Annotated in this window: 102 protein-coding genes and 1 pseudogene (1 of these 103 cut by a window edge); 72 read left to right on the top strand and 31 right to left on the bottom strand. The window is 61.1% G+C overall.

The genetic code is table 11. The features are described from left to right. The 5 genes from speB to ald all read right to left on the bottom strand — a co-directional run. Window positions 1-713: the 5' portion of an agmatinase gene (speB, locus tag ABWL39_RS16455; protein ID WP_367793708.1), read on the bottom strand. 217 nt of this gene lie to the left of the window's left edge; 713 of the gene's 930 nt are visible here — the first part of the coding sequence; its start codon is at window positions 711-713; its stop codon lies off the left edge, out of view. A gap of 66 nt (window positions 714-779) precedes the next feature. After that, a complete protein-coding gene (locus ABWL39_RS16450; RefSeq protein ID WP_367793705.1) occupies window positions 780-2,159 on the bottom strand; it encodes an aspartate aminotransferase family protein in 1,380 nt (459 codons plus the stop codon). A 151-nt stretch (window positions 2,160-2,310) separates the two neighbouring features. Then, on the bottom strand, window positions 2,311-3,645 hold the full coding sequence (locus ABWL39_RS16445; RefSeq protein ID WP_367793702.1) for a glutamine synthetase family protein: 1,335 nt from the start codon (window positions 3,643-3,645) through the stop codon (window positions 2,311-2,313). Window positions 3,646-3,714: 69 nt separating this feature from the next. Then, window positions 3,715-4,518 carry a gamma-glutamyl-gamma-aminobutyrate hydrolase family protein gene (locus tag ABWL39_RS16440; protein WP_367793699.1) on the bottom strand — a complete coding sequence of 268 codons (804 nt, stop codon included), beginning with the start codon at window positions 4,516-4,518 and terminating at the stop codon, window positions 3,715-3,717. Then, window positions 4,515-5,633, bottom strand: coding sequence for an alanine dehydrogenase (ald, locus tag ABWL39_RS16435; protein WP_367793749.1), 1,119 nt, complete (start codon window positions 5,631-5,633; stop codon window positions 4,515-4,517). The genes ABWL39_RS16440 and ald overlap by 4 nt, the downstream gene beginning before the upstream one ends. Before the next feature lie 269 nt (window positions 5,634-5,902). Here ald and ABWL39_RS16430 point away from each other — a divergent pair, with 269 nt between their 5' ends. Together ABWL39_RS16430 and ABWL39_RS16425 are read left to right on the top strand one after the other, a co-directional pair. Then, complete coding sequence (locus tag ABWL39_RS16430) at window positions 5,903-6,457, top strand: cupin domain-containing protein (RefSeq protein ID WP_367793696.1); 555 nt, start codon at window positions 5,903-5,905, stop codon at window positions 6,455-6,457. A gap of 35 nt (window positions 6,458-6,492) precedes the next feature. Further along, window positions 6,493-7,992, top strand: coding sequence for an aldehyde dehydrogenase (locus ABWL39_RS16425; RefSeq protein ID WP_367793693.1), 1,500 nt, complete (start codon window positions 6,493-6,495; stop codon window positions 7,990-7,992). A gap of 62 nt (window positions 7,993-8,054) precedes the next feature. Here ABWL39_RS16425 and ABWL39_RS16420 read toward each other — a convergent pair whose 3' ends face one another. Both ABWL39_RS16420 and ABWL39_RS16415 read right to left on the bottom strand, forming a co-directional pair. After that, window positions 8,055-9,722 (bottom strand): GMC family oxidoreductase, encoded by a 1,668-nt coding sequence (locus ABWL39_RS16420; RefSeq protein WP_367793691.1) that lies wholly within the window; start codon window positions 9,720-9,722, stop codon window positions 8,055-8,057. Window positions 9,723-9,814: 92 nt separating this feature from the next. Next, the gene (locus ABWL39_RS16415; protein ID WP_367793689.1) at window positions 9,815-11,149 is read right to left on the bottom strand and encodes an aspartate aminotransferase family protein; all 1,335 of its coding nucleotides are present in this window, start codon (window positions 11,147-11,149) and stop codon (window positions 9,815-9,817) included. Between the two features lie 345 nt (window positions 11,150-11,494). Here ABWL39_RS16415 and ABWL39_RS16410 point away from each other — a divergent pair, with 345 nt between their 5' ends. The 5 genes and pseudogenes from ABWL39_RS16410 to ABWL39_RS16390 all read left to right on the top strand — a co-directional run bounded on the left by ABWL39_RS16410 (window position 11,495) and on the right by ABWL39_RS16390 (window position 15,467). Continuing rightward, entirely contained in the window at window positions 11,495-11,719 is a 225-nt protein-coding gene (locus ABWL39_RS16410) for a hypothetical protein (RefSeq protein ID WP_367793687.1), read from the top strand. Window positions 11,720-11,953: 234 nt separating this feature from the next. Continuing rightward, window positions 11,954-12,094, top strand: a pseudogene (locus ABWL39_RS16405) (AEC family transporter); the annotation flags it as partial. Between the two features lie 258 nt (window positions 12,095-12,352). Beyond that, a complete protein-coding gene (locus tag ABWL39_RS16400; protein ID WP_367793746.1) occupies window positions 12,353-13,450 on the top strand; it encodes an NAD(P)H-dependent flavin oxidoreductase in 1,098 nt (365 codons plus the stop codon). A 30-nt stretch (window positions 13,451-13,480) separates the two neighbouring features. Further along, entirely contained in the window at window positions 13,481-13,654 is a 174-nt protein-coding gene (locus ABWL39_RS16395; protein ID WP_367793685.1) for a hypothetical protein, read from the top strand. Window positions 13,655-14,339: 685 nt separating this feature from the next. Continuing rightward, complete coding sequence (locus ABWL39_RS16390) at window positions 14,340-15,467, top strand: M14-type cytosolic carboxypeptidase (RefSeq protein WP_367793683.1); 1,128 nt, start codon at window positions 14,340-14,342, stop codon at window positions 15,465-15,467. A 52-nt stretch (window positions 15,468-15,519) separates the two neighbouring features. Here the strand turns inward: ABWL39_RS16390 and murJ are convergent, their stop codons facing one another. Then, window positions 15,520-17,058 (bottom strand): murein biosynthesis integral membrane protein MurJ, encoded by a 1,539-nt coding sequence (gene murJ / locus ABWL39_RS16385; RefSeq protein WP_367793681.1) that lies wholly within the window; start codon window positions 17,056-17,058, stop codon window positions 15,520-15,522. Between the two features lie 118 nt (window positions 17,059-17,176). On the opposite strand from murJ, the gene rpsT reads away from it, so the two are divergent. Further along, window positions 17,177-17,440 carry a 30S ribosomal protein S20 gene (rpsT, locus tag ABWL39_RS16380; protein ID WP_367793679.1) on the top strand — a complete coding sequence of 88 codons (264 nt, stop codon included), beginning with the start codon at window positions 17,177-17,179 and terminating at the stop codon, window positions 17,438-17,440. A 71-nt stretch (window positions 17,441-17,511) separates the two neighbouring features. Here the strand turns inward: rpsT and ABWL39_RS16375 are convergent, their stop codons facing one another. Further along, the gene (locus tag ABWL39_RS16375) at window positions 17,512-18,372 is read right to left on the bottom strand and encodes an SPOR domain-containing protein (protein ID WP_367793677.1); all 861 of its coding nucleotides are present in this window, start codon (window positions 18,370-18,372) and stop codon (window positions 17,512-17,514) included. A 174-nt stretch (window positions 18,373-18,546) separates the two neighbouring features. Between ABWL39_RS16375 and ndk the strand changes: the two genes are divergently transcribed. From ndk to ABWL39_RS16270, 21 genes are all read left to right on the top strand, one after another. Next, entirely contained in the window at window positions 18,547-18,972 is a 426-nt protein-coding gene (ndk, locus tag ABWL39_RS16370; RefSeq protein WP_367793675.1) for a nucleoside-diphosphate kinase, read from the top strand. Window positions 18,973-18,998: 26 nt separating this feature from the next. Then, window positions 18,999-20,084, top strand: a complete 1,086-nt coding sequence (gene rlmN, locus ABWL39_RS16365) for a 23S rRNA (adenine(2503)-C(2))-methyltransferase RlmN (protein WP_367793673.1) — start codon at window positions 18,999-19,001, stop codon at window positions 20,082-20,084. Further along, a complete protein-coding gene (pilW, locus tag ABWL39_RS16360; RefSeq protein WP_367793671.1) occupies window positions 20,081-20,833 on the top strand; it encodes a type IV pilus biogenesis/stability protein PilW in 753 nt (250 codons plus the stop codon). The genes rlmN and pilW overlap by 4 nt, the downstream gene beginning before the upstream one ends. Then, entirely contained in the window at window positions 20,830-21,756 is a 927-nt protein-coding gene (locus tag ABWL39_RS16355; protein ID WP_367793668.1) for a helix-turn-helix domain-containing protein, read from the top strand. The genes pilW and ABWL39_RS16355 overlap by 4 nt, the downstream gene beginning before the upstream one ends. 36 nt (window positions 21,757-21,792) lie before the next feature. After that, the gene (ispG, locus tag ABWL39_RS16350) at window positions 21,793-23,070 is read left to right on the top strand and encodes a flavodoxin-dependent (E)-4-hydroxy-3-methylbut-2-enyl-diphosphate synthase (RefSeq protein WP_367793664.1); all 1,278 of its coding nucleotides are present in this window, start codon (window positions 21,793-21,795) and stop codon (window positions 23,068-23,070) included. Window positions 23,071-23,086: 16 nt separating this feature from the next. Further along, a complete protein-coding gene (hisS, locus tag ABWL39_RS16345) occupies window positions 23,087-24,346 on the top strand; it encodes a histidine--tRNA ligase (protein WP_367793661.1) in 1,260 nt (419 codons plus the stop codon). Window positions 24,347-24,365: 19 nt separating this feature from the next. Further along, window positions 24,366-24,998 (top strand): YfgM family protein, encoded by a 633-nt coding sequence (locus ABWL39_RS16340; RefSeq protein WP_367793659.1) that lies wholly within the window; start codon window positions 24,366-24,368, stop codon window positions 24,996-24,998. Window positions 24,999-25,003: 5 nt separating this feature from the next. Continuing rightward, window positions 25,004-26,128 (top strand): outer membrane protein assembly factor BamB, encoded by a 1,125-nt coding sequence (gene bamB / locus ABWL39_RS16335; protein ID WP_367793656.1) that lies wholly within the window; start codon window positions 25,004-25,006, stop codon window positions 26,126-26,128. A gap of 21 nt (window positions 26,129-26,149) precedes the next feature. Further along, window positions 26,150-27,478 (top strand): ribosome biogenesis GTPase Der, encoded by a 1,329-nt coding sequence (der, locus tag ABWL39_RS16330; protein ID WP_367793653.1) that lies wholly within the window; start codon window positions 26,150-26,152, stop codon window positions 27,476-27,478. A gap of 112 nt (window positions 27,479-27,590) precedes the next feature. Beyond that, window positions 27,591-27,839: an RNA chaperone Hfq gene (gene hfq / locus ABWL39_RS16325; protein ID WP_367793650.1), complete on the top strand. Its 249-nt coding sequence runs from the start codon at window positions 27,591-27,593 to the stop codon at window positions 27,837-27,839. An 80-nt stretch (window positions 27,840-27,919) separates the two neighbouring features. Further along, a complete protein-coding gene (hflX, locus tag ABWL39_RS16320) occupies window positions 27,920-29,059 on the top strand; it encodes a GTPase HflX (protein WP_367793647.1) in 1,140 nt (379 codons plus the stop codon). 17 nt (window positions 29,060-29,076) lie between these two features. After that, complete coding sequence (gene hflK / locus ABWL39_RS16315) at window positions 29,077-30,288, top strand: FtsH protease activity modulator HflK (RefSeq protein WP_367793644.1); 1,212 nt, start codon at window positions 29,077-29,079, stop codon at window positions 30,286-30,288. Then, complete coding sequence (gene hflC, locus ABWL39_RS16310; RefSeq protein WP_367793641.1) at window positions 30,288-31,172, top strand: protease modulator HflC; 885 nt, start codon at window positions 30,288-30,290, stop codon at window positions 31,170-31,172. The genes hflK and hflC overlap by 1 nt, the downstream gene beginning before the upstream one ends. Next, window positions 31,173-31,358 carry a DUF2065 domain-containing protein gene (locus ABWL39_RS16305; protein ID WP_367793638.1) on the top strand — a complete coding sequence of 62 codons (186 nt, stop codon included), beginning with the start codon at window positions 31,173-31,175 and terminating at the stop codon, window positions 31,356-31,358. A 23-nt stretch (window positions 31,359-31,381) separates the two neighbouring features. Further along, entirely contained in the window at window positions 31,382-32,551 is a 1,170-nt protein-coding gene (locus ABWL39_RS16300) for an ATP phosphoribosyltransferase regulatory subunit (RefSeq protein ID WP_367793636.1), read from the top strand. A gap of 15 nt (window positions 32,552-32,566) precedes the next feature. Continuing rightward, window positions 32,567-33,862 carry an adenylosuccinate synthase gene (locus tag ABWL39_RS16295; protein WP_367793633.1) on the top strand — a complete coding sequence of 432 codons (1,296 nt, stop codon included), beginning with the start codon at window positions 32,567-32,569 and terminating at the stop codon, window positions 33,860-33,862. A gap of 57 nt (window positions 33,863-33,919) precedes the next feature. Then, on the top strand, window positions 33,920-34,624 hold the full coding sequence (locus ABWL39_RS16290) for a TIGR01621 family pseudouridine synthase (protein ID WP_367793630.1): 705 nt from the start codon (window positions 33,920-33,922) through the stop codon (window positions 34,622-34,624). Between the two features lie 303 nt (window positions 34,625-34,927). After that, complete coding sequence (locus ABWL39_RS16285; protein WP_367793627.1) at window positions 34,928-35,575, top strand: class I SAM-dependent methyltransferase; 648 nt, start codon at window positions 34,928-34,930, stop codon at window positions 35,573-35,575. 50 nt (window positions 35,576-35,625) lie between these two features. After that, window positions 35,626-36,636 (top strand): DUF2156 domain-containing protein, encoded by a 1,011-nt coding sequence (locus tag ABWL39_RS16280; RefSeq protein WP_367793624.1) that lies wholly within the window; start codon window positions 35,626-35,628, stop codon window positions 36,634-36,636. Between the two features lie 48 nt (window positions 36,637-36,684). Continuing rightward, window positions 36,685-38,232, top strand: coding sequence for an SDR family oxidoreductase (locus tag ABWL39_RS16275; protein ID WP_367793621.1), 1,548 nt, complete (start codon window positions 36,685-36,687; stop codon window positions 38,230-38,232). Between the two features lie 293 nt (window positions 38,233-38,525). Further along, window positions 38,526-41,276, top strand: coding sequence for a diguanylate cyclase (locus ABWL39_RS16270; RefSeq protein WP_367793618.1), 2,751 nt, complete (start codon window positions 38,526-38,528; stop codon window positions 41,274-41,276). Between the two features lie 47 nt (window positions 41,277-41,323). Here ABWL39_RS16270 and ABWL39_RS16265 read toward each other — a convergent pair whose 3' ends face one another. Then, window positions 41,324-42,148: a pyruvate, water dikinase regulatory protein gene (locus ABWL39_RS16265; RefSeq protein WP_367793615.1), complete on the bottom strand. Its 825-nt coding sequence runs from the start codon at window positions 42,146-42,148 to the stop codon at window positions 41,324-41,326. Between the two features lie 180 nt (window positions 42,149-42,328). On the opposite strand from ABWL39_RS16265, the gene ppsA reads away from it, so the two are divergent. The 17 genes from ppsA (at window position 42,329) to flgL (ending at window position 62,522) form a co-directional block, all read left to right on the top strand. Next, a complete protein-coding gene (gene ppsA / locus ABWL39_RS16260; RefSeq protein ID WP_367793744.1) occupies window positions 42,329-44,713 on the top strand; it encodes a phosphoenolpyruvate synthase in 2,385 nt (794 codons plus the stop codon). 157 nt (window positions 44,714-44,870) lie between these two features. Beyond that, window positions 44,871-46,523 (top strand): CTP synthase, encoded by a 1,653-nt coding sequence (locus ABWL39_RS16255; protein ID WP_367793612.1) that lies wholly within the window; start codon window positions 44,871-44,873, stop codon window positions 46,521-46,523. Between the two features lie 90 nt (window positions 46,524-46,613). Beyond that, the gene (gene kdsA / locus ABWL39_RS16250) at window positions 46,614-47,474 is read left to right on the top strand and encodes a 3-deoxy-8-phosphooctulonate synthase (protein WP_367793608.1); all 861 of its coding nucleotides are present in this window, start codon (window positions 46,614-46,616) and stop codon (window positions 47,472-47,474) included. A 109-nt stretch (window positions 47,475-47,583) separates the two neighbouring features. After that, entirely contained in the window at window positions 47,584-48,870 is a 1,287-nt protein-coding gene (gene eno, locus ABWL39_RS16245) for a phosphopyruvate hydratase (RefSeq protein ID WP_367793606.1), read from the top strand. 81 nt (window positions 48,871-48,951) lie between these two features. Next, a complete protein-coding gene (gene ftsB / locus ABWL39_RS16240) occupies window positions 48,952-49,269 on the top strand; it encodes a cell division protein FtsB (protein WP_367793603.1) in 318 nt (105 codons plus the stop codon). A 110-nt stretch (window positions 49,270-49,379) separates the two neighbouring features. Continuing rightward, on the top strand, window positions 49,380-51,197 hold the full coding sequence (locus ABWL39_RS16235) for a diguanylate cyclase (RefSeq protein WP_367793600.1): 1,818 nt from the start codon (window positions 49,380-49,382) through the stop codon (window positions 51,195-51,197). A gap of 178 nt (window positions 51,198-51,375) precedes the next feature. Beyond that, window positions 51,376-51,783 carry a flagellar basal body rod protein FlgB gene (gene flgB / locus ABWL39_RS16230; protein WP_367793597.1) on the top strand — a complete coding sequence of 136 codons (408 nt, stop codon included), beginning with the start codon at window positions 51,376-51,378 and terminating at the stop codon, window positions 51,781-51,783. A gap of 19 nt (window positions 51,784-51,802) precedes the next feature. After that, a complete protein-coding gene (gene flgC, locus ABWL39_RS16225; protein WP_367793594.1) occupies window positions 51,803-52,207 on the top strand; it encodes a flagellar basal body rod protein FlgC in 405 nt (134 codons plus the stop codon). Between the two features lie 10 nt (window positions 52,208-52,217). Then, window positions 52,218-52,895: a flagellar hook assembly protein FlgD gene (locus ABWL39_RS16220; RefSeq protein ID WP_367793591.1), complete on the top strand. Its 678-nt coding sequence runs from the start codon at window positions 52,218-52,220 to the stop codon at window positions 52,893-52,895. Between the two features lie 14 nt (window positions 52,896-52,909). After that, on the top strand, window positions 52,910-54,424 hold the full coding sequence (gene flgE, locus ABWL39_RS16215; RefSeq protein WP_367793588.1) for a flagellar hook protein FlgE: 1,515 nt from the start codon (window positions 52,910-52,912) through the stop codon (window positions 54,422-54,424). 20 nt (window positions 54,425-54,444) lie between these two features. After that, window positions 54,445-55,182, top strand: a complete 738-nt coding sequence (flgF, locus tag ABWL39_RS16210) for a flagellar basal-body rod protein FlgF (protein WP_367793585.1) — start codon at window positions 54,445-54,447, stop codon at window positions 55,180-55,182. A gap of 21 nt (window positions 55,183-55,203) precedes the next feature. Then, the gene (flgG, locus tag ABWL39_RS16205) at window positions 55,204-55,986 is read left to right on the top strand and encodes a flagellar basal-body rod protein FlgG (protein ID WP_367793583.1); all 783 of its coding nucleotides are present in this window, start codon (window positions 55,204-55,206) and stop codon (window positions 55,984-55,986) included. A gap of 16 nt (window positions 55,987-56,002) precedes the next feature. Then, entirely contained in the window at window positions 56,003-56,680 is a 678-nt protein-coding gene (locus ABWL39_RS16200; RefSeq protein ID WP_367793580.1) for a flagellar basal body L-ring protein FlgH, read from the top strand. A gap of 14 nt (window positions 56,681-56,694) precedes the next feature. After that, window positions 56,695-57,798 carry a flagellar basal body P-ring protein FlgI gene (locus tag ABWL39_RS16195; RefSeq protein WP_367793577.1) on the top strand — a complete coding sequence of 368 codons (1,104 nt, stop codon included), beginning with the start codon at window positions 56,695-56,697 and terminating at the stop codon, window positions 57,796-57,798. Window positions 57,799-57,885: 87 nt separating this feature from the next. Beyond that, window positions 57,886-58,821: a flagellar assembly peptidoglycan hydrolase FlgJ gene (gene flgJ / locus ABWL39_RS16190; protein WP_367793574.1), complete on the top strand. Its 936-nt coding sequence runs from the start codon at window positions 57,886-57,888 to the stop codon at window positions 58,819-58,821. 69 nt (window positions 58,822-58,890) lie between these two features. After that, window positions 58,891-61,185: a flagellar hook-associated protein FlgK gene (gene flgK, locus ABWL39_RS16185; protein WP_367793571.1), complete on the top strand. Its 2,295-nt coding sequence runs from the start codon at window positions 58,891-58,893 to the stop codon at window positions 61,183-61,185. Between the two features lie 41 nt (window positions 61,186-61,226). Continuing rightward, window positions 61,227-62,522 carry a flagellar hook-associated protein FlgL gene (flgL, locus tag ABWL39_RS16180; RefSeq protein WP_367793568.1) on the top strand — a complete coding sequence of 432 codons (1,296 nt, stop codon included), beginning with the start codon at window positions 61,227-61,229 and terminating at the stop codon, window positions 62,520-62,522. A 65-nt stretch (window positions 62,523-62,587) separates the two neighbouring features. On the opposite strand, the gene serB is transcribed toward flgL, so the two are convergent. From serB to ABWL39_RS16165, 3 genes are all read right to left on the bottom strand, one after another. Then, on the bottom strand, window positions 62,588-63,442 hold the full coding sequence (serB, locus tag ABWL39_RS16175) for a phosphoserine phosphatase SerB (protein ID WP_367793565.1): 855 nt from the start codon (window positions 63,440-63,442) through the stop codon (window positions 62,588-62,590). Window positions 63,443-63,468: 26 nt separating this feature from the next. Further along, complete coding sequence (gene mfd / locus ABWL39_RS16170; RefSeq protein WP_367793562.1) at window positions 63,469-66,882, bottom strand: transcription-repair coupling factor; 3,414 nt, start codon at window positions 66,880-66,882, stop codon at window positions 63,469-63,471. Window positions 66,883-66,955: 73 nt separating this feature from the next. Continuing rightward, on the bottom strand, window positions 66,956-67,501 hold the full coding sequence (locus ABWL39_RS16165) for a C40 family peptidase (RefSeq protein WP_367793558.1): 546 nt from the start codon (window positions 67,499-67,501) through the stop codon (window positions 66,956-66,958). A gap of 95 nt (window positions 67,502-67,596) precedes the next feature. Between ABWL39_RS16165 and ABWL39_RS16160 the strand changes: the two genes are divergently transcribed. The 6 genes from ABWL39_RS16160 to ABWL39_RS16135 are packed head-to-tail and all read left to right on the top strand — an operon-like array spanning window position 67,597 to window position 75,098. Further along, a complete protein-coding gene (locus ABWL39_RS16160; protein WP_367793555.1) occupies window positions 67,597-68,133 on the top strand; it encodes a type IV pilin protein in 537 nt (178 codons plus the stop codon). Continuing rightward, a complete protein-coding gene (locus tag ABWL39_RS16155; RefSeq protein WP_367793552.1) occupies window positions 68,127-68,675 on the top strand; it encodes a GspH/FimT family pseudopilin in 549 nt (182 codons plus the stop codon). The genes ABWL39_RS16160 and ABWL39_RS16155 overlap by 7 nt, the downstream gene beginning before the upstream one ends. Before the next feature lie 2 nt (window positions 68,676-68,677). After that, window positions 68,678-69,196: a prepilin-type N-terminal cleavage/methylation domain-containing protein gene (locus ABWL39_RS16150; RefSeq protein ID WP_367793549.1), complete on the top strand. Its 519-nt coding sequence runs from the start codon at window positions 68,678-68,680 to the stop codon at window positions 69,194-69,196. A gap of 52 nt (window positions 69,197-69,248) precedes the next feature. Beyond that, on the top strand, window positions 69,249-70,358 hold the full coding sequence (locus ABWL39_RS16145) for a PilW family protein (RefSeq protein ID WP_367793545.1): 1,110 nt from the start codon (window positions 69,249-69,251) through the stop codon (window positions 70,356-70,358). Beyond that, window positions 70,349-70,951 carry a hypothetical protein gene (locus ABWL39_RS16140; protein WP_367793542.1) on the top strand — a complete coding sequence of 201 codons (603 nt, stop codon included), beginning with the start codon at window positions 70,349-70,351 and terminating at the stop codon, window positions 70,949-70,951. The genes ABWL39_RS16145 and ABWL39_RS16140 overlap by 10 nt, the downstream gene beginning before the upstream one ends. A 37-nt stretch (window positions 70,952-70,988) precedes the next feature. Further along, on the top strand, window positions 70,989-75,098 hold the full coding sequence (locus ABWL39_RS16135) for a pilus assembly protein (protein ID WP_367793539.1): 4,110 nt from the start codon (window positions 70,989-70,991) through the stop codon (window positions 75,096-75,098). An 80-nt stretch (window positions 75,099-75,178) separates the two neighbouring features. Here the strand turns inward: ABWL39_RS16135 and ABWL39_RS16130 are convergent, their stop codons facing one another. The 5 genes from ABWL39_RS16130 to ABWL39_RS16110 all read right to left on the bottom strand — a co-directional run bounded on the left by ABWL39_RS16130 (window position 75,179) and on the right by ABWL39_RS16110 (window position 79,498). Further along, complete coding sequence (locus ABWL39_RS16130) at window positions 75,179-75,508, bottom strand: glycine zipper domain-containing protein (protein WP_367793536.1); 330 nt, start codon at window positions 75,506-75,508, stop codon at window positions 75,179-75,181. A gap of 143 nt (window positions 75,509-75,651) precedes the next feature. Further along, complete coding sequence (locus tag ABWL39_RS16125; RefSeq protein WP_367793533.1) at window positions 75,652-76,161, bottom strand: DUF934 domain-containing protein; 510 nt, start codon at window positions 76,159-76,161, stop codon at window positions 75,652-75,654. Then, the gene (locus ABWL39_RS16120) at window positions 76,145-77,803 is read right to left on the bottom strand and encodes a nitrite/sulfite reductase (protein WP_367793530.1); all 1,659 of its coding nucleotides are present in this window, start codon (window positions 77,801-77,803) and stop codon (window positions 76,145-76,147) included. The genes ABWL39_RS16125 and ABWL39_RS16120 overlap by 17 nt, the downstream gene beginning before the upstream one ends. Before the next feature lie 210 nt (window positions 77,804-78,013). Continuing rightward, on the bottom strand, window positions 78,014-78,700 hold the full coding sequence (locus tag ABWL39_RS16115; RefSeq protein WP_367793527.1) for a phosphoadenylyl-sulfate reductase: 687 nt from the start codon (window positions 78,698-78,700) through the stop codon (window positions 78,014-78,016). 21 nt (window positions 78,701-78,721) lie between these two features. Then, window positions 78,722-79,498 carry a sulfite exporter TauE/SafE family protein gene (locus ABWL39_RS16110; RefSeq protein ID WP_367793524.1) on the bottom strand — a complete coding sequence of 259 codons (777 nt, stop codon included), beginning with the start codon at window positions 79,496-79,498 and terminating at the stop codon, window positions 78,722-78,724. A 137-nt stretch (window positions 79,499-79,635) separates the two neighbouring features. On the opposite strand from ABWL39_RS16110, the gene cysB reads away from it, so the two are divergent. The 8 genes from cysB to mmsB all read left to right on the top strand — a co-directional run bounded on the left by cysB (window position 79,636) and on the right by mmsB (window position 87,837). Then, on the top strand, window positions 79,636-80,568 hold the full coding sequence (gene cysB, locus ABWL39_RS16105; RefSeq protein WP_367793521.1) for an HTH-type transcriptional regulator CysB: 933 nt from the start codon (window positions 79,636-79,638) through the stop codon (window positions 80,566-80,568). A gap of 504 nt (window positions 80,569-81,072) precedes the next feature. Further along, window positions 81,073-82,569 (top strand): CoA-acylating methylmalonate-semialdehyde dehydrogenase, encoded by a 1,497-nt coding sequence (locus ABWL39_RS16100; RefSeq protein WP_367793518.1) that lies wholly within the window; start codon window positions 81,073-81,075, stop codon window positions 82,567-82,569. Between the two features lie 2 nt (window positions 82,570-82,571). Continuing rightward, window positions 82,572-83,033: a PaaI family thioesterase gene (locus ABWL39_RS16095; RefSeq protein ID WP_367793515.1), complete on the top strand. Its 462-nt coding sequence runs from the start codon at window positions 82,572-82,574 to the stop codon at window positions 83,031-83,033. 9 nt (window positions 83,034-83,042) lie between these two features. Then, a complete protein-coding gene (locus tag ABWL39_RS16090) occupies window positions 83,043-83,720 on the top strand; it encodes a hypothetical protein (protein WP_367793512.1) in 678 nt (225 codons plus the stop codon). A 2-nt stretch (window positions 83,721-83,722) separates the two neighbouring features. Next, a complete protein-coding gene (locus tag ABWL39_RS16085; protein WP_367793509.1) occupies window positions 83,723-84,883 on the top strand; it encodes an acyl-CoA dehydrogenase family protein in 1,161 nt (386 codons plus the stop codon). A 74-nt stretch (window positions 84,884-84,957) separates the two neighbouring features. Further along, on the top strand, window positions 84,958-85,734 hold the full coding sequence (locus tag ABWL39_RS16080) for an enoyl-CoA hydratase (protein WP_367793506.1): 777 nt from the start codon (window positions 84,958-84,960) through the stop codon (window positions 85,732-85,734). After that, window positions 85,731-86,840, top strand: coding sequence for an enoyl-CoA hydratase/isomerase family protein (locus ABWL39_RS16075; protein ID WP_367793503.1), 1,110 nt, complete (start codon window positions 85,731-85,733; stop codon window positions 86,838-86,840). The genes ABWL39_RS16080 and ABWL39_RS16075 overlap by 4 nt, the downstream gene beginning before the upstream one ends. A 109-nt stretch (window positions 86,841-86,949) precedes the next feature. Beyond that, the gene (gene mmsB / locus ABWL39_RS16070; RefSeq protein ID WP_367793500.1) at window positions 86,950-87,837 is read left to right on the top strand and encodes a 3-hydroxyisobutyrate dehydrogenase; all 888 of its coding nucleotides are present in this window, start codon (window positions 86,950-86,952) and stop codon (window positions 87,835-87,837) included. A gap of 67 nt (window positions 87,838-87,904) precedes the next feature. Here the strand turns inward: mmsB and prmB are convergent, their stop codons facing one another. From prmB to yedA, 3 genes are all read right to left on the bottom strand, one after another. Next, window positions 87,905-88,801 (bottom strand): 50S ribosomal protein L3 N(5)-glutamine methyltransferase, encoded by an 897-nt coding sequence (gene prmB / locus ABWL39_RS16065; RefSeq protein ID WP_367793497.1) that lies wholly within the window; start codon window positions 88,799-88,801, stop codon window positions 87,905-87,907. Between the two features lie 10 nt (window positions 88,802-88,811). Continuing rightward, window positions 88,812-89,435 (bottom strand): YchE family NAAT transporter, encoded by a 624-nt coding sequence (locus ABWL39_RS16060; protein WP_367793494.1) that lies wholly within the window; start codon window positions 89,433-89,435, stop codon window positions 88,812-88,814. A gap of 68 nt (window positions 89,436-89,503) precedes the next feature. Beyond that, window positions 89,504-90,379, bottom strand: coding sequence for a drug/metabolite exporter YedA (gene yedA, locus ABWL39_RS16055; protein WP_367793491.1), 876 nt, complete (start codon window positions 90,377-90,379; stop codon window positions 89,504-89,506). 174 nt (window positions 90,380-90,553) lie between these two features. Here yedA and ribH point away from each other — a divergent pair, with 174 nt between their 5' ends. Together ribH and nusB are read left to right on the top strand one after the other, a co-directional pair. Continuing rightward, a complete protein-coding gene (gene ribH, locus ABWL39_RS16050; RefSeq protein WP_367793487.1) occupies window positions 90,554-91,027 on the top strand; it encodes a 6,7-dimethyl-8-ribityllumazine synthase in 474 nt (157 codons plus the stop codon). Next, entirely contained in the window at window positions 91,024-91,476 is a 453-nt protein-coding gene (gene nusB / locus ABWL39_RS16045; RefSeq protein ID WP_367793484.1) for a transcription antitermination factor NusB, read from the top strand. Before ribH ends, nusB begins: the two co-directional genes overlap by 4 nt. A gap of 2 nt (window positions 91,477-91,478) precedes the next feature. On the opposite strand, the gene mrtJ is transcribed toward nusB, so the two are convergent. Next, on the bottom strand, window positions 91,479-91,931 hold the full coding sequence (gene mrtJ, locus ABWL39_RS16040) for a JDVT-CTERM system glutamic-type intramembrane protease (RefSeq protein ID WP_367793480.1): 453 nt from the start codon (window positions 91,929-91,931) through the stop codon (window positions 91,479-91,481). A 339-nt stretch (window positions 91,932-92,270) separates the two neighbouring features. Here mrtJ and pstS point away from each other — a divergent pair, with 339 nt between their 5' ends. Then, window positions 92,271-93,314: a phosphate ABC transporter substrate-binding protein PstS gene (gene pstS, locus ABWL39_RS16035; protein WP_367793478.1), complete on the top strand. Its 1,044-nt coding sequence runs from the start codon at window positions 92,271-92,273 to the stop codon at window positions 93,312-93,314. A 63-nt stretch (window positions 93,315-93,377) separates the two neighbouring features. Here pstS and ABWL39_RS16030 read toward each other — a convergent pair whose 3' ends face one another. From ABWL39_RS16030 to ABWL39_RS16020, 3 genes are all read right to left on the bottom strand, one after another. Next, window positions 93,378-96,449, bottom strand: a complete 3,072-nt coding sequence (locus tag ABWL39_RS16030) for an efflux RND transporter permease subunit (RefSeq protein WP_367793475.1) — start codon at window positions 96,447-96,449, stop codon at window positions 93,378-93,380. Between the two features lie 12 nt (window positions 96,450-96,461). Next, entirely contained in the window at window positions 96,462-97,502 is a 1,041-nt protein-coding gene (locus tag ABWL39_RS16025) for an efflux RND transporter periplasmic adaptor subunit (protein ID WP_367793472.1), read from the bottom strand. Window positions 97,503-97,691: 189 nt separating this feature from the next. Continuing rightward, on the bottom strand, window positions 97,692-99,509 hold the full coding sequence (locus tag ABWL39_RS16020) for a M48 family metalloprotease (RefSeq protein ID WP_367793469.1): 1,818 nt from the start codon (window positions 99,507-99,509) through the stop codon (window positions 97,692-97,694). A gap of 185 nt (window positions 99,510-99,694) precedes the next feature. Between ABWL39_RS16020 and ribD the strand changes: the two genes are divergently transcribed. The 7 genes from ribD to ABWL39_RS15985 all read left to right on the top strand — a co-directional run bounded on the left by ribD (window position 99,695) and on the right by ABWL39_RS15985 (window position 106,218). Continuing rightward, a complete protein-coding gene (ribD, locus tag ABWL39_RS16015) occupies window positions 99,695-100,801 on the top strand; it encodes a bifunctional diaminohydroxyphosphoribosylaminopyrimidine deaminase/5-amino-6-(5-phosphoribosylamino)uracil reductase RibD (protein WP_367793466.1) in 1,107 nt (368 codons plus the stop codon). Further along, window positions 100,798-101,544 carry a class I SAM-dependent methyltransferase gene (locus ABWL39_RS16010; protein ID WP_367793463.1) on the top strand — a complete coding sequence of 249 codons (747 nt, stop codon included), beginning with the start codon at window positions 100,798-100,800 and terminating at the stop codon, window positions 101,542-101,544. Before ribD ends, ABWL39_RS16010 begins: the two co-directional genes overlap by 4 nt. Before the next feature lie 54 nt (window positions 101,545-101,598). Further along, entirely contained in the window at window positions 101,599-102,192 is a 594-nt protein-coding gene (locus ABWL39_RS16005) for a riboflavin synthase (protein WP_367793460.1), read from the top strand. 1 nt (window position 102,193) lies between these two features. Continuing rightward, on the top strand, window positions 102,194-102,715 hold the full coding sequence (locus ABWL39_RS16000) for a DinB family protein (protein WP_367793457.1): 522 nt from the start codon (window positions 102,194-102,196) through the stop codon (window positions 102,713-102,715). A 30-nt stretch (window positions 102,716-102,745) separates the two neighbouring features. After that, entirely contained in the window at window positions 102,746-103,837 is a 1,092-nt protein-coding gene (gene ribBA, locus ABWL39_RS15995) for a bifunctional 3,4-dihydroxy-2-butanone-4-phosphate synthase/GTP cyclohydrolase II (RefSeq protein ID WP_367793454.1), read from the top strand. Between the two features lie 35 nt (window positions 103,838-103,872). Continuing rightward, on the top strand, window positions 103,873-104,475 hold the full coding sequence (locus ABWL39_RS15990) for a GNAT family N-acetyltransferase (protein ID WP_367793451.1): 603 nt from the start codon (window positions 103,873-103,875) through the stop codon (window positions 104,473-104,475). 87 nt (window positions 104,476-104,562) lie between these two features. Beyond that, complete coding sequence (locus tag ABWL39_RS15985) at window positions 104,563-106,218, top strand: bifunctional UDP-sugar hydrolase/5'-nucleotidase (protein WP_367793448.1); 1,656 nt, start codon at window positions 104,563-104,565, stop codon at window positions 106,216-106,218. 133 nt (window positions 106,219-106,351) lie between these two features. Here the strand turns inward: ABWL39_RS15985 and ABWL39_RS15980 are convergent, their stop codons facing one another. The 3 genes from ABWL39_RS15980 to ABWL39_RS15970 are packed head-to-tail and all read right to left on the bottom strand — an operon-like array spanning window position 106,352 to window position 109,643. Continuing rightward, the gene (locus tag ABWL39_RS15980; RefSeq protein ID WP_367793445.1) at window positions 106,352-107,143 is read right to left on the bottom strand and encodes an acetoacetate decarboxylase family protein; all 792 of its coding nucleotides are present in this window, start codon (window positions 107,141-107,143) and stop codon (window positions 106,352-106,354) included. A 2-nt stretch (window positions 107,144-107,145) separates the two neighbouring features. Continuing rightward, window positions 107,146-108,519 carry an acyl-CoA dehydrogenase family protein gene (locus tag ABWL39_RS15975; RefSeq protein ID WP_367793442.1) on the bottom strand — a complete coding sequence of 458 codons (1,374 nt, stop codon included), beginning with the start codon at window positions 108,517-108,519 and terminating at the stop codon, window positions 107,146-107,148. Beyond that, window positions 108,516-109,643 (bottom strand): acyl-CoA dehydrogenase family protein, encoded by a 1,128-nt coding sequence (locus ABWL39_RS15970; protein WP_367793439.1) that lies wholly within the window; start codon window positions 109,641-109,643, stop codon window positions 108,516-108,518. Before ABWL39_RS15970 ends, ABWL39_RS15975 begins: the two co-directional genes overlap by 4 nt. Window positions 109,644-109,873: 230 nt before the next feature. Between ABWL39_RS15970 and ABWL39_RS15965 the strand changes: the two genes are divergently transcribed. Then, window positions 109,874-110,929, top strand: coding sequence for an AraC family transcriptional regulator ligand-binding domain-containing protein (locus tag ABWL39_RS15965; protein ID WP_367793436.1), 1,056 nt, complete (start codon window positions 109,874-109,876; stop codon window positions 110,927-110,929). 10 nt (window positions 110,930-110,939) lie between these two features. Here the strand turns inward: ABWL39_RS15965 and ABWL39_RS15960 are convergent, their stop codons facing one another. Both ABWL39_RS15960 and ABWL39_RS15955 read right to left on the bottom strand, forming a co-directional pair. Then, window positions 110,940-111,152: a hypothetical protein gene (locus tag ABWL39_RS15960; RefSeq protein ID WP_367793432.1), complete on the bottom strand. Its 213-nt coding sequence runs from the start codon at window positions 111,150-111,152 to the stop codon at window positions 110,940-110,942. Beyond that, complete coding sequence (locus ABWL39_RS15955; RefSeq protein WP_367793430.1) at window positions 111,149-112,228, bottom strand: alpha/beta hydrolase; 1,080 nt, start codon at window positions 112,226-112,228, stop codon at window positions 111,149-111,151. Before ABWL39_RS15955 ends, ABWL39_RS15960 begins: the two co-directional genes overlap by 4 nt. Before the next feature lie 257 nt (window positions 112,229-112,485). Between ABWL39_RS15955 and ABWL39_RS15950 the strand changes: the two genes are divergently transcribed. Further along, window positions 112,486-113,520 carry an AraC family transcriptional regulator gene (locus tag ABWL39_RS15950; protein ID WP_367793427.1) on the top strand — a complete coding sequence of 345 codons (1,035 nt, stop codon included), beginning with the start codon at window positions 112,486-112,488 and terminating at the stop codon, window positions 113,518-113,520. Here ABWL39_RS15950 and ABWL39_RS15945 read toward each other — a convergent pair. After that, entirely contained in the window at window positions 113,517-114,509 is a 993-nt protein-coding gene (locus ABWL39_RS15945) for a zinc-binding alcohol dehydrogenase family protein (protein WP_367793424.1), read from the bottom strand. The two genes, ABWL39_RS15950 and ABWL39_RS15945, sit on opposite strands and share 4 nt — an antisense overlap. Window positions 114,510-115,018: the final 509 nt, after the last annotated feature.

The following is a 115,018-nucleotide window of genomic DNA, read 5'->3' as shown; positions in this document are numbered from 1 at the left end:
AGGCAGTCGATGTCGAGCGTCAGGTAAACCGGCGGGCGGCCCGCGCCGTCGATACGGCGGCGGATCTCATCCAGCAATGGTGCGAGCTGTGCCGGCGAGCTCAGGCCACGCAGCTCGCGTGCGCCGAACACGCGGCCGCCGACGCTGTTCACATACTCGCGGGCGTCTTTTGCGCCCGCCGAGCGAATGCCGATCTGCACTGTGGCCTCGGGCACCACCAGGCCTTCCTGGATGGCCTCGTAGGTCCAGGTGCCATGGCCGGATGGCTCGCCGAAGTGATCGACCCAGGTATCGCAATGAGCGTCGAAATGGACCAGCGCCAGCGGGCGGCCGTAGTGTTTGCGGTAGGCGCGCAGGATGGCCAGCGTGACCGAATGGTCGCCGCCGAGCCAACAGCAGTGGTGCCGCCCAAGCATGGCTTCCACAGCCGCTTGCAGCCGTTCGCGAGCGGGCGCCAGGGCGGTGTTGGGTAGCGCGATGTCGCCCAGGTCGGTGAGCTGGCCCAGGGGCGAGACGTCGAAATGCGGGTGGATGCCGTCGCACAGCATCTGGCTCGCGGCACGAATCGCGCGTGGCGCGAAACGGGCGCCGGGACGGTTGGTGACCGCGCTGTCGAAGGGGATGCCGACGACGGCGTAGGGCTTGCCGGCATCCTGCATCGGCGCGCCGAGAAAGCCGGGCTTGTGGAGGTAGGCGAAGTCGTAGTCGCTCATGGCTGGCTGGGTGCAAGGGGGATCACAAAAAGGGGCGCGATGATGACGCGCCCCGCGCCCGTGGTGTCAGGCCCGGCCCAGCTCCCTGGCCGTCAGCGCCAGGCAGTGCGCGGCTTTTTCGACCAGCTCGTCGATCTCGCTCTTCGAGATGACCAGCGGTGGCGACAGCAGCATGCGGTCGCCTGTTGCGCGCATGATCAGGTTGTTCTTGAAGCAGAAATCGCGGCACAGCAGGCCGACATCGCCGCCGTTGGCGAAACGTTTGCGGCTGGCGCGGTCCTCGGTCAGCTGCATGCCGGCCACCAGCCCGTGGCCGGCCACCTCGCCGACGATGGCGTTGCCCGACAGCGCCTCGCGCAGCGATTTCTGGAAGTAGGGGCCGGTTTCGTTCTTCACCCGGTCGACGATGCCCTCGTCGCGCAGCGCCTTGATGTTGGCCACAGCCACGGCCGCCGCCACCGGGTGGCCGGAGTAGGTCAGGCCGTGGTTGAAGTCGCCAGCCGCGATGATCGGCTCGGCGATGCGCTTGTGGATGGCGACCGCGCCCATCGGCACATAGCCCGAGGTCAGGCCCTTGGCCAGCGTCATCGTGTCCGGCTCGAAGCCGAAGTGCTGGTGCGCGAACCATTCACCGGTGCGGCCGAAGCCGCCGATCACCTCGTCGGCGCACAGCAGGATGTCGTATTGGCGGCAGATGCGCTGGATCTCGGGCCAGTAGCTCTCGGGCGGGAAGATCACGCCGCCCGCGCCCTGGAACGGCTCGCCGATGAAGGCCGCGACATTGTCGGCGCCGAGTTCGAGAATCTTGGCTTCGAGCTGGCGCGCGCACTGCAGGCCGAATTCGGCTGGCGTCAGCGCGCCGCCGTCGGCGAACCAGTAGGGCTGGTCGATGTGCTCGATATTGGGCACTGGCGATGGCATCTGCTCGTGCATATAGCCCATGCCGCCGAGGCTGGCGCCGGCGATGGTCGAGCCGTGGTAGGCGTTCTTGCGCGAGATCACGTGCTTCTTGCCTGGCTTGCCGAGCGACGCCCAGTACTGGTGCACGACGCGCAGCGTGGTGTCGTTGCCTTCAGAGCCCGAGTTGCAATAGAAGAAATGTTCGAAACCGGCCGGCGCAACCTCGGCCAGCAGCTTGGACAGCTCGATCACCGGCGGATGCGTGGTCTTGAAGAAGGTGTTGTAGTAGGGCAGCTCCAGCATCTGCTTGTAGGCGACCTCGGCCAGGTCCTTGCGGCCGTAGCCGATGTTGACGCACCACAGGCCGGCCATGCCGTCGATGATCTTGTTGCCGTCCGAATCCCACAGGTAGACGCCTTGTGCCTTGGTGATGACGCGGCTGCCCGCCTTGTTGAGCGAGCCCATGTCGGAAAACGGGTGAATGTGGTGGGCGGCATCGAGGGCCTGCCATTCGCGGGTGCTGCGGTCGGCGAAAACGGTGGTCATGAAACGGTCTCCGGAAACATGTTGTGGAGGGCCAGCCCTGGCTGGGCATGGGCTGGCACCAAACGTCTGGATGTGATGTCACCTGCTCCATCGATGCCTTCTGCATCGAGGCGAGAACCCGACGCAATCGGCTGGGCCGATTGCGTCGGTTCTAAACATGCAGCAGCAGGTGCTTGCGCTCCCATGAGCTGATCACGCGCGAGTAGGTGTCGTATTCCTTTTCCTTGACGGCGCAGTAGGCGTTGACGAAATGCGCGCCGAGCACCTCGGCGATGTCGGCGCTCGCCCGCATCACTTCCACCGCGTCTTCTAAGTGGCGCGGCAGCTCGTAGTCGAGGGCATAGCCGCTGGTCGTCATCGGCTCGGATGGCTTGAGCCCCTTCACCATGCCCAGGTAGCCGCAGGCCAGCGTGGCTGCCATGGCCAGATACGGGTTCACGTCCACGCCCGGCACGCGGTTTTCCACGCGGCGTGCGTTCGGGCCGCTGTTGGGCACGCGGATGCCCACCGTGCGGTTGTCGTAGCCCCACTGCAGATTGATCGGCGCGGCGGTGTAACGGCTCAGGCGGCGGTAGGAGTTCACATACGGCGCCATGATCGGCATCACGTGCGGCATATAGGTCTGCAGCCCGGCCACATAGGACAGGAACAGGTCGGACGGCGAGCCGTCCGGGTTGGAGAAGATGTTGCGGCCGGTGGCGGCGTCGGTGACGCTCTGATGCACGTGCATCGCGCTGCCGGGCTCGTCCTGCATCGGCTTGGCCATGAAGGTGGCGTAGATGTTGTGGCGGAACGCCGTCTCGCGCACCACGCGCTTGAACATGAACACGCGGTCGGCCAGGTCGAGCGCGTCGCCATGCAGGAAGTTGATTTCCATCTGCGCCGCGCCGACTTCGTGGATCAGCGTGTCGATATCGAGCTGCATCTTGTCGCAGTAGTCGTAGACATCTTCAAAGAACGGATCGAACTCGTTCACCGCGTCGATACTGTAGGACTGGCGACCGGTTTCGGCCCGACCGGTGCGGCCGATGGGCGGGCGCAGCGGCTCGTTCGGGTCGGTGTTGCGCTCGATCAGGTAGAACTCGAGCTCGGGGGCGACGAGCGGCTTCCAGCCGCGCTTGGCGTAGAGATCGAGCATGCGGCGCAGCACGTAGCGCGGCGAGATGTCGACGGGCGTGCCGTCGAAGTGCGCGCAATCGTGGATGACCACGGCGGTCGGGTCTTCCGCCCAGGGAATCAGCGAGACAGTGGTCGGGTCGGGCACGCATACCATGTCCGGGTCGGTGGGGCCGGTGATGTTGTCATCGTCCGGATAGTCGCCGTTGACGGTCTGGATCAGCACGGCCGTAGGCAGGCGCATGTTCTCGCCGGAGGCGAACTGGCTCTTGGGCAGGATCTTGCCGCGCGCGATGCCGGTCATGTCGGGGATGATGCACTCGACCTCGGTGATGCGGTGTTCTCGGAAGAAATCGTGAATGCGGTCCATGATGCGTGTCTCTTTGATTGTGCGTTGCGAGTGTTGAACGAGGTGGCTGAGGTTCCGCGTCGTTCTTCACTACTCCGGCTTCATCACTGGCAGGCGGCTGGCCTGATAGATGCGGCAGGCTTCGCCGAAGGCCTCAAACAGGCTGGCCGACACCGGGTTGCCGGCAAATCTCCATTCGGGGTGCCATTGCACCGCCAGCGCGAAGGCCGGGCTGTCGACCACGCTAAAGGCCTCGATCAGCCCATCCGGTGCGATGGCTTCCGCCACCAGCCCGGTGCCGAGGCGATCGACTCCCTGCTGATGCACCGAGTTGACCTGGGTGCCGGCCAACCCGGTGATGCGGTGCAGCAGCCCCGCCGTGGTGAACACCACCGGGTGGGCCGGCCCGTATTGCACGTCGAGCTCGGCTTCCTTGTCCTCTCGGTGATCGAGGCGGCCCGGTTGCTCATGGATTTTCTGCAGCAGGCTGCCGCCGAATACCACGTTCATTTCCTGAAACCCCCGGCAGATGCCGAGTACCGGAACGCCCTGGTCGATCGCGCGCCGGATCAACGGCAAGGTGGTCGCGTCGCGATGCGCATCGAGCAGGGTGCCGGGCTCCAGGTCGGGGCCTTGATAGTGCTGCGGGTGGACCATGGACGGGCTGCCGGTGAAGAGCAGGCCATCGACCAGCGACAGCGTGTGATCGATATCCTGAAGCTCGCCCAGGGAGGGGAGCAGGATGGCGAAGGCACCAGCGCCTTCGACAATGGCGGTAATGTATTTCTCGCCAACGAGATGGAATGGATGGGCCCCGAGCATGCGGCGGTCGGCGCAGATGCCGACCACCGGCTTTCGTCTCGTCGGGGTCGGTGGAAACGAACTTTTGATCATTCTCTGAGCGCCTCCAGCGCGGGCAGGTAGGGGTAGCCGAGATCGTGCGCCACGGCCTCGTAGGTGATCTGGCCCCGGTACACATTGAGGCCGTTGCGCAGGTGCGGGTCGCTCTGCAGCGCGTTCCGATAGCCCTTGTCGGCAAGTGCTACGGCGAATGGCAGCGTGGCATTGGTCAGGGCCATGGTCGAGGTGCGTGCCACGCCGCCGGGCATGTTGGCGACGCAATAATGGGTGATGCCATCCACGACATAGGTCGGGTCCTGATGCGTGGTCGGTTTCGAGGTCTCGAAACAGCCTCCCTGGTCGATCGCGACGTCGACCAGCACCGAGCCAGGCTTCATCAGCCCGAGCATGTCGCGCGTCACCAGCTTGGGCGCCGCCGCACCCGGGATCAGCACGGCGCCGATCACCGCGTCGGCCTGGCGCAGCTCCTGCTCGATTGCATCCTGGGTCGAATACAGCGTCCTGATGCGGCCGCCGAAGACATTATCGATTTCCTTGAGGCGCGGCAGCGAGCGGTCGAGGATGGCGACCTCCGCACCCAAGCCCATGGCCATGCGCGCCGCGTTGAGGCCAACCACCCCGGCACCGATCACGGTGACGTGGCCCGGAGCCACGCCCGGTACGCCGCCGAGCAGCACGCCGGAGCCACCCTGCGATTTTTCCAGGGCGCGGGCGGCCGCCTGGATGGACATGCGGCCGGCCACTTCCGACATCGGCGCCAGTAGCGGCAAACCGCCACGGTCGTCGGTCACCGTTTCATAGGCGATGGCGATCGCACCGCTGTCGACGAGGCCGCGCGTCTGCTCGGGGTCCGGCGCCAGGTGCAGGTAGGTGAACAGGATCTGGCCGTGGCGCAGCATGCGGTACTCGACGGGCTGCGGCTCCTTGACCTTGATGATCATCTCGGCGCGGCCGAAGATGTCGGCGGCGGCCGCCACGAGCTCGGCGCCGGCTGCTGCGTATTGCTCGTCGGGGAAGCCGATGGCCGTCCCCGCACCGGTTTCGAGCAGCACCTGGTGGCCGTGCCTGGCCAGCTCCTTGACGCCGGCTGGGGTCAGGCCAACACGGTACTCGTGATTCTTGATTTCCTTGGGTACGCCTATCAGCATCATTGCCTCCTTGTGGAGATCGACTGTGTCGGCCCGTCGGGTCAGACAAGCGTTTGTGGGCTTGCGTCCAATATATTCAACATCTCGTTTGCTTGAAGTGTCAAACTTATTCAACGGTGCGTTGCAAAAAATATTTTTGTGCACCGCAAATGCGCCTTTTATCACCAGTTTAGTGCATGTTTCGGGAAATAAATTTTGCTGGCAGCTGTGAAAATGTTTACCATCCCCGTAAAGTATTTAAAACGCCCAACTGTCTGACGGAAACCGCCATGTCTCTCGAAGTATCGACACGCCTTCGCCTGATCCGCGAGAAATTCGGTCTGTCGCAGCGCGAGCTGGCCAAGCGTGCTGGCGTGACCAACAGCACGATCTCGCTGATCGAGCAAAATCGCGTCAGCCCCTCGGTGTCGTCGCTGAAAAAGGTGCTCGACGGCATCCCGATGTCACTGGCCGAGTTCTTCACCTTCGACGTGAAAGAGCCCGTCAAGCCTTCGCCTTTCTTCAGTAAAGACGAAATGCCCAATATCGGCAGCGATCATGTGGCTTTTTTTCTCGTGGGCCACGGCCTCAAGGACCGCAAGATCACCATGCTGCGCGAGACCTACGAGCCGTTGGCCGATACCGGCGACGAGATGCTGCAGCATGAAGGGCAGGAATGCGGCGTGGTGATCAGCGGCCGGGTCGAGCTGACCGTCGATGGCGATACCCGCGTGCTGTTGGCCGGCGACGGCTATTACTTCGATTCGCAGCTGCCGCACCGCTTCCGCAACCCGGATAACGACATCTGCGAAATCGTCAGCGCGAATTCCCTGTCCAACTTCTGACCCGCCGGCAACACGTCGGCCCCCAAGGAGTCGTCATGCCCAGTAACAAGTCCTTTGCCGATTGGCAGCAGCAGGCCGCCGGCCTGCACATCGAAGGCCGCGCCTTCATCGGCGGACACTACGTGCCGGCCCATTCCGGCAAGACCTTCGATTGCATCAGCCCGATCGACGCCCGCGTGCTGACCCAGGTGGCCGAGTGCGACGAGGCCGACATCAATGCGGCGGTGGCCGTGGCGCGCCAGGCGTTCGAATCGGGTGTCTGGTCGGGGGCCAATCCGCGCAAGCGCAAGAAGGTGATGGGCCGTTTCGCCGAGCTGATCCGGCACCATGCCGACGAGCTGGCGCTACTTGAGACGCTCGATGCCGGCAAGCCGATCGGCGATACGACGTCGGTCGACATCCCCGGTACGGCCTACTGCATCGAGTGGTATGGCGAGGCCGTCGACAAGTGGGGGGGCGAGGTCGTGCCGGCGGACAACCACCTGGTCGGCATGGTCACCCATGAGCCGATCGGCGTGGTGGCCTGCGTGGTGCCGTGGAATTTCCCGCTGCTGATGGCAAGCTGGAAGATCGGCCCGGCGCTTGCCGCCGGCAATTCGGTGGTGCTCAAGCCCTCCGAGAAGTCGCCGCTGACGGCGATCCGTATCGCGGCGCTGGCCAAGCAGGCCGGCATACCCGATGGCGTGTTCAATGTGGTGCCCGGCTTTGGTGTCGCGGGCAAGCTGCTGGCGCTTCACATGGATGTCGATTGCCTGGCGTTCACCGGCTCGACCGGCGTCGGTAAGCAGATCATGCAGTATGCCGGGCAATCCAACCTCAAGCGTGTCTGGCTCGAACTCGGCGGCAAGTCGCCGAACATCGTCATGCCCGATTGCCCCGATTTCAACCGGGCCGCCGCTGCCGCTGCGGGGGCCATCTTCTACAATATGGGCGAGATGTGTACAGCGGGCTCGCGCCTGTTGCTGCACCGTGACATCAAGGACATGTTCCTCGACAAGCTGCTGGAAAAGGCCCGCCGCTACCAGCCAGGCCATCCGCTCGACCCGGCGACCAATATGGGCGCGATCGTCGACCGCATCCAGCTAGACCGCGTGCTGGGCTATATCGAGTCCGGCAGGCAGGACGGCGCACGCCTGCTGGCCGGTGGCCAGCAGGTGAGGCAGGAGACGGGCGGCTACTATATCGAGCCGACCGTGTTCGATGTCTCCGGCACCGATGCGCGCATCGCGCGGGAGGAGATCTTCGGGCCGGTGCTGTCAGTGGTGAGCTTCGATACGCTCGACGAAGCCATCGCAATCGCCAACCAGTCAGACTACGGCCTGGCCGCCGCGATCTGGAGCGCTGACCTGACCACCGCGCACGATGCGGCGCGGCGTCTGCGCGCCGGCACGGTGTGGGTCAACTGTTACGACGAGGGCGGGGACATGAACTTCCCCTTCGGCGGCTACCGGCAGTCGGGCAACGGCCGCGACAAGTCGCTGCATGCGCTGGAGAAGTACACGGAGCTCAAGTCCACCCTGGTGAGGCTACGCTGATGTTGCCGCCCAGCAGTACAAAACCCCGCCAAGGCGGGGTTTTGTTTTTGGCATGATCGTGCTCACACGGGCATGAAATCGGCTTGGGTCTGTGTCTGAAAGGTGGGGCTGCCAAGGCTCGCCAGCGTTTCGCAGGTCTTGCGCGCGGCAATGATCATGTCGGCCGCCTTTTCGGCGATCATGATCGTCGGCGCATTGGTGTTGCCGCCCACCAGTAGCGGCATGATCGACGCGTCCACCACGCGCAGGCCGAACACGCCATGCACACGCAGCTCGGGGTCGACCACGGCTTGCGCGTCGCGCCCCATCTTGCAGGTGCCGATCGGGTGGTAAATGGTCTCCGCCTTGTCGCGGATGAAGCGGCGGATGTCGTCGTCGCTGACCACCGCCTTGCCCGGCACCAGCTCGGCTCCGCGATAACGATCAAACGCCGGGCCGGCGAGGATGCGGCGCGCCAGCTTGACGCCACGTACCATGTGCTCGATGTCCTCGGGGTCACTCAGGTAGTTGGCGCGGATGTCGGGGTGGGCCAGCGGGTCGCGCGACGCCAGGCGAATCTCGCCACGGCTCTTGGGGCGCAGATTGCAGACATGCAGCGAGTAGCCGTCGCCAAGCAGGAAGCGCAGGTCACGCCCATGGTCTTTCAGCCGCCCCGGGGTGAAATGGAACTGCAGGTCCGGCGCGGCTTCCTCCGGGCGGCTCTTGGCGAACGCGCAGCCTTCGGCGCCATTGGTGGTGTACATGCCGTCGCGGAAGATGAGGTAGCGCGCCATGTCCCACGCGCTTCTCAGCACATTGCGCCAGGTGATGCCGTAGGAGACCGACTTGGTGCTGGCCTGCACCAGCGTCACGTCGAGATGGTCCTGCAAGTTCTTGCCCACCCCTGGTAGGTGGTGGACGCACGGAATGCCCTGCGCACTGAGCTCGGTGCCGTCGCCGATGCCTGACAGCATCAGCAGCTGCGGGCTCTGGATCGCGCCGGCGGACAGCAGTACCTCCTGCCGGGCGCGCACCTCTTTTTGCTTTGCCCCCTGGCGGTAGGCCACGCCCACCGCGCGGCGCCCCTCGAACAGGACCTGCGTGGCCTGCGCATCGGTGATCACCGTCAGGTTAGGGCGCTGGCGCACCGGTGCCAGGTAGCCGCGTGCGGCGCTGCAGCGGCGGCCATCCTTCTGCGTGACCTGGAACAGGCCTACGCCTTGCTGCTCGGCGCCGTTGAAATCGTCGTTGCGGGGCAGGCCGGCCTGTTCTCCGGCATCGATGAAGGCACGCGAGAGGATGCTCGGGCTGCGCAGGTCGGCCACATTGAGTGGCCCGCCCGCGCCGTGATGGGCCGATGCGCCGCGCTCGTTGTGCTCCGCGCGCAGGAAGTAGGGCATCACCTCATCGAAGCTCCAGCCCTCGTTGCCGAGTGCCGTCCAGGCGTCGTAGTCGACCTGGTGTCCGCGCAGATAGCACATGGCGTTGGACGAGCTGCTGCCGCCCAGGGTGCGGCCGCGCGGCCAGAACAGGCGGCGCCCGCCGAGGGCTGGTTCTGCTGCCGTGTTGAAATTCCAGTTCAATACCTTGCTGCGCATCATCCACAGGATGCCGAGCGGCATGTGGATCAATGGGTGGGTGTCGGGCGGGCCCGCTTCGAGCAGGCAGACCTTGATCGTCGGGTCTGCACTCAGGCGGTTTGCCAACACGCAGCCGGCCGAGCCGCCGCCGACAATGACGTAATCGAACATCGTATCTCCTCTTGTGATGGGGCAACCTGGAGATGATTGTAGGACAGTCTTACGTCTTTGGCCCCGGTGATTTCCGGCAAGGCCGGTGTGGCTTAGGCTACTGCGCGAATCGCCTCGCGCAGTACGGTCACCATGTCTTGCACCTGTTGTGGCGTCGATACGAATGGCGGCGCCATGGCGATGATGTCGCCGGAAAAACGGAACAGCATGCCGCGCTTGAGTGCTGCCTCGAACACCCGCAATGAGCGCAGGCCCGGCTTGCCGTCGATAGGGGTGAGCTCGACTGCCGCGGCAAGGCCGCAATTGCGGATGTCGATCACATGCGCTTCGCCCTTGAGGGCGTGCACGGCGTCTTCGAGCACTGGGGTCAATGTCTGCACGCGCTCGAAGATGTTCTCGTCGCGCAGGATGTCGAGCGTGGCATGTGCCGCGGCCACGGCGAGCGGGTGGCCGGAATAGGTGTAGCCGTGGAAGAACTCCACCAGGTGGTCCGGCCCCTGCATGAATGTATCGTGGATGGCCTGCTTCACGATCACCCCACCGAGCGGTACCGTGCCGTTGTTGACGCATTTGGCAAAGGTCATCAGATCCGGCGTGACGCCGAAATAGTGGGCACCGAATGGCGCACCCATTCGGCCGAAGCCGGTGATCACCTCGTCGAAGATCAGCAGGATGCCGTGCCGGTCGCATAGCTGCCGCAAGCGCTGCAGATAGCCCTGAGGCGGCACGATGACACCGCCCGAGCCCTGCATCGGCTCGACGATCACCGCGGCGATGGTCGAGGCGTCGTGCAGCGCCACGATACGCTCCAGCTCGTCCGCCAGATGGCCGCCCCAGGCTGGCTGGCCGCGCGAGAACGCCATTTGCTCGAGGTTGTGCGTATGTGGCAGGTGGTCGACGCTAGGCAGCATCGCCGCTGCAAATATCTTGCGGTTGGCCACCATGCCACCCACCGAGATACCGCCAAAGCCGACACCGTGATACCCCTTCTCGCGCCCGATGAAGCGTGTGCGCTGTGCCTCGCCCTTGAGGCGGTGATAGGCCAGCGCGATCTTGAGTGCCGTGTCGACTGCCTCCGAGCCCGAGTTGGTGAAGAACACCTGCTCGAAACCTGCCGGTGCCATGTCCGCGATACGCCCGGCAAGGCGGAAGGTCGGCTCATAGCCCATCTGGAAGGCTGGCGTGTAATCGACGGTGTCGAGCTGACGTTTGACGGCCTCGACAATCGCCGGATGGCGGTGCCCGAGCCCGCTGCACCACAGGCCGGACAGGCAGTCGAACAGGCGCTGGCCTTCGCGCGTGGTGTAGTACACCCCCTCGGCCGATTCGATGATGCGCAGCTCGTGGTGGTCCCTGAAATAGCGGTTGTGCGTGAACGGCATCCAGTAGGGCGAGAGGGTGCTGGCGTCGAGCGACGGCAAAGACATGAATGAACTCCTGGGCTAGCGGCCATCGCTGGCACGCACGGCGGATGGATTTTCATTGTAGGACAGCCCGCCATACATGGATGGCGGGCAACGCGATTGCCGCTGTGGTGGCGCACCATCCGGGGGCGTGCCGTTTGATGTCGCCATATCTTGGGGCCAGGCCGAGCGTGGCGTTCACTGATTACAGGGTGGGGCGCACGGCTGATGCCGGCCCATTCCAGCGAATGGCGCCGCACAGTTTGTCGATCCGGCCGCTGGCCCTATGCTTGCTTTTGCAGAAATGACGCGCCGCACCATCGAGACGCCGGGCGTCACTTGTTCAATTGCAATAGGGAGGTAGCCATCATGCGCCGAACATCGTTTGCGGAACATCCAACCGACTCTGCCGACACGGCAGAACCCGATGCCACCAGTCAAGGCCTGGAGCGCCGCCAGCTGAGGCTGGCGGTGAGGCCCGCCGAATCGGAGCGGATCGATAGCTGGCAGCAGGTGCTGCTTGGGCATCTGCCCGGTTCCTCTGCCGAGCCAGCCTGGGTGAGGGGCCTGCCGAAGAAGCCCACCCGGCATTGAGCCATCGCCAACGGAAGGGCGCCTCGAAACGTCTGCCACGGGCGAAACCCGGCATCAATTTCGTTCTCGGCCTCGCGTGTCCGGTGGATGGGCCTGTGAGCCTTGCCTGACCATCACGTGCTCGCGCTGACGCTTTGAGGCTGCTTACCTTGTTTTCTGAGGGGCGCGATGTCGTGTAATGCCTCGGATCCTGTCGATCGCACGAATCATCTTGCCGGTGGGCAGATGACAAAGCCGCTGGCCGTGCTCAACTACCTGGTGGCCGAGCAATACGGCCAGGAGCCCGCCCGTGTGGCATCGCTGGTGCTGTTGGGCAATCTGCTGAGTCTGGTCGTCATCCCCGTGACGCTGCTGTTCGCTTTGCCGGGCCTGTAGCTAGTGCCCCCCAGGGTGCCGCCTGGCTTTGGCTACATCACCCCGGAGCAAAAAAAGAGGCGCACGCGGCGCCTCGAATTTGTACCTTGAAGAGGTTACAACAACGGAGGGAGATACTTCAATCGGCCGGGACGGCTTAGGCCCAACCGATGTGTTGCATTCTATCGGCGCCTGCCTGCCTCGTCTGTTAAGCCCATGTAAGGCTTTGTAACAGTCTGTAAAGCTGGGCTGCCACCACCAGGCCCTGCGCTATCGCAGATATTCAATCAAACGCTTGTTTGTTCTAAACTCAAGGTTCGCAACCTGGACGACATCCCGATGAAAACCCGATTCACCGAACTGTTTGGCATTGAGCATCCGGTCGTTTGCCCCGGCATGAGCTGGATCGCCATACCCGAGCTGGTCGCCGCCGTCGCCAATGCCGGTGGGCTTGGCATCCTGGCGACAGGGCCGTTGACTGCCGATCAGACGCGTGACGCCATCCGTCGTATCCGCACACTGACCGACAAGCCGTTCGGCATCGGCTGCACCCTGATGATGCCGGGTGCCAAGGAAAACGCCGAAGTCGCGCTGGAAGAGAAAGTCCCTGTCATCAATTTCTCGCTGGGCAAGGGCGACTGGATCGTGCAGCGTGCCCATGCCTATGGCGGCAAGGTGATTGCCACCGTCGTCACCGAAAAGCACGCCAAGGCTGCCGAGCGCATTGGTTGCGACGCCTTGCTCGTTACCGGGCATGAGGCTGCGGCGCACGGCGGCGAGGTGACGTCGCTGGTGCTGGTGCCCGCTGTCGCCAAGGCCGTCAAGATCCCCGTGATCGGTACCGGTGGTTTTGGCACGGGGGGCGGCTTGCTGGCGGCGCTGGCGCTGGGCGCCGAGGCCGTCGCGATGGGGACGCGCTTTGCCATGACACAGGAGAGCCCGCTGCATGCCAATACCAAGCAGGTGATTGCCCAGAAGCGTGTGGCCGATACCCTCTATTCGAAGAATTTCGACGGCATCCACTGCCGGGTGATGAAGACGCCGGTGACCGAGCGCATGATGAAAAAGCCCATGGGGCTGTTCAAGGCGCTGTTCACCTCGCTGACGGTGGCGCGCGGCATGAAGGTGCCGCTACCGAAGCTGCTGCTGGGCACCTTGCTCAAGGGGCCGGCACTGATGCTGCAGATCGCCTATTTCGGCGCAGCCACACCGCGGTTCAAGCTGGCGACGGAGCAGGGCAATCTGCAGACCGGCGTGCAGATGATCGGCCAGGTCCAGGGGTTGATCGACGACGTGCCTGGCGTAGCGGAATTGATGCAGCGCATCGTAAACGAGGCTGCCGATGCTCGTTCCCGCGTCGAACAGGCATTTCTTTAAAATATTGATGCGGCTGTTTTGAGCAATGCAATGATTGCCGCCGCCGCTGGTGGCGCAATCATTGCTTTCTTATGGGTGTGTTTCAGCAATAAAATACCCTTGAAGGGCTTGATGGGCTCCCCCGTCGCATTAAATTGGTGCGAAGCAAAAAATATCTGCCAATTTGTTGTTTTTCTCTATTGCCAAGTGGGCAAGATTGCGTAGAATACGAACACGCACAACGACCGACATCCGGTTGTCCGTGTTGGCCCGTCAAATCAGGCCGGTTGCTTCAAGCAACATCACCCCGTCACCACCCATGACGCGCCTTAAAGCCTGCTAGCAGCACCCTGCAGCAGCGCACGATCCGGCGACCCCGCCGGGACAAGCCAGTTTATTAGGTTTGGAGCGATGCCCCCGTTTATCGGCATCAGTGTTTTCACAATGCTCGTTGTGGAAGCTTTAGGGAGAACAAATTCATGACAAATTTTCAGCCATTGGCCGCTGCTGAGCCGCGTGCCGCACACGATCCGCGCATTGCTTGCGCCGAATGCGGCGAGTTGCACCACCAGAATTCTGCCAGCCGCTTTTGCGTGCGTTGCTGGCGTGTCCAGACGCTGATGTTGGCGCGTGCCAACGCCATCATGCGTGCTTGATATCGGTTTGTTGTAGTGGTTTGTTGTTGGTAGTTCGTTGTTGTTGTTTTAGCAGTCTTACCTCGATCCCTTGGGGCGGCCTTGGCCGCCCACTTTTTTGTTGTCGTTTCAAGCCGCCCGACTCGGTGCTGCTGAATCCCCCTCCGCTGGTGCTCACTGTCTGGTTCTCTCCCGGTGCTCGTTTGCGTGCAGCCTGGCCGCGCCTATAATCCGCGCATGGCCGGCATTTGCCGGCGCCAGCTTAGGACTTCCGCATGAATATCAGCACCGCATTCGACTCCGGTAGTGTCGACATCGTCAGCCTGGAACGCGCTGACGACATCCAGCTCAAGATCCGCAAAGACTCCCAATCCGACTTCCTGCAGTGGTTTCACTTCCGCCTGCAGGGGGCTGCCGGCGAAAACTGCCGCATCCGCTTCCTCAATGCGGGGGAAACCTCGTACGTCAAAGGCTGGGAGGACTACCGTGCAGTTGCTTCCTACGACAGAAAACACTGGTTTCGTGTGCCAACCAGTTTTGACGGCAAGGAACTGACGATCGAGCACTGCCCGCAAAGCAATAGCGTCTACTATGCCTATTTCGAGCCCTATTCGAGCGAGCGGCATCTGGACCTGATCGGCATGGCCTGCGAGTCAGCCTGGTGCGAGGTCGAGCGACTGGGCGCCACGGTCGATGGGCGCGACCTCGATTTGCTGGTGCTGGGCGATGGCGATCCGGCCAAGCGCAAGATCTGGGTCACCGCTCGCCAGCATCCGGGTGAAACCATGGCGGAGTGGTTCATCGAGGGCCTGCTGGAGCGTCTGCTCGATGAAGACGACGCCGTGTCGCGTAGCCTGCTGGCCAAGGCGACCTTCTATATCGTGCCCAATATCAATCCGGATGGTTCCGCCCGTGGCAATCTGCGCACCAACGCGGCCGGCGCCAACCTGAATCGCGAGTGGATGACACCGTCGCTGGAATTCAGCCCCGAGGTTTATCTGGTCAGGCAAAAGATGCATGAGACCGGCGTCGACCTGTTCCTCGATGCGCACGGAGATGAGGCGCTGCCTTATGTCTTCGTGGCTGGCTGCGAGGGCAACCCCAACTACAGCCCACGGCTGATGCAGCTCGAAAATGCCTTCAAGCAATACTGGCTGCAATCCAACCCGGATTTTCAGGATCAGCAGGGTTATGAGAAGGATAAGCCCGGCGAGGCCAATCTGACCTTGGCGACCAATTATGTCGGCCAGCATTTTGATTGTCTGGCCTACACGATCGAGATGCCGTTCAAGGACAACGCCAATCTGCCTGATGAGGAGTATGGCTGGAGCGGCGAGCGTAGTCGCAAACTTGGTGCGAGCGTGCTCCAGCCGATCTTTGGCGTGATCGACCAACTGCGTTGAATGGTCGTGTAAGGAAAAATGGCGGCCAGGCCGCCATTTTTGCATCGACGCGTCAGTGCGCCTCTCGCCGGGCGAAGTGGTGCGGGCGGACACCGAGTGTGAACAAGGTGGCAAAGTAAACACCCGCCCCAAGCAGCACCACGAGCAGCAACTGGCTTGCCCGCAGCAGTGTGGGGGCCGAGGTCCAGCCGCCGATCGCCTGTGCCGCATAGGCGCAGGCCGCCGACATCAGGATGGTGGCCAGGCAGATTTGCCCGAGATAGCGATACCACCCCGGTTGCGGTTGGTAAAACCCCTGCTTGCGGGATTTATGCAGCAATAGCCAGGCGTTGATGCAGGATGCCAGGCCTATCGACAAGGCCAGCCCGGCGTGCTGCAGCGGCTCGATGAAAACAAGGTTCATCAGTTGCGTCAGCCCCAGCGTGATCATGCCGATCTTGACCGGGGTGCGCGTGTCGCCGCGAGCATAGAAGCCTGGCGCCAGAATCTTGATGGAGATGAGCCCGAGCAGGCCGACGGCGTAGGCGATCAGCGCGCGTTGCGTCATCAGCATGTCATGCGCAGTGAATTTGCCGTGCACGAACAGCGTGCCAATCAGCGGCTCGGACAGCACCGCCAGCGCGGCCGTTGCCGGCAGGGCGAGCAGCAGGCACAAGCGCAGGCCCCAGTCAAGAAGCTTGCTGTACTCGGTGGTATTGGCATTTGCGTGATGGCGCGACAGGCTGGGCAGCAGGATAGTGCCAAGCGCCACACCGAGCACGCCGGTTGGAAACTCCATGAGCCGATCCGCGAAGTTCATCCAGGAGATGCTGCCGGTCGGCAGTAGCGACGCGAACATCGTGTTGATGATCAGGCTGACCTGCGCCACCGATACACCGAGTATCGCCGGCCCCATCTTCTTCAGGATACGGCGCACGGCCTCATCCCGCAGCGCCAGGGTGGGGCGTGGAAACAGGCCCAGTTGCCGCAGATGGGGAAGCTGGAAGAATAGCTGCGCCACGCCGCCGACAAATACGCCCCAGGCCAGCGCCATGCCCGGCGGGTTGAAGTAGGGGGCGAGCCAGGCCGCGAATATGATCAGCGATATGTTGAGCAGCGTCGGCGTGAAGGCGGGGATCGAAAAGCGGTTGTAGGTATTCAATATGCTGCCCGCCAATGAGGACAGCGAAATGAACAGGATATAAGGAAAGGTCACCCGCAGCATGTCGCAGGCCATGGTGAACTTGTCTGCATCCTTATAGAAGCCCGGCGCCGTGACATAGATGACGGCAGGCGCGGCGAGCATGCCCAGGAGGGTAATGATCGCCAAGGCGAGCGCCAATGTGCCCGTCACCCTGTCGAGCAGGCCGCGTACCTCATCGTGGCTGCGATTGGCCTTGTAGTCGGCCAGCACGGGGACAAAGGCCTGGGAAAATGCGCCTTCGGCAAATACGCGCCGCAACAGGTTGGGGAGCTTGAACGCGGTATAAAAGGCATCGGTGGCAATGCCGGCCCCGAATGCGTGGGAAATGAAGGCTTCTCGAGCAAAGCCTAGAATGCGCGAGACCAGGGTCATGCCGCTGACCGTGGTCAAGGCTTTCAATAGATTCATAATGTTGGCGGCTGAACTTAAAGCAGCCGAGTATGATACGCCTTTCTTGCATTGTCGGGTGGGTCGGCGTATGATCCACCGTTTTCGTAAAAGCCCTATTCCAAGGAGTCGATGTAGCATGGCAAACAGTGCACAAGCCCGCAAGCGTGCTCGCCAAGCTGATAGCGCGCGCGAGCGCAATGCCAGCCAGCGTTCCGCTTTCCGCACCGCGATCAAGAAGGTTCTGAAGGCAATCGAAGGTGGCGACAAGTCCGCTGCCCAACAACAGTTCCAAGAATCTGTTGGCATCATTGACCGCATCGCGGACAAGAAGATTTTCCACAAGAACAAGGCTGCTCGTCATAAGAGTCGTCTGGCTGCTGCCATCAAGGCAATGGCCTGAGTTCTTCAGGTTTTCAGCAAAAAACCCGGCCTGGTGCCGGGTTTTTTGTTGTCCTGCCTATTCCTGTTGGCTTAATTTGCGGTCTGGGTTTGCGGCACGATGACGGCCTTGATGCCGAGTGCCTTGATTTTGTCCATGGCCTGATCTGCTTCTACCTTGTTGCGGAAGGGGCCGACCTGCACCTTGGTCTCCATGTGGGCGGGAATGCCGCTGGCAACCAGGCGTTCAGTCAGGGCTTTTGCGTTGTCGTAGTTGGCGAAAATACCGACTTGTACGGCATAGGCCGGTACCGTGGCTATTCGAGGTTTGGCTGGTGGTGTGAGTGGGGCGGCAGGCGTAACTTTGGGTTCGGCGGCAGCCTTGGGGGGCGCTGCAGTCTGTGCTGCAGCAACCGTCGGTGTGGAAAGTGGTGTAGGTGCCGCTGCCTTTGGAGGGGCAATCTCTGGTTCTGCCGGGTGCGTGGCAAGTTTGGGCGGCAATGGCTGCGGTTTGGGTAGGCTCGGCTGCGCCTCGACCTTGGGGGGGGGCGGAGTGGTGGGTTTTTCCGGGGAGGGCTCGGCAGCCTTGGTGTTGGTGGGCTTGCCTTGATTGGATTGTGCGGGTTCCGCCGGTTTCTCCGGGGCGGGGGGCTCCGTCGCGGGCTTGCCCTGGTCGTCAGCCGGTTTTGCGTCGCTTGTGCTTGGTTTTGAGGGGGGGGGCGGTTCGGGTTGTACCGGTTTGTTGGCCGTGATTGGTTGTGTGGGGGGCTCGATGACGACCGAGGTCTTCGCTCCCGTGAGCTGTTTCAGATCGATCTTGTCCAAGATCGGCAGCAGTAGGGCGGCGCCGCCAATCAGGGCGACGGCAACGCCTATGCGCTTGACCAGTCGGCGCTTCATCTCCTGTTGCTCGTCGTGCGCGTCCTGGCTGGCTGGCTGCTTGTCTTCGGCCATTCGTTGTTCTCCCTGTGTTTTTGTGTCCGGTTTCCGAGTCGCCGCATAAGGTTTGGGCGGGCGATCAAGCCGTGTTAAAATGTTGGGTCGCGTTTATTTTATAAGCACTTCGGTTGCAAACGTAAAATAAACTTGCAATTCGCTTTCTTTCTTTTTGATTTTATTGGAGATGTCATGGCTGTTGAACGCACACTGTCGATCATTAAACCCGATGCGGTTGCCAAGAATGTGATCGGCCAGATCTACACTCGTTTCGAAAACGCCGGCCTGAAGATCGTTGCTTCCAAGATGAAGCATCTGTCGCGCGCTGAAGCCGAAGGCTTCTACGCTGTGCACAAGGAACGTCCTTTCTTTAAGGATTTGGTCGATTTCATGGTCTCTGGCCCGGTTGTCATCCAGGCGCTCGAAGGCGAGGGTGCTGTTCTGAAGAATCGTGACCTGATGGGCGCAACCGACCCGAAAAAGGCCGAAAAGGGCACCATCCGTGCTGATTTTGCTGATTCCATCGATGCCAACGCCGTTCACGGTTCCGACAGCGCTGAAAACGCCGCTATCGAGATCGCCTACTTCTTCGCCGCGTCCGAAGTTTACGGCCGTTAATTGGCTGGGCTGGTAGTCGTAGTCGCATGAAAACCAACCTGCTCGATTTTGATCTCGCCGGCCTGACTGCCTACTTTGCGCAGATCGGTGAAAAACCGTTTCGTGCCAAGCAGGTGATGCGCTGGATGCATCACTTCGGCATCGCCGATTTCGACGAGATGACGGATATCGCCAAGTCCTTGCGCGAAAAGCTCAAGGCGCAGGCTGGCGTGGCGGTGCCACGCGAGCTGATCGGACAGATTTCCGAGGATGGCACGCGCAAGTGGCTGCTGGACGTCGGTACCGGTAATGGTATCGAAACGGTCTTCATCCCCGAGGATGATCGAGGCACGCTGTGCATATCGAGCCAGGTTGGTTGTGCGCTGGAGTGTACGTTCTGCTCCACCGGGCGACAGGGATTCAACCGCAATCTCTCTGTCGCCGAAATCGTTGGCCAGTTGTGGTGGGCCAACAAATCGCTCGGGCGCGACCCGAAGGGCGACCGCATCATTTCCAATGTAGTGATGATGGGGATGGGCGAGCCCCTCGCCAATTTTGATAATGTCGTCACCGCGCTGAACATCATGCTCGACGACCATGCCTATGGTTTGTCGCGCCGCCGCGTAACCCTGTCCACATCGGGGCTGGTGCCCGCGATGGACCGGTTGCGCGAGGCTTGTCCCGTGGCCTTGGCTGTGAGCCTGCATGCGCCTAACGATGCGCTACGCGACGAGATCGTTCCGATCAACAAGAAGTACCCGCTCAAAGACTTGATGGCCGCCTGTCAGCGTTACCTGGAAATGGCGCCGCGCGATTTCGTGACGTTCGAGTACGTTATGCTGGATGGCGTGAACGACAGTCTCGAGCACGCCAGGCAGTTGATTGCGCTGACGCAGGATGTGCCTTGTAAATTTAATTTGATCCCCTTCAACCCATTCCCGAACTCCGGCTATCAAAGATCGTCGAACGATAATATTCGTCGTTTCCGTGATACGCTGATCGAGGCCAGTTATATCGTGACGACCCGCAAGACTCGCGGTGACGATATTGATGCGGCCTGTGGTCAGCTGGCGGGGCAAGTTCAGGATAAGACCAAGAGACAGGTCCGACGGTTGGTGGAGATCAAACCATGACAAAAAAAACGGGGTGGCTGTGGGCGGCAATGATTGGCGCCTTGCTGGCCGCTCCACCGGGGGCCGTCGCCGACGAGGTGGCCACTCGCAGCGCGAGCCTGCATACGGAGCTGGCTGCACAGTATTATCTGCTGCGTCAGTTCGCGGTGTCGATCGACGAGGCGAATCAGGCATTGCAGGCCGTTTCGTCATACGCGCCGGCTTTGAATATGCTGGGTTTGGTCTATTCTGAGCTCAAGGAGTATGGCACCGCCGAGGACTACTTCCGGCGAGCCTTGTCCGCGGCGCCCAATGATTCCGACGTCAATCACAACTACGGCGTATTCCTTTGCCGCCGCGGTCGGACCGGTGATGGGGTAAAGCGGTTTGAGGCTGCGGTCAGGAATCCTCTGTATGGCACGCCGGAAAAGTCGCTGGTGGCCGCTGCCGAATGCCGGGTGCAAGGCGGGGATCTGGCGTCAGCCAGAGCGGATTTTTCCGACGCGCTGCAACGTCGGCCGGATTATCCCCCTGCCTTGGCTGGTATGGCGCGGCTGAGTTACGACGATAAAAAATATCTGGAGGCGCGGGCATATTTCTCGCGCCTGTTTGAAGTGGTGGATCCTTATCCGGAAGGGCTGTTTTTGGCAGCGCAAGTTGAGCGTCAGCTGGGTGACGCTCAGGGGGAGGCGCGCTACTTGGCCCAACTGAAGAAACTCTTTCCAAAGTCAAAAGAAGCCGCGCAGGCCGCAAATGGACGAGCTGAATGAACCACAACGATATCCCGAGTGAAGAGCGTGACCTGATTCAAGGACCGGGTCGCCGGCTGCGGGCAGAGCGTGAACGTCAGTCTTTGGATATTGACGACATCGTCAGCCAGCTCAAGCTATCTCGCAGACAGATCGAGGCGCTCGAGCATGATCGCTACCATGATTTGCCTGGCACCACTTTTGTCCGTGGTTTCATCCGCAACTATGCGAAGCAGTTGGGGCTGGATGCCGAGCCCCTGTTGCACCAGCTTGAAACCGTCCTGCCGCGGGAGGCCGAGCCCGTGCAACAGGTAAGCGGCCCCAAGCTACGTCTTACCGTCGTGCCCAGCTACCCATCCATGCCTGATGCCGGATCGTCGAAGATGGTGCTGGGCTTCATCGCCGCGGCCCTGGTCAGTGGGGCCGTGGTTTACTACATTCTGCGTCCGGCCCATGAGCCGGAGTTGCAGATGAGTGAGCCGTCCCAGGCGCAACAGTCCGCTGTAGCCGTTGTGTCGGTGCCTCTCGCCACGCCTGCGCCGGTTGAGGCTACGCCAGCCACGGCGGCGCCCGATGCGTCGGCTGCGGCAGCAGCGCCATCCGACTCGCCTGCCGAGCAATCGGCTCAGACCGTTACACCCCCTGCCGCACCCGTGGCAGCCGCGCCGACTGATGTGCCGGCCAAGGTCGAGCCTGCCCCTCGGGGCGCGGGCGAAATCAAGCTGGTTTTCGAAGGCGAGGCCTGGGTGGATGTGAAAGATGGCGACGACAAGCGTGTTGTTTCCAGATTGTTCAAGCCTGGCAGTGAAGAGGTTGTAACCGGCAAGCCCCCATTCAAGCTGATAGTGGGTAATGCGGCTCAGGTGAAACTTACCTATAATGGTCAACCTGTCGATTTGACCCCTAAGATCAAGGTCAACGTTGCCCGCTTCGAGCTGCAATAGCAGCCGAGCCATGTTCTGCCATTCCCGAGGTTCTTGATGTTCCGTAGTGAAATAGTCCGTCGGCACACCCGCCAGGCCATCGTCGGCGGCGTCGTGGTCGGCGGCGGTGCGCCTGTGGTCGTTCAGGCGATGACCAATACCGATACTGCAGATGTCGAGGCTACCGTCAAGCAGACCTACGAATTGTGGGAGGCTGGTGCCGAGATGGTGCGGATCACCGTCAACAGTGCCGAAGCCGCTGCAGCCGTTGCTGACATCCGGGCCCGGCTGGATGCGCTTGCTTGCCCGGTCCCGCTGATCGGAGACTTCCATTTCAACGGGCACAAGCTCCTGGCGGCCTACCCGGATTGTGCTGCGGCACTGTCCAAATACCGTATCAACCCTGGCAATGTAGGCAAAGGATCCAGGCGTGACGAGCAGTTTGCGCAGATGATCGAATTTGCGTTGCGCTATGGCAAGCCGGTACGGATTGGCGTGAACTGGGGGAGCCTGGATCAGGCTGTTCTGGCGCGCCTGATGGACGAGAATGCGGGGCGTGCCAAGCCGTGGGATGCTGATGCAGTCATGCGTGAGGCGCTGATCACATCGGCACTGGAAAGCGCCGGGCAGGCCGTGGCCTTGGGCATGAGCCGCGACGACATCGTATTGTCGTGCAAGGTCAGCCATATGCAGGACCTGATTGCCGTTTATCGAGAGTTGGCGCGCCGTTGTGATTATGCGCTGCACCTTGGCCTGACCGAGGCTGGTATGGGGGTCAAGGGCATTGTGTCGTCTGCCGCTGCACTAGCCGTGCTTCTGCAGGAAGGCATTGGCGATACCATCCGCATCTCATTGACGCCTAAACCGGGCGAAGCACGCACCCAGGAAGTCGTGGTGGCGCAGGAATTGCTGCAGTCCATGGGGCTGCGCGCCTTTACCCCGCAAGTGACTGCCTGTCCCGGCTGCGGCCGGACAACCAGTACGGTGTTTCAGGAGCTCGCGCGCGACATTCAGGACTATCTGCGGCAGCAGATGCCGGTCTGGCGTAGTCGTTACCCAGGCGTCGAGAACCTCAAGGTGGCGGTGATGGGCTGTGTGGTCAATGGTCCTGGCGAATCCAAGCTGGCCGACGTGGGCATTTCGCTGCCCGGGACCGGCGAGGTGCCGGTTGCACCGGTATATGTCGATGGCGAGCGCTATGTGACGCTCAAGGGCGATGCCATCGCAGTGGAATTCCAGTCGCTGGTTAACGAATACGTCGAAGCCCGTTATGGCCTTGGCGAGAAGCTGAAACCAAGAGAGCCGCGCACCATCGCGGTCAAACCCATTGCTTGAATAACAAGATAGTTAGATGTCAGTGAAGATACAGGCCGTTAAGGGCATGAACGACATTCTGCCAGGTGACTCCGATACCTGGCAGTTTTTTGAAGAGACGATCCGCGAATGGGCGGCATCCTATGGCTATCGCAATATCCGCACGCCAATAGTCGAAGATACCAGCCTGTTCGTCCGCTCGATCGGTGAGGTCACCGACATCGTCGAAAAGGAAATGTACAGCTTCGAGGATGCGCTGAACGGCGACAAGCTCACGCTTCGCCCCGAAGGTACGGCATCCTGCCTGCGTGCCGTGATTCAACATAACTTGCTGCATGCCGGGCCGCAGCGCCTCTGGTACATGGGGCAGATGTACCGGCATGAGCGGCCACAGAAGGGCCGCTACAGGCAATTCCATCAGGTCGGTATCGAGGCGCTGGGCTTTGCTGGCCCCGATATCGACGCCGAATTGCTGGTGATGACCGCGTCTCTGTGGAAGCGCTTGGGTCTGCGCAATATCGAGCTGCAGCTGAATTCGCTCGGCACCAGCGAAGAGCGGGCTCGCCATCGTGACGCACTCATCCGTTATCTGGAGCAGCATCAAGCCGCTCTGGACGAGGACGGTAAGCGACGCCTCTATACCAATCCCTTGCGCGTGCTCGATACCAAAAATCCGGCCCTGCAGGATATCTGCAATGCCGCGCCCAAGCTGGCGGATTATCTTGATGATGCATCCCGCGCGCATTTCGAAGGGGTGCAGGCGCTGTTGTCAGCCTGCGATATTGAATTCTCGATCAATCCACGCCTTGTTCGCGGCCTGGATTACTACAATTTGACCGTATTCGAATGGGTGACGACTGAACTTGGCTCCCAGGGTACGGTCTGCGGTGGCGGCCGTTACGATCCACTCATCGAGCAGCTGGGCGGCAAACCGACACCGGCATGTGGCTTTGGCATGGGGATCGAGCGCCTGTTGCTGTTGATACAGGAGCAGGGCGTTGCTACGCCGGACGCGGCTCCCGATGTTTATCTCGTCAGCCAGGGGCAGGGTATCGGTGGATATGTATTCCAAACCGCCGAGGCATTGCGGGCTTCTGGCCTGAAGGTACAGCAGCACTGCGGCGAAGCCAGCTTCAAGTCGCAGATGAAGAAGGCCGACGCCAGCGGGGCGCGCTTTGCCGTGCTGATTGGTGAAAATGAAGTTGGCGCGGGCGAAGTGACGGTCAAGCCGCTGCTTGGCCAGGGCGAACAGCAACGCGTCAAGATCCAGCAGGCTGCTGCACTAATCCTCCAATAATTCAGGGTGCTAGGTAATCATGTACGATCTGCAAGAACAGGAACAGATAGACAACATCAAGGCCTTCTGGAAACAGTATGGCTCATTGATTTCTACCTTCATCGTTGCGGCCATTGTTGCCGTATTGGCAGGGCAAGGCTGGAAGAGCTATCGCTTGAATCGGGCTCAGCATGCCTCGGATGCCTATGTGGCACTGGAGCAGGCGGTGGAGTCCAAGGACGCCGCGAAGATCAAAGCAGCACAGGACAAGCTCCTCGCGGACTTCCCTTCCTCTCCTTACGCTGCCCGTGCCGTATTGATGGAGGCCAAGCGTGCGATGGAGGCTGGCGACACCAAGACGGCGGCGGACAAGCTGGTTTGGGCCATTGCCAACAGTGATGAAGATGGTGTGAAGGATATTGCCCGCCTGCGCCTGTCTGCTGTCCAGCTGGACCAGAAGCAATATGACGCGGCATTGAAGACGCTGGAGGCCGCGCCAGCGGACGCATACTCGGCATTGTTCTCCAACGCGCGCGGCGATATCTATACGGCCCAAGGCAAGGCGGCGGAAGCGGCCAAGGCTTACCAGCAGTCCTTGAACAAGCTCGACAAGGGGGCGCCGGAATATCAGATCGTTCAGATGAAGTTGGACGCACTCGGGGGCGCCAAGTGATGCGGATGGCGCCTAAATTTGCTGTACTCGCTTGTGCGTCGATCGTCTTTGCCGGGTGCGCAAGTACAGACAATGCCCCTGAACCCGCTTCGCTGCCGAACATCACCGAATACGCAAGTGCCAAGGTGCTGTGGAGCCAGGATGTAAGCAAGGCTGGCGAATTCGTATTCTCCCCGGCTGTCGATGGTGGGGTGGTGTATGCCGCAGGAAGAAAGGGGGGTGTTGCGGCCATCGATTTGTCCAGCGGCAAGCTGCTGCGCACCTTCAATACGGCCAAGCCGATCTCGGCCGGTGTGGCCGCGCTCAACGGCAGGGTGATTGCGGCGTCGGAGAAGGGCGACCTATATGCTTTCGATAGCGAGGGGAAGCTGCTCTGGTCTACGCCGACAGGGCGTGAAATCGTCGCCAACCCGACCATTACCGCAGATGTCGTGGTCGTACACAGCAGTAATGGCGATGTCGAGGCTTATGGCATGGCAGATGGGAAGCGCCGCTGGGCAACACAGCGTGCGATTCCGACACTGACATTGCGTAGCTATGCGCCGGTGGTGGCCAGCGGCCCCGTGCTGTACGCGGGCTTGCCTGCGGGCAGGCTCCAGGCCTTGAGCCGCGACGAGGGTACCTCGTTGTGGGAGGCCCAGGTTAGCCAGCCTCGCGGTGCAACGGAGCTCGAACGGGTTGCTGACATCAGCAGCGCGCCTGTGGCGGATGCGAGCAGCGTGTGTGCTGTGTCTTTCCAGGGTAAGGTCGGCTGCTTCGAAGCGAAGAACGGCAACCCGCTGTGGACGCGCGAGGTATCAAGCAGCGTGGGCCTGGCGGGGGACAAGGGCAGCATCTATGTGACCGACGATGAAGGATCCGTGCTGGCCTATGACAAGCGTAGCGGGCGCAACCTGTGGAAGCAGGGGCGTTTGTTCGCGCGTCAGGTCAGTACCCCTGCGGTGTTCGGCCGTTTCATTGCCATTGGCGACTATCAGGGCTATGTGCATCTGTTGTCGGCCGAGGATGGCTCGTTCCAGGCGCGGGTGAAGACGGATGGCTCGCCGATCCTGACCGCGCCGGTTGCCGTCGGGGATACCCTGGTGGTTCAGACGTCGTCTGGTGGCGTATACGCGGTCACCACGCGCTAGGTTGTTGAGGAGTACTGAGAAATGAAACCCACGGTTGCCCTTGTCGGCCGCCCGAATGTTGGCAAGTCAACCTTGTTCAACCGTTTGACCCGCTCGCGTGACGCCATCGTTGCCGATATTCCTGGCCTGACCAGGGATCGGCACTATGGCCACGGCCGTGTGGGCGAGAAGGACTACCTGGTCGTCGATACCGGTGGTTTCGAGCCGATTGCCAAAGATGGCATCCTGCATGAGATGGCCAAGCAGACATTGCAGGCCGTCGATGAGGCGGATGTCGTGATGTTCATTGTCGATGGCCGAAATGGCCTGACGGCGCAGGATGCGGTCATTGCCGACAAATTGCGGCGTTCCGGGCGCAAGGTTTGGCTCGTGGTGAACAAGGCGGAGGGCATGAATCGCGCCGCCTGTACGGCCGAATTCTTCGAGTTGGGCTTGGGTGAGCCGTTGCCGATTTCCGCATCCCACGGGGACGGTGTTCGTGAGTTGATGGAAGAGGTGCTGCAGGATCTGCCAGATACCCCTGAACCCGAAACCAAAGCCGAGCGACACCCGAGGCTTGCTGTGGTCGGGCGCCCCAACGTCGGTAAGTCGACGCTGGTGAACAGCATTCTTGGCGAAGAACGGGTCATCGCCTTCGACCAGCCCGGCACGACCCGAGATAGCATCCACATCGACTTCGAGCGTAACGGCAAGCCTTACACCGTGGTCGATACCGCAGGTATCCGTAAGCGTGGCAAGGTCACCGAGACCATCGAGAAGTTTTCGGTGATCAAGACGCTGCAATCGGCTGAAGATGCCAATGTGGTGGTTCTGGTGCTCGATGCCCACCAGGAAATCTCCGATCAGGACGCTGCCATCGCCGGCTTCATCCTAGAAAGCGGCAGGGCGCTTGTCGTGGCCGTCAACAAGTGGGATGCGTTAGATAGCTACCAGCGTGACCGGATCAAGCGTGAAATTGATCGCAAGTTGCAGTTTCTCGATTTTGCCAAGTTTCATTTCATCTCTGCGCTGCATGGCAAGGGCGTGGCTGGACTGTTTCAGTCGATTGACGAGGCGTATGCCGCGGCCATGGCCAAGCTTTCAACCCCGCGCCTGACGCGGGTGCTGCTGGCTGCCGTGCAAAAGCAGGCGCCCCCCAAGAAGGGCATGTTCCGTCCGAAGATGCGCTATGCCCACCAGGGTGGGGTCAACCCGCCAATCGTGGTGATCCATGGGGCAGCTCTCGATAATGTTCCAGAGAGCTATGTGCGTTATCTCGCACGTACCTTCTCTGATGCCTTCAAGCTGCAAGGCACTCCGCTGCGGGTTCAGTTCAAGCAGACGAGCAATCCGTATTCCGAAAAGGATTAACACTGCGCCACAATTTATGCCATGGGAATGGCATGGCGTCTGGCTTTTCACGCTGAATTGCAGTAGAGTTGGACGTGATAAGAATTTTTAAATTACTCACGTGGAGTGAACAATGAGCAATAAAGGGCAAATGCTACAAGACCCGTTCCTCAATATCCTGCGCAAGGAACATATTCCGGTTTCGATCTATCTGGTCAACGGAATCAAGCTGCAGGGGCAGATCGAGTCTTTCGATCAGTATGTTGTATTGTTGAAGAACACCGTTACGCAAATGGTATACAAACATGCCATTTCGACTGTTGTTCCTGCTCGCTCGGTCAGCATCCCCTACGAGCAACCTTCCCACGGCGCCGACGCTTAAGCGGGAAGTTCCCGCCTCACCCCAAAGCACATTGGAATCAATGTGCTTTATCCTTTTTGAGTTCCACTTGAGTTTATTGCGTGTTTGATCGACACCAAGGTGGTGACGAAGCGGTATTGGTCTGCCTCGACTTCGGCGATGCAGACTATGCCGACAGTGTCGCCGAGCTGAAAGAGTTGGCTTCCAGCGCAGGCATCAGGACGCTGGCTGTCGTGCAAGGCAAGCGGTCCCGTCCTGATCCTGCGTTGTTTGCCGGGTCAGGCAAGGTCGACGAAATCGGGGAGACCGCGCGTGCGTACGGGGCCCAGCTTGTCATCTTCAATCACCAGCTGTCGCCTGCGCAGGAGCGCAATCTGGAGCGCAGGCTGGAATGCCGGGTGATCGACCGCACCTCCCTGATTCTCGACATCTTTGCACAGCGGGCACGTAGCCATGAAGGCAAGGTACAGGTGGAGCTCGCACAGCTCGAGCACTTGTCGACCCGACTGGTCAGGGGGTGGACGCACCTGGAGCGGCAAAAGGGTGGGATCGGTTTGCGCGGTCCTGGTGAAACCCAGCTTGAAACTGACCGTCGCCTGCTCGGCAAGCGGGTCAAGTTGTTGAAGGATAAGCTGGCAACTCTGCGTCGCCAGCGGGATACGCAGCGGCGCTCTCGTGAACGCGCAGGTAGCTTGTCGTTTTCCATCGTTGGTTACACCAATGCGGGTAAGAGCACGCTATTCAACGCCCTGACGAAGGCAGATGCCTACGCGGCCGATCAATTGTTCGCCACGCTCGATACCACCAGCCGTCGCCTGTATCTCGACGACAAGAGCAATTTGGTGATTTCCGATACCGTTGGTTTCGTGCGCCAATTGCCGCACACATTGGTCGAGGCGTTCCGTGCTACGCTGGAAGAGACGGTCCGGGCCGATCTGCTGTTGCATGTGGTGGATAGTAGCCAGGAGTCCCGTGATAGCCAGGTTGCCGAAGTGAACAAAGTGTTGCACGAAATCGGCGCTGATACCGTGCCGCAGTTGCTGGTGTGGAACAAGATCGATCTGAAGGGGATTGCCCCGGCAGTGGAGCGGGACGAGTATGGTAGAATTTCGGCCGTTCGACTGAGCGCCCGGACTGGCGAGGGATTGGGTCTGCTTCGGTCCGCAATATCGGAGTTCGTAGCCGACAGGCAAAATGAACGAAAAGACGCAGTGACTGGTCAATCGAATCTGGATAACTGAACCGGACAACTAAGCACATGGCTCAGAACGACCCTCAGTGGGGAAGGCGCGGGAACGATGGCCCGCCGGATCTTGATGAAATTTTTCGTAAACTTGGTCAGAAGTTGAATTCGATTTTTGGCGGCAAGAGCGGCAATTCCGCTCCGCAAGGGCCCACAAACGGCGGGCGTGTCTTTGCCGGCGGTGCAGGCCTGTTGATATTGATCATCCTCGCTTTGTGGTTCGCCAGTGGCTTCTATACTGTCGATCCGCGCGAGCGCGGCGTGATTACCCGTTTCGGCCGCTATGTGGAGACCACCAGCGAGGGCTTGCACTGGCACTGGCCTTACCCGATCGAACGGCGTGAAGTGATCAATATGACCACCATCCGCACGGTGGAGGTCGGGCATCGTAACGGCGGGCGCACCAAGGTTCCTGAAGAGGCACTGATGGTGACCGGCGATCAGAACATCATCGATCTTCAGTTCTCTGTCCAGTATTTCGTCAAGGACGCCTCCGCCTACCTGTTCAATAACCGTAATGGGGACGTGGATGCCCGCGACTTGGTATTACAGGTGTCGGAGTCCGCAATACGCGAGGTCGTGGGTAAGAACCAGATCGACTACCTGCTCAATGAAGGGCGGGCAGAGGTTGCCGTTCAAGCAACACGGCTTATCCAGCAGATGCTGGACCGATACAACGCCGGCATCCAGATCGCCAAGGTCAATATGAGCAATGCCCAGCCCCCGGAGCAGGTTCAGGCTGCCTTCGACGACGCGGTAAAGGCCGGGCAGGACAAGGACAGGCTGAAGAGCGAAGGCGAAGCCTATGCAAATGACGTCATTCCAAAAGCACGTGGTTTGGCCGCTCGCCTGATTGAAGAGGCCAACGCGCACAAGCAGCGTGTCGTTTCTACCGCTCAGGGCGATGTCAGCCGTTTCAACCAGATCTATGCCGAGTACAAAAAGGCGCCTGGTGTGACTCGCGAGCGCATGTACATCGATACCATGCAGCAAGTTCTGAACAATTCGAGCAAGGTGTTGGTCGATCAGAAGGGTGGCAATAGCCTGCTGTATCTGCCGTTGGACAAACTCATGCAAATGAACAATGCCAGTCAGTCGGTCGCACCGGTGGCGCCGACCGCCAGTGCGGATAATACGCAGAAGGCGCCGGTGGAAGTGTTGACCCAGTCTGGTGATGCCAACCGGCCGCGCGATTTCGGGCGTAGCCGTGAGCGGGAGGGGCGTTGATGGAGTCCAATAAGCTGATGCCGACTATCGCCGCCACGCTGCTTGTTCTGCTCCTGCTGTGGATGAGCGTGTTTCGTGTCGACCAACGTCAGTATGCGATGGTGTTCCAGTTCGGCGAGGTGACTCAGATCGTCAAGGAGCCCGGCCTGCATTTCAAGAAACCGTTGCTGGAAAACGTGCGTTATTTCGACAAGCGTATTCTGACGATCGATGCGGAGGAGCCGGAGCGCTTCAATACGCTTGAGAAGAAGAATGTGCTGGTCGACAGCTTCATCAAGTGGCGCATCGTCGATGCTGAACGTTACTACAAGAGTACCGGCGGAGAAGAGGTCAAGGCGCAGAGCGTGATTCGTGGCGTGGTCAACGCCGGCTTACGCGAAGAGATCGGCAGGCGAAGCGTGTCTGACGTTATTTCTGGCAAGCGTGACGAAGTCATGGAGGCGCTTCGTATCAAGGCCAACCATGAAGTAGCCAAGTCCGGCATTGAGGTCATGGATGTCCGCCTCAAACGGGTCGATTTCCCTTCCAATGTGAGTGGCTCGATTTACGATCGGATGCAGGCGGAACGCAAGCGTGTGGCCAACGAATTGCGCTCGGAAGGTGCTGCCGAGTCCGAGAAGATTCGCGCAGATGCGGATCGTCAGCGCGAGGTGATTCTGGCTGAGGCCTATCGCAAGGCGCAGGAGCTCAAGGGCGAGGGCGATGCCAAGGCGGCTGGAATCTACGCCGATGCATACGGACAAAATCCCGAGTTCTATTCTTTCTACCGCAGCCTGGAGGCGTATCGTCAGAGCTTCCGCAGCCGTAGCGATGTGATGGTGCTTGACCCGAGCGCAGACTTCTTCAAGTATCTGAAGAACCCGGGTAAGGGTGTGACCAAGTAAATGAGTGTCACGCTCCTGTCCGCCCTGGCTCTGATGCTGGTGTTGGAAGGGGCGATGCCTCTGTTGTTGCCCAAGGTATGGCGGGAGACATTCTCCCGCCTTATCACGTTTTCAGATGGCCAGCTGCGCTTCCTGGGCTTGCTGTCAATGATGGTTGGACTGGGGCTGCTGGCCTTTGTCCTCTGAGTATCGAATTTGCGAGAGTTGTAATGCACCGTTGGTTGTTGCCCGAGTACATCGCCGATATCCTGCCGGCTGAAGCGCGCCTGGTTGAGGAGAAGCGCCGTGCCGTACTCGATCTGTTTCATGCAAGCGGTTATGACCTGGTCAGCCCGCCGCTTATCGAATATGTCGAGTCCTTGATCGGCAATGCAGATGATGATCTGGACTTGAAGACTTTCAAGTTGGTGGATCAGCTCAGTGGGCGCCAGATGGGGCTTCGCGCTGATATTTCACCACAGGTGGCGCGACTTGACGCACACCTGTTGAATCGCGAAGGCGTCGCCCGGCTGTGCTATGCCGGTACCGTTGTCCATACGCTGCCGGCCAACTTGCTGGGGAGCCGCGAACAACTCCAGCTGGGGGCCGAGATCTACGGCCATGCAGGGGTGGAGGCCGATCTCGAAGTTATTCAACTGATGTTCGACAGCTTGAAGCTGTTGGGGATTGAACGTGTCAACCTCGATGTTGGGGATATGCGCATCTTCCGTTCGCTGGTCGACCACTTCAAGTTGTCTGAAGATCAGATCGACGGCCTGTTCGGGGCCTACCAGCGTAAGGATGCGGCAGAGCTCGATGTGCTGGTTTCCACCATGGCGGCAGAGACTGGGCGCGTATTCAAGCTGCTGTCGACACTCAATGGCGGGGTCGAGGTGCTTGATCTTGCCGCAGCAAGCCTGCCGCCTTTGCCCGCGATCCAACAGGCACTGGCTGACTTGCGCGCTGTGCAAAAAGCATTCGCGTCATCACTGGACGAGCTATGTTTTGATTTGGTGGAGCTGCGTGGGGCGCATTATCATAACGGTTTGGTTTTCGCGGCCTATGCCGCTGGCTGGCCCAATGCGCTGGCTTGGGGGGGGCGCTATGACAATGCCGGCCGAGAATTTGGCCGGGCGCGTCCTGCGACCGGATTTTGTTTTGACCTGCGGGAATTGACTGGGCGCTTGGCGCTTGGTGAGCCGCAAAAAGCCATCCTGGCGCCATATGCGCCAGAAGATGTCGTGCTGCAGCAGGCAATTCGATCGCTGCGTGCGCAACAGGAAATTGTCGTCGTTGATTTGCCCGGTCATGCAGCGCACCAGGGTGAACTCAACGTCGATCGTGAGCTTCGTAGTGTCGGTGGGGAATGGCAGCTTATTCCCTTCGGCAGCGGCAATTGAATCACAGAGGTAGTCATGTCCAGAAATGTAGTGGTAATCGGCACCCAGTGGGGTGACGAAGGGAAAGGCAAGATCGTTGACTGGTTGACGGATCATGCCGAGGGCGTTGTACGATTCCAGGGGGGCCACAATGCGGGCCATACGCTGGTAATCGGCGGCAAGAAGACCGTTCTGCGCCTGATCCCTTCGGGCATTTTGCGCGAAGGCGTTGCATGTTTTATCGGCAACGGCGTGGTCCTGTCGCCCCAGGCGCTGCTCAAAGAGATTGATGAGTTGCAGCAAGCGGGTGTCGATGTCAAATCGCGCTTGACGATTTCCCAGTCCTGCCCCTTGATTCTGCCCCACCATATCGCGATCGACCAGGCGCGTGAAGCCGCCAAGGGCGAGAGCAAGATTGGTACGACCGGGCGGGGCATCGGGCCCGCTTACGAGGACAAGGTCGCGCGCCGTGCGATTCGCGTGCAGGACCTGTTCCATCGCGAACGCTTTGCCGCCAAGCTGGGCGAAGTGCTCGACTATCACAACTTTGTACTCAAGCATTACTTCAAGACCGATATCGTCGATTTCCAGAAGACGCTGGAAGAGACCCTGCTGTTGGCCGAGCAAATCAAGCCCATGATCGGCGATGTTTCCCGCACCCTGGCGGAAATGAACAAGGCGGGCCGCAATCTGTTGTTCGAAGGTGCACAAGGCACGCTGCTCGACATCGATCACGGTACCTATCCGTTTGTCACCTCTTCCAACTGCGTCGCGGGTGCCGCAGCGCCTGGCGCAGGTGTGGCGCCGCAGATGTTGCAATATGTGCTTGGCCTAACCAAGGCATACACCACGCGTGTCGGCTCCGGCCCATTCCCGACCGAGTTGTTCGATGATGTCGGCGCAGGCCTTGCCAAGCGAGGCAATGAATTTGGCTCCGTAACCGGCCGTCCGCGCCGCTGTGGCTGGTTCGATGCGGCAGCGTTGAAGCGTTCGATCCAGATCAATGGCGTTTCGGGTTTGTGCGTAACCAAGCTTGATGTCATGGATGGCATGGAGCAAATCAAGCTCTGCGTCGGCTATGTCATTGATGGTAAGCAGGTCGACATTCTCCCGCCTGGCGCAGATGAATTGGCTGGGTGTCAGCCCATTTATGAAGAATTGCCCGGCTGGAGCGACAGCACCGTTGGTATCAAGCGCTTCGAAGATCTGCCAGAGAACGCCAAGCGCTATCTGAAGCGAATTGAAGAGGTGTGCGGCGCACCGGTCGATATCATCTCGACTGGTCCTGATCGCGACGAAACCATCGTGTTGCGACACCCGTATCTGGCCTGATTTCAGGCATGCGAGAGGGCGGCGTGAGCCGCCCTTGTCATTTATGGCGACTGCCTCTTGATCTCTCCGCTCTTCCGTCTGGTATTCAACGACGAACGCCTGCTGGTCATCGATAAGCAGCCTGGGGTCGATTTTCATCGTGGGTTACACGACACCAGTCTTGTCGACGCCGTGCGTGATGCTACCGGGCTGGCCGAGCTATATCCAGTGCACCGCCTGGATACGATGACGTCCGGCCTGCTGCTGTTTGCTAAGAGCAGGGAGGTCGCGCGGCAAATGGGGCAATTATTCGAGTCGGGGCAGGTGGGGAAATACTATCTGGCCTTGTCCGCCAAGGCGCCTCGCAAGAAACAAGGGATGATTCGCGGCGACATGGAGCAGGCTCGCCGCGGGGCTTGGCGACTGAGCCCGAGCCAAACCAATCCTGCCTTCACCCAGTTCTTCAGCTTCTCTGTCTCCGCCGGATTGCGTCTGTTCCTGTTGCGGCCACTGACCGGCAAGACCCATCAACTCAGGGTTGCCATGAAAGCGCTTGGCGCACCCATTCTTGGCGATGCTCTCTATGGCGGCGGTAGCCTCGATCGTGGCTATCTGCATGCTTACGCAATTCGTTTCCTTCTCGATGGCCAGCAGTATTGCCTTACCTGCCAGCCGAAAACCGGTGAACATTTTCTCGCGATGTCTTGCCGGCAACAAATCGAGCTGATTGGCGACCCGGGCGCACTGGCGTGGCCCGCCGTCAAGCATCCGAAACAGTCTTGATTCGATACCGACCCGTCGTTCCGTCTGCCGCCATATCTCGGATGTGACATTCTCCATTTTCGTTGTGCCCGTGCGCCGCACATCGTCTTTGTTTTGCTCGGATTTTCAGAGTGTTAGACACTATGACAAACCCTTGTGGGGATTGGATAATCCAGCTAAAAAACATATGACAAGTCTCTATCTAGAGCTTATACTCGGATCAAATTAGAGCAATAGCTTTAGCGAGAATAGATTTGAGGGGCTCCGTTGACGCTGCCGGCCATGACCAAAGCGCGCGGAAAGAGAAACTGTCAGGAGAGCGAAATGAAGGATAACTATAAATTTGTCGGGCACTTTTACGACTTTCTAAGCAATATGTATAGCGGCAAGTCCATCCAGCACTGCAAGGTCGCCATGCTGGATCACCTCAAGCCCGGCGATAAGGTACTGTTCGCAGGGGTGGGGCACGGCATTGATGCGGTATACGCTGCCAAGCGTGGTGCCGAGGTGACCGTGGTCGATCTGTCGGAAACCATGCTGCGGAAGTTCCAGCGCAACCTGGAGAAAAATGGCGTCAAGATCCATATCCGCCAGGTTCACAGCGATATCCTTCAATTCCAGGAGCTCGAACGCTACGACATGGTCGTTGCCAACTTCTTTCTGAATGTCTTCCAGCGCGACATGATGCTGAAGGTGCTGCAGCACCTGATCAAGCTTGGCAAGCCCGGCGCCAAGGTTGTTGTCGGTGATTTCTCCTATCCTACCGGCAATGTCCTGTCGAGAGCGTTCAAGGTCATTTACTGGTATGGGGCCGTGGGGTTCTTCTGGATCTTCACCAAGAACGCTTTCCACAACATCTACAACTACCCCGAAACCATGCGGCAGCTCGGCCTTGAGGTCACCGAGAAGAAACATTTCCGCCTCCTGCTACTCAATTGCTACTGGTCGTTGCTTGGGCAAAAGCCGGCCTGAGTGCAAAGCTGATTTCACTCAAAAAATCATAGTTGAATGAGGGGAATGTCATGAGAAATCAAGCGTTAACGCTTGACGGGGCAGCGCTTACGCCGTCAATCAGTACTTTTAGCCATGGTGAGCGGGTTGCTTACCTGATGGAGCACGGCGTCCATTCTCAGTCGTTCTCCACCATGCAGTCCGACATGGAGTACTTCGACGTGCCGGGCATTGGCTATATCGCCTATGCCCGGTACTGGGGGATGCAGTTCGTGCTGGGCGATCCGGTATGCGAGCCGAAGTATTTCGAGCCGATGCTGACCAAGTTTCTCAAGCGTTTTCCCAATGCGTTGTTCGCCCAGGTGAGCAAGCCGATTGTCGACATCCTGCACCAGTCCTTTAGTTACTATGGCACCCAGTTTGGTTCCGAGTCCAAGGTCAGCCTGAGCGACTGGAATCTTCGCGGGTCAAAAAAACAGATTATCCGTACCGCAATCAATCAGGCCCGCGCCCAAGGGATCGAGATCAAGGAAGGGCCGTTTGATCGCTACACCAAGAAGATTTCGGAAGCCTGGATAAAGACTCGGCGCTGCAAGAATAACGAAATCCGCTTCCTGATCCGTCCGATGTTGATGGATTACAAGGAAAACACCCGCTATTTCTACGCCTATCACAATGGCGAGGCCGTCGCATACATCTTTTTCGACCCGCTATACAAGAACGGCAAGCTGATTAGCTACGTCCCCAATATCTCGCGCTCCTGTGCCAGCTTCAAACAGGGCTTGTGGTACGCCATCATGGTTCACGCGATGGAAGTGTTCCGCAGTGAGGGCGTGCCCTATGTCGATTTGGGGCTGGTGCCGCTGATGCTGGCGGACGACTACGAGCCCCAGGAGTCGAAGATCCTGCGCAAGATGATGGCTGTCATCCGTGAGCGCGGCGACATGCTCTACAACTTCAAGGGGCTGGAGTTCGCCAAGGCGCGCTTCAATGGGGTGGTCGAAAAGACCTATTGCTGCCATCGCAATGCACTACCTGGATTGGCCATGGTAGCCATGTTCCGGCTCACTCGCATCATCTAGACAACAACAAACAGGCCGGATGGCCGCACGCATCGTCTTGGGGGAATCATGGCAACTTCCGCACCAACTTTTGTCGGCAGGGCGCTGGCCGGCAAGCGAGTCTTGATTACTGGCACCAGCGGCTTTCTCGCCAAGGTTGTGCTCGAGAAGCTGATACGGGAGGTGCCCGATGTGGGGGGGATTGTCCTGCTGCTGCGTGGCAGCCGAGACAATCCGACGTCGCAGCAACGCTTTGAACGCGAAGTACTGACGTCGTCGATCTTCGATGTGCTGCGGCAGCGCAGCGCGGAAGGTTTGAAGACGTTTTGCGAGCAACGCATCCACTGCGTGACTGGCGAAGTGACCCAGCCACGGCTTGGTCTGAGCGAGCGGGAGTTCAATCTACTCGCCGGCCGTATCGACGTGATCATCAACGCCGCAGCGAGCGTGAACTTCCGCGAGGAGCTGGATCAGGCCCTGGAAATCAACACCTTCAGCGTGATTCACCTCGCCGAGCTGGCGCGACTGGCGGGTGACATCCCGCTGGTGCAGGTGTCGACCTGCTATGTCAACGGCTTCAATAGTGGTGCCATGCATGAAGAGTTGGTGCATCCGACCGGCTTGCCCATTCCGTTCAACCAGGAAGGTTTCTATGAGGTAGAGCGGCTGATTGGGCAGCTCCAGGAGAAAATCGGTGTGGTGCGCGCCAAGTGGGGCGACACCGGCAGGCTGAGCGAGAAGCTGATCGACCTTGGTATCAAGGAGGCCAATGCCTACGGCTGGAACGATACCTATACCTTTACCAAGTGGTTGGGCGAGCAGGTTGCGCTAAAGGCAACGCGCCGTTCGACATTGACCATTCTTCGTCCATCCATCATCGAGAGCACGTTGTTTGAGCCGAGCCCCGGCTGGGTGGAGGGCGTCAAGGTGGCCGATGCCATCATCCTCGCTTATGCGCGCGAGAAGGTGAGGTTTTTCCCGGCCAAGACTGACGAGATCATCGACATCATCCCGGCCGATCTGGTCGCTAACAGCGTTCTTTTGTCCGCCGCCGAGGCGATACTTGAGCCCGGTAGACAGCGCATCTATCAATGCTGCAGCGGAAGCCGCAATCCCATCCAGTTGGGGCAATTGATCGATCTGCTGCAGGATGAAGCCCGACGTAACTGGCAGCGCTATGATCGGCTGTTCTTCAAGGCCCCGAGTCGGCCGTTCCGCACCACCAGCCGGACGGTATTTCTGGCTGGGCTGGCTGCGGCCAAGGCAGCGTTGACCCTGTTCGATGCGGGCCGCAAGCTGATTGGCGTGAAAACGCCGTTGCGCGCCTTCGAGAGTCTGAAGGCCACGCAGGGGCTTGCCGTGGTGTTCTCGTTCTATACCTCGCCGAGCTACTGCTTCTACAACAGCAAATTGCTGGCACTCGCGGCACGTGTCGGCGAGTCGGGGCGGGGCCGCTTCCCGGTCGATTCGGCATTGATTGACTGGAAGCACTATCTGGGCGACGTACACATGGCGGGGCTGAACCGTTATGCACTGAAGGAAAGGCGTAAACCGGTAGCCGACACCACTGGCGTGGCCCAAGCTGCGCTGAATCCCGCCGAGGCCCGCTCCTCCTGATCCCCTGGGCACATGCCGCAGCGGCACGGGGGGGGCTATTTCCTTCTGTATATCGGGGCGCTATGGCGCCCCGAGCTTTTGGCTGCGCGGTATGGCATGACAAATGCTTGTGGTGAAATAGTGCTACCCCCCAACTAGAATGCCATCACGGGCCTGCAACTGTTTGCGGGCCGGCGTTGCTTGTGGCGATGTGCTCGCATGCCGTCGATGTGTCGGCATGTTGTCGCGGGTGACGTGTATCCAGCAGTTTGTACATCACTTCGATTCTTTCCTGACACGGCAGGTGGATTGCGATGGTACGACTTCCCATGCATTTCTCCCGGCGCCTGACATTGCTGCTGACGCTCGTGGTCGTCGCGTTGTCGGTCGGCTTTGCCTTCCTGACCTGGCGGGCGCTCGACGACACGACATTGCGCATCAAGCGGAATTTGTACGGTGAGTTGCTGGGGCAAACCGAGGTATTGCTCGATCGTCTGGTCAGGAGCCGTGCGGCACTACTCGACAGCCAGCTTGAAGCCGTTGCGGCGTTGGCGGGGGACGGAGCGAGTGCGCTGTCGCGGCACGTCAGTCGCGGTGGTGACCTGCAGGAGGCACTGCCAGGGCTACTTGGCTCGCTGTCATCCCGCGACACCATGGGTCTCACCGTTTTTTACTACGACACCAAATCCGGCCATGTCACGCTGATGCCCTATGGTGGGGGGCCGCTTGAGCGAGGCATCGAGCAGTTCTCGACCTCCCTGGTAGGGATGGTGCAGGGTGGCTTCAAGGCCGGCGACATCCGTGCTGGTGACCTGCATGCGGACACCGTTGGCAGCAGCCGCCGAGCCGTGGTTGAGCTTGTCTCGCCAGTGGTCGTCAGGGGCGAGGCGATCGGCCTGTTTGGTGCCGTGTTGCCGCTGTCCAATGTCGAACGCGAGTTCGAACGCCAGGGGGCAATTCCTGGCAGCTATACCTTCTTGATCGATGCACGTCGCCATTTGATCGCCGCCACGACGGAGGCAGAGGCCGATCTCGGGATTGCCAGTGCGGAACTGACGCCGGTCATTCCGCAGCAAGGCAATGACACCGAGCGGGTATTGAAAAGTATGGCACTGGGCGATGCCGGTGTGCTCAAGGCAAACCTGCACGGCGTGGACAAATTTCTGGCATTCCATTCGCTGCGGGTGACGCCGTGGCGGCTGGGGGTCGTGTTGCCGGCAAGTGTGACGGCATCAACGTCCGACCGGCTGACGCCGATCGTCGCCGAGGGGCAGCAGCGTGCCATGCGGGCGATTGCCGTTGGCAGCGGCGTGGTGCTGCTGCTGGCGCTGTTGATGGGGGCGTGGCTGGCGGGCCATATGTCCAGGCCGCTGGTCATGCTGTCGGAGGCCGCCAGGCGAATCACTGCGGGTGATTATGCCCAGCGTGTCTACCTGAGGCGGGATGACGAGTTCGGGCCGCTGATCGGAGCCTTCAATGCGATGGCCACCAAGATCGAGCGCACCATCTCCGACTTGGGCAGGACCGGGGCAGAACAAGCCGAGACGAACCGCCGCCTGCAGGACAGCGTGGTCGCGCTCGAGTCGCTGAATACCGCTTTGCAGGCCGAATCGGCGCAACGGCAGCAGGCCGAGCGGGCGCTGCGTGAAAGCGAGCGACGCCTGCGTGACGTGATCGACCATTCACAGTCGTTGATATTCCTGAAGGACTTGCAGGGACGCTATCTGCTGGCCAATCAGTCCATGTACGACCTGCTCGGGCTCGATGAAAAGGCCGTGCTGGGGCAGGCTGATACCGATTTGTTTCCGCCGTGGGTGGCGATGCAATTGCAGAAGCATGATCAGACGGTACTTGCGACGCGGGCGCCGGCTGATTTTGAAGAGCAACTCAGCCTCGGCGGGCCGACCAAGGTCTTTCTCGCCAGCAAGTTTCTGCTGTTCGATGCAAACGGCCGGGCCTACGCGCTAGGTGGCGTTGCGACCGAAATTACCGCACGCAAGCAGGCGGAAGCCGGACTGGCGCAGGAGAAGGTGGCACTGGATCAACTGGTCGAGGCGCGCACCGAGGCGTTGCAACATCTCAACCGCCAACTGGCACTTGAAATCGACGAGCGCAACCAGGCGCTGGAAGCGCTGCGTGAATCCGAGCTGCGCTACGCCATGTTGGTGCAAAATGCGTGGGACGGTGTCGTGGTGGTGCGCAACGGGATGGTCGAGTTCGTCAACGACGCGATGATCAACATGATGGAGACCAAGGATGCCAGCCTGTTGCTTGGTAAACCGTTCACCTCCTTCCTCCCCGACGGCCAGCGCGATGTGGTCGTCGCGCGCCACCAGCGTCGCATGGCCGGCGAGCCGGTGGAGTCGATCTATGAAACCGAGGTGGTGACGACCACGGGCAGGAAAATCGAGGTGGAGATATCGGTTGGCACCACGCTGTATCGCGGTGACGTCAACACGGTAGGCATCTTGCGCAGCATTGCCGAGCGCAAGGCTGCCGAGCGCGCGCTGCAGCGTGCCAACGAAGAGCTGATGCGGCTCTCGGTCATGGATGGATTGACGCAGCTGTACAACCGGCGCTACCTGGTCAGCGCAATGACGAGCGAATTTGCGCGGGCACGGCGCCATGAATCGTCGCTCGCGCTACTGATGCTCGACCTGGATCATTTCAAGACGATCAACGACCGTTATGGCCATCAGGCAGGTGATGCCGTCATCGCCCACGTGGCCCAGTTGCTGCTGTCGCGAACCCGGCAAAGCGATGTGGCGGCGCGTTATGGCGGCGAAGAGTTGACGCTCCTGCTGCCGCAGACGGATATGGCTCAGGCGGCTGTACTGGCCGAGTCGTTGCGGGAATTGATCGAGAGGTCGCCCTGCGTCTTGGCGGATGAAACCCGGGTCACGGTGACCGTCAGTATCGGCGTGGCGGGTTATCCGGAATGTGCCGCGCAAACAATCGAGCAATTGCTGGGAATTGCCGACCTCGCCCTGTATCAGGCCAAGCACCTGGGGCGCAATCGTGTCGAGGCCGCCGTGCGCAGCGGTTCAGGGCGGGACGCAGGCTGAGCCGCCGGCCAAGCCGGCGCTGGGCCGGCTTGTGTGCGTCTCAAGCACTAGAACACGCGGCGTTCCAGGCTAGCGCGATGCAGGATGGTGCTTGAAATCTCTTCGATCGATTTGCTGGTGGTGTTGAGGTAAGGCACGCCTTCCCTGCGGAAAATCGCCTCGACCTCGCCGATTTCAAAGCGGCAATTGTCCAGCGACGCATATTTGCTGTTCGGTTTGCGTTCGCTGCGAATCTGCGCCAGCCGTTCCGCTGCGATGGTGAGGCCGAACAGCTTGTGCTTGTAGGGCGCCAGCGCGGCGGGCAACTTGATTTCGCCAAGATCTTCCGGGATCAACGGGTAGTTGGCGGCCTTGATGCCGAACTGCAGCGCCATGTACAGGCAGGTTGGCGTCTTGCCCGAGCGCGACACGCCGACCAGAATCACATCGGCGTCGGCCAGGTCGCGTGGCTTGATGCCGTCGTCGTGCGCCATGGAGAAATTCACCGCCTCGATCCTGGCGTTGTACTCCTGGAAATTCGCCACGCTGTGGGACTTGCCGACCGTGTGCGAAGAGGGCCGGCCGAGTTCCTTTTCGAGGGGGGAGATGAAGGCTTCGAAGAAATCCAGACAGAGCGCGCAATCGAGCTTGAATGCCTCGCGAATTTCGTCGTTGACGAGCGAGCTGAACACGATGGGGCGCTCGTGCTCGTTTTCTGCCGCCAACCTGATCTGTTCCGCCGCGGCATGGGCTTTTTCCGCCGAATCGATGAATGGCAGGGTGACACGACGGAACTCCATCCCCTCGAACTGGGTGAGCAGGCTGTGGCCCAGCATTTCCGCGGTGATACCGGTACGATCGGATACGACGAAGACAGAACGGCGATGCGGCATGGTTTACCCCGATTGTTGTCAGATTGCTGAGGCCCGTATTGTAGTGAGGGAACGGCGCCATGGGTTAGAACAATTATTCCACGCCGAGCAAGGCGGGTCTGCAATAAACAGTGCCAAAACAGGCATAAAAAAGTTAAAATCCCGCCTCTACGATTTCCCCACAATTACAGGAATTTGATGATGGCAGAGAATTACGTCATTTGGTTCGACAAGCTACGCATGACCGACGTAGACAAGGTCGGCGGCAAGAACGCATCGCTGGGCGAGATGATTTCCCAGCTCGCCAACACCGGCGTGCGCGTTCCTGGTGGCTTTGCTACCACGGCTGAAGCTTACCGCGACTTTCTGCAACACGAAGGTCTGGCAGCTCGAATCGAAGACGCGGTCAAGACCCTGAACGTCGATGACGTTGCCACCTTGGCCAAGGTGGGCGCGCAAGTCCGCCAATGGATTGTCGATACCCCGTTCCCTGCCAAGCTCGAAGCGGAAATCACCGAAGCGTACAACAAGATGGTCGCCGATTCCGGCGCGGAAATCTCGGTAGCCGTACGCTCGTCCGCCACAGCGGAAGACCTGCCTGATGCCTCATTTGCCGGCCAGCAGGAAACCTTCCTGAACATCCATGGCCTGCAGAATGTCATGTCGGCCATGAAGCATGTATTTGCTTCGCTGTACAACGATCGCGCCATTGCTTACCGCGTCCACAAGGGCTTCACCCATGCTGAAGTCGCCCTGTCCGCCGGCGTACAGCGCATGGTGCGTTCCGACAAGGGCGCATCGGGCGTGATGTTCACCATCGATACCGAATCCGGTTTCGAAAACGTGGTCTTCATTACCTCGTCCTATGGTCTGGGCGAGACCGTGGTGCAAGGCGCCGTCAACCCTGACGAGTTCTATGTGAACAAGGCCGGCCTGCAGGAAGGCCGTCCGGCGGTTCTGCGCCGTAACCGCGGTTCCAAGCTGATCAAGATGATCTTCACCGACAGCCGCGAGGCCGGCCGTTCGGTCAAGACCGTTGAAGTACCAGCCAGCGAGCGTGGCGTGTTCTCGATCAACGATGCCGAAGTCGAGGAACTGGCCAAGTACGCACTGATTATCGAGAAGCACTATCAGCGCCCGATGGACATCGAATGGGGTCGTGATGGCGTGGATGGTAAGTTGTACATCCTGCAGGCACGCCCGGAAACCGTGAAGTCGCAGGAAAACCGCGTGGAAACCATGCGTCGTTTCCGCCTGCTGACCCGCTCCGAGATTTTGGCCTCCGGCCGTGCCATCGGTCAGAAGATCGGCAAGGGCGTGGTGCGCATGATCACCGACGTATCGCAGATGGAGCGCGTGAAGGAAGGCGACATCCTGGTAACCGACATGACCGACCCTGACTGGGAGCCGGTGATGAAGCGTGCCGCGGCGATTGTGACCAACCGTGGCGGCCGTACCTGCCACGCGGCCATCATCGCGCGTGAACTCGGCGTGCCCGCCGTCGTGGGCTGCGGCGACGCGACCGACGTGCTCGAAGACGGTATGGAAGTCACCGTATCGTGCGCCGAGGGCGATACCGGCAATATCTACAAGGGTCTGCTTGAGGTCGAAGTGCTCGACCTGCAGCTCGATAAGATGCCGACGCCCCCGGTCAAGCTCATGATGAACGTGGGCAACCCGGAGCTGGCGTTTGACTTTGCTCAGCTGCCGAACGAAGGCGTCGGCCTGGCCCGCCTCGAATTCATCATCAACCGCATGATCGGCATTCACCCGAAGGCACTGCTGGCCTATCCAAACCTGCCCAGCGACGTCAAGGATGTGATCGAAGACCGCATCGGTGGCTACGCCAGCCCGGTCGACTTCTACGTCGAGAAGCTGGTCGAAGGCATCGCCACCATTGGTGCCGCATTCGCACCGAAGAAGGTCATCGTGCGCATGTCCGACTTCAAGTCGAACGAGTACTCGAACCTGATCGGTGGCCAGCTGTACGAGCCGCACGAGGAGAACCCGATGATCGGCTTCCGTGGCGCATCGCGTTACGTCAGCGAGTCGTTCCGCGACTGCTTCGAGCTCGAATGCCGTGCACTGAAGAAGGTCCGCAACATCATGGGCCTGACCAACGTGGAAGTCATGATCCCGTTCGTGCGTACCGTGACCGAAGCCAAGCAGGTTGTCGAGTTGCTGGCGCAAAACGGCCTGAAGCGCGGTGACAACGGCCTGCGCCTGATCATGATGTGTGAAATCCCGGCCAACGCAATTCTGGCTGAGCAGTTCCTCGAGTACTTCGATGGCTTCTCGATCGGCTCGAACGATATGACGCAGCTGACGCTGGCGCTGGATCGCGATTCCGGCGGCCCGATCGCATCGCTGTTCGACGAGCGTAACGATGCGGTCAAGGCCATGCTGTCGATGGCGATCAAGGCTTGTCGCAAGCAGGGCAAGTACATCGGCATCTGCGGCCAAGGCCCGTCGGACCACCCGGATCTGGCCAAGTGGCTGGTCGAGGAGGGTATCGAGACGGTATCGCTGAACCCGGATACCGTGGTCGAGACCTGGATTTACCTTGCCAAGGAATTGAGCAAGTAAGCGGTCTCACCGTTGCAAGAAGGGCGCCTTGATGGCGCCCTTTTTTGTTGATCGTGAGGGCGGGGTTGGAGCTAGCGGGGATTTCACCAATGCAGCTCAGTTTGAGGGGGGAGGGCTTTTCCTGTAGAATACCGAATTCAATTTAGCCAGTATCAACATGACTAAATACATCTTCGTAACCGGCGGCGTTGTCTCCTCTCTGGGTAAAGGCATCGCCGCCGCGTCACTTGCAGCGATCCTCGAATCCCGCGGCCTCAAGGTCACCATGATGAAGCTGGACCCGTACATCAACGTGGATCCCGGCACCATGAGCCCGATGCAGCACGGTGAAGTCTTCGTGACCGAAGACGGCGCGGAGACCGATCTCGATCTCGGCCACTATGAGCGCTTCATCCATGCCAAGATGAAGAAAGCCAATAACTTCACGACGGGCCAGATCTACGAATCGGTAATCAAGAAGGAGCGTCGCGGCGACTATCTTGGCAAGACGGTGCAGGTAATTCCGCATATCACCGATGAGATCAAGCTCTTCGTCAACCAGGGCGCGGCCGATGCTGAATTGGCTGTGATCGAGGTTGGCGGCACGGTCGGTGATATCGAATCCTTGCCCTTCCTCGAAGCGATCCGCCAGATGGGCGTAGAGCTGGGGCGGGAGAACACCTGCTTTGTACACCTGTCCTATGTGCCTTATATTGCTGCGGCCGGCGAGATCAAGACCAAGCCGACGCAGCACTCGGTCAAGGAATTGCGTGAAATCGGCATCCAGCCTGACGTGCTGATCTGCCGTGCGGATCGCATGGTGCCGGACGATGAACGCAAGAAGATCGCGCTGTTCACCAATGTGGCGGAGCGCGCGGTGGTGTCCTGCCCCGACATGGATTCCATTTACAAGATTCCACGCGTACTTTCCGATCAGGGTATCGACAACATCATCTGCAAGCAGTTGCAGCTCGATCTGCCCAAGGCCGATCTGGGCCTGTGGGACCGCATCGTCGAGGCGATCGAGAACCCCGCACAGACGGTCAACATCGCGATGGTGGGCAAGTATGTCGACCTTACCGAGTCCTACAAATCCCTGATCGAGGCGCTCAAGCACGCCGGCATCCATACCAAGAGCGACGTCAAGATTCACTACCTCGACTCGGAAGAGCTCGAGACGGGGGATCTGGTTGACCTGAAGGGCATGGATGCCATTCTGGTGCCGGGCGGTTTCGGCAAGCGTGGCGTCGAAGGCAAGATCCGCGCAATTCGCTATGCGCGTGAGAATAATGTTCCCTACCTGGGCATCTGCCTGGGCATGCAGCTGGCGCTGATCGAATATGCCCGCGACGTGGCCGGCATGGCTGGCGCCAACTCGACCGAATTTACGCGTGACACGCCATTCCCTGTCGTTGCGCTGATCGACGAGTGGATCAACCACGATGGCCAGGTCGAGACTCGCGACGAGAACTCCAATATGGGCGGCACCATGCGCCTGGGTAGCCAGGATTGCGATCTCGAGACCGGCTCGCTGGCGGCGCGTATCTATGGCTCAACGCGGATCGTCGAGCGCCATCGCCACCGCTATGAAGTCAACAACCATTACCTGCCGCGTCTACAAACGGCCGGGCTCAAGGTGAGCGGCCGCTCGACGGATCCGAACCATCTGTGCGAGACCATCGAGTTGCCCGATCACCGCTGGTTCTTCGGTTGCCAGTTCCATCCCGAGTTCACCTCGACACCCCGCGACGGTCATCCGCTGTTCAAGGCTTATGTCGAGGCTGCCATGGCTTATGCGCGTGAGCATGGGCGTGACGGCCTGAGCTGCTGATCGAAGGTGACGCAACCAGCTCGTACCGGTTGCGCGTTGCATGCCAGGCCACTGGAGCCACTCCGGTGGCCAACATAACGAGGTAACACCATGAAGCTGTGTGGCTTTGATGTCGGGCTCGATCGCCCGTTCTTCCTGATTGCCGGCCCCTGCGTGATCGAGGGTGAGCAATTCGCCATCGATACGGCAGGCCAGCTCAAGGAAATTGCTGCGGAACTGCAAATCCCGTTCATCTATAAATCCAGCTTCGACAAGGCCAATCGCTCCTCCGGCAAGTCGTTCCGTGGCTTCGGCATGGACGAAGGGCTGCGTATTCTGGCCAAGGTCAAGGAACAACTCGGAGTGCCGGTGCTGACCGATATTCACGAGGTCGATCAGATCAAGCCGGTGGCCGATGTTGTCGATGTCCTGCAGACGCCGGCTTTCCTGTGCCGTCAGACCGACTTCATCCGTGCCTGCGCGCAATCCGGCAAGCCGGTCAATATCAAGAAGGGGCAGTTCTTGGCGCCCCATGACATGAAGAATGTCATGGACAAGGCGCGTGAAGCCGCGCGTGAGGCGGGCCTCAAGGAAGACAACTTCATGGCGTGCGAGCGCGGCGTCAGCTTCGGTTACAACAATCTGGTGTCGGACATGCGTTCGCTGGCGATCATGCGCGAAACGGGGTGCCCGGTTGTGTTCGATGCAACCCACTCGGTGCAGTTGCCGGGCGGGCAGGGCGCCGTCTCGGGTGGGCAGCGCGAATTCGTGCCGGTGCTGGCGCGCGCGGCCGTTGCTGCCGGTATCTCGGGCCTGTTCATGGAAACCCATCCCAACCCGTGTGAGGCGTTGTCCGATGGGCCAAACGCATGGCCGCTCGGCCAGCTCAAGTCGTTGCTGGCGACGTTGAAGGCGCTGGACGGCATGGTCAAGCAGGCCGGTTTTGCCGAAAACGCCCTGCTGGGTAACTGATTCCGGGTGTTCACCGATAGACAGCAGAAGGCGTCGCCTGCATGCTGCAAACACCCCACGCGCCGTAATACAAACGATTATTCACTTCTTGCATAACAAGGTTTGAGAGATGAGCTCTATTGTAGAAGTTGTAGCACGTGAGATTCTGGATTCGCGCGGCAATCCGACCGTTGAAGCCGATGTCCTGCTCGAGTCCGGCGTGATGGGCCGCGCAGCGGTACCGTCGGGCGCGTCGACCGGCGAAAAGGAAGCCGTCGAACTGCGCGATGGCGACAAGGCCCGCTACCTGGGCAAGGGCGTGCTGAAGGCCGTCGAGAGCGTCAACACCGAGATCTGCGAAGCCATCATCGGCCTCGATGCGGCTGATCAGGCCTTCATCGACAAGACGCTGATCGAGCTTGACGGCACCGACAACAAGAGCCGCCTCGGCGCCAATGCCATTCTGGCCGTCTCGGTTGCTGTCGCCAAGGCCGCTGCGGAAGAGGCTGGCTTGCCGCTCTACCGTTATCTCGGTGGTGCTGGCCCGATGGCCCTGCCGGTGCCGATGATGAACGTCATCAACGGCGGCGCACACGCCAACAACAGCCTGGACATCCAGGAATTCATGATCATGCCGGTGGGCGCCAAGACCTTCCGTGACGCACTGCGCTGCGGCGCCGAGATCTTCCATCACCTGAAGAAGATCATCGACGCCAAGGGCATGCCGACCACTGTTGGCGACGAAGGCGGTTTCGCACCGAACCTGAAGTCGAACGAAGAAGCCCTGGCGCTGATCAGCGAGGCGGTCACCGCTGCCGGCTACACCCCGGGCGAGGATGTGATGTTCGCGCTCGATTGCGCCAGCTCCGAGTTCTACAAGGACGGCCACTATGTGCTCGAAGGCGAGGGCGGCCTGAAGCTGACCTCGGCACAGTTTGCCGACTACCTGGCAACGCTGGTCGACAAGTACCCGATCATTTCGATCGAAGACGGCATGAGCGAGCACGACTGGGATGGCTGGAAGCTGTTGACCGACAAGCTTGGCAAGAAGGTGCAGCTGGTTGGCGACGACGTATTCGTAACCAATCCGAAGATCCTGGCCAAGGGCATCGAAACCGGTATCTGCAACTCGCTGTTGGTGAAGATCAACCAGATCGGCACGCTCTCCGAAACGCTGCAGGCCGTCGATCTGGCCAAGCGCAACCTGTACACCTCGGTGATGTCGCATCGTTCCGGCGAGACCGAGGACAGCACGATTGCCGACCTGGCCGTGGCGACCAACTGCATGCAGATCAAGACCGGCTCGCTGTCGCGTTCGGACCGCATGGCTAAATACAACCAGTTGCTGCGTATCGAGGAAGAGCTGGGCGACGCTGCCTACTATCCTGGCCGCAAGGCTTTTTATCACCTCAAGTGATACGTAGCTTGAAATAATCTGGGAACCCTGCAACACTCGCGGCAATTTTCATTCAATGCTACGGGTGTTGCGGGTTTTTTTATGCGCTTTTTGACGTTGATCCTGGTTGTGCTGATTGCGTTGCTGCAATATCCACTATGGGTGGGCAAGGGCAGTTGGCTCAGCGTGTGGAAAAACGACAGCGAGTTGACCCGCCAGAAAGTGGCGAACCAGCAATTGCAGGCGCGCAACTCGGCGCTCGAGGCCGAAGTCAAAGACCTCAAGCAAGGTTACGACGCGATCGAAGAACGCGCGCGCAACGAGCTGGGCATGATCCGGCAAGACGAAGTCTTCTTCCAGGTGATCGAGGTTCCTGCGGCTTCCCCGGCCGTGCCTCCAGCCAAAACGCCCGCACGATAGTTTTTATCTGGCCTGCCGGCGTTGTAAACGTTAGTCTCCCATCTAATATGTGATGTAGTGCCCGTCTGCGCGGGCTTTGCCAACTCTAGAGCAAGGTTGAACGAATCCGTATGGAGAAATCGGTTAACCCGTCACTGGTCGCGCGCGAAACGCTGAAGTTGATGGCTCAGCGCAAGGTGATGCCCGACCCGGAGAACTATCGCCGCATCTACAACGAGATTGCCGGTATCGAGGCGGCCGACGACAGCGCGCTCGTCTCGGCCTTGATGCAGCCCCTGCGGGAGGGGGCGGGCAGCAGCCCGGTGCGCCAGCGTGCCCTGCGGGAGCTCGAGCAGGCGGTGCAGGACAAGCGCTGGACCGATTTTTTCTCGCTCTATGAAGACGAGCTGCTGCACAGCATTGCCAGCGGGCATTTCGCCCGCCCTTGGGCCGAGCTCATCCGGGATTTGATCCGCGAGTGGGATCTGCATCGGCCCGGATTTTCTTCCTCCAAGAAGAAAGAAGCCCTGGAGCGCGTACTGACCAACTTTGGCGCCGACCTGTCGTCCCTCAACGAAAAGCTCACCGGCATGCTGAAAGGCTGGGCGGAAGGCGGAACACCCTCTGCCGGTGTCGAGGTGCTCGAGGCGGACGGGGAAACCGGCGTGCTGAATGCGGCTGCTCCGGCCAGCCCTGCTGCATCGGGGGCCACCGCGCCGGGCGGCCCTGTCGTGGCACCGGCTGGCACCAATTTTGGCACCTGGGTCGAGCTGCTGGGCCTGATACTCGATATCGGCGTGGTGGCGCGGCTCGGTGGCCTGCCGCATCTGCAGGAAGAGGCGGCCGCGCTCAAGGTGGCCGTGGCCAATGTGCGCGACGAGGGTGGCCTGTTGCATTTCGCGGCGAAGCTGCGCAAGTTCTGCACCCGGCTCGAGTTGCAAAACGATACCGAAGAACGCCTGCTTGGCGGCCTGCTGCGTCTGCTCGAGCTGCTGGTCGAGAACATCGCCGAGCTGGTGATCGACGACAAGTGGCTTGAGGGGCAGCTTGTCGTTGTGCGTGATCTGATCGTCAAGCCGCTGTCGGTTGGCCGCATCTACGATGCGGAAGCCAGCTTCAAGGAGGTGATCGTCAGGCAGAGTGTGCTGAAACAAGGCTTGAATGAGGCCAAGGCGACGTTCAAGAATATGATCGCGACCTTCATTGACCGGTTGGGCGCGATGTCGAGCACGACAGGCAACTATCACGACAAGGTCACCACCTACGCCGAGCGCATCAAGCAGACCGACGACATGGTTCAGCTGAATCGCCTGTTGTCCGAGTTGATGAACGATACCCGCTCCATGCAGGTGGATATGCTGCGCTCGCGCGACGACATGCTTGAGGCGCGCCGTCAGGCGGACGAGGCCGAGCGACGTATCGATGCGCTCGAGAACGAGCTCAAGACGATCAGTGAAAAGGTGCGCGAGGACCATCTGACCGGCGCGCTCAATCGCCGGGGGCTGGAGGAGTCGTTCCGTGCCGAGCTGTCGCGCAGCGAACGCGAAGACATGCCTCTGTCGGTCGCGATCCTCGATATCGACAACTTCAAGCAGCTCAACGATCGGCTCGGCCACATGGCCGGGGACAGCGCGCTGGTGCACCTGGTGAAGGTGGTGAAGGATACGCTGCGCCCCACCGATGTTGTAGCCCGCTATGGAGGGGAGGAATTTGTCGTGTTGTTGGCGAATACGCCGCTGGAAGAGGGGGTCAATGTCATGGCGCGCCTGCAGCGCGAGCTCACCAAGCAATTTTTCCTCTACAACAATGAGCGCCTGCTGATCACATTCAGCGCTGGTGTGGCTACCTATCGTGCCGGGGAGGAGCAGGAGTCGGTCATCGGGCGTGCCGACGAGGCGATGTATGTCGCCAAGAAAACCGGCAAGAACAAGGTCGTTGCCGCCGGGTAGCCGCCCCACCGGCAATTATTGCCGCTCTCACCGCCGTTTTCGTCTGAAAAATATCGCCGCTTCTGCGGCGATATTTTTTTATCCAATAAAATCATTGATTTGAGCATGGTTTTTGACTGTTGCCAGGACATGGCACGGTTCATGCATTACATCGGATACCTTACTCAGGATGAGTCCGATGATCGGCAAGATTGACCGCGAATTCGCGTTTATGGAACAGGCAATGAAACTGCGCACCTATCGCCAGGAATTGCTCGGCTCCAATATCGCCAACGCCGATACGCCTGGCTACAAGGCCAAGGACATTGACTTCGCTGCTGCGCTGGCCAATGCGCAAGGCATCAAGAACGACACATTGAAGATGGCCACCACTGACCAGCACCATCTTGGCCTGGCCGGTGCCAGCAACCCGCTCGATGCGAAGGTGTTGTACCGCACGGAGAAGCAGGCCAGCATCGACGGCAACACGGTCGATACCGACACCGAGATGGCCGATTTTACTGACAACGCCGTGCGCTATCAGGCGGAGCTGACCTTTATGACCAGCCGTATCCGCTCGCTGACCAGTGCATTGCAGACCCGATAAACAAGGCGACGATTAGCATATGTTCAAGGTATTCGACATCGCCGGTTCCGCCATGGCAGCCCAATCGCAGCGCCTGAATGTGGTGGCGAGCAACCTGGCCAATGCCGACAGTGCGACGAGTGCCACGGGCCAGCCCTACAAGGCCAAGCAGGTGGTGTTTGAAACGACGCCGCTGAACAAGGCGCAACCGAGCGTCGCCGGCGTGCGCGTGCGCGAGGTCATTGAAGATCCGGCCCCGGCCCGGATGATTTACGACCCGAAGAACCCGCTGGCAAACGATCAGGGCTACGTCACGATGCCCAACGTCAATCCGGTGGAAGAAATGGTCAACATGATTTCCGCATCGCGTTCATACCAAACGAACGCGGACATGATGAATACCGCAAAAACCATGCTGCTGCGCACCTTGCAGCTGGGCCAGTAAGGAGCTAACCATGGCTGACGTGAACCCCGTCTCCGGCGCAGGCAGCGCTGCCAGTACAAGCAGCACCAAGCAGACCAAGTCCACCAATTCGATGGACGAGACGCAGGACCGCTTCCTGCGCCTGCTGACTACGCAGATGCGTAACCAGGATCCGCTCAATCCGCTCGACAACGCTCAAGTGACGACGCAGATGGCGCAGATCAACACGGTGACCGGCATCACCAAGCTCAATGAGTCGATCGCCGCGCTCTCCAAGAACATGGTCGCCGGCCAGGCGATGCAGGCCGCGAGCGTTATCGGCCGTCAGGCGCTGGTACAGGGCAATCAGCTCGCGCTGACCGGCAGCGGCGGCACCTCGGCGGGCATCGATTTAGCCAAGGATGTCGACAGTGTGGCCATCTCGATTGTCGATGCCGACGGCAACCAGGTGGCCAAGCATGTGCTCGGCGAACAGAAGGCCGGCATGATGCGCCTCGATTGGGATGGCAAGGACGACAACGGCAATGCCTTGCCGGCTGGGACCTACCGCTACTCGGTTCAGGCCAAGGCGGCGGACGGCTCACTGGTTGATGCGACCAAGTATGCGTTCGGCAAGGTGGGCAGCGTGCTGCTCGGTGATGATGGTGTGAAACTCGATATTGGCTCGCTCGGCACCGTCGCGATGACCGATGTCAAGCAAATCGTGTAACCAGGAGTTAGAACATGGGTTTCCAGCAGGGTTTGTCCGGCCTCAACGTCTCGGCCAAGAATCTGGACGTGATCGGCAACAACGTGGCTAACGCCAACACGGTAGGCTTCAAGAATTCCCGCACGGAATTTGCCGACATCTTCGCCACCACACTGGTTGGCCTGTCCGGCACGCAGTCCGGTATCGGTGCCTATGTGAGCCGGGTATCGCAGCAGTTCACGCAGGGCAACATCACCTCGTCGGCCAATCCGCTCGATATCGCGATCAACGACAATGGCTTCTTCCGCATGTCGTCGCCCGCCGGCGCCTTGAGCTACACCCGCAACGGCCAGTTCAAGCTCGATCAGTTCGGCTTTATCGTCGACAATCGCGGCAGCTACCTGACCGGCTTTGGCGTGACCAAGGCAATCGATCCGCTGAACGGCGTGGCAACCGACGTTGCCGACCGCGGCAAGCCGATTAACCTACGCATCGACCCCAACGGCAACTCGGCGCCGCAAGCGACTGGCGCCAGCATCGGCTCCGATAATGGTGCCTTGTTCAAGGTCAACCTGGATGCGCGCTCGGCGGTGCCGACGGCGAAGAATGCCTTCCTGTCGTCCGCCACGCCCGTGGGTGGCCCCCTGGGTAAGCCCATCCCCGATGCCTCCAGCTACAACACGGCCACGTCGCTGCAGGTCTACGACAGCCAGGGCTTTGCCCACTCGCTGACGACGTTCTACGTCAAGACCGAGACGCCCAACGAGTGGGCGGTCAAGATGGTGGCCGACGGTGCCAGCGCGATCAATGTGCAGGTGCGCGAGCCGGGTGGTGCGACCTTCAAGAACCAGGTCGACGCAACCGGTGCTGCCTACGACAACACGGGCGCCGCGTTACCCGGCCTGGCTGATCTCCGCCTGGTGTTCGACAACAACGGCCAGTTCGTTGGCTACAAGATTGCCGGCGCAACCGGCCCCCTTCCTGGTGGTGTCTATCCGCCGACAACGCCCCCCGATATCTCGCTGAACCTGACCGGCATCGCGAGCGAGCTGACCAATATCAACCAGGTCAAGGGCGTCAACACGACGGTTACCTACGGTGCCACCACGCCGCTGACCTTTCCGCTCAACTTCGCGTCCTCGACCCAGTTCGGTTCCGGCTTTACCGCCAAGACCCAGCAGGATGGCTATGCACCGGGGCAGCTGGCCGGCTTCGCGATTTCGCCGCAAGGCGCGATCACCGTGCGCTACACCAACGGTCAGACGCGTACCGAAGGCTTTGTGCGCATGGCCAACTTTCCCAACCAGCAAGGCTTGCAGCCCGCCGGCAACAATCAGTGGGTGCAGACCTTCCAGGCCGGCGCGGAGCAGACCGGCCTGCCCGGCGACGCCGGTTTTGGCACGCTGCAATCGGGTGCGGTGGAGGATTCGAATGTCGACCTGACGGCCGAGCTGGTCAATATGATCACCGCGCAGCGCTCGTATCAGGCCAACGCGCAAACCATCAAGACGCAGGACTCCGTGCTGCAGACGCTGGTCAATCTGCGTTAAGCACACTAGGGCTATAGAGCATGGATCGCCTGATCTACGTCGCGATGAATGGGGCGAAGCACCTGCTGTTGCAGCAGGCTTCGACTGCCCAAAATCTGGCGAATGCCAGCACGCCCGGTTACAAGGCAGAAGAAAATGTGTTCCGCGCCTTGCCGGTGGTTGGCAGCCCGGCCTTGCCGACCCGCACCTTCGTGGTGGACCAGACCACGGGCGCGGATTTCACGCCCGGCCCGATCCAGTACACCGGCCGCGAGCTCGACATGGCGATCAAGGACCGCGGCTGGTTCGCAGTACAAACGCCCAATGGCGAGGCCTACACGCGCCACGGCGGCTTCGAGATCGACGCGACCGGCCTGCTGCGCACCAGCAACGGCTTGACCGTGCTTGGTGACGGTGGCCCGATTACCGTGCCGGAGAACAACCGCATCGAGGTGGGGTCGGATGGCACGGTCGTCGCGATCCCGCTCGATGCCCCACAAAACCGCGCAGAAATTGGCCGCCTCAAGCTCGTCAACCCGGCTGAGCGCAATCTGCAAAAAGGCAGCGATGGCCTGTTCCGCACCCGCGATGGCCAGCCGGCCCAGGCGGACGCCAATGTCCGCGTCTATGGCGGCGGGCTCGAGGCGAGCAATGTGAATCTCGTCGAATCGCTGGTCAATATGATCAGCAATTCCCGCCAGTACGAAACCCAGATCAAGCTACTGCAGACGGCCGACCAGGATGCGCAGCGTGCAGCGCAGATCCTGACGCTGAGCTGAGCCACCAGAGGATAGAAGAACATGATAAGAGCGCTTTGGGTTGCCAAGACCGGCATGGATGCCCAGCAAACCAATATCGACGTGATCTCGCACAACCTGGCCAACGTCAGCACTACCGGCTACAAACGCGAACGCCCGGTGTTCGAGGACCTGATTTACCAGACGCTGCGCCAGCCCGGCGGCCTGGCGACGCAGCAGAACGAGATCCCGACCGGCTTGCAGCTTGGTGTCGGCTCCCGTGTCGTCGCCACGGTGCGCAATCACACCGAGGGTACGTTGCAGAAGACCGACAATCCCTTCGATATTGCGATCAACGGCCGCGGCTTCTTCCAGGTCCTGCTGCCGGATGGCACCACGGCTTATACGCGGGATGGCTCCTTCGAGGTCAACAGCCAGGGGCAGATGGTGACATCGAGCGGCTACCCCTTGCAGCCCGCTATCACCATTCCGTCCAACGCCCAGCAGGTGACGATAGGTAGCGATGGCACGGTGACGGTGCTGCAGCCCGGCAATGTGCAGCCGACGCAGCTGGGCCAGATCCAGGTTGCCGACTTCATCAACCCGGCGGGGCTGCAGTCGCGCGGGGAAAACCTGTATAGCGAAACCGCGGCCTCCGGCGCGCCACAGGTCAATGTGCCCGGCACCAACGGCTCGGGCGTTCTGCTGCATACCTATGTCGAGAACTCCAACGTCAACGTGACCGAGGAGCTGATCAGCATGATTCAGGCCCAGCGCGCTTTCGAGATCAACTCGCGCTCGATTCAGGCATCCGACCAGATGCTGCAGAAACTCACGCAACTCTAATGGTGATGGAGGGCTCATGCGCCTACTCATCGGATTGATCGGCTTGGCACTGCTGGCAGCTTGCAGCAGCACGCCGAAAAGCATCGTTCAGCTCCCTACCTCGACACGGCCGACTGCCGCGGCGCAGCCGGTTTACGGCAACGGGGCGATCTTTCAGGCTGGCGCGGCCTCGCGCGGCGGCCTGTTCGAGGACCGCGTGGCACGCCAGGTCGGCGACATCCTCAATATCGCGATCGAAGAGAAGCTCAACGCCAGCACCAAGTCCAACAGCAATGCCGATCGCACCGGCGCAATCACGGCATCGGCCAACCCCTTCACGGTGCCATATTCGGGTGGGGTGCTGAGCAAGCTCGCGTCGCTCAACATCAAAGCGTCGTCCGACAACAAGTTCGAGGGCAAGGGCGAAAGCAACGCCAGCAACGTCTTCACCGGCTCGATCACCGTTACGGTGGTCGAAGTGCTGCCCAACGGCAACCTGATCGTGGCCGGCGAGAAGCAGATCGCAATCCATAACGAGCACGAATTCCTGCGTTTTTCCGGGGTCGTCAACCCGTCCGACATCAAGACGGGCAACACCGTGTCGTCCACCAAGGTGGCGGATGCCCGCATTGAGCACCGTGCGACCGGCGTTGTTGGCGATGCGCAGGATGCCGGCTGGCTGCAGAAATTCTTCCTGTCCGTGATGCCGTTTTGAGCGGGAGCCTGTTCATGCGTAAGTTAATCGTCCTCTCCCTGCTGGCCGCCGCCGTGCTGGCAGCCCCGGTGCAAGCCGCGCAGCGCATCAAGGAGCTGGCGACGATACAGGGGGTGCGCCCCAACCAGTTGGTTGGCTACGGCCTTGTTGTCGGCCTCGACGGCACCGGCGACCAGACGACCCAGACCCCGTTCACCACACAGAGCTTGGTGACCATGCTGAACCAGCTCGGCGTGCAGCTGCCGGCCGGCACCAATCCCCAGCTCAAGAACGTGGCTGCGGTCAGCCTGACCGCATCGCTACCGGCGTTTGCCAAGCCGGGCCAGCCGCTCGATGTCACCGTGTCGTCGATCGGCAACGCCAAGAGCCTGCGTGGTGGCACCTTGCTACTGGCGCCGTTGAAGGGGGCGGATGGGCAGATCTATGCCATGGCGCAGGGCAATATCCTGCTGGGCGGGGCCGGCGCATCGGCCGGTGGCTCCAGCGCGCAGGTCAACCAGCTCAATGCTGGCCGCATTCCGGCTGGGGCCACGGTGGAGCGCGCGGTACCGAGCTATCTGGGGCAGGGTGACTATATCAATGTGGAGCTGCAACAGTCGGACTTCACCACGGCCAATCGCGTGGTCGATGCCATCAACGCCGCTATGGGCCCGGAGACCGCGCGGGCGCTCGATGGTCGGCAGATCCAGGTGCGTGCACCACTCGATTCGAACGAGCGCGTGCAGTTTCTCGCACGGGTGGAAAATCTTGCCGTCGACCCGGCAGATAATGCCGCCAAGGTGGTCATCAACGCCCGTACCGGCTCCATCGTGATGAACCAGGCGGTGACGCTCGAGCCCTGTGCGGTGGCGCATGGCAACCTGTCGGTGTCGGTTGGCGCCAAGAACGACGTGAGCCAGCCCAATGCCTTGTCCGGCGGGCAGACCACGCCAGTGCAGAATGCCGATATCTCGATCAAGGCCGACCAGGGGCGGCTCGTTCAGCTGCAGCGCGGGGCCAAGCTGGCCGACGTGGTCAAGGCGCTCAATACCATTGGCGCCACGCCGCAGGACTTGCTGTCTATCCTGCAGGCAATGAAGGCCTCCGGCGCGCTCCGGGCCGATCTCGAAATCATCTGAGCCAGCCCTTGGCAGACCGTGTCGCCTGACGTGAAGTGGCTGGCCTGCATCTTGCTTATGTTCGGTTGAACATTCAGGAACACCGACATGCGCACCTCCTCACTTCCACTCTCTTTAGGCGCTACATCGACACCCGCTGTCGATCTGGGTAATCGCCTGAGCCTGGATGTCGGCAGCCTCGATGCGCTCAAGCAGCAGGCCAAGACGGACAATAAGGCTGCCCTGAAGGGTGTGGCGCAGCAGTTCGAGTCGCTGTTCCTGCAGATGATGCTGAAGAACATGCGCAATACCGTGCCGGAGAGCGAGCTGTCTGGTAGCAACGAGCTCAAGACTTTCACCGGCATGTTCGACGACCAGCTGGCGCAGAAGATTGCATCGGGCCGTGGCATCGGTTTCGCGGACATGATCGTCAAGCAGCTGAGCCGTGAGCATGTGTATCAACCCGGCAAGCTGCCGGCCGATGCCTCCCTGCCCAAGGCCGTACCGGTCAAGCCGGTGGCCGACAAGGCCGGGGTGGCCATTTCGGGCCATGCGACGGCCACGCAGTTCGCCGACACCATGCTGGCCCAGGCCAAGCCTGCGGCGGATCAGCTGGGTGTGTCGCCGCACGTGCTGGTGGCCCAGGCCGCACTCGAAACCGGCTGGGGCAAGCGCGTGATTCGCGATGCGAATGGCGGCGACAGCCACAACGTGTTCGGCATCAAGGCCGGCAAGGACTGGACCGGGCCGGTGGCCGAGGTGACCACCACCGAGTATGTGAACGGCAAGCCGGAGAAGCGGGTCGAGCGTTTCCGCGTCTACGGCTCGCACGAGGAAGCCTTTAACGATTACGCCAAGCTGCTGGCCAAGAACGGCCGCTACCGCGAGGCCCTGAACCAGGGAGACGATGCGGCGGGCTTCGCCAGCGCGCTGCAGCAGGGCGGTTACGCGACCGATCCGCAGTACGCGGCAAAGCTCACGCGCGTGGCAAATCATCAGGTGCTGCGCCGCGCGGCAATCGCCGCCTACCAGCAGTGGACCTGATGCGATCAATTTTCCCGGCTTGTTGCCGATAAGTGTGTTGATGCACCAAGTTGATGGTGCAGGGAGCAAATGATGGCTAGTGGTATCTTCGGGGTTGCACTGACAGGGTTGAATGCCGCACAGGCAGGCCTGCTTACGACCTCGCACAACGTCGCCAATGCCAATACCGATGGCTATAGCCGCCAGGAAATCCGCCAGGAGGCATCCAAGCCGCTGTTCACCGGTGCCGGGTTCTTTGGCCGTGGCGTCGAGGTGACCAACGTCGTGCGTGCTTATGATGATTTCCTCAATCGCTCCGTGCTGTCGGCCGAATCACAGCAAGGCTATCTGCAAGGCTTTCAGGACCAGGTCAACATTCTCGACGGCATCGTGGCCGATCCGACCGTCGGCCTGTCGCCGTCCGTACAAAGCTTTTTCACCGGCGTGCAGAGCGCTGCCTCCAAGCCCGCCGATATTCCCTCGCGGCAACAGATGATCAGCCTGGGCAACACCCTCGCATCGCGCTTCCAGCAGATCAATGGCCGCTTGCAGGAAGTCCGCCAGGGGGTGAACGACCAGATCACCGCCACGATATCGCAGATCAACGCGCTGGCGGGCAAGGTGGCCGATCTCAACAACGAGATCGCCGCGCGCACCTCGGGCGCCGGCCGCGATCCCAACGACCTGCTCGACCAGCGCGATGCCGTGATTGGCGAACTGAACAAACTCGTCAAGGTGACGGTGTCGCCGCAGACTGATGGCTCGTTCAATATTTCGATCGGCACCGGCCAGACCCTGGTGCTCGGCGGCACCACCAACAAGTTCGCCGCCGTGCCCGCAACGGCCGACCCGGAAAAGATCAGCGTGGCGGTGTCGCAAGGGCAGGTCAGCATTCCGTTGGACGATAGCCTGCTGCAGGGCGGCAAGCTGGGCGCGTTGCTGAATTTCCGTACCAACGCGCTCGACCTCGCACAAAACTCGCTAGGCCGCGTCGCAATCGGCCTGGCGCGGACGATGAACGAGCAGCAGGGCCTGGGGCAGGATCTCGACGGCAATGCGGGGCTCAATATGTTTGCCGTCAGCTCGCCGCGTGTCGTGTCCTACGGTAACAACGGCGGGAACGGACTGATGAGCGCGTCGCTGTCGTCGGTGGGCGAGCTGACCACCAGCGACTATCGCGTGATCTACAACGGCGCGGCGGCCGGCTACGACGTCATTCGTCTTGCCGACAACGTCAAGACGACCTATACCAAGGCCCAGGTCGAATCGGCTACCGGCGTGACGCTCGATGGTGTCAATTTCAAACTGGCCTCGGGCGCCCCCAACCAGGGCGACTCTTTTCTCGTGCAGCCGACGCGCAACGGCGCCCGCGATATTGCGATGCAGATCACCGATCCGCGCCGCATCGCGTCCGCCGCGCCGTTCCGCACCGCGGCGACGGTGGGCGGCGCAACGCCCAACCAGGGTACCGGACAGATCGACCTGGGCGTGGTGAACGCCGCCAATGATCGCGTGGTCATCAAGTTCACCTCGGCCGGCACCTTTACCGTGACCGACGCGACGACCGGCGCCGCAGTGCCATCGCCGAGTGCAGCCACGCCGTTGACGCCGGCATCCTATACCTGGAACTATCCGGCCAATGCGACGGTGACCGTGAATGGCTGGCAGACCACCCTCAGCGGCACGCCTGCCGCCGGTGACCAGTTCATCGTCGACAAGACCGTGGCGTCGCGCGGCAGCGCAAATGCCGGCACCGGCAACATTGCCGAAGTGGTGCCGGACCCAGCCGCACGGCCGGCCGGTGCCCCGGCACCCCAGCCGCCGCTGTCGGTGTTCATGCCGCATATCGAGAACCTGAAGAACAACGTCACGATCAAGTTCACGTCGACGACGACATTCGACGTTGTTGACAACTCGACGCTACCGGCGCCGACAACCTTGGCCACCGGGCTCAACTACGATCCCACCAAGACCAACGCCGTGTCGTTCAACGGCTGGACGGTCAAGCTGTCGGGTAACCCTGTCGCCAACGATACCTTCACCGTCGGCCCCAATACCAATGCCGATTCAGACAACCGCAATGCGCTGGCGATGGCAGCGTTGCAGACGACCAATGTGCTCGGCGATGCGTCGGCGTCCTACCAGTCGGCCTATGGTCAGATGGTCAGCAATGTCGGCAACCAGGCGTCAGAAATCAAGATAGGCTTGAAGGCTCAGGATACGCTGGTCAAGGAAGCCAATAGCAACAAGAGTTCCTTCTCTGGCGTCAACCTCGATGAAGAGGCCGCCAATCTGCTGAAATATCAGCAGGCCTATATGGCGGCGAGCAAGGTTATTTCGATTGCCCAGGAAGCGTTCAAGAGTATTCTGAATATTGGCGGTTGATGCCGGCACGAGCCGGCAGCAGCAACAGCTAGGAAATCATCATGGCAATTCGCGTCAGTACCTCAAACATTTACGCGCTCGGTGTCGACAGCGTGCGTCAGAACCAGGCCGATCTGGTCAAGCTGCAGCAGCAGGTTGCTACCGGCCGCAGGATACTCACGCCCTCGGACGACCCCGTGGCGTCGGCGCAGATCCTCAGTGTGAACCAGGCCAATGGGCTCAACGACCAGTTCAAGACGAATGGGGACAATGCCAAGTCCACCGTCGCCTTGAGCGAGGGCTATCTGCAGTCGATGACCAGCCTGCTACAGGACGTGAAGACCCAGGCCGTCTATGCCGGCAACCCGAGCCTGACGCAGACCGACCGCGGCGCGCTGCTGTCCGAGCTGCAAGAGCGCTACAAGGAGCTGATCGGCTTGGCGAACTCCACCGACGGCAATGGCCAGTACCTGTATTCCGGCTACCAGGGTTCGACCCGCCCGTTTGAAGAAACGGCGCCCGGTGTGGTGACCTATATGGGCGACCAGGGGCAACGTTCCATCCAGGTCAGCCCATCGCGGGCCTTGCCGGTGAGCGAATCCGGGGTGAACGTGTTCCAGCGCATCAAGGAAGGCAATGGCACGTTCGTGCTCAAGGCCGGCTCGAATCTGGTCACGCCCGGAGCGAACCTCGGCACCGGCATCGTGGGCCCCGGCACCGTCGTCGACGTCAACAAGTGGCGAAACAGCAGTGGCGATTTCAGCATCCGCTTCGATATCGATGCGACGACCACGCCGTCCACCACGCATTACGACATCATCGATAATTCGACCAACCTGTCCGTCATCACAGGGGGTGCGCCGGCGACCGTGCCATTCCCGACCACGCTGCCGGTGTATCAGCCCAATGCGACGATCTCGATGCCCAACCAGGGCATCACCTTCACCGTGGATGGTGCGCCGGCGGCAGGCGATCAGTTCACCATCAAGTCGGCGCAGGACAAGCAGGTGTTCGACACACTGACGGACTTTGCCAACCTGCTCAAAAGCGCGAAGGATAACCCGGTCAACGTTGCCAGCTATCAGAACAGCCTGAATCTGGTGATGCAAGGCTTGGACAACGCCCTGACCAACGTCACGACGGTACAGGCTGATGTGGGCACGCGCCTGAAAGAGGTCGACAGCGTGCGCGATACGCTCGACGATCTGACCGTGCAGTATTCGACGCAGCTGCGCGATCTGGGGGACCTGGATTACGCCAAGGCGATCAGTGATTTTTCGCTGACCCAGACCTATCTCGAGGCTGCACAAAAGACGTTCGTGCAGACGCAGAAATTGTCGCTGTTCGAGCAGATCTGACGCCCCCTCCCTGACAGCACAAAGCCACCAGAAACGGTGGCTTTGTCTTTGGCGCGGGGCCTGGCTCAGGCGAACCAGTTGAGCCAGCCATCGAGTCCGACATGGGTCAGGGCATAGGCAGCCTGCTGGCGCACGATGGGTTTGGCATGATAGGCGATGCCGACGCCGGCCGCGGCCAGCATCTTCAAGTCATTGGCGCCGTCGCCGAGCGCGATCACCTGCTCGGGCTGCAGGCCCAGATCGTCGCGCACGCGGGCGAGCCAATCCACCTTCGCCTGGGCATCGAGAATGTCGCCGACGAGCTGGCCGGTGAGCTTGCCATCGACCACTTCCAGTGTGTTGGCATGAGCATGCGTGAGGCCCAGTCTGGCTTTCAGGCGCTCGGTGAAGAAGGTGAAGCCGCCCGACACCAGCAAAGACTTGAGGCCGGCCTGATGGGCGGTTCTCAGCATGCGCTCGGCGCCCGGGGAGAGCGCTAGCCGTTCGTCGTAGACGCGTTGCAGTGCCGACTCGTCGAGCCCCGCCAGCAGGCTCACTCGTTCGCGCAGGCTCTGGCTGAAATCGATCTCGCCACGCATCGAGCGCTCGGTAATGGCCGCCACCTTGTCCTTGATGCCCTGCATATCAGCGATTTCGTCGATGCACTCGATGGTGATCAGCGTGGAATCCATGTCCATCACCACCAGCCCGAAGTCCTTCAGCTGCTTGCCCGCTTGCACGAATGCATGGTCGTACTGGGTTTCGTCGCAGAAGGCGGCGACTTCGGCCTGGCTCGATGGATCTGCATCGACGAGGCGGAAGGCCTGCCGGCTCGCATCCGGCTGCAGGATTGCCTCGATCGCGCTGGCGCCGCTCAGCTGGGCAAGGCGCTTGAGGTTTGGGGTGGCGACTTCAGCCGCCTGGACAATGAGTTTCGTCATACTGGAAGGTCCGTCATCTGGTGGCGCTATGCCAGCGCCTTGAAAAATGCCTTGAGTGCCTGAACGCGCTGCGGCAATTCAGGCATCTTCTGTTCGATCTTGAGCTTGTCCTGCCCGGCCAGTTTGTATTGGCGCCCGCTCTGCACGAGCTGGATGATCCGTATCGGGTCGATCGGCGGGTTGGGGATGAACTGCACGTGCACGGCCGACTCGGTGGCATCGACCTGCTTCACACCGAGCGGTTTGCCCTGAATGCGCAAGCGGTGGCAATCGAGCAGCGTCTTGGTGGCTTCCGGTGGCAGGCCGAAGCGGTCGATCAGCTCCTGATACATGTCGTCGAGTTCATCGAAGGTATCGCAGTTCGCCAGCCGTTTGTAGATGACCAGGCGCTCGTGCACGTCGGGGCAGTACTCATTGGGAAGCAGGGCAGGGGCGTGCAGATTGATTTCGGTGGTGATCCCGAGCGGCTGGTTTAGATCGGGCTCGACGCCTTTCTTCAACGCCCTGACAGCCTCGTTGAGCATGGCGTTGTAGAGGTTGAAGCCGATCTCCTGTATCTCGCCCGACTGGGAGTCGCCCAGGACTTCGCCCGCGCCGCGGATTTCCAGGTCGTGCATGGCGAGATAGAAGCCGGAGCCCAGTTCCTCCATCATCTGGATGGCTTCCAGCCGCTTCTTGGACTGGGCCGTCATCGCTGTTTCTTCCGGCGTCAGCAGATAGGCGTAAGCCTGGTGGTGCGAGCGGCCAACGCGGCCACGCAGCTGGTGCAACTGGGCCAGGCCGAAGCGATCCGCACGGTTGATGACGATGGTGTTGGCATTGGGGATGTCGATGCCGGTTTCGACGATCGTGGTGCAAAGCAGCAGGTTGAAGCGCATCTGGTGGAAGTCGCGCATCACCGCCTCGAGCTCGCGCTCGCGCAACTGCCCGTGCGCCACGCCGATACGGGCCTCGGGCAGTAATTGCGACAGCTTCTCACGCATGTTCTCGATCGTTTCGACCTCGTTGTGCAGGAAGAACACCTGCCCGCCACGCTTGAGCTCGCGCAGGACGGCTTCACGAATGATGCCGTCGTCGGTGCGTGACACGAAGGTCTTGATCGCCAGCCGCCGCTGAGGCGCGGTCGCGATGACAGAAAAGTCGCGGATGCCTTCGAGCGACATGGCAAGCGTGCGCGGTATCGGCGTTGCGGTCAGCGTCAGCACGTCCACCTCGGCGCGTAGCGCCTTGAGCTGTTCCTTCTGACGCACGCCAAAGCGGTGTTCCTCGTCGATGATGACGAGTCCGAGGTTCTTGAACTTCACATCCGGCTGCACCAGCTTGTGGGTGCCGATCACGATATCGATGCTGCCGTCCGCGAGCCCCTTCATTGCGGCCGATACTTCCTTGGCCGTGCGGAAGCGTGACAGCTCGGCGACCTTGACCGGCCAGTCGGCAAAACGGTCGCTGAAATTCTGCTGATGCTGTTCGGCCAATAGCGTGGTCGGCACGAGCACCGCCACCTGCTTGCCTCCCATCACGGCCACGAAGGCTGCGCGCAGCGCGACTTCGGTCTTGCCGAAGCCGACGTCGCCGCAGACGAGCCGATCCATCGGCCGGCCCGAGGTCATGTCGGCGATGACGGCCGCGATGGCCGAGGCCTGATCGGGGGTTTCCTCAAAGCCGAAGCTGTCGGCAAAGGCCTGGTAGTCATGCTCGCCGAGCTTGAAGGCATAGCCTTGGCGTGCCGCGCGTTGCGCATACAGATTCAGCAGCTCAGCCGCCGTGTCGCGCACCTGTTGGGCCGCCTTGCGCTTGGCTTTTTCCCAATGACCGCTGCCAAGTTTGTGCAGTGGTGCATCTTCCTGCGCGGCGCCGCTGTAACGGCTGATCAGGTAGAGGTGCGAGACGGGAACATACAGCTTGTCGCCGCCGGCATACTCCAGCAGCAGGAACTCATCCTCGCCGTTGCCGAGGTCGAGATTGACCAGCCCCATGTAGCGGCCGATGCCATGCTGCTCGTGCACGACGGGGTCGCCGACCTTGACCTCGGACAGGTCGCGCAACAGCGTTTCCGATGCCGGCTTGCGGCTCTGCCGGCTCTCGCGGTTGCGCGTGACATGGGCATAGAGCTCGCTCTCGGTGATGATGGCGTGCCGTGTCTCGGACAGGATGAAACCGGTCTGCAGCGGGCCAACACCGAGGCTGAACGGTGCGCCGGTGGCTTCCGCCTCTGCCCAGGTCTCCAGCAGTTCGGGCTTGAGGTCGTACTCCGCGAGGAAGGCCGCCATGGTCTCGCGGCGCCCCAGCGATTCCGCCAGCAACAACACGTGGCCATCATGCCGGGAAAGAAACTGAGTCAGCGCCGCCAGCGGATTGTCGGCCCGACGATCGACCTGCACGGCAGGTAGGGCCTGGCTTGGCGCGTGCTCAGACGGCACAGTGGTATTGCCGGACAGCTCGAAGCGGCCATAGGTCTTCAGCGTGGCGAAGAAGCGGTCGACCGGCAGATAGAGCTCTTCCGGTACCAGCGCGGGGCGCTGCTTGTCGCCCTGCATCAGGCGATAGCGCGATTGGGTGTCTTGCCAGAAACGTTCGGTGGCACCCAGCAGGTCGTGGTGCTGGGTGACGATGACGTCCTTCGGCAGGTAATCGAACAGCGTGGCGGTCTGCTCGAAGAACAGCGGCAGGTAGTATTCGATGCCCGCTGGCGCCAAGCCGTTGCTGACATCCTTGTACAGCTGCGAGCGCGACGGATCGCCCTCGAAGCGCTCGCGGAAATTCCTGCGAAACAGGTTACGCCCGGCCTCATCGAGCGGAAATTCGCGCGCCGGCAGCAGGCGAATCTCGCGTACCGGGTAGATCGAGCGCTGGCTGTCGACGTCAAAGGTGCGGATGGTCTCGATCTCGTCATCGAACAGGTCGATGCGGTAGGGCAGGGTGGAGCCCATCGGGAACAGGTCGATCAGGCCGCCGCGCACGCTGTATTCGCCGGGGCTGTAGACCTGGGTGACGTGCTGGTAGCCTGCCAGTGTCATCTGCGCGCGCAATGCGTCGAGATCGACCTTTTCCTTCGCCTTGAGAAAGAAGGTGTGCGCGGCCAGGTACTCGACTGGCGGCAAGCGCATCAGCGCAGTCGAAGCCGGCACGATGAGCGCGTCGAACTGCCCGCTTCTGACTTGCCACAATGTCGCCAGCCGCTCAGAGATCAAGTCCTGGTGTGGGGAGAAGTGATCGTAGGGCAGCGTTTCCCAGTCCGGCAGCTGCAGCACGCGCGATTGCGGAGAGAAGTAACGAAGCTCGTGCAGCAGTCGCTGCGCATCCTGGCCTGTCTCGGTCACGATCAACAAGGGCGCGTGTGACGCCAGGACGGATTTGAGCTGCCATGCGTCCGCACTGCCGTGGGCGGCGGGGAGGAGCGTCTTGAGGCCGGGCTTGGGGCGCGAGAGGGGCGATGTCATCTGGAACAATGCACGGGCGCTACGAAACCGCACATTATACCAGCGTCGGCCCGGCTGTTACGGGCGTGCCCGCCTACTTTTGCGCCGTACCGGCCGCGCCAGCATCCTTCTGCAGGCGCCGGGCACCGTCAAAACGCTTCTGCCAGTATTGGTCCTTCATGTTGACGATTTCCACGCCTGCCCCGGCGGTGGGGGCGTGGATGAAGCGGTCGTCACCGAGATAGATGCCAACGTGCGAGAACTTGCGCTTCAAGGTGTTGAAGAACACCAAGTCGCCCGGCTTGAGCTTTTCCTTCTCTACCGTCTCGCCTAGCTTGCTGATCGCCAGGGCATTGTGTGGCAGTGCCATCTGCAGCGACTGCCCAAAGACATAGCGCACCAGGCCCGAGCAATCCAACCCCGATTCGGGTGACTTGCCACCCCATTTGTAGGTCACCCCGACCAAGGCAAGCGCCTGCAACACCAGCTCTTGCGTCTTGATGTCGGCCTTGTCGCCAGCCGCCGCGGGGCGATCGATTGCGCTACGCTCCGGGCGTGCTTCTGTCGCTGATGTCTGGCCACTGCCGGCCTGTTCCGGGGCATCCGCAGGAGGGGCTGCACTGGCCAGTGCAGCGGTCAACAGGAGGACGGTTCCGGCATATCGGAGTCTGCTCATAGGCTGGGAATGTATCGGAACGGGAAGTGGCGTGTAAAGTCTGGAGCTGGCACCAGGTCATGCATGAAACCGCTCGGGACTTGAAGCTTACCACTTGTCGGTATTGCTTTTACATGGCGACGGCAGGTGACATACAGTTATTGAAAATACAATTGGAGACCGTGGAAATGCGCCTGCAACGAGGTTTTACGCTGATCGAGCTGATGATTGCGTTGGTCATCATCGGTGTTCTGGCAGCGATTGCACTTCCTGCATATACGGACTATGTGACGCGTAGCCGACTGACCGAGGCATTTGCGTCCTTGTCTGATGTTCGTACCAAGCTGGAACAATGGTTTCAGGATAACCGGACATATATTGGCGGGTGTGCAGCGGGTACACCAGCAGCTCGAGCAATTACCCTCGCGTCCAATTTTGCGGTTACGTGTGATTTGGCTGCTAATACTGCAACGGTCACTGCCACGGGGTCTGGGACTGTTTCCGGGTTTGTGTTTACGGTTGATCAAGATGGCAATAAAGCAACCACTTCTGTCGGTACCGGTTGGGCTGGTGCGCCCAGAAATTGCTGGATCAGTAAAAAGGACGGGACATGTTGATCCTGCGGAGGGCGCGTGGCTTCACGGTAATTGAGATAGCTATCACATTGGTGATATTTGGCGTGCTTTTGGCTGTCGCACTGCCGTCCTACACCGACTGGCTGCAAAATTCTCGCGCTCGCGATATGACCGAATCCTTTATGTCCGGGCTGATGCTTGCAAGGACGGAGGCAATCAAACGGGGAACCAATGTACGTTTGGATGTAGTAGGCACCCGGGGGTGGACGGTTTCTGATGTCGCCAGCCAGGCAGTGATCCAGAACCAACCGGCTCTTGAGCACCTGGGCACGGTTTCTGTCACGGCCCAAGATAGCGGTGGCGTAGCAGCCACATCTGTCATCTTTACCGGGCTTGGTGTCCTCCTGACGCCGGCACAGAACAATGCCGTTGCCAGTCCCGTGTCGCGTATTGATATCCAGGTTGACGCATTGGCCGAGGCTGATCGGCGTGAATACAGCATTCTGATTGCTCCTAACGGTAGCATTCGCTGGTGTGACCGGAAAATGCAAGAGATAGAGGATCCCAGATCGTGCGATCGCTAGTGATGGAAAGGCCGCAGCCTGCGCCTGCCCGGCTTGATTTGGCGATTATCAATGGTCGCGAGCGCGGGGTTGCGCTGATCGAGGCCTTGGTTGCCATTGTTGTGTTTGCTATCGGTGTACTTGCTCTTGTCGGCTTGCAAGCCAGATCAGTTGGAGATGTCTCTGAATCGAGATATCGCTCGGAAGCCGCATATCTGGCGAACCGGCTCATAGCGCAGATAATGACGGACCCACAAAACATTGCCAATTATGTAACGCCCGGGGCGCTTACGGTAAATAGCCGTTTGCAGCCATGGGTGAATGATGTCGTCAATCGCTTGCCTGGGGCATCCGCCTATCCACCGATAGTGGCAGTTGTGCCGGGAACGCCGATTCCCTGGCCACCTCAGCCTGGAACATTTTTAACGCCTTCAACGGTAACGGTGACAGTGCGGTGGGCGCCACCCGGTACACGACCTGGAGCAACTGCTACCCACACATTTGTTGCTACATCTGTCATTTCCAGAAACCCTTCGAATTAGGATGGCAGTACTCATGGTTAAGCTATCGTTACCCTTACAGCATTGCCATACTATGGCGTTGTTGAATCGGCGAAGCCAACGCTATCACGGTGGTTTTAGTCTGGTTGAATTGATGGCTGGGCTGGCTGTTGGGTTGCTGGCAATGTTGGCTGTTTTTCAGGTATTTAGTTTTGCGTCGACGCAATCCCGTACCACCAGTGCTGTAGCAGACGCACAACAGGCGGGGGCTCTTTCCCTGTATTTGCTGGAGCGAGAAGCCCGGCAAGCTGGGTATGGTTTCAATCTGGAAGATGGGATCGGTTGCACCGTTCAGGCTCAAAATGGTAACGGCGCATACACCTTTACGCTGTCCCCAATTGTAATCCAGTCGGGAGGGGCTGCCGGTAGCGATACTCTCACTGTCATGCGGGGCTCTGGTGATCGACCTGTTTGGTCGCCTCTTTCCAGCCCGTATGATGGATCAGGTGCCGCCATCGCCCTTATGAATAGCTTTGGTTTTCGACTGAACGATTTTGCATTGATCGTGAGCCCAACCTTGGGCTGTACGCTCATGCGTGTCACTGGCGTCGTTGGAAATGCGCTTACACATACGGCCAATACCTTCAATGCCGCGGCACCTGGGATTACATATGACGTTGCGCCGGGTGGTGCTGGAATCCAGGCCAGTGTAGTCGATCTTGGGGGGGCTCCTGTCATTAGCCAGTTCAGTGTTCAGTCAAGCAAGTTGATGGTGGCTGATGTACTCAATGGTGCTGCCCCTGCGTTATATGCGGACAATGTCGTTGCACTAAAGGCGCAATATGGGTTCAACGCCTGCCCGGCGACAAGCAGCTCTGGTGACGTCGTGACGAGCTATAGCGGCACAATGATTGATGCCGACGGAGACGGAGTGGTAGGAAATCGCGGTGACTGGGCCAGAGTCAAGGCAGTAAGAATTGGTGTCTTGGTGCGTGGAACTCAATATGAGCGTGATGTTGTGAGCCCCCCCAGTATTGTACTGTGGCCAACCACGACTACATTGCCAACATCGATAGGCCCGAGCATTGCTCTGACTGATACTCAACGTCACTACCGTTACAGCGTCTTCACCACAATTGTTCCCATTCGAAATATGCTGTGGTCGCGTGGCATGCAGTGGAGTGCTTTGCAAAAATGCAACTAACTGACAGACAAATATTGGTGGTACCCAGGCAGGGGTATCGTAGGCATAGCGCCGGTGTGGTGCTGTTTGCGAGCCTGATTGTGTTGATCATCGTTACGTTGGCCGTACTATCCACTATTCGGCGAGTGGATAGTTCAAATATGTTGGCAGGTAGCTTGGCTTTTCGTCAGGCTGCACTGGCAGCCACCGAGCAAGGTTTTGACCGTGCATACCGGGTATTGATGGGGAGCGCTGCCGCTTCGCTGCAGAACAATGGAACGGGTAACGGATATCGAGCATCGGCTACCAATACCGACGTAAATTGGCGTTCTGAAGATACATGGGCCAACGCCTCTACGCGAGTGACGGATTCCGGTGGTAATCAACAACAGTTTCTGATCGAGAGGCTTTGTTCTGCCTCTGGAGATCCTGCTGCCAATTTGGCAATACAGTGTGCTCGGGCTGGTGCGGGAGTAGCACCGAGTAGCCTTATGGAGCACACGCAAGAGGCATTTGTTCCTCCGGTTACTGCTCCAATTATATATCGAATTACGGTGCGTGTGCTTGGCCCTAGAAATGTCACAAGCATTGCTCAGGCTTTTGTAACGAATTGAGGCTTTCGCCTGCTCGAACTGAAGGATGGGGATCGAAATGAGCGCGATAACAAAGCATTACCAGCACGTATGGGGCTTGACGCTGTGCTTGGCCGCCATACAAAGCCAACAAGTACAAGGTGCAGCAACGGACTTGGCTGACGCGCCCCTGTATACCGCTAGTACGGCAAATGCGATTAAACCCGACATCATGTTCATGCTTGATGATTCAGGTTCAATGAGCTGGAATTATGTACCGGATTACGTTAATGACAACTTGTGCGTTAACACGGTAGCGACCAGTGCTACTACCGGCTTGGGGGTATGCCAGTATGGCCTGCCACCATTCATGAGTCCTGACTTTAATAAGCAGTACTACAATCCTGAAATTTACTACCGTCCGCCGCTAAAGCCCGACCTTACTGGGCCTTATGACCCCCAGAATCCAACTTCTGCTCAGACTGACGTATATGGAGTTCAACAAACTAATTTCCAAGGTTATTCGGCGGGCACCGTTAATCTGACTACTCAGTGGCCTGATGTACGGTGGTGTCCAAGTTCGACATTTTCATCAGCCACGTGCAAGTCGAATCCATCCGGAGATTTTTCGTATCCCAATACGGCATATCGCTATCCAAATAGCCTGTATTCCTACCCCCGGACAAACAGTAGCGGCAGTAGCTGGAGTAGCTATACGAATTATGTAGTGAATGGCGCGCCTTACTATTATCGAATTAATCCGTCCGAATATTGTACTGATAGCAACCTGACTACCTGTATCTATGCTTCTGCACCATCAGGTAGCTACACTTATGCGGCTCGTGTGAGATGGTGTACAGACTCCACTTTGACGAACTGTCAGGCTAAGCCTTTACCTAATTACCCATACCCCCGCTTTGTTGGTCGGTTGACAAGTAACGCCAACGGCATCATCACGGTTGGCACTGTCCCTAATAGCTATACCGTTAATAGCGTGTCGGTAGGCTCAACCGTAATTACCTCCGGTGCCGTTTCATCCGGGACTGGCGGCAACCCAAGTTCGACCTTGGCTACGGCGATTAAAGCCGCAATCAATAGCAAGGGTATTTACACTGCATATAACGATGCAACATGCAGTGATCAACCAACGGTGATCTGTATTAAGGCTGCGAGGTCCGCTGATTTCTCCGCTGTACTCTCCGTTTCACAGTCAGGGACAGGCGTTTCCGTCAGCGGCATGACACCTTGGGACAAGACCTATTCCTTTAGTCGCGTTGACATTGTGTCAAGCCGGACGACTTATCCGAAAGGTAGCGCACGCATTGACTGTACTGAGACAAATACAAACACGTGCAGCTATGCCGAAGAGTTGAAGAACTTTGCTAACTGGTTTTCCTATTACCGTACCCGTATGCAAAGCATGAAGACTGGCGCAGGCTTGGCATTTCAGTTACTGGATGACAAGTATCGTGTTGGTTTTGCGACGATTAATCAGAATAGTTATTCCAGCACTACAGGGCTTCAGCTTTATGTCGATACGTTTGATAGCACGCAGAAGCCTGCATGGTATGCGGCGCTGTACGCGGCCTCTCCGAACAATTCGACGCCGCTACGCTCGGCTTTGAAGCGGGTTGGGGACTACTACAAAGGTGTACTTAGCGGTGCGCCAGATCCTATCCCCACAAATGCAAATGGCACGCAGTTGGCATGTCAGCCGATGTATACCATCCTGACGACGGACGGCTATTGGAACGATAATTTTTCTGGAATAGGCAATCAGGACAATAGTTTAACTGACACGTCTGGCTATATATCCAGAGAATCTGGAACTTATGATGGTAATGTTTCTGGTGCCAGCGACACACTTGCCGATGTGGCCATGTATTACTACAAGACTGATTTACGCCCTTCGCTTGCAAATCAGGTGGCTCGCTCAGCGACTGATCCAGCTATTCATCAGCATATGACTACTTTTACCTTGGGTCTTGGGGTTGATGGTTATATGAAGTATGACCCGATCTATGGTCTGGTAGGATCTGATTTGAGCGGAGACTTTGCCAAGATCACGCGTGGCGATTCGGGCTGCGCATGGGCAAGCGGAGTATGTAATTGGCCCAAACCTGTTGGAGATACCCTTTCGGCGGTGGATGATTTGTGGCATGCCGCAGTAAATGGTCATGGTCGTTACTATAGTGCTGCTGATCCCGTGGCACTCCGCAACGGCATTGCGGATGCACTGAATAGAATTGGTGCCGCAAGAGGGACTGGTGCCGCAGCGGCAACGAGTACACCAAATATTACGCAAGTCGATCGAGTGATCCTGAGTGCCTCTTACAACTTGGATCCCGGTACCGATGACTGGAGTGGTGAAGTTGAGTTGAGTGTAATCAACCTCGACACGAAAGATGCTGACCCTCATTATGTATGGCTCGCCCAAACCAAGCTCGATACGCTGTCGCCAGCCAGCCGTAGGGTGCTGACGTTCAATGGAAATGGGGCCTTACCAAAGGATTTTTTTTGGTCTTCGCTTACATCGACAGAGCAGGCCTATCTAACTAATAAGGGTGGGTTGTTAACCCAGTATGCTTTGCTACCAGCGTCAGATCAGGCAAATTTGAACAGTGGCGAAAATATACTTAACTTTATCCGCGGAGATCAGACTTATACCACCAGCCCAAGTCAAATCATGCGTAAGCGCCAACATAAGCTTGGGCCAATAATCAATGCCCGACCCGCTTATGTCAGAGTGCCTAACAAGAATTACGCCGATGCGGGCTACGGCGATTATAAAACCCAGCAGGCTGGTCGCCCTGCGCGTGCATACATCGCGGCAAATGATGGCATGTTGCATGCCTTCGATGCGAACATGACATTTCTTACGTCGACAGATGCGGCAACGGGTGAACAAACATCGGTGCCGCAGCCAACGGGGCGTGAGCTTGATGAAAAGTGGGCTTACGTGCCACGTATCGTGATGCCTACCTTGCCGCTATTGGCTGAACAGCATTACGGATCTCACCAGAAGTTTACGGTGGATGGCTCTCCAGTCACGGCGGATGCATTTATTAATGGGGATTGGCATACCGTTCTCGTGGGCGGGTTGAATAAGGGCGGGCGTGGTTACTACGCCTTGGATGTGACAAATCCAGATGCGCCGAAGGTGCTGTGGGAGTTCTGCTCGGACAGCTCATTGTGTCCGGGGCGAAGTGATGGTGATTTAGGCTATACCTTTGGAAATCCGATTGTTACAAAGAATGCTGCTGGAACCTGGGTGGTGTATTTCACCTCTGGGTTGAACAACGTACCTGGCGCGACACCTGGCGGCGAAGGGAAGGGCTACCTCTATCAGTTGGATCTTGCGACCGGAGCCTTGCTGAATAAAGTCAGTACCGGTGTTGGATCTAGCGCTACGCCAAGTGGATTGATGAAGATCACTGGCTGGGTCGAGGCACCGACAACCAACAATACTGTCACCTTCATCTATGGTGGGGATCAGCTTGGCAACCTCTGGCGCTTTGATGTAAGCAACGCCTCAACCTCGATACCTGCACCAGTTCGGATGGCTGGTTTAAAGAATCCATCGGGATCAATCGAACCGGTTACCGTAGAGCCAACGCTTGGTTATTGTGGTGGTCAGAAGATGGTATTTCTCGGTACGGGTCGACTACTGGGGACCAGTGACCTGGGCGATAACAGCGTACAGACTATCTATGCAATTAAGGATTCTGCAACCAATCTGGGTGACAATGTTCGGACTAACAACATGGTCCAACAAAGTGTAGCTTCGGGTAGTGGTTCGCCGCAGAGTCGAGTCTTTACCAATTTGCCGTTTGATGCCAGTAGTCGAAATGGTTGGTACATGGATCTGACCGCTCAGCCTGGCGAAAAGGTTACCGTGAATCCAAGGTGGCTATTGGGGCATTTGTATATATACGGTAATTACCCACTCACCGTCGATGCATGTCAACCAGGTGGAACTGCCGTCTTGTATAACATAGAGGCTTGTACTGGCGCGGCCCAATCTACCGCATTCAATGCGATGGTGGTGGGGAGCTCTCAGTACTGTTATGGAACTGACTGTGTCAATCAGACAATGCAGGTTGATAAAACACATATCGTAACCCCTGCCAGCCCAGGGCCTGGGGGGAGCACGGGAGTTCGTGTCTCTTGGAGAGAAGTCCTGGAATAGAAGGTAGCCATGCAAAAAGGGCCCCATGTTTGGGGCCCTTTCTTTATAAGTTGATCGATAACCCGTGCAAACAGAAGAAATCAATCATCATGGCCATGGTGATGCTTTCTTTTGTGCTGGCCCAGATGGCGGCCATTCTCGTGTTTGTCGACATAAACAACCTCGCGCTCGCGTACCACACGGGTTTCCTGTTTCTTGCTTGCTGATGAGCCGATCGCAGCACCGGTAGCGCCGCCGATTGCGCCGCCGACGATCGCGCCATCCCGGCCGCCAACCTTGCTGCCAATCGCGGTGCCAAGTGCACCGCCGACCGCGCCGCCGAGCACGGCATTGCCATCGATATCGCCGGCGTGGGCGGAAAGGCCTGCACAAAGCAGGGTGGAGGTGGCCAGGGTGACAATTAGTTTCATGCTGAATTCCTGTATTGGGGGATATAGGTCGCTATCAGTACGCGAGATGATCGCGTTTGGGTACTGAACCGGACCTGAATTGAATGCCGAAAGCAACGACGCCGCATCTTTTGATGCGGCGTCGTCTGAGGCCGGCCAGCTTATCAGGCAGATAGGCGGCGGCGGAATAGCGGGATGGGTTGGTCCACGCCTGTTTGGTAGGTTTCCGAGAAATCATTGAGGCCGACGAGGGCATCATCGAGATTCTTGTCGGCACGCACGGCGTAGGCGTTGAAGCCGCAACGTGCCAGGTAAAACAGTGTGTCCTTGAATATGTCGCCGATGGCGCGCAGTTCGCCATGATAGCCGTGTCGCTCACGCAACAGCCGGCCGGTGGAGAAGCCTCGGCCATCCATGAAGCTCGGGAAATCCACGGCGATGACAGCGAGCTGAGCCAGGTCTGCTGCAATCGCCTCTGGCTCGTCATCCGGTGACAGCCAGACACCGATGTCCGAGCCCCGCGCGAGCAGGGCGTCACGCTGTGCAAGCCACTGCTGGAGCGGCACGATCACGGCGCCTGACGATGGGACCGCAGGCAAGGCGCCATCGTCGCTGAGACGTAGCAAGGTGTAACGGTCGTCGATGATCTGACGGTCTTTAATGAGCCTTGGCATATACGCGCTCCTTGAATGGGTCGATACCAATACGGCGGACCGTGTCGATAAACAGTTCGTCCTCGTGGCGTTGCGCCAGGTAGACCGAGAGAATCTTTTCGATCACGTCGGCCATCTCTTCCTGTGCGAAGCTGGGGCCGATCACCTTGCCAAGTGCCGCATGGGCGCCCTGGGAGCCACCAAGCGATACCTGGTACCACTCGGAGCCATTCTTGTCGACGCCAAGGATGCCGATGTTGCCGATATGATGATGCCCACAGGCATTCATGCAGCCAGAGATGTTCAGGTCCAGTTCGCCGATGTCGTAGACGTAGTCCAGCTGGTCGACGCGCTGCTGGATGGCCTCGGCGATCGGGATCGATTTGGCGTTGGCCAGTGCGCAGAAATCGCCGCCGGGGCAGCAGACGATGTCGGTCACGAGGCCGATGTTTGCCGTGGCAAAGCCTTGTGCCTTGGCTTGCTCCCAGATATTGAACAGATCAGACTGCTTGACGTCGGCGAGGATCAGGTTCTGTTCGTGGCTGACGCGCAGTTCGCCAAAGCTATATTGGTCTGCCAGGTCCGCAACGGCATCCATCTGGTCTGCCGTCGCATCGCCGGGGGGTACACCGGTCTTCTTCAGCGACAGAGTGACCGAGGCGTAGCCCGGGACCTTGTGGGTGCGCACATTGCGTTCAACCCATTTGGCAAAGGCCTTGTTGCTATCGACTTCGGCACGGAAGGTGGCGTCTTCGGCAGGCAGCTTTTCATAGGCTGGCGCGGTGAAGAACGCATCGATGCGTGCGAATTCTTCGTCTGGCACGGTTGCCGGGCCATCCTTGAGATGCGCCCATTCTTCTTCGACCTTCTGGGCGAAATTCTCCGGGCCCAGTGCCTTCACCAGGATCTTGATACGGGACTTGTACTTGTTGTCGCGACGGCCATAGCGGTTGTAGACGCGCAGGATGGCTTCGAGATAGGTGATGATGTGTTCGCGCGGCAGGAACTCGCGGATCACCGCGCCGATGATCGGTGTGCGGCCCAGGCCGCCGCCGACGATGACCTGGAAGCCCAGTGAGCCGTCCGAATCCTTCACGATATTGAGGCCGATGTCGTGCACGAGCACCGCTGCGCGATCTTCCACCGCGCCATTGACGGCAATCTTGAACTTGCGTGGCAGGTGGGCGAATTCAGGGTGGAAGGTCGACCACTGGCGAATCAGCTCGCAATAAGGGCGTGGATCGACGACCTCATCTGCGCTGACGCCGGCGAACTGGTCCGACGTGGTGTTGCGGATGCAATTGCCCGATGTCTGGATGGAGTGCATCTGGACGGATGCGAGGTGCCCGAGAATTTCCGGCACCTTTTCCAGCAAGGGCCAGTTGAACTGGATGTTCTGGCGGGTGCTGAAGTGGCCATAGCCGCGGTCGTAGGTACGCGCGATGAAAGCCAGCTTGCGCAGCTGGGCGGTACGCAGATGGCCGTAGGGAATGGCGATGCGCAGCATCGGCGCGTGGCGCTGGATGTAGAGGCCATTTTGCAGGCGCAGCGGGCGGAACTCGTCTTCTGTCAGTTCCCCGGCCAGATAACGGCGCGTCTGATCGCTGAACTGCCGGACGCGATCATCGACGATGCGCTGGTCGATTTCATCGTAAACGTACATGCGGTGTATCCCTTATATCGGCCGGCAGAGCCAGGCCAGCCTTTTTTTCACTGGTTCGCGAGGATAGCAGACTATGCTTATGCAAAAAAATAATGAATATGTATATGTTTAGCTGACGGCGTTATAACTCGAGCCAGCTGCGGCGGGGTCTCTCGATGGCAAAGGGCGCACTGCAGCGCCCTTGTTCAGCGAGCATGCCGTCTGGCTGAATCAGATCTTCCTGACGTGCAAGCCACATTCCTTGGTCTCGGGATTTTCCCACCACCAGCGGCCGGCACGTACGTCCTCACCCATGGAGATGGCACGGGTACAGGGGGCGCAGCCGATCGAGGGATAGTGCTTGTCGTGCAGCTCGTTGTAGGGCACGTTGTTGCCGCGGATATATTCCCAGACTTCCTTTTCCGTCCAGTCGATCAGCGGGTTGAATTTCTCTAGCCCGTTGTCGCGGTCGTATTCCTGTTCTGCAAGGTCGGTGCGCGTCGTGGCTTGCTGGCGGCGTAGGCCGGTCACCCAGGCCTTCTTGCCGGCCAGGGCGCGCTGCAGCGGCTCGATCTTACGGATGCGGCAGCATTCCTTGCGCATCTCGATGCTGTTGTAGAACGCGTTGATGCCATGTTGATTGACGAACTGTTCGGTCGCCGCGGTGTTCGGGAAGTAGATCTTGACCGGGGCGGCAGGGTAGGTCTCGCCCGTCTTCTGCAGCAGCGTGTAGGTTTCCGCTGGCAGCCTGCCGGTGTCGAGGCTGAATATCTCGATTGCATGTCCGCCTTTGGCGATCAGGTCGGTGATGACCATGTCTTCCGCGCCCAGGCTGTTGGCGAAGACGGCTGGGCTGTATTCGGCGGCGATCTTGGCCAGCAGGACGTTGGCGCGTTCAATTTTCTCTTGCAGACTCACAGGTGTTCTCCAGTCGTTGAATCAGACAACCAGCTTGGCGCCGACGATGGCGAGCATGATCGCCAGTGCCGGGCGCAGCACCTTGTCGGGCACGCCGCCGGACAGATGGCTACCGATATAAATGCCGGGCAGCGAGCCGCACAGCAGGTTGCCGAGCAGATGCCAGTCGATGTTGCCCAGGCCGGCATGACCAAGGCCGGCAACCAGCGTCAGCGGGACGGCGTGGGCGATTTCCGTGCCGACCAGCCTGACGGTCGGGATCAGCGGGTACAACATGAACAGGGCAACCGTGCCGAGCGCGCCGGCACCGATCGAGGTCAAGGTGACGATCACGCCAAGGGTGACGCCGGTCAGTACCGTCAGTACCGCCAGTTTGCGATCGCTCATTTGCAGCCAGTCGCCGGCATGACGCTGAGCGAATTTGAGCAGCTGCTGCTTGAAGATGATGGCAATCGCGGTGACGAATAGCGCAAAGCCCAGCGTGCGCTTGATCAGCACATTCATGGCTTGCACGTCGGTATGGAGGTGGTGCAGCACCCACAGGGTCAGGATGGCCGCCGGCACGCTGCCGAGGGCAAGCCGGCCGGTGAGGCGCCAGTCAATATTGCGGTGCTTGTGGTGAACCACCACGCCACCAGCCTTGGTGATGGCTGCATACAGCAGATCGGTGCCGACCGCGGTGGTGGGGCTGACGCCAAAGAACAGCAGGATGGGTGTCATCAGCGAACCGCCACCGACACCGGTCATGCCGACGATGAAGCCAACCGCGAGGCCCGACAATACGTACACCAGTTCCATTGCTGACAGCAGCCTTTCTCACGACGCCCAAGCAGGCGGTTATAAGTGCCGGCCATGATAACAAGCGGTTTATATGCGCTAAAGAATAATGTGTTACTATTTTATAACCAAGGGCTATTTATAAGGTTGGTCTGGCAATGAAGCTCCAGCAGTTGCGATATCTGGTCGAAGTCTCGAAGCAAGGGCTGAACGTCTCGGATGCGGCAGAAAAGCTGCACACATCGCAGCCCGGTATCAGCAAGCAGATTCGCCTGTTGGAAGACGAGCTGGGCGTCCAGGTGTTCATTCGCAACGGCAAGCGCGTGGTTGATGTGTCGCCGCCCGGACGCGAAATACTGCGGATCGCCGAACGCATCTTGCGTGAGGCCGGCAATCTCAAGCGTGTTGGCGACGAATTTGCCAACGAATCGGCAGGCAGCCTGACCATCGCGACGACCCACACCCAGGCGCGTTATGCCTTGCCCAAGGTCATCAAGCGTTTCGTCGAGCTATATCCCAAGGTGAGGCTGTCGATCAAGCAGGGTAGCCCGACGCAGATCTGCGACATGGTCGTGTCGGGCGAGGCGGATATCGCGATTGCGACAGAGGGTATCGAGCTGTATTCCGAGCTGATCATGCTGCCGTGTTACGACTGGAACCGCAGTATCGTGGTACCCGCCGGCCACCCCTTGCTGGCGGTCGACCACCCGGTGACGATAGAGGAGATCGCTGCATATCCCGTCATCACCTACGACTTTGCCTTTACCGGCCGCTCCAAGATCAATCGCGCCTTCGAATCCCGCGGTATTGCGCCGAACGTGGTGCTGACGGCCATCGATACCGACGTGATCAAGACTTACGTCAGCCTGGGCCTGGGCGTGGGCGTCATCGCCAGCATGGCGTTCGAGCCGGAGCGTGATACCAGCCTGCGGGCGATCGACGCGAGCCACCTGTTCGACCCCAGCACCACCCGCATCGGGGTGCGCAAGGATGCCTACCTGCGCGGCTACACCTATGCCTTCATCGAATTGTTCGCACCGCACCAGTCGCGGGCGACAGTCGAGCAGGCGATGGGGCGCGGCGGCGACTGAGTACCCCGTCGCGCACGAGGCTTTGTGGGGTGAAGCGTAGCGCAGCGTCCGGTGTGTACAGATAATAGGTGTGCATGAGCACACCGAACTGTGCAGGCTTCCTGGCCCGCACAGCAAGATCGTGAACAGACACCGGGTAAGCTATCCTGCCCGTATATACACGGCCCGCCGAACTGGCGGGCTTTGTTTTTCCCGAGCGTTGACACGTTCAAGCTGCTTGCTCTAAATTTAACAAATTAACGTTTACGTTAACGTAATATTTGGCACAGAGCCGTGCCGGCGTGGTCCAAGCAAAATCCGCCCCGATTGGTTTCCGCCGTCCAATAATGAAAAGGAATGCAGTCGCGGACCATGCCTGCGCCGTACTGGTGCGCATTGCGCCCTGGTCAGCCGGGTTGGCAGTTGGTGTCAACGCGAGCTGGCGCCAGTCGCGGAATAATCACACTCATCGTCATCACAGCCGCCGCAAGAGCGGACGACACGCAAATCTAAGGAGACCAGGAATTGAGCACGCCCACCGTAAAGCTGCTGATCAACGGCGAGTTTGTCGAATCGAAGACCGGCAAGTGGAAAGACATCATCAACCCCGCCACGCAGGAGGTGCTGGCCTGCGTGCCGTTTGCCACACCGGATGAGGTCAACGCCGCTGTCGCGAGCGCCAAGGAAGCGTTCAAGACCTGGCGCAAGACGCCGATCGGCACCCGCGCGCGCATCTTCCTCAAGCTGCAGCAATTGATCCGCGAGAACATGGCCGACCTGGCTGCCACGCTCACGGCCGAGCAGGGCAAGACGCTGGCTGATGCCGAGGGGGATGTCTTCCGCGGCCTCGAAGTGGTCGAGCACGCCGCCAACATCGGCTCGCTGCAGCTGGGTGAGCTGGCCGAGAATGTCGGCAACGGCATCGACACCTATACCATTCAGCAGCCGCTCGGCGTGTGCGCCGGCATTACGCCGTTCAACTTTCCGGCGATGATCCCGCTGTGGATGTTCCCGATGGCCATCGCCACCGGCAATACCTTCGTGCTGAAGCCCTCGGAGCAGGACCCGATGGTGACGATGAAACTCGTCAAGCTGGCTCTCGATGCCGGCATCCCGCCGGGCGTGCTGAACGTGGTGCATGGCGGCGAGGACGTCGTCAATGCGATCTGCGATCATCCTGACATCAAGGCGGTGAGTTTTGTTGGCTCGACCAAGGTGGGAACGCACGTCTACCACCGCGCCACGATGAGCGGCAAGCGCGCGCAGTGCATGATGGGGGCGAAGAATCACGCCGTGGTGCTGCCCGATGCGAACAAGGACCAGGCGTTGAACGCCTTGGTGGGCGCGGGCTTCGGCGCAGCCGGGCAGCGCTGCATGGCGACCTCGGTGGCGGTGCTGGTGGGCGAGGCGAACAGCTGGATTCCGGAACTGGTGGAAAAGGCCAGTGCACTGCGCGTGGGGGCCGGCAAGGACAACCTCGACCTGGGCCCTGTGATTTCCTGTACGGCGAAGGACCGCATCGAATTGCTGATTCAGAAGGGCGTGGAGCAGGGCGCCAAGCTCGAGCTCGATGGCCGTTACGTCACGGTGCCGGGCTACGAGCAGGGCAACTTTGTCGGTCCGACGATCTTCAGCGGCGTGAAGCCCGGCATGGCGGTCTACGACCAGGAAATCTTCGGCCCAGTGCTCGTGCTGGTTAGCGTCGATACGCTCGACGAGGCGATCGAGTTCATCAACACCAATCCAAACGGCAACGGTACTGCCTTGTTCACACAATCGGGCGCTGCGTCGCGCAGGTTCCAGCAGGATGTCGATGTCGGCCAGGTCGGCATCAATGTGCCGATCCCGGTGCCGGTGCCACTGTTCAGCTTCACCGGCTCGCGCGGCTCCAAGCTTGGCGACCTGGGGCCGTATGGCAAGCAGGTGATCCTGTTCTACACGCAGACCAAGACGGTGACTGAGCGCTGGTTCGACGATGCGACGACGGCCGGCAAGGTCAACACGACGATTTCGCTGCACTGACCATGGCGATTTTCGAGCCCGCCGAGGCGGATTTCGCCGTCCGCACCCGCGCCAGCTTTGGTCGCCAGCAGGCCATGCACCTGCTCGGCGCCGTGATGACTCGGGTCGAGGCCGGCCGCGTCGAGATCGAGTTGCCGCATAAACCCGAGCTGACGCAACAGCATGGTTTCTTTCACGGCGGCATCGTCGCTACGATTGCCGATTCGGCCGGCGGCTATGCGGCGTTCACGCTGTTTCGGCCGGATGCGTCGATCCTGACCGTCGAGTTCAAGATCAATCTGGTCGCGCCGGCCGACGGCGAACGGCTGATTGCGATCGGCCAGGTGAAGAAACCGGGCCGCACGCTGACCGTGTGCGAATTCGAGGTGCTGGCCGAGAAGGCCGGCAAACGCAAACCCTGCGCCTACGGGCTGCAGACCCTGATGTGCCTGCGCGATCGGCCCGATATCGCCGAAGCGGGCTAGGATGACCTGATGTCCAGATTGAACCCACCCTTCGAGACCGCCTATATCGGCAGCGTGTTGTTCACGCTCGGCTTTTTGAGCGGCAAGCAGCCCGACGCCAAGCTCTCGAACAAGGCGGTCTGCCAGCTGCAGCAGAAGCCTTACGACACCTTGCTGGGCGAGCTGTTCACCGCCTGGCAGGGGCGCAATTTTCTGATCGAGTTCAAGCGCGCGCAGAGCGAGGTGACGCGCGAGCTCTACAAGCCCGATAGGCGCCGCCTGCTGGCCACGCTGGCGCACCCCGAGCACAAGGCCATGCGCGAGCTGGCTGCCCGGCTGCATTTCCTCGGCTTCGGCGCGCAGGACGACAATGGCCAGCGCGATCTTGGCTTCATCCCCTATGCGCTGATCCCTGAATTTCGCTCGGGGGTCTGCGACATCATGCTGCTCAATCATTTCTGCCTGAAACTCCTGCGTTCGGGCAAGGATGCAACGCTCGGCTGCACTGCGGCCGAGCTGCAGGCCTATCTCGACTTCATGGAAGATGAGGAGCTGATCGGCGAGGCCATCGGGTTCTCCGGCTTCATCATCAACATCAGCGACAGCGGCATCAAGCTGATCGACGCGGATCGCCACGGCTTGCTTGCGGCAGAGCTTGACCCGGGGCTGCCTTCGTCCGATGACGATGGCCGCGACGACGGGAGGTGACGATGGATTTCGAACTCAGCGACGACCAGCTTGCCTTCCAGCGCAGTGCGCGCGATTTCGCCCAAGCCGAGCTGGCGCCGCATGCCGCGCACTGGGACGAGACATGCATCTTCCCGACCGAGGTGATTGGCCGCGCGGGCGAGCTCGGCTTCTGCGGCCTCTACACCCCGGAGAGCGCCGGCGGACTGGGCCTGTCGAGGCTCGACGCGGCCATCATCTTTGAAGAGCTGGCCGCGGGCTGCACCTCCACCGCAGCCTATATCACGATCCACAATATGGCGACCTGGATGGTGGCGAGCTGGGGCCGGCCCGAGATCGTTGCTGAGTGGTGCCCGGCGCTGGCCACCGGGCAGAAGCTCGCCTCCTATTGCCTGACCGAGCCGGGGGCCGGGTCGGATGCGGCCAGCCTCAAGACCAGCGCGGCGCGCGATGGCGACGATTATGTGCTCAACGGTGCCAAGGCCTTCATCTCCGGTGCAGGCAGCACCGATCTGCTGGTCGTGATGGCACGTACCGGCGAGCCGGGGGCAAAGGGCATCTCGGCCTTTGCCGTGCCGGCGAAGCTGCCCCGCATCAGCTATGGCAAGAAGGAAAGCAAGATGGGCTGGAACAGCCAGCCCACCCGCATCGTCAACTTCGACAATGTGCGGCTGCCGGCAGCCAACCGGCTTGGCGACGAGGGCGAAGGCTTCAAGATCGCGATGAAGGGCATCGATGGCGGCCGCATCAATATCGGCACCTGCTCGATCGGCGCCGCCCAGGCCGCGCTCGACGCCGCCGCGCGCTATATGCAGGAGCGCAGCCAGTTCGGCAGGAAACTGGCCGAGTTCCAGGCGCTGCAGTTCAAGCTCGCCGACATGGTTACCGAGCTCGTCGCCGCACGGCAGATGATCCGCCTCGCCGCGTCCAGGCTCGATGCCAAGGCGCACAACGCGAGCGCCTACTGCGCGATGGCCAAGCGCTTTGCCACCGATGTCGGCTTCAAGGTCTGCGTCGACGCGCAGCAGATTTTCGGCGGCTATGGCTACATCAAGGACTACCCGCTCGAACGCTATGTCCGTGATACCCGCGTGCATCAGATACTCGAAGGCACCAACGAAATCATGCGCGTGATCATCGGCCGCGAGGCCTTGAAGGACGGCGCGCTCGACGACCTGCGCTAGGCGCCGCTTGCCGCGCCAGCGGTCTCTTTTTCAGTAACGCTGTCGGGCTGCGGCCCGACATACAAGGACATCCCATGACCGACCTGCTGACACTCGAAAAACTTGGCCACACGGCCCTGCTCACCATCAACAACCCACCCGCTAACACCTGGAACGCTGACAGCCTGACTGCGCTCAAGCGCATCGTTGGCGAGCTCAATGCCGATCCTGCCATTTATGCGCTGGTGATCATAGGGCAGGGCGAGAAGTTCTTCTCGGCCGGTGCCGACCTGAACCTGTTCGCCGACGGCGACATCGGCAATGCCCGCAATATGGCGCGCGTGTTTGGCGAGGCTTTCGAGACGCTGGCGCAGTTTCGTGGCGTGTCGATCGCCGCGATCAACGGCTATGCCATGGGCGGCGGGCTCGAAGTGGCGCTGGCCTGCGATATCCGCATCGCCGAGGAACAGGCGCAGATGGCGTTGCCGGAAGCCGCCGTCGGCCTGCTGCCCTGCGCCGGTGGCACGCAGAACCTGTCCTGGCTGGTTGGCGAGGGCTGGGCCAAGCGCATGATCCTGTGCGGCGAGCGCGTCACCGCCGAGAAGGCACTGCAGATCGGCCTGATCGAAGAAATCGTGCCCAGGGGCGGCGCGCGCGAGGCCGCGCTGGCACTGGCTGGCAGGGCCGCCAACCAGAGCCCGGTCAGCGTGGCCAAGTGCAAGGCGCTGATCCAGCAGGCGCGCTTCCAGCCGATGTTCCATGCGCTGCCGGCGGAACGCGAGGCCTTTGCCGATCTGTTCCATACTGAGGATCAGAAGGAGGGTGTCAGCGCCTTCCTGCAGAAACGCAAGCCAGAATGGAAAAACCGATGAGCGACGAATCCGTACTGTTCGAAACCCGGCCGACGAGCAACGGCCGGCAGCTCGGCGTGATCACGCTAAACGCCGAAAAATCGCTGAACGCCTTGAGCCTGCCGATGGCCGAGGCGATCTACGACCAGCTGATGGCCTGGGAGGAGCACGCCGAGATAGCCTGCATCGTCATGCAGGCGGCGGGTGACAAGGCGTTCTGCGCCGGCGGTGACATCGTCGCCCTGTATCAGGCGATCAACGAGGGCGCCGCGTCGAGCTATATCGAGACCTTTTTCGAACTCGAATACCGGCTCGACTACCTGATCCACACCTACACCAAGCCCATCCTGTGCTGGGGCCATGGCATCGTGATGGGCGGCGGGCTCGGGCTGATGGCGGGTGCCTCGCACCGAGTGGTCACCGAGAAATCGCGCATCGCCATGCCCGAGATCAGCATCGGCCTCTACCCCGATGTCGGCGGCTCATGGTTCCTGAACCGCATGCCGGGGCGCGTCGGGCTCTACCTCGGCCTGACCGGGGCCAGCCTCAACGCGGCCGATGCGCTGTATGTGAAGCTGGCCGACCACTATGTCGAGCATGTGGAGCAGGCCGCCCTGTTCGAGGATCTGCTCAAGCTCGACTGGGCCGACGATTACCACCAGAACCACGGCAAGCTGTCCAAGCTGTTACGCGGCCATCGCGGCAAGTACCCCCTGCCGGAGTCGCCGGTGCGCCAGCATTTCGATTTCATCAATGCCGTGACCGATTACGACAGCGTCGAGGAAATCGCGGCGGCGCTGGCCAACCACCAGCTCGATGATGCCTGGATTCAACGCGGCACCCAGGCGCTGCTCAAGGGCTCACCCAGCTCGGCCAAGGTGATCTTCGAAATCCATCGGCGCGCCATGCACATGTCACTGGAAGAGGTGTTTGCCATGGAGCTGGGGCTGTCGATCCAGTTCTGCCTGCACCCGGACTTGCGCGAGGGCGTCCGAGCCTTGCTGATCGACAAGGACAACGCGCCGAAATGGTCGCCGCCGACGCTGGGCGAGGTCAGCGCGGCCTACGTCGAGGAACACTTTCTGCCACCGTGGCCGCAGGATAAGCACCCGTTCAAGGCGTGGTGACAAGCTCCGCCGGCAATAGGTGACGATCCAGCCGCCGCAGAGTGGCGCTACCTGGGTTCTACCCGGGTGCTCCAGGCGGCGCCAAGGCACAGACAACAAAGGAGACAATATGAATCACGTTGCATTCATCGGCTTGGGCCATATGGGCGGGCCGATGGCGCTGAATCTGATCAAGGGCGGCTATCGGCTCACCGTGTTTGACCTGGTGCCGGCCGCGCTCGACAAGGCGCGCGAGGGTGGGGCGGCGGTTGCGGCCTCGGCGGCCGAAGCAGTCAGGGATGCCGACTTCGTGATCTCGATGCTGCCGGCCAGCCCGCATGTCGAAGACCTCTATCTTGGCCGCGGCCAGCTGCTCGCGCACGCCAAGCCTGGCGCGCTGTTGATCGACTGCTCGACGATCGCGACGCAGACCGCGGTCGAGGTGAGCAAGGCCGCGGCCGCCAAGGGCTTCGACATGATCGACGCGCCGGTGTCGGGTGGCACGGCCGGTGCCGCTGCAGGCACGCTGACCTTCATCGTCGGCGGTACTGACGCGGCGCTCGAACGCGCCCGCCCGCTGCTGGAGAAGATGGGCAAGAACATCTTCCATGCGGGCGACCACGGCGCCGGGCAGACGGCCAAGATCTGCAACAACATGCTGCTGGCGATCCACATGATCGGCACGGCCGAGGCGCTGAACCTCGGTGTATCGCTGGGGCTCGACCCCGGGGTGTTGTCCGAGATCATCCAGAAGAGCTCCGGCCGCAACTGGAGCACCGAGCTGTACAACCCCTGGCCCGGCGTGATGGAGAATGTGCCGGCGAGCCGTGGCTACGAAGGCGGCTTCGGGGTCGACCTGATGCTCAAGGACCTGGGGCTGGCGCTGGAAGCCGGGCTGCAGGGCAAGGCGCCGACGCCGCTGGGGGCCGCTGCGCGCAACCTGTACCATCTGCACAGCCAGGCGGGCGGCGGCGCGCTCGATTTCTCTAGCATCCTCAAGCTGTTGCAGAAGCACTGATCGGCCTCTGCCCCAAAACACAAAGCCGGCAGTTAGCCGGCTTTGTGTTTTCCCGGGGCCCGTTTGGTCAGGTGGGGAAGTCTTCCTTGCGCAACAGGAACACGAAACCGTCGCCACCGCTGGTTTCGAGCCAGGTGAACGGCAGTTCCGGATAGGCTGCTTCGAGCACCTCGCGGTTGTGGCCGATCTCGACCACCAGCAGGCCATGTTCGTTGAGCAGCGTCGGTGCCTGTTCCAGGATGACGCGGGTGGCGTCGAGGCCGTCATCACCCGAGCCGAGTGCGAGTTCTGGCTCCTGCAGGTATTCCGCCGGCAGGGCCGCGACCGATTCGGCATCGACATAAGGCGGGTTGCTCACGATCAGATCGTAGCGGCGGTCCGCCACGGCCTCGAACAGGTCGGATTGGATCAGCTCGATGCGGTCTTCCAGGTCATAGTCCGTCACGTTGCGTGCGGCGACCTCGAGCGCATCGGTGGACAGGTCGACGGCATCGACCAGCGTATCGGGGAACAGGTCTGCCATCATGATCGCCAGGCAGCCCGAGCCGGTGCACAGGTCCAGCGCGGTGTGGATCAGCTCGGGATATTCGACCCACGGCACCAGCTGATCGCGCAACAGCTCGGCGATGAACGAACGCGGGACGATCACGCGCTCATCGACGTAAAAACGGTAGTCGCCAAGCCAGGCCTCGTTGGTGAGGTAGGCGGCGGGCTTGCGCTCCTCGACGCGGCGGCGCAGCACCTCGACCACCCGCACGACTTCTTCCGGCAGCAGGCGGGCGTCGAGGAAGGGTTCGAGGCGGTCGATCGGCAGGTGCAGCGTGTGCAGGATCAGGTAGGCTGCCTCGTCGTAGGCATCCGCGCTGCCGTGGCCGAAGTGCAGCTTGGCTTCGCAGAAGCGGCTGACGGCAAAGCGCAGCAGATCGCGTACCGTGGAAAGTTGTTCAGTGGCGTGTTGAAACATGCAATGGCCTTTATCGTGCAAGGCCTGGCAGCAGCGTCGCCAGGCCGCTGGTGATGAATTCGATGCCGACGGCGGCAAGCAGCAGGCCCATGATCCGCGTCGAAATATTGATCCCGGTGCGGCCCACCATACGGCTGATCGGCCCGGCAAGGCTGAGCGCGACATAGGTGATGGCACCGATCACGAGGCCGGCAGCGACCAGGTAGCTGTATTGCCACCAGTGCTTGATGCTGTCGGCAATGATGATGACGGTACTGATCGAGCCAGGCCCGGTCAACAGCGGGATCGCGAGCGGCACCACGGCCACACTCTCCTTGCTGCCGGCTTCGTCCGACTCTTCCTGGGTCTGGCGCGCTGGCGTGAGCTGGGCGTTGAGCATCGAGATGGCGAGCAAGAGTAGCAGAATCCCGCCGGCGGTGCGAAAACTCGCCATGCTGATGCCAAACAGCTTGATCACCCATTCGCCGGTGAAGGCCGAGATGACGATGACCAGCGCGACGGCGATGGAGGCCGTGCGGATCGTGCGTTTGCGCTGCGCCGCCGACTGGTTCTGCGTGAGGCTGATGAACAGCGGGATGGCGCCGATCGGGTTGATCAGCACCAGCAACGAGATGAAAGCCTTGAGAAATTCCATATCCAGACCCGTGAAAAGGGTGAAGTTTCAGTGTAGGCGCTGCGATCGGCGAGCGTGAGCCGGCAGGCTCAGCCCTTGCCACGCACCTGTTGCAGCACCACGATGGCGACGGCAGTGAGGATGGTCAGCATCGCACCGACCTCGGCCGCGCCGATGTGTTCGCCGCCAAGCCACCAGCCGAGAAACACGGCCACCATCGGGTTCACATAGGCATAGCTCGATGCCAGCGCTGGCCGTACATGCAGCAGCAGGAAGGAAAACGCGCTGTAGGCAATCATCGAGCCCAGCACCGTCAGGTAAGCCAGCGAGCCAATGGCCTTCCACGAAGGCATGGCCGTCAGCCTCTCACCGCAGACTACGCTGAGCAACGCCAGCGCCGCACCCGCCGCCAGCATCTGGATGGCACTCGACATCAGCCCCTTGGGCAGCTCGAGATATTTACCCCAGACCGACGCCACGGCCCAGATCGCCGCCGCGAAGATCAGCAGTGCCGCGCCGGCTGGGCTCGCCTTGAGGCTGGCGCCGAGGTTGAGCATGACGATGCCGGCGAAACCGACGAGGATGCCGAGCCACTCGAGCCGGCTCGAATGATGCCCCCAGAAGCGCGCGACCAGCACCGTCAGCAAGGGCACGATGGCCACGCCGAGCGCTGCCACCCCCGATGATATCTGCTGCTCGGCATAGGTGACGGCGCCGTTGCCGCCGGCCAGCATCATCAGGCCGATGACGGCCGCGTTGCGCGCCTGCTGCCGGCTCGGCAGCGGCTCGCCGCGCCATTTGAGCCAGGCGAACATGAGGCCGCCGGCGATCAGGAAGCGTGTCGACGCCATCATGAACGGCGGGATATCCTCGACGCCGAAACGGATGGCCAGGTAGGTCGAGCCCCAGATCAGCCAGGTCGACAGCAGGGCCAGGGCGATGGAAACGGCGGATGGTGAGCGCATGGTCTGCCAGGAGAAGGGTCCGGCGAAGCCGGACCAAAGGGCCGGATTATATGCTGGCAGCGCCTCTGCGCGCCGTTGAGGGAAATCGCAGTTAGCGCTCGACGCTATCTGCATGTAAAATGAAGGGTTTTCTCACCCGGCCATCGTTCGTGGCCGGCTTTTTCAGGATTCCACATGGCCCGATACGACAACATTCTCGAAATCGAACCGAACCACACCGGCAGCGGCTTGCGCATCGGCATCGTCATGGCGCGTTTCAACACCGACGTGTGCGAGGGCCTGCTGGCCGCTTGCACGGCCGAACTGCAACGGCTTGGCGTGAGCACCGACAATATGCTGATCGCCACCGTGCCGGGCGCGCTCGAAGTGGCGCTGACCCTCAAGACCATGGCCCAGAGCGGCAAGTTCGACGGCCTCGTGGCATTGGGCGCGGTGATCCGCGGCGAGACCTACCATTTCGAGATCGTGTCGAACGAATCGGCTGCCGGCATCACCGCGGTCGGCCTGGAAACCGACATGCCGATCGCCAACGCCATCCTCACCACCGAAAACGACGACCAGGCACTCGTGCGCATGCAGGAGAAGGGCGCTGACGCCGCTCGCGTCGTGGTGGAAATGATCAATCTGTTGAAGAAGCTGAGCAAATGAAGAGTGCACGCAGAAAGGCGCGCGAGTTCGCCGTCCAGGGGCTCTACCAGTGGCAGCTGACGCAGGATGCGCCGACGCTGATCGAAAAGAACCTCGCAGAGACCGAGAGCTTCGCCAAGAGCGATCTGGCGCTGTTCCGCAAGGTGATGTTCGGCGCGATCCTGCACGCCGAGCCGCTGCAGGGCGCGCTGTCGCCCTACCTCGATCGCGGCTGGGACGAAGTCAGCCCGGTGGAGCGCGGTGTGCTGATGGTGGCGGCGTTCGAGTTGCTGCACATGCCCGAAACGCCGTATCCGGTGATCATCAACGAGGCGATCGAGCTGTCGAAGACCTTCGGCGGCAATGAAGGCCACAAGTTCATCAACGGCGTGCTCGACAAGTTCGTCGAACAGGCGCGTGCCACCGAGGTGCAGGCCGTACGCGAAAAGCGCAACCAGCCGCGCAACTGAGCCTAGCTCAGGAAATACACATAGCCCGCGTTGTAGAACGCGTGGATCATGATCGGGGACGCAAGTCCCCGATGTCTTTCGTAGAAATAGCCGAACACCAGCGACGGTGGCAACACCAGTAGCGCATGCAGCCAGTCATGTCGCAGCAGGTGGCTGGCTGCGAAGGCCAGGCTGGCCAGCAGGTTCGCAGCGGTCACGCCGCCCCAGCGGCGCCCCGTGCGCTGCGCCAGCCACGGCTGCAGCGTGCCACGAAACACGATCTCTTCGAGCGGCGGGTAGACCAGCACCGCCAGCGCCAGTACCCACCATGCCGGCGGCTCATGGCGCACGCCGTGCGTCAGCCCGAGCGACACGCCCCAGACGATCGGCCCGAGCGCCAGGGCCAGCCAGAACTGGTCATCCCGCCAGCGGTTCATGCCCACCCCATCGCGTAGCTTGACCGTGAAGGCAGACACTTACCTGCGTGGTAGGCGATTGGCCACGAGGCCGGCTCGGCGTGCGGCGGGGATGTTGTGTCGGGGGGCCTGGAGGTCGGGCGCATCGGGCTTGCGGTGGGTGTCGAACGGCGTGCCGCAGAGGATACCAGCAAGCGTCCCGCTTGGCTGTGGCCCCGGTCGATCCGGGGCGGGATAGCGCAGGGGGGGCCGACTACACCGAATCTCACCTACATCGCTGTAGATATTTGATAATCAGTCTATCGCGAAATATTAATAAATATCATAATCGCGCGCTTTTTCTGTCGAGTTTTTATATGGGCTGACGTCGACGCGTCCGTCCAATGCGAGGAGGGATCAATGATGCGGATCGTTCGCGAGGTGTGCTGGCTGGCGCTGTTTGCTTTGCCCATGTCAGTGTCGGCACTGGAATTCTCTGGGGCCGGCTCGTCTGCCGCGGCGCCCCTGTACCAGAAATGGTCGGGTGGGTTTCAGAAGGATAGCGGCCACCTGCTGCGCTACGAGGCCGTCGGCTCCGCCAAGGGGATAGAGGCTGCGAAGGCCCGGCGCGTGGACTTCGGCGCCACCGATGTTGCGCCATCCGCAGCCGAACTGGCGAAGACGGGCCTGGTGCTGCTGCCGACCGCCATCACCGGCGTGGTGCCGGTCGTCAATCTGCCCGGCATCAAGCCGGGCCAGCTCAAGCTCAGTGGCGAGGTGCTCGCGCGCATCATGATGGCCCGCATCACGCAATGGAACGATCCGGCGATCGCTGCGCTCAACGAAGGCATGCGCCTGCCCGCCAAGCCCATCGTCGTGGTGACGCGTTCGGATGGCTCGGGCACCACCTACAACCTGAGCGACTACTTGTCGGCCGCCTCCCGCGAATGGAAAGAGAGCCTGGGTACCGGGTTCACCATCAAGTGGCCCGCCGCAACGAGCGTCAAGGGCACGGATGCGGTGGTCAGCACGGTAAAATCCACCGATGGTGCGATCGCATGTGTCGACTACGCCTATGTGATCGAGAACGGCCTGAGCGATGTCAGGCTGCAGAATGTCGACGGCAAGGCCGTCAAGGCGGAGGCGGCCTCGTTCACCGAGGCGCTGATGAACAGCACCTGGCCCAGCAAGGGCGATTTCGAGGACAGGCTGGTGGCGAAGCACGGCGCCGGCAGCTGGCCGATCACCATGGGCACCTTCGTGGTATTGCCCAGGGTTGCCGACAATGCCGCGCGCACCGGTGCCGCCGCCAATTTCCTGATCTGGGGCTTCATGCGCGGTGACAAGCTCGCCAACTCGCTGGCCTTCGTGCGCCTGCCCGATGCGGTGCAAGCCAAGGCGACCAACGCACTGGGCTCGATGCGCGATAAGAGCGGCCAGGCGCTGCCCCTGCGGTTCTTCTGAATCGGTACTGAAAAAAACAGGCCAGCCGGGAAGCCCAGGCTGGCCTTTTTTTGCTGGCAAGAATCAGGCCGTCTGCGTCGTGGGCGCGATGATCTTGCTGCGTTTGCCGACGATCAGCGTGTAGGCCGCCGGCACCACGAACAGCGTCAGCAGCGTGCCCAGCATCAAGCCGCCGACGATCACCCAGCCGATCGGCTGGCGCGCTTCGGCGCCCGCACCGGTCGCGGTGGCGAGCGGCAGCGAGCCCAGCACCATGGCGCCCGTGGTCATCAGGATGGGGCGCAGGCGCAGTGTCGCGGCCTCGATCACAGCCTCGAACTTGTCTTGCCCCTGATCGCGTAGCTGGTTGGCGAATTCGACGATCAGGATGCCGTGCTTGGTGATCAGGCCCACCAGCATCACCAGGCCGATCTGGCTATAGACGTTGAGCGTGCCGCCCGAGAGCTGCAGCGCGAGCAAGGCGCCGGTCATGGCGAGCGGCACCGTCAGCATGATCACGAAGGGGCCGACGAAGCTCTCGAACTGCGCCGCCAATACCAGGTAGATGAATACCAGCGCGAGCACGAAGGTCAGGTAGAGCGCGCCACCCGACTCCTTGAACTCGCGCGACTGGCCGTCGAAACCGGTGTGGGCGTTCGGGCCCAGCTCTTCCTTGGCGATCTTGTCGACCTCGTCGAGCACCTGGCCTAGCGTGTAGCCGGGGGCGACGTTGGCCGAAATGATGGCGGCACGCTGGCGGTTGAAGTGGTTGAGCTCCTTCGGTGCCACCGTTTCGGTGATGCTGACCAGGTTCGACAGCTGCACGAGCTGCCCGTCGCCATTGCGCACATAGATCGCGGACAGGTCGTCGGGCCGCGCGCGGCTGGCCGCATCCATCTGCACCATCACATCGTACTGCTTGCCCTCGAACTTGAAACGGGTGACCTGGCGGCCGCCGAGCAGGCTCTCCAGCGTGCGGCCGATGGTTTCGACCTGCAGGCCGCTACTGGCCACCTTGTCGCGGTTCACGTTGATCGCAAGCTGCGGCTTGTTGAGCTTGAGGTCGGTGTCGGGGTTGGCGATGCCCGGGTACTGGCGCAGCCTGGACATGATCTTGTCGATGCGGCGGTCCAGCTCCTCATAGCTGTTGCCCATCACCACGAACTGCACCGGCAGGTTGCGGAAGCTCTGGCCCAGCGACGGCGGATTGATCGGGAAGGCCAGCACGCCGGGCAGGCTGCCGAACATCTTCGGCCCGATTTCCTTGGTGATGGCCTGCTGCTTGCGTGTGCGCTGGTCCCAGGGCTTGAGCTGCACGAAGGCCAGAGCCGAATTGACCGGGTTGGGGCGCTCCAGCCCCGGCGCCACCACGCTGAAATAGCCGCTCGCCTCGGGAATGCCGGCCAGGATGTCCTCCAGCTGGTGTGTATAGCGGTCGGTGTAGTCGAAGCTCGCGCCATCCGGGGCCACCAGCACGGTGATGAAAAAGCCGCGATCTTCCGTTGGCGACAATTCCGACGGCAGGCCCTTGAACAGCATGACGGCACCGGCACCGGTGGCGACGAACAGCAGCGCGACGATCCAGCGCTGGCGCAGCGAGGCGGCCAGCAGGCGGCGGTAGCCGTGGTTGATGCTTTCCAGAACCCTTTCGATCGCGTTGTAGATCGCACCATGGCGTGCCTCGTGCCGTAGCAGCTTGGAACACATCATCGGCGTCAGCGTCAGCGCGACGAAGCCCGACACCAGCACCGCCGCCGCCACGGTTAGCGCAAATTCGCTGAACAGCTTGCCGGTATTGCCCTCCATGAAGGCGAGCGGGGTGAACACCGCCGCCAGCGTGATGGTCATGGCCATCACCGCGAACGCGATCTCGCGGCTGCCGAGAAAGGCTGCGTCGAGCGGCGTGGCGCCTTCCTCGATGTGGCGGTGGATGTTTTCCAGCACCACGATTGCATCGTCCACCACCAGGCCGATCGCCAGCACGATGCCGAGCAGCGTCAGCACGTTGATAGTGAAGCCGAACAGCTTGAGGAAGATGAAGGCGCCGATCAGCGACACGGGGATCGTCACGAACGGGATCAGCGTCGCGCGGAAGCTGCGCAGGAACAGGAAGACCACGAGGATCACCAGCACCAGGGCCTCGAACATGGTGTGGTACACCGCGTCGATCGATTTCTCGATGAAGATCGAGCTGTCGAACGTCACCTGCAGCTTCATGCCCTTGGGCAGGCTGGCCTGCATCTTGGGGATCAGCGCTTTCACCGCCTGCGCGACTTCGAGTGTATTGGCTGTCGACTGCTTGACCACGCCCAGCCCCACGGCCGGCTGGCCCATGAAACGGATCGCGTTGCGCTCGTCGGCAGCGCCGATTTCGGCCCGGCCCACGTCGGACAGCCGCACCGGGTAGCCATTCTGCTCGGTGATGATGAGCTGGTTGAATTGCGCCGGCGTCTGCAGGTCGGTCTGCGCCAGCACCGTGAACTCGCGCTCGCGGCTCTCGATGCGGCCGGACGGGATCTCGACGTTCTGGCGGCGCAGCGCGTCTTCGACATCCTGCACCGTCAGGCCGTTGCCGGCCAGGCGGTCGCGGTCGAGCCACAGCCGCATCGCGCGGCGGCGTTCGCCGCCGATGATGACCGAGGCCACGCCCGGCAGGGTCTTGATCTGGTCGGCCAGGTAGCGGTCGGCGTAGTCGGACAGCGTGATCGCGTCGTGCGCATCGCTCGACAGGCCCACCCACAGCACCGCCTGGGCATCGGCCTCGATCTTGGCGACGACCGAGTCGTCCGCGGCCTCCGGCAGCTGGCTCTTCACGCGGGCGACGCGGTCACGCACGTCGTTGGCGGCCGAGTCGGTATCGCGGCTCGAAATGAATTCGACGGTGATCTGGCTGACTTCCTCGCGGCTCACCGACTTGATGGTCTTGATGCCCTCGATGCCGGACAGCGAATCCTCCAGCGGCTGGGTGATCTGCGACTCCATCACCTGCGGGCTGGCGCCCTTGTACACGGTGCGCACCGACACCACCGGCGCATCGATGTTCGGATACTCGCGCACCGACAGCTTGAGAAAGGACATGATGCCGATGAGGATGATGGCGAGGCTCATCACCGTGGCCAGCACCGGGCGTTTGATCGAAAGATCGGACAGGGTCATGGTGCGCCTTCCTTACGACTTGCCGGCCGGTGCCGCCGGCCCCAGCACCATCACCGGCGCTCCCGGTTGCAGCTTGATCTGGCCCTCGACCACCACCTGATCACCCTTGGTGAGCCCGTCGAGCACCTCGACCTCGCCGGGGCGGCGGTTGCCTAGCTGCACGCGGGCCAGGCTGGCCTTGCCGTCGACGATCTTGTAGACGAAGGTGTTGCCGCCCTTGGGCACCACCGCCTGCTCGGGCAGCAGCAAGGCCTGGCGGCCATGCTGCATGGGCACGTTGATGCGCGCGAACATGCCGGGACGCAGCTTGTGGTCGCCATTGGGGATCACCGCGCGCACCAGCAGGGTACGGGTTTTCTCGTCCAGCGCGGTGTCGAAGGCTTGTACCTGGCCCTTGAAGCGGCTGTTGGCATCGGCATCCATCGTCACGTCGAGCGTTTGCCCTGGCTTGATCTGGCCCACGTACACCTCCGGCACGCGGAAATCGACCTTGAGCACGCTGTCGTCCTCCAGGCGCACCAGCTCCTGTCCTGGCTGCACATAGGCGCCCGGGCTTATGCCGCGCAGCCCGAGCGTGCCCGAGAAGGGCGCGCTGATGCGTGTCTTGGCGAGCCGTGTGCGGTCGAGCTGGGCCTTGGCCTTGGCCTGTTCATCCGAGCCCTGCTGGGCGTCGAGCGCATCCTGGCTGATGAAGTTGTCCTTCTTGAGGTTGTGGTAGCGCTGCAGGCGCTGCTGGTTGAACTTCACATCGGCCTGCGAGACGCCGAGCTGCGCCTCGTACTCGCTGGCATCGAGCGAGAACAGCAGCGCGCCTTTCTTCACCGCCTGGCCTTCGCCGAAATGGATGGCAGTGATGCGGCCGGCGATCTCCGGCCGCACGATCACCGATTCATTGGCGCGCAGCGTGCCGACCGCGCTGATGGCCTGCTCGATGCTGCCCGTCCTGACCGTATCGGCCTTCACCGGGATGCCCTTGCCCGGCGGCGGGGCTGCCGTGGCCGGGCAAATACAGGCAAGCGCAAGCACGAGGGGGGGAAGGGTGCGGCTGATCATGGCGAAATCCGTATGGAATGGGTTTGGTTGGGCGGCGTTTGACGTCGTGTGCTGGCATGTCGCCAAGCGGCGCAAGTGTGGCTGCGGGCAGCGCCCGCCAGGCTGGGCGCCGGCTCCCGACAGGGGGCGCGAGCGCCGCCTGGCAAATCAACCCGTAAGCCTAGCCGAAAGCCGGCGGGTGGATAAGTATCAGTCGGGGTATATTTTTGTGCCTATCAATCGCTGCGCGCGCTGCTTGAGGCTGCGATTGCGGCCGTCGAGGATCACCACGAAGCACTGCCCCGGCAGCGTCAGCTCGCTGCACTGCCGACGCGCCGCGGCCGCATCGCTGCTGGGCTCGACCAGCAGCAGATACAGCCAGCGCTCGGGGAAACCATCTACCGGGCGCCGGACGAGCCAGGTCTGGCGTATCGCATCGAGGCGCGCGAGCTGCCGGCGCAAGTCTGCCTTGGCGTGGGCAGACAGATCGTGCAGGCGCAGCGAGCGCTGGCTGGACAGGCCGTTTTCGCGGTCGACGGCAACCGCGTATTCGCAGGCCAGCCGGAAGTAGTTTTCGGCGCCTTCCGGGTCGCGCTCGCCGAGATAGTCGCAGACCAGCCGGCAGGCCAGCGGGGTGCTGCGCGGGTCGAGCCGCATGGCGTCGTCGAGCAGATCGAGCCCGGCGTTGTTGCCGGCGAGCAGTGTCAGCCGGCCCAGGGCCAGGCTGGCCGGGGCAAACTCGGGTTGCAGCGCCAGCACCTGCTGATAGGCGTCGATCGCCTCTGCGTCGCGGCCCATGTCCTCCAGCAACTGGCCCCGCCGCCATTGGCGCGGTGGCGTCAGTGTGGCGGTGCTGGCCTCGGTGTCGAGCTCGGCCAGCTCGCGGCGGCCGTCCTGCACCTGACGATGGCGTGTGTTCCAGCGTTGTTGCACCGCCTGCCGCCATTCCTGGTCCAGCGTGTTGAGCCAGCCTGGCAGCGACTTGCCGAACAGCCGGTGTGCGGCACTCATGTCGGCAGGCGAGGGCACGGCCGGGTAGGCGCCGATGTGTTCGAGCCTGTCCTTGAGGCTCGGGTGGGTATCGAATTCGTCGGTTTGCGCCGCCAGCGCTTCGTTGAGCCAGCCGGCGAGATCCTGCTCGAACAGGCTGGCACGCAGCGCCTGCTGCAGCTGGCTGTGCGGATTGCCGGCGGGCTTGGGCTCGCTGTCCGCCCGGGCGAATACGGCCGGCCAGAAACCCTGCGCCAAATAACGGCTGGCGAGCTGCGAGAGGACCAGCGCCTCGGCCGTGACCTGCTCGCCGCAGACGATAACGGAGGCCTGGTCCGCTTCAAACTCGTGCTGGCGTGCCAGTACGAAGGAATACGCGTTGAAATAGTGCACGTATCGCGCCAGCAGCTTACTGAGGCCACGTGCGTCTTCGTGGTGCGTTTCCAGGAGGCGTGCCCAGGTGTTACGCAGGCGGTAGACCCAGCCCGCGAACTTGCCGTGCCGCGCCGACAGGTGCCCGAACTCGTGCGCCAGCACCGCCGCGAACTGGCGGTTGGAAAGCGTCAGCATCAGCGGCAAGCCCAGCAGCAGCGCATTGCGGTGCAGGCCCGCCATACCGAGGCGCGGTTGCTGCACGATGGCGGCGTTGAAATCCGCGGTCAGCAGCACGCTGTCGATCACGGGCGTGCCGAGCTTGCCGCGGATCTTGTCGATGAGCTCGAACAGGGCCGCCGAACTGCTGTAATCGATGGCGTGGCCGGCTGGCGTCGGCAATTCGACCCGCAGGATGCGAAACACGACCCACGCCAACGCCAGCAGGGCGATCCCACCCACCGCGGCCAGCACCGGGTCCGCCCCGCTGTACAGGCCGCCGGCCACCGCCACCAGCGCCACCAGCAACAGCAGGCAGGCGAGAATCGGCCCGGCGTGGCCGATCAGCGCCAGGCCCAGCACCTTGGCGCGATACCAGCGCGGGTGGGCCAGCGCCTCGGCTTCGAGACGGGCGATCAGTTCAGCGTTGTCGCCGGAGGTGGACAAGACCTTGCAATCCCATCATTGACGGTTGATGGCTGGATTGTATGCGTATGACAAGCGGGAGACCAAGTCCCGCGCGTGGACTGGCCCATTGCCAGCGCGGTAAGATGCGCCAGCGAGCCGTGCGCACCGCAGATCTACCGGCGCACGTTCATCTGGATCAATCGCCTGCTACTGGAGCCCGAGGGATGTTTAGCATTACCGATCACCAGCTGATGATGCGGGCTCTCAGGCTGGCCGAGCGTGGGCTGTTCATCACCACGCCCAATCCCCGCGTCGGCTGCGTCATCGCGCGCGAGGGCCAGATCCTCGGCGAGGGCCACACGCAACCGGCCGGCAGCGATCATGCCGAGGTGCAGGCGCTCAAGCATTGCCAGGCCCAGGGCAATTCGGCAGCGGGGGCGACAGCCTATGTCACGCTTGAGCCCTGCAGCCATTTCGGCCGCACGCCGCCGTGTGCCGACGCCTTGCTCAAGGCCGGCGTGGCTCGCGTGGTGGCCGCGATGCGCGACCCGAACCCGTTGGTCGCCGGGCAGGGGCTGGCGCGGCTGGCGGAAGCCGGCATCGCCGTCGAGGTCGGCCTGCTCGAACACGAGGCGCGCGAGCTCAATATCGGTTTCGTTGCCCGCATGGAGCGTGGCCGCCCTTGGCTGCGCGTCAAGCTGGCCGCCAGCCTGGATGGCAAGACCGCGCTCATGAACGGTGTCAGCCAGTGGATCACCGGCCCCGCGGCGCGGCGCGACGTGCATGCGCTGCGCGCGCGCTCCTGCGCCATGCTCACCGGCATCGGCACCGTCTTTGCCGACGACCCCCGGCTCACCGTGCGGGAGGTCGAGACCACGCGCCAGCCGCTGCGGGTGGTCGTCGACAGCGCGCTGCGCATCTCGCCCACGGCCAAGATCCTGCACGACGGCGACACCACCGTCATTTACGCCTCGGCGTCCGAGGACAAGGTCCAGGCCGTGCGCGCGACCGGCGCCCAGGTGCTGGCACTGCCCAGCCTGAGCGGGCGGGTCGACCTGCCGATGCTGATCGATGCATTGGGCAAGCTGGGCATGAACGAAGTCACGGTCGAGGCCGGCAGCCAGCTCAACGGCGCCCTGCTGCAGGCCGGCCTGGTCGATGAACTGGTGCTGTATCTGGCCCCGGTGCTGCTGGGCGACAAGGCACTCGGCCTGTTCAACCTGCCTGAGCTGACGAGCATGGCGGGCCGGCGCGAACTCACCATCGTCGATCAGCGCATGGTCGGGCAGGACCTGCGCCTGACGGCGCGCTTCAAGGGCCAGCCGAGATGAGTTTCAAGGATCATTTTTCCGCAAGTGCCGGCGGCTACGCCGCCTACCGCCCGCATTACCCGGCCGCGTTGTTCGAGTGGCTCGCTGCGCAACCCGCCACCCGCGAGCTGGCCTGGGATTGCGCCACCGGCAATGGCCAGGCCGCCGTTGGTCTTGCGCCTCATTTCACCACGGTGCACGCGACGGACGCGAGCCGCGAGCAGCTGGACCACGCCGAGCCGCGCTCCAATATTCGCTATTGCTGCGAGCCGGCCGAACATACTTCCTTGCCCGACGCGAGTGTTGACCTGTTGACGGTGGCGCAGGCGCTGCACTGGTTCGATATCGAGCGTTTCTTCGCCGAAGCGCAACGCGTGCTCAAGCCAGGCGGCGTGATTGCCGCCTGGTGCTACGAGCAGTTCGCGACCGATGGCCCGCTCGATGCCGTCTTGGCCGAGTTCTATCATGACATCGTCGGCCCTTACTGGCCGCCCGAGCGGCAGCTGCTGGAGCAAGGCTACCGCACGCTGCCGTGGCCGTTCGAGCCACTGACGGCGCCGCCGCTGGCGCTGGAGGTGACGTGGCCGCTGAGCAGCCTGACCGGCTATCTGCGGACCTGGTCGGCCAGCAAGCATTACCAGGAGGCCATGGGGCAGGACCCGGTGGCACTGATCGAGCCGCGGCTCGCGGTGCTGTGGGGCGCGCCCGAGCTGGCTCGCCGCATCGTCTGGCCGTTGTCGTTGCGGGTCGGGCGCAAGCAATGAATCTGTTACAGTATAATTCGACTTTTTTGATCAACTATTGAAGGGCTCGTCTCCATGTTCACCGGCATCATTCAGACTCTGGGGCATATCAGTCACATCGAGGCGCGTGGCGGCGATCTGCGGCTGATCATCGTGGCGCCGGGGCTGGACTACAGCGACGTGAAACTGGGTGACTCGATCGCCGTCAACGGCGTGTGCCTGACTGCCGTCGAGCTCGGCCGCGACAGCTTCACCGTCGACGTATCGCGCGAATCACTCAACTGCACGGTCGGCCTCGACGGGGTGGGGCGCGAGGTGAACCTGGAAAAGGCCCTGCGCCTTGCCGACCGGCTCGGCGGGCATCTGGTGTCCGGCCACGTCGATGGCGTAGGGCAGGTGCTCAGCTTCGAGCCCGTCGACGACTGCTTCGAACTGGTCATCCGCGCGCCGCAGGCGCTGGCCAAGTATATTTCGGCCAAGGGGTCGATCACGGTGAACGGCGTGAGCCTGACCACCAACCGCGTCGAGGGCGCCGATTTCAGCATCAACCTGATCCCGCATACGCTGGAGCAGACGACGCTCAAGCACCTGAAGGCAGAGAGCCCGGTCAACCTCGAGGTCGACCTGATCGCCCGCTACATCGAACGCATGCTGGGCAACCGAGGCTGATATGTTCGCCGGCAACTACCCGCAGCTGATGGCCGAGTACAACCGCTGGATGAACGAGAAGCTGTATGCGGCCTGTGCCCAGCTCGACGATACGGTGCGCAAGGCCGATCGTAGCGCGTTTTTCGGCTCGATCCACAATACGCTCGACCACCTGCTGTGGGGTGACGGCGTCTGGCTGACCCGCTTCGACGGCAACACCTACCCGAGCGGGCCCTTCGGCCAGCCGCTGTACGAGGATTTCGAGCAGCTGCAGCGGGCGCGGGCTGAGATGGACCAGGCGATCATCGCCTGGGCGCGCCAGGTCGACCAGGCCTGGCTCGATCAGCCGATGACGTGGAGCAGCAAGCTCTACGGCTTCACGCAAACCCATCCGCGCTGGGTGCAGGTGGTGCAGATGTTCAACCACCAGACCCACCATCGCGGCCAGATCACCACACTGTTGAACCAGCTCGGCATCGACGTCGGCATCACGGACGTACCGATGCTGCCCATTCTCAACGATATGCCCGGCGCGCAGGCCTAGCGCGTCGAGCCACTTACGATAAGCAAAGCCATGAAGATTTCCCCGATCCAAGACATCATCTCCGATATCCGCGCCGGCAAAATGGTCATCCTCGTCGATGACGAAGACCGGGAAAACGAGGGCGACCTGATTCTCGCCTCCGAGTTCGTCACGCCCGAGGCCATCAATTTCATGGCCAAGTACGGCCGTGGCCTGATCTGCCTGACGCTGACGGCGGAGCGCTGCAAGCAGCTCGAGCTGCCGCTGATGGTGACGCGCAATGGCACGCCGCACGGCACCAACTTTACGGTGTCGATCGAGGCCGCCGAGGGCGTCAGCACCGGCATCTCGGCGGCAGACCGCGCCCGCACCGTGCGCGTGGCGGTGGCCAAGCATGCCAAGCCGGAAGACCTGGTGCAGCCTGGCCACATCTTCCCGCTCAAGGCGCAGGACGGCGGCGTGCTCGTGCGTGCCGGCCACACCGAGGCGGGCTGCGACCTGGCCTCGCTCGCTGGCCTCACGCCATCGTCGGTGATCTGCGAGATCATGAACGACGACGGCACCATGGCGCGCCTGCCCGAGTTGCTCAAGTTCGCCGAGGAACACGAGATGAAGATCGGCACCATTGCCGATCTGATCCAGTACCGCCACCAGCATGAGAAGCTGGTCGAACGCGTCACCCAGCGCAAGTTGCAGACGATAGGCGGCGAGTTCGAGCTGATCGTCTACCGCGACCTGACCGCCAATACCTTGCAGCTCGCGCTGGTGAAGGGCGACATCAAGCCCGGCGACGAGGTGCTGGTGCGTGTGCATGAGCCGCTGTCGGTGATGGACCTGCTGGATATCTCCGACAAGGACCACAGCTGGGGCGTCTACCAGGCGATGAAGAAAATCGACGAACTGGGCAAGGGCGTCATCCTGCTGCTGCACCGCCCGGAAACCACCGAGGACCTGCTCGCCAAGCTGCTGCCCAGCCGCGATCAGGCTACGCGTCCGAAATGGGACCTGCGCAACTACGGCATCGGCGCGCAGATCCTGAGCGACCTCAACGTCACCCGCATGAACGTGATGGCGCCGCAGCGCAAGATGCCGAGTATGACGGGCTTCGATCTCGAAGTGCTGGGCAATATCCTGCCCGATTGATCGCGGCGGGCGGCGCACACCGAAGCGACATGGCCATGGTGCAGATTCGCGGCTTTCAGGCGGCCGATCGTCCCGCGCTCTATCGCATCTGCCTGCAGACGGCCGATGCCGGCCGCGACGCCAGCGAGCTGTTCGCCCGGCCCGAGCTGCCCGGCGACGTGTTCGTCGGGCCTTATCTGCAACACGCGCCCGGGCTGGCGCTCGTCGCCGTGGACGAGGAGGGTGTGTGCGGCTATGTCCTCGGTACGGCGGACAGCCAGGCGTTTCGCCACTGGCAGCAGGATGCCTGGCTGCCCGGCCTGCGGCAGCGCCATGCGCCGGATTCGGCCTGTGCCAGCGAGCGCGAGTCGCAATGGCTGCAGCGCTTTGTCCACGGCGATCCGCCTGCCTTGCCCGAATGGGTGGCCGATCATCCCGCCCACCTGCATATCGACCTGTTGCCCCGGGCCCAGGGCAAGGGGATTGCCGACCGCCTGATGGCTGAGTTCGAGTTGCTGTTGCAGCAGGCGGGTGCGCCGGGTGTGCACTTGGGCGTCAACATCGCCAACCACCGCGCGATCGCCTTCTACCTGCGCTGCAGTTTCCGCCTGCTGCGCGAGGAGTACTGGGGGCTCTGGCTCGGCAAGCAGCTTCTGTAGCGTCATCACGTCAACGTCATTTTCAGCAATTAGCATGGCAGCCGTGCGGAACGATGGTCGCTCCGCCTAAACAACGACGGGTGTACCATGCGTGCCATGATTCTCTCCTCCCTGCTATGCGCGATCAGCCTCGGGCTGGCCGGCTGCAACGACGATAGCCCCAGTGATCCGATCGACGTCAAGATCATCGCGTTCAACGATTTCCACGGCAACCTGAAGACGCCCTCCGGCGGCGTCAAGACACCCGATCCGGCCGATGCCAGCAAGACGGTGACGGTGCCGGCCGGTGGCGCCGAGTATCTGGCAACCTGGATCGCCAGCCTCAAGGCCAAGAACCCCAACAATATCGTGGTCTCGGCCGGCGACCTGATCGGCGCGAGCCCTTTGCTGTCGGCCCTGTTCCACGACGAGCCGACCATCGAGTCGATGAACCTGATGGGGCTCGACATCAACGCGGTCGGCAACCATGAGTTCGATGAAGGCAAGGACGAGCTGCTGCGCATGCAGAACGGCGGTTGCCACCCGGTGGACGGTTGCCAGGCGGGCTCGACGTTTGGCGGCGCCAAGTTCAAATTCCTCGCCGCCAACGTGGTCGACACGCAGTCGGGCAAGACGATTTTCCCGGCTTACGTCATCAAGACTTTTCACCGCGTGCCGGTCGCCTTCATCGGCATGACGCTGAAGGGCACACCGAGCATCGTCACGCCATCCGGCGTCGCTGGCCTGACGTTCAAGGACGAGGCCGATACCGTCAACGCGCTGGTCCCCGAATTGAAGAAGCAGGGGGTGGAGGCGATCGTCGTCGTGCTGCACGAAGGCGGCTACCAGAGCGGTTTCTACAACGACTGTAAGGGTATTTCCGGCCCGCTCGTCGACATCGTCAACCATCTCGATCCGGCCGTGGACGTGGTGATCAGCGGGCATACGCATCAGGCTTACAACTGCAACATTGGCGGCAAGCTGGTGACCAGTGCCGGCCAATACGGCACGCTGGTGTCCGAGATCGACCTCAAGCTCAACCCATCGACCCACGATGTCGTCGAGTCGAAGGCAGACAACCTGATCGTGCGCACGACGGTAGCGAAAGACCCGCAGCAGACCTCGCTGATCGACAGGCTCCTGACGCTCGTCACCCCGCTGGAAAACCGCATCGTCGGTACTGTGACGACGCTACTCGATCGTGGCCAGAATGCAGCCGGGGAATCGCCGCTCGGCGACATCATCGCTGACGCGCAGCTCGAAGCGACCACCGCCGCGAGCTTCGGTGGCGCGCAGATCGCCTTGATGAACCCCGGCGGCATCCGCGCCAACATCACGCCGGATGCGGCCGGCAAGGTCACCTACGGCATGCTGTTCACTGTGCAGCCATTCGGCAACAGCCTGGTGACGATGACGCTCAAGGGCGCCGATGTACGCGAGGCACTGGAGCAGCAATGGAAGGGCCAGAGCAGCCCGCGCATCCTGTCCGTGTCGAAGGGGTTCAACTACAGCTGGGATAACGCCGCGCCCGTCGGCAGCAAGATAGTCAGCATCACGCTCAATGGCGTGCCGCTCGACCCGGCGGCGAGCTACCGGGTTACGGTCAACAATTTCCTGTCGACCGGTGGTGATAACTTCGTCGCATTCAACAAAGGCACCAACCGCCTGGGCGGCGCGCAGGATGTCGATGCGCTTGAGGCCTATTTCAAGGCCCACACGCCGGTAGCGCCACTTGCAAGCGATCGGGTGAGCCGGCTCAACTGAGTATCGATGTGTTCTTTGCGGCGCGCGGGCAAGGTGTGAAAGCTGCCACCAGGCAGGCCCGCGACACGGCATGAGTCTGAAGCGGGCGCCAGCTCTTGCCCTGGCGACACCGCTGTGGGCGTGGCCGTGCGCCTCAACCCACCTCCGCGCCGGCGTTGAGGCGAAGCTGCAGTTTGTCGCTGTGGAACACGAATACAGGTCGTGCCTGGTCAAGCCCGAGCGCCGCCAATCGCTGGGCCATCGGGTGCCTGCTGGCCGCCACGCTGACGCGCAGGGAGCCCGGCAGGCAGGCCTTGGCGCCGCCACGGGTATTGACCAACGTGCGCAACAGGCGGTTGTCGTGGTGCGAGTACAGCACCAGGTCGAGCAGGGGAGCCGGCACCCCGGCCCCCAGTTTTCCCGACAGCCTGACCAGGTTCTTGCCCGTCAGGGGGTCGGTTACCGACCCCTCGAACTGGCGTCCCGTCTGCTTGAAGCCGATCGGCGTGACAAACTTCGGGTAGCCCCAGATTTCCCGCCCCGCAGCGCAAGCCGCCTTGGTCGTGACGGGCAGATCGACGATGTAGAAGCCGATCGGCGCCTTGTCCAAGGTGCGGAACATCGACAGCAAAGGCAGGCTGGGTTCCGCCGTGCCATTGGGCACCACGGCGATGGCAACACCGACTTCGTTGTAGTCGGCAATCGAAGTCTGCCGATACTGGTAGAAGGCCAGCCCCACCAGGGCCTTGTTGCCGGCGATGCGCACCGCCTGCAAGCCTTGATCCGCGACCATTGCCTGCGCGCGTTCATGGTCTACGCGGAACAGGGCCATCATCACCGAATCGTCGTAATACATGATCGGCATCTCCACGTCCCCTTCCGAAGTCGGAATCACGGTGCGCGGATATTGAAAGAAATAGTCCTGGTTCCACTTGTCGATGCTCATGTTCACACTCCCACAGGTTGATCAAGATCGAGCAGCTGCCCTTGCCAGTCTTCGATCAGGGACAATCGGTTGATCTGGTTGGTACCCTCGAAAATCCGCGTCAAGCGGACATCGCGGAAAATCTTTTCCAGCCGCAGCTCATGTCTGCCGCCGTGGTCGGCGAGCAGATCCATGGCCATTTCGCAGACGTGCTGTGCACGGTCGGTTGCCTGAAACTTGCACAGCGATGCATTGAGTTGTCTTGGCCGCCAGGCGTTTCTGGCCTCTTGCCAGACCAGGCTGCGGATCGCCCGGGTTTCGGCCAGCATCGTCGCCAGCTGCAACTGCACGTCCTGGTAGTCGATCAAGGGTTTGCCGGCCAGCGTGTAGCGCCGGGTGAACTCCACTGCGACTTCGGTGGCCGCGCTGGCAAAGCCGACCCCCATCGAGGCCACGGGGATGCGCGACGCATTGAGCGTGGCCCGGTTGAGCGCCCAGCCCTGGCGCAGGCCGCCGATGATGTTGCCGTGTGGGACAAACACGTCATTGAACTCAAGCTCGGCAGCGCCAGAAGCACGCATGCCCATCTTCAGCTCGGTGCGGGCGACACTGAAACCGGGCGCGGTGGAATCGACCCAGAAGCATGTCCACGATTCCATGCCTTCACCCTTGAGCGCTGCAAACACCGTCGCGCTCTTGGCGATATCGCCGCCGCTGATGAAACACTTGCGGCCGTTGAGCAGGTAGCCACCGTCTACCGGCGTTGCTACTACACCCGGGCGATAGCTTTCTGCTCCATGACCTTCTTCCGCGTCGGAGCCGGCGCCGGGCTCGGTGATGGCGAACGCCACCAGGTGTGGCTCGCCGCGTTGGCAGCTGCGATACACCGGCAATACATGGCGCATGATCGAGCGGACACTGCCGGACACCAGCAGCGGCATCAGCCCCAAATGGTGCGCCGATAGCAGCAGCATCAATCCACCGCAGGCCCGGCTGAATTCTTCGACCACCAGCGCGCATTGCCAGATTGGAGGATGCAGCACCGCGCCCAGCGGCATGTTGCCAAACGGTGCCGGCAGCATGTAGCTGAGCCATCCCTGGCGGCCTGCCTCACGCAGCACCTGTAGAGCCAGCGGGTGGCATTCGCCGGGCGGCAGATGCGGGGCAAGATCCAGCTCGTCTGCCACCGGGCGAATGTGCTGATCGGCAAAGGCGCGTGCGCGGCGGCGGATGTCCCGCAGCGCCCGTGGCAGCTGGGCCACATCGTTTTGCCACAGGTCGGTTGAGCGGTAGTTGCTCAGCATCCGGCCGATCAGCGGCAGCCTGGCAAACTGCCAGTGTGGCGACAGCAGGTGGTTGGCAGGCAGATGCCCTTCCAGATTCAGTCGATGGCTCATTGCCTGGCTCCTGTCCATGCTGCGAGAAACAAAGGAATGTCGCGGATGCCGCCGGACATCAGCCGCAGCATGTTCTGGTCGCGCACCAGTTTTTCCGGCCCGGCATCGCGCATATAGCCGATACCGCCGTGAATCTGCACCACCTGGTTGGCTGCATGGCAAAGCATCGGGCTGATGCTGGCGCGGCTGGCCATCAGCTCGCCGAGGTCGAGTTCGTCCACGGTGACAGAGCACATCCGCAGCGCCATGCTTGCCTGGGTTCGGGTGATCTCGATGTCGCTCAGCATTTGCTGCACCGCCGGATGTTCGGCGATCAACTTGCCGCCTTGCCTGCGGATCGCCACGTAGTCGCGGGCCAGGGCCTGCCCGCGATCCAGCGCGCCAGCGCCGATCGCCAGCAGGCCGAGCAACTCCATCTTCAGCACTTGGGCGTAAAGCTGGCGGGAACGTGCTGGCTCAAGCTCAACGGTTTCTCCCGCCACACCCGGCAGCGACACCTCGAAACCCGCCAGCTCGTCGAACCCATGCTGCGGCTTGCCGATATTGACCGCCAGCGCCGTGCGTGCGGCGTAGTGCCAGGCAATCCGCCCTGCGCGCCACACCGGCCAGATCAGGCCGCTCCAGTCGGCGGGGGCGCAGAGCACGGGCGGGTGATTCGATCGATCCAGCCAGTCCGACAGCAGCGCCCCGTCCTCGGCCGTCAGCCCGGCGCCAGCCAGCCATCTGGCCAGGCTTGTCCGCGCCAGGCCATAGTGGCCGGTCGGCATCAGCGTCAGCGTGCGCAGATCCTGCTCGCCGATGGCAAGGCCGAGTTGCACGGCGACATGCCGCGCCAGGGCCTGCCGGTGCCAGGCCAGCGCAACGCCGGGGCAGGCGGCTGCGATTTGCTGCAGTGCGCCGAGGTTGAAACGCATGGCGTGCGCATCGCCGCTATCTTCCCAGATGGCAAATCCTGCCTCGGCCGTCGACTGCGACAGGATGCCCAGCTCGGCGGCTTCCTGCGTCAGCGATGCCAGTTGGGCAGCACTCGCCGGGTGCTCCGGTCGCTCGGCCATGCCGGCGATGCGCTCGGCGGCAAATCGGCCGGTCGCCTCAAGCAGCTGTTTCGTATCTTCACTATCCATGGATTGAGTCCTTGCACTCGTATACGCGGCGCCCGCAAGCGAGCGGGCTGGCAGGAATCGGCTACGAGAGAAGGGGGCCATGCCGCTCATCACGGCCTGGCCACGACGGTGATGTGTCTCCCTGCGCCTCGGGGCGATTCCCCCGAAATCTTTCCCTGCATGCTAAAGATGGCGAGCGCTTGAGGTAATATCGGGAGAAGACAAAAAATCGTCATTCGAGGACAAAGCCAATGGAGCGTAAACGCGGCAAGCTGCAGTGGGACTTTCCACGCAACGTCACCAGCATGCGCCTGATGACGCAACTGGGGGCGGACTATGGTTTGCCGGCAAGCATCTGTCTCGCCGGTACCGACGTGCTGGAAAAGGAACTGGCCGACCCGGCCGTGGTGGTATCAGGCGCGCAGGAGTTGCGCCTGATACATAATCTGGTCGAGCATCTGGGGCATATTCCCGGATTGGGCATCGAGGCCGGCAAGCGCTACCACTTCACGACCTTCGGCGCGCTGGGGCTGGCCATCGTCTGCAGCCCGAATATGCTCAGCGCGCTGGATATCTCGATGCGCTACTTTCATCTGACTTTTGCGCTGACACATTTCCGCGTCGAAGAAACCGGCGGTGAGATCCACGTGTTGCTGGATGATAGCGGCCTGCCCGAAGCGGTGCGTGCTTTTGTCGTCGAGCGCGATTCGGCGGCGCTGATCAACGTCCAGCGCGATCTGTATTCGTCGCGCCCGGTGCTGACGGGCTTGCAGCTGGCTTATCCAGCGCCGGCCGATGTGGGTGCGCATGAGGCTTTTTATCATATCCGTCCGGTATTCGGCTGCGCATCGAATCTGGCCATCCTCGACGTCGCCACGCTGATGGCACCGTTGCCGCAAGCCAACGAGCTTGCCTTGCGGGTGGCGGAAGAACAGTGCCGCGCATTGCTGGATCGTTACCAATCCAGAAGCGGATTTGCGGCAACGGTACGGGCGCATCTGGCGCGCCATGTCGCGCAGATGCCGGATATGGACAGTGTGGCGGCGACTCTGTGCATGACATCGCGCACCCTGCGCCGCCGGCTGCTCGAAGACGACACCAGCTTTTTCAAACTGCGTGAAGAAGTCCGGCTGGCGCTATCCGAGGAGTTTTTGAGCAGCAGCTCGCTTTCCATCGAACAAATCGCCGACAGGCTGGGCTATGCAGAACCAACCAGCTTCATCAACGCCTTCAAGCGCTGGACCGGGAAAACGCCGCTGAGCTTCCGCAAACAGGCTCAAGCCCGCGTGACGTTGCCACGCGGATGAGCGTGGATGTTCAGCGCGAGAAGGCAAAAGGGAAGCGCCCCAGAATGCCCCTGGCGCTTGCAGTATCGGCTGCCGGCGCCAGCTGTTCGACATTCAGCAAGATACTGCTGGCCTTGCCTTCCGCTACCTGCACGACCGCGTCGATGCCGGTTGCCTTGGGGTGCTCAGCGCGTTCGCTGATCTCTGTGTGCAGGAACCGGAGTAGTTCCTCTCCGAAGATCATCTTCTAGGCGCTGATCGGCAGATCGGCCGGTGTGTCCCGCACCTCGATCGCGTGCAGGTCTGCCTCCCTCGCGTGTTACCGGGGCCGTTCGTTCCGTTTGGCTTGGTCAGGGGGCTCGCATCATGGGGCGCTTGCGTGCCGGCCGTTTCCTGGTAAAAGCGATCGATCGCGTCAACCATCTGGGAAAGGCCAGGTTGTTCCAGCGGGTAGTGCCCGGCGTTTTCCAGCATCACGGTCCTGACGGGGACCTTGTGGATGCGGCCCAGGAATGGTTTGCTCAAATGCAACGGTGTCCAGCGATCCTGTGCCGGCTGCGTGAGCAGGATGGGGCAGACATCGAAGTCTTCCGGCTCCAAGACAGGCTGGTAGCGCATATAGGAGCTGAGGAAGGCCATCGACATGGCGTTGCCGGCGGATGATCTGTCTTTCAGGAAGACGCTCAGGGCATCGTCGTTGTTCACGAGCGCGCTCATTTTGCTGGCCAGGCTCATCGGTATGGTCATGGAAGCGAGTGGTGTTTTGGCCGTCAGATGCAGCATGGGCCCACCCACCCGGCTCATGAACAGGTTCAAGGCGGTTTCATCGCGCACCTGCTGCTCGCGCTGATCGAGAAAGGTCATGCCGACAATTGCCTTGACCTTCCTGTTGAGCGCCGCCACGTGGTAGGTCTCCATCCCGCCTGCGCTCAGGCCGTACAGGACGATGGGTCGATTGTCGCGCGCCAGCTCCGTATCGATGTAGTCGCTGCCTGCCTGCACCCAGTCGTCGTACTTGACCGGCGCCCCCTTGGCAACCTGGGTGACCCCGTAGCCGGGCATGTCGATGGCAATGGTTTCGTAGCCACGCCTGGCAAGCGGTGCGCCGAGGATGAGAGACATCTGGCGGCCGTTGGTGCCGACGCCATGGAACAGGATGACCTTCACTTTAGCTTGCGGATTGCGGTAGGTATCCAGGTGTATCTTGTGATCGTGCCAATCCCACCATTCCTCGGCGGGCTCCTGCCCTTGGCCAAGCTGGAACACCTTGGGCAGGAACTGCTGAATCTCGCGCCAATTCGGCTGGCTGGCATAGCTCATGGGTTTGTCCTCCTTCATATTCGGGGCCTGATCGTCGGCCGATGATGTGTGAACTGCACAGGCGGAGAGCAGCCCGGCAAACGCCAGTACGGCTGCATGTCTTACCCTGACGGGTCGGTTGGCAGAAAAACGGGTCATGGCTCAATCTCCAGGCTGTCTGTGAATGGCGCTAATCATGAGGCCACAGCCCGCTTGTCACCATACCGGGGCAGGCCGATAATTTTAGTGATCGGGCCAAGTTGGAACGGATGCGACAAATGAGTTTCTGGGATTTCTCTCGTGGGCCGGCCAGTGTGCGGCTCTTGCTCGAGTTCGCCGCAACCCTGGCGATAGAGCCGGCGAGGCTGCTGGCCGGAAGCCGGCTCGCCATGGCTCAACTGAACGATCCCAATCACCCTGTTGCACCGGGACAGGAGCTCATCGTGATTGGGAACCTGTTGCAACTATCGAAGCAGTCGGCGGGCCTTGGTCTGCAGGTTGGCTTGCAATACCACCTCACGGCCTACGGCATTCTGGGCTACGGATTGATGTGCAGTGCAACCGGCGGCGACGCGCTGGCGCTGGCCCAGCAGTATCTTCCGCTCACCTATGCATTCACCGCCATCACCCACAAGCGCGAGGGCGATCTCGATAACCTCTACTTCGACCCACCAGGGGATCTTGAGCCGGCTGTGCAGCGTTTTGTCGTCGAACGAGCCATGGGCGCGGCGTGCCGGCTGTTGCACGATGTGACCGGCAGCGATTTCAAGCCGAGTGCATTCCGGCTGCGTTACCCGGATATCCCAAGGGCAGCGCCTTCCCCGCTGGTCTCTGGAATCGTGCCGGAATTCGGCGCCAAGGCAAATGTACTGTCGTTCAGCCATGCCTACCTGGAGCAGAAGCTGCCACAAGCCAACCCCGTCACGGTGGCGATGTGCAGACAGATGTGCGGCGAGCTGATCGAGCAGCGCCGGTCGCAGCTGGGAACGGCGGCACTGGTGCGCCAATATCTGGACAACCTGCCCAGTAACCGGCCCCCAAGCCTGGGCAGGATGGCCCAGCTGCTGAACACGAGCGAGCGAACACTCAAACGCTGGCTGCAAATGGAGGGCACATCGTTCAGCGAAATGCTGGCTGCCTCGCGCCTGGCCAAGGCAGACAAGTTGCTGGCAAACCAACGCATCAGCTTGACGGAGGTAGCTGACGCGTTGGGTTTCAGCGACTTGTCGACGTTCTCGCAGGCCTATAAGCGGTGGACGGGGCTTGCCCCAAGCACTGCACGCATGGGCATGGCGGCTGTGCCTGACGACTAGCGTCCGTGTGCCGTGTCCGGGTCTGGTCGATGGATGTCGAGCACGATCTTGGCCGCGCCACCAGTGTCCGTCAGCATATAAGCGTCGTGACCTTGTTCCAGCGGTATCGATCGCAGATCGGCAGGGGCTTGCAGTTTTCCGCTATCGAAATGCGCCGCCAGCTGCGTGAGCATGGCCGCACAGTCAGTCGAGTCATACAACAGCGAATTGATGCCGACGATGCTGCCGCCACGACGATACAGATTCAGGACCGGTACATTGACGTGGCCATCGGCCGGCGCGGCAATCACCGCAATCCGCCCGAATCTGGCGAGGGCCTCGACCGAGGCCGCGAGCCATGCGCCGGTCGTGTCGAAAATGACGTCAGCCCCATGCGGATAGCGCTGTTTTACGGATGTAGCCAGATCGGCTGTGCCGCCTAGCAGCAAGGTTTCCATGCCTTCCTGCTGCAAGCGTTGCAGCTGGCTTTCCTGGCGAACGGCCGCGACGACCTGCGCGCCGCGTAATTGCGCCAGCTGGACGGCAGCCCGACCCACCGCGCCGGCGGCGCCGATGACCAACAGCTTGGTGCCGGCCCCTACGCAGGCGCGGTCGAGCGCATTCAGCGCGGTGGTGAAGGGGACGCCACATGCGGCAGCCTGTGCAAACGATAGGGCTGCGGGTTTTCGCGACAGGCCGGAGACGGGGAGGGCCAGATAGTTGGCGTGGCTACCATCACGCGAAAATCCGAGTTCGTTGCCCGTCCCCCAGACTGGCTGGCCCAGCCATTCCTGCGGTCCTTCAACCACGATGCCGGCAAAATCTCGCCCCGGTATTCGCGGTAGCGTTGTATACGGGAAACGTCCCAGCACATTCTTGACGTCACTCGGGTTGAGGCCGGCCGCATGCACCTCGACCAAGGCCTCATGGACCGCGATCGTTGGCCTGGGCAGGTCGACGAGCGACAGATTATCCAGCGAGCCCGTTTGTGCAAATTGCAGTGCTTTCATGATCGTTCTTCCCTGTGAGCCGCCGTATCGCGGTCATTGTTTTCAAACCGGCCTCTGGCAAGCGTCGCCAGGCGAGCCCGGCAACGTCAGAATACATCGGTGCCCCCCTGCGAGGTGTACTTGATGGGGCCCCAGACGTCGCTGCTGTTGGCAAAGTCCTGCAGATAGCGCTAATCCTCGTCATAGCGCAGCAGCCTGTGTGCAGACGGGGTTGCCGCCACGGGCGCTGTTGCCCGCACCACGCCGGCGATCGCGCTCGAGTGCACCGAGACATCCTGAGCGTGAACGGATTGAATCAGGATTCCGAACAGAACCCCGGCAGACCTGCATCTCGAATATTGCATGCCCACCTCCCTCGGGTGATGGGCGACTGCTTGTGTCTGCGACGCTCTGCCGTACGGCTGGCCGATGGTCAAGAGAAATGGCGCCATCAAAAGCATGGCGGGCGAGCCACGCCCGCCCGCTCAGGTCCCGCGTCGGCGGGGGCCTGGTGCCCGTTTAGATCAGGT

It is taken from the genome of Chitinivorax sp. PXF-14, from assembly GCF_040812015.1.
GTDB lineage: Bacteria > Pseudomonadota > Gammaproteobacteria > Burkholderiales > SCOH01 > JBFNXJ01.
This window is presented reverse-complemented; position numbering and strand designations above follow the sequence as displayed.

Excerpts from the sequence above, each read along its gene's own strand:
- ABWL39_RS16110 (WP_367793524.1), bottom strand. The coding sequence starts at position 79,498 with ATGGAACTGGTGTACGTATTGTCGGGCCTCGCGGTTGGCTTCATCGTC.
- ABWL39_RS16125 (WP_367793533.1), bottom strand. The coding sequence starts at position 76,161 with ATGCCAAGGCTCATTAAAGACCGTCAGATCATCGACGACCGTTACACC.
- pstS (WP_367793478.1), top strand. The coding sequence starts at position 92,271 with ATGATGCGGATCGTTCGCGAGGTGTGCTGGCTGGCGCTGTTTGCTTTG.
- ispG (WP_367793664.1), top strand. The coding sequence starts at position 21,793 with ATGTTCCGTAGTGAAATAGTCCGTCGGCACACCCGCCAGGCCATCGTC.
- ABWL39_RS16010 (WP_367793463.1), top strand. The coding sequence starts at position 100,798 with ATGAGTTTCAAGGATCATTTTTCCGCAAGTGCCGGCGGCTACGCCGCC.
- flgJ (WP_367793574.1), top strand. The coding sequence starts at position 57,886 with ATGCGCACCTCCTCACTTCCACTCTCTTTAGGCGCTACATCGACACCC.
- serB (WP_367793565.1), bottom strand. The coding sequence starts at position 63,442 with ATGACGAAACTCATTGTCCAGGCGGCTGAAGTCGCCACCCCAAACCTC.
- ABWL39_RS16415 (WP_367793689.1), bottom strand. The coding sequence starts at position 11,149 with ATGTCTTTGCCGTCGCTCGACGCCAGCACCCTCTCGCCCTACTGGATG.
- ABWL39_RS16265 (WP_367793615.1), bottom strand. The coding sequence starts at position 42,148 with ATGCCGCATCGCCGTTCTGTCTTCGTCGTATCCGATCGTACCGGTATC.
- flgC (WP_367793594.1), top strand. The coding sequence starts at position 51,803 with ATGTTCAAGGTATTCGACATCGCCGGTTCCGCCATGGCAGCCCAATCG.
- ABWL39_RS16255 (WP_367793612.1), top strand. The coding sequence starts at position 44,871 with ATGACTAAATACATCTTCGTAACCGGCGGCGTTGTCTCCTCTCTGGGT.
- ABWL39_RS16155 (WP_367793552.1), top strand. The coding sequence starts at position 68,127 with ATGTTGATCCTGCGGAGGGCGCGTGGCTTCACGGTAATTGAGATAGCT.
- ABWL39_RS16200 (WP_367793580.1), top strand. The coding sequence starts at position 56,003 with ATGCGCCTACTCATCGGATTGATCGGCTTGGCACTGCTGGCAGCTTGC.
- ABWL39_RS16285 (WP_367793627.1), top strand. The coding sequence starts at position 34,928 with ATGAAGGATAACTATAAATTTGTCGGGCACTTTTACGACTTTCTAAGC.
- cysB (WP_367793521.1), top strand. The coding sequence starts at position 79,636 with ATGAAGCTCCAGCAGTTGCGATATCTGGTCGAAGTCTCGAAGCAAGGG.
- murJ (WP_367793681.1), bottom strand. The coding sequence starts at position 17,058 with ATGAATCTATTGAAAGCCTTGACCACGGTCAGCGGCATGACCCTGGTC.
- flgG (WP_367793583.1), top strand. The coding sequence starts at position 55,204 with ATGATAAGAGCGCTTTGGGTTGCCAAGACCGGCATGGATGCCCAGCAA.
- ABWL39_RS16160 (WP_367793555.1), top strand. The coding sequence starts at position 67,597 with ATGCATGAAACCGCTCGGGACTTGAAGCTTACCACTTGTCGGTATTGC.
- prmB (WP_367793497.1), bottom strand. The coding sequence starts at position 88,801 with ATGTTTCAACACGCCACTGAACAACTTTCCACGGTACGCGATCTGCTG.
- ABWL39_RS15985 (WP_367793448.1), top strand. The coding sequence starts at position 104,563 with ATGCGTGCCATGATTCTCTCCTCCCTGCTATGCGCGATCAGCCTCGGG.
- ABWL39_RS16220 (WP_367793591.1), top strand. The coding sequence starts at position 52,218 with ATGGCTGACGTGAACCCCGTCTCCGGCGCAGGCAGCGCTGCCAGTACA.
- eno (WP_367793606.1), top strand. The coding sequence starts at position 47,584 with ATGAGCTCTATTGTAGAAGTTGTAGCACGTGAGATTCTGGATTCGCGC.
- ribH (WP_367793487.1), top strand. The coding sequence starts at position 90,554 with ATGGCCCGATACGACAACATTCTCGAAATCGAACCGAACCACACCGGC.
- ABWL39_RS15950 (WP_367793427.1), top strand. The coding sequence starts at position 112,486 with ATGAGTTTCTGGGATTTCTCTCGTGGGCCGGCCAGTGTGCGGCTCTTG.
- ABWL39_RS16450 (WP_367793705.1), bottom strand. The coding sequence starts at position 2,159 with ATGACCACCGTTTTCGCCGACCGCAGCACCCGCGAATGGCAGGCCCTC.
- nusB (WP_367793484.1), top strand. The coding sequence starts at position 91,024 with ATGAAGAGTGCACGCAGAAAGGCGCGCGAGTTCGCCGTCCAGGGGCTC.
- ABWL39_RS16375 (WP_367793677.1), bottom strand. The coding sequence starts at position 18,372 with ATGGCCGAAGACAAGCAGCCAGCCAGCCAGGACGCGCACGACGAGCAA.
- ABWL39_RS16430 (WP_367793696.1), top strand. The coding sequence starts at position 5,903 with ATGTCTCTCGAAGTATCGACACGCCTTCGCCTGATCCGCGAGAAATTC.
- ABWL39_RS15960 (WP_367793432.1), bottom strand. The coding sequence starts at position 111,152 with ATGATCTTCGGAGAGGAACTACTCCGGTTCCTGCACACAGAGATCAGC.
- ABWL39_RS16005 (WP_367793460.1), top strand. The coding sequence starts at position 101,599 with ATGTTCACCGGCATCATTCAGACTCTGGGGCATATCAGTCACATCGAG.
- der (WP_367793653.1), top strand. The coding sequence starts at position 26,150 with ATGAAACCCACGGTTGCCCTTGTCGGCCGCCCGAATGTTGGCAAGTCA.
- pilW (WP_367793671.1), top strand. The coding sequence starts at position 20,081 with ATGACAAAAAAAACGGGGTGGCTGTGGGCGGCAATGATTGGCGCCTTG.
- ald (WP_367793749.1), bottom strand. The coding sequence starts at position 5,633 with ATGCTGATAGGCGTACCCAAGGAAATCAAGAATCACGAGTACCGTGTT.
- ABWL39_RS16135 (WP_367793539.1), top strand. The coding sequence starts at position 70,989 with ATGAGCGCGATAACAAAGCATTACCAGCACGTATGGGGCTTGACGCTG.
- yedA (WP_367793491.1), bottom strand. The coding sequence starts at position 90,379 with ATGCGCTCACCATCCGCCGTTTCCATCGCCCTGGCCCTGCTGTCGACC.
- ABWL39_RS16390 (WP_367793683.1), top strand. The coding sequence starts at position 14,340 with ATGAATATCAGCACCGCATTCGACTCCGGTAGTGTCGACATCGTCAGC.
- ribBA (WP_367793454.1), top strand. The coding sequence starts at position 102,746 with ATGAAGATTTCCCCGATCCAAGACATCATCTCCGATATCCGCGCCGGC.
- ABWL39_RS16305 (WP_367793638.1), top strand. The coding sequence starts at position 31,173 with ATGAGTGTCACGCTCCTGTCCGCCCTGGCTCTGATGCTGGTGTTGGAA.
- flgL (WP_367793568.1), top strand. The coding sequence starts at position 61,227 with ATGGCAATTCGCGTCAGTACCTCAAACATTTACGCGCTCGGTGTCGAC.
- flgB (WP_367793597.1), top strand. The coding sequence starts at position 51,376 with ATGATCGGCAAGATTGACCGCGAATTCGCGTTTATGGAACAGGCAATG.
- ABWL39_RS16145 (WP_367793545.1), top strand. The coding sequence starts at position 69,249 with ATGGCGTTGTTGAATCGGCGAAGCCAACGCTATCACGGTGGTTTTAGT.
- bamB (WP_367793656.1), top strand. The coding sequence starts at position 25,004 with ATGGCGCCTAAATTTGCTGTACTCGCTTGTGCGTCGATCGTCTTTGCC.
- ABWL39_RS16195 (WP_367793577.1), top strand. The coding sequence starts at position 56,695 with ATGCGTAAGTTAATCGTCCTCTCCCTGCTGGCCGCCGCCGTGCTGGCA.
- ABWL39_RS16030 (WP_367793475.1), bottom strand. The coding sequence starts at position 96,449 with ATGACCCTGTCCGATCTTTCGATCAAACGCCCGGTGCTGGCCACGGTG.
- ABWL39_RS16025 (WP_367793472.1), bottom strand. The coding sequence starts at position 97,502 with ATGATCAGCCGCACCCTTCCCCCCCTCGTGCTTGCGCTTGCCTGTATT.
- ABWL39_RS16340 (WP_367793659.1), top strand. The coding sequence starts at position 24,366 with ATGTACGATCTGCAAGAACAGGAACAGATAGACAACATCAAGGCCTTC.
- hisS (WP_367793661.1), top strand. The coding sequence starts at position 23,087 with ATGTCAGTGAAGATACAGGCCGTTAAGGGCATGAACGACATTCTGCCA.
- ABWL39_RS16130 (WP_367793536.1), bottom strand. The coding sequence starts at position 75,508 with ATGAAACTAATTGTCACCCTGGCCACCTCCACCCTGCTTTGTGCAGGC.
- kdsA (WP_367793608.1), top strand. The coding sequence starts at position 46,614 with ATGAAGCTGTGTGGCTTTGATGTCGGGCTCGATCGCCCGTTCTTCCTG.
- ABWL39_RS16085 (WP_367793509.1), top strand. The coding sequence starts at position 83,723 with ATGGATTTCGAACTCAGCGACGACCAGCTTGCCTTCCAGCGCAGTGCG.
- ftsB (WP_367793603.1), top strand. The coding sequence starts at position 48,952 with ATGCGCTTTTTGACGTTGATCCTGGTTGTGCTGATTGCGTTGCTGCAA.
- ABWL39_RS16080 (WP_367793506.1), top strand. The coding sequence starts at position 84,958 with ATGACCGACCTGCTGACACTCGAAAAACTTGGCCACACGGCCCTGCTC.
- ABWL39_RS15970 (WP_367793439.1), bottom strand. The coding sequence starts at position 109,643 with ATGGATAGTGAAGATACGAAACAGCTGCTTGAGGCGACCGGCCGATTT.
- flgK (WP_367793571.1), top strand. The coding sequence starts at position 58,891 with ATGATGGCTAGTGGTATCTTCGGGGTTGCACTGACAGGGTTGAATGCC.
- ABWL39_RS16295 (WP_367793633.1), top strand. The coding sequence starts at position 32,567 with ATGTCCAGAAATGTAGTGGTAATCGGCACCCAGTGGGGTGACGAAGGG.
- ABWL39_RS15955 (WP_367793430.1), bottom strand. The coding sequence starts at position 112,228 with ATGAGCTATGCCAGCCAGCCGAATTGGCGCGAGATTCAGCAGTTCCTG.
- rlmN (WP_367793673.1), top strand. The coding sequence starts at position 18,999 with ATGAAAACCAACCTGCTCGATTTTGATCTCGCCGGCCTGACTGCCTAC.
- ABWL39_RS16235 (WP_367793600.1), top strand. The coding sequence starts at position 49,380 with ATGGAGAAATCGGTTAACCCGTCACTGGTCGCGCGCGAAACGCTGAAG.
- flgF (WP_367793585.1), top strand. The coding sequence starts at position 54,445 with ATGGATCGCCTGATCTACGTCGCGATGAATGGGGCGAAGCACCTGCTG.
- ndk (WP_367793675.1), top strand. The coding sequence starts at position 18,547 with ATGGCTGTTGAACGCACACTGTCGATCATTAAACCCGATGCGGTTGCC.
- ABWL39_RS16275 (WP_367793621.1), top strand. The coding sequence starts at position 36,685 with ATGGCAACTTCCGCACCAACTTTTGTCGGCAGGGCGCTGGCCGGCAAG.
- ABWL39_RS16300 (WP_367793636.1), top strand. The coding sequence starts at position 31,382 with ATGCACCGTTGGTTGTTGCCCGAGTACATCGCCGATATCCTGCCGGCT.
- ABWL39_RS16420 (WP_367793691.1), bottom strand. The coding sequence starts at position 9,722 with ATGTTCGATTACGTCATTGTCGGCGGCGGCTCGGCCGGCTGCGTGTTG.
- ABWL39_RS16280 (WP_367793624.1), top strand. The coding sequence starts at position 35,626 with ATGAGAAATCAAGCGTTAACGCTTGACGGGGCAGCGCTTACGCCGTCA.
- mmsB (WP_367793500.1), top strand. The coding sequence starts at position 86,950 with ATGAATCACGTTGCATTCATCGGCTTGGGCCATATGGGCGGGCCGATG.
- hflC (WP_367793641.1), top strand. The coding sequence starts at position 30,288 with ATGGAGTCCAATAAGCTGATGCCGACTATCGCCGCCACGCTGCTTGTT.
- ABWL39_RS16150 (WP_367793549.1), top strand. The coding sequence starts at position 68,678 with ATGGAAAGGCCGCAGCCTGCGCCTGCCCGGCTTGATTTGGCGATTATC.
- ABWL39_RS16270 (WP_367793618.1), top strand. The coding sequence starts at position 38,526 with ATGGTACGACTTCCCATGCATTTCTCCCGGCGCCTGACATTGCTGCTG.
- ABWL39_RS16120 (WP_367793530.1), bottom strand. The coding sequence starts at position 77,803 with ATGTACGTTTACGATGAAATCGACCAGCGCATCGTCGATGATCGCGTC.
- ABWL39_RS16425 (WP_367793693.1), top strand. The coding sequence starts at position 6,493 with ATGCCCAGTAACAAGTCCTTTGCCGATTGGCAGCAGCAGGCCGCCGGC.
- ABWL39_RS15945 (WP_367793424.1), bottom strand. The coding sequence starts at position 114,509 with ATGAAAGCACTGCAATTTGCACAAACGGGCTCGCTGGATAATCTGTCG.
- ABWL39_RS16140 (WP_367793542.1), top strand. The coding sequence starts at position 70,349 with ATGCAACTAACTGACAGACAAATATTGGTGGTACCCAGGCAGGGGTAT.
- hflK (WP_367793644.1), top strand. The coding sequence starts at position 29,077 with ATGGCTCAGAACGACCCTCAGTGGGGAAGGCGCGGGAACGATGGCCCG.
- ABWL39_RS15975 (WP_367793442.1), bottom strand. The coding sequence starts at position 108,519 with ATGAGCCATCGACTGAATCTGGAAGGGCATCTGCCTGCCAACCACCTG.
- ABWL39_RS15980 (WP_367793445.1), bottom strand. The coding sequence starts at position 107,143 with ATGAGCATCGACAAGTGGAACCAGGACTATTTCTTTCAATATCCGCGC.
- flgE (WP_367793588.1), top strand. The coding sequence starts at position 52,910 with ATGGGTTTCCAGCAGGGTTTGTCCGGCCTCAACGTCTCGGCCAAGAAT.
- ABWL39_RS16410 (WP_367793687.1), top strand. The coding sequence starts at position 11,495 with ATGCGCCGAACATCGTTTGCGGAACATCCAACCGACTCTGCCGACACG.
- ppsA (WP_367793744.1), top strand. The coding sequence starts at position 42,329 with ATGGCAGAGAATTACGTCATTTGGTTCGACAAGCTACGCATGACCGAC.
- ABWL39_RS16000 (WP_367793457.1), top strand. The coding sequence starts at position 102,194 with ATGTTCGCCGGCAACTACCCGCAGCTGATGGCCGAGTACAACCGCTGG.
- ribD (WP_367793466.1), top strand. The coding sequence starts at position 99,695 with ATGTTTAGCATTACCGATCACCAGCTGATGATGCGGGCTCTCAGGCTG.
- rpsT (WP_367793679.1), top strand. The coding sequence starts at position 17,177 with ATGGCAAACAGTGCACAAGCCCGCAAGCGTGCTCGCCAAGCTGATAGC.
- ABWL39_RS15990 (WP_367793451.1), top strand. The coding sequence starts at position 103,873 with ATGGTGCAGATTCGCGGCTTTCAGGCGGCCGATCGTCCCGCGCTCTAT.
- ABWL39_RS16075 (WP_367793503.1), top strand. The coding sequence starts at position 85,731 with ATGAGCGACGAATCCGTACTGTTCGAAACCCGGCCGACGAGCAACGGC.
- ABWL39_RS16445 (WP_367793702.1), bottom strand. The coding sequence starts at position 3,645 with ATGGACCGCATTCACGATTTCTTCCGAGAACACCGCATCACCGAGGTC.
- ABWL39_RS16090 (WP_367793512.1), top strand. The coding sequence starts at position 83,043 with ATGTCCAGATTGAACCCACCCTTCGAGACCGCCTATATCGGCAGCGTG.
- mfd (WP_367793562.1), bottom strand. The coding sequence starts at position 66,882 with ATGACATCGCCCCTCTCGCGCCCCAAGCCCGGCCTCAAGACGCTCCTC.
- ABWL39_RS16095 (WP_367793515.1), top strand. The coding sequence starts at position 82,572 with ATGGCGATTTTCGAGCCCGCCGAGGCGGATTTCGCCGTCCGCACCCGC.
- ABWL39_RS16395 (WP_367793685.1), top strand. The coding sequence starts at position 13,481 with ATGATTGCCGCCGCCGCTGGTGGCGCAATCATTGCTTTCTTATGGGTG.
- ABWL39_RS15965 (WP_367793436.1), top strand. The coding sequence starts at position 109,874 with ATGGAGCGTAAACGCGGCAAGCTGCAGTGGGACTTTCCACGCAACGTC.
- ABWL39_RS16355 (WP_367793668.1), top strand. The coding sequence starts at position 20,830 with ATGAACCACAACGATATCCCGAGTGAAGAGCGTGACCTGATTCAAGGA.
- ABWL39_RS16060 (WP_367793494.1), bottom strand. The coding sequence starts at position 89,435 with ATGGAATTTCTCAAGGCTTTCATCTCGTTGCTGGTGCTGATCAACCCG.
- hfq (WP_367793650.1), top strand. The coding sequence starts at position 27,591 with ATGAGCAATAAAGGGCAAATGCTACAAGACCCGTTCCTCAATATCCTG.
- ABWL39_RS16440 (WP_367793699.1), bottom strand. The coding sequence starts at position 4,518 with ATGATCAAAAGTTCGTTTCCACCGACCCCGACGAGACGAAAGCCGGTG.